Source organism: Metaplanococcus flavidus, assembly GCF_042675885.1.
Taxonomy (GTDB): Bacteria; Bacillota; Bacilli; order Bacillales_A; family Planococcaceae; genus Planococcus; species Planococcus flavidus.
Genome location: NZ_JBHTKI010000023.1, coordinates 1 through 115,343 on the forward strand (window position 1 = coordinate 1; position 115,343 = coordinate 115,343).

Genomic DNA, 115,343 nt, shown 5'->3' on the forward strand with positions numbered 1-115,343 from the left:
TGAAAGGCATAAGACGGATCAGCAGAGTGGCGTCTTTTGCCACGGCAGCTGAGCTGGCTTATGACCCGAAGAGCTGGGCCGCTGGAGTCTGGACAAAGAAAAGCGGAAGCGCCTTATTCTTTCTCCGCAACTACCGTGAAACGTTTATTGATGTGCCAGCCGTTTTCGATTTCATCGACCATGGCAATTGCGTAATCTTCATAGCTGATATAGCTTTTGCCTTTCCTGTTCACAAGGAAAGCATCTTCACCGATCTGATATTTGCCGGTGCGCTTCCCTTCAGGATCGAAAAATGCGGCGGGGCTCAGGAAGGTCCATCGGACGCCTTCCGACTGTTCCAGATCCGCCAGGTTTTGGGATTGATTTAATGCGACGGCTTTAAAAGCGTTCGTAAATTCGGGAGTGTCGATCAAATGGTTCGTTTTCGCTTCTTCGACAAACAGGTTGCCAGTTCCGCCGACAACCAGCAGCCTTGTGTTCTCTGCATCTTTCAGGGCATTGATAAGGTTACGGCCCGCTTCCACATGCTGTTCCGCTTTTTCAGGAGGTACGCCAAATGCATTGACGACAATGTCGAATTGTTTCAGGTCATTGGAATCGAGGTCAAAAATATCTTTTTCCAAAACGGCGACATCTTGACCTTCAGGAAGCTTTTGTGCATTTCTTACAATCGCCGTTACCTCATGCCCTCGGGATTTCGCTTCCTTCAAAATCAGCTTGCCGGCTTTTCCTGTTGCACCGATGATTCCCACCTTCATTACAACCCCTCCAGTCAATTTTGTTGAATAGAACTGCTCAAGTTGCCCCCCGTTTGCCAGGTTTTTCGATAACCGTTTTTTTCCAGTGGACAATGTTGTCATCCTGGTCAAATTCGATGATAATATCCGTGACATTCGGCACCCGCTTGTTGATTTGCCCTGCAATGTATTCGCGGATTTCATCCGCTTCTTTAACTGTCATCTCCGGGGCTACTTCCACTTTCAGTTCCACATGGAGAGAGTCCCCTTCGCGCACTACATCAATCGTCTGAATATCATTGATTTGCGGATGCTTCATGATTTCATTGCCCATGCGCTCTTCCATATCCAGATCCGCCACGCCAAGGACGCCAGCGGAATTATCAAGGAAAATACGACCTACCACCACGACGAGCATTAACCCGATGATGATGGAGGCATAGCCTGTTGCGCTGTGAAATGATGTGAAGGTGGCAATAACAATTGCAATAAGTGCAAGTACCGCACCCCCGACTGCGACAAGGTCCTCCAGAAACACAAGTTTTGTTGCAGGATTGGCGGATTTTACATGTTTAAAAGCCATTGGAACAATTTTCAGCCCTTTTGTTTGTTCTTTCGGGATGTTATGGGTGATCTCTTTCATAGCTTTATGCAAAACGAATAATTCCAAAACGATTGCTAATCCCAAAACTCCGACATTCAGCCAAAACCAATCTTCAGAATGGGCACCGGATTGGATGTGATGAATCCCTTCCACAATCGTTTCATAAGCAAGAATCGCAACAATCAGCACGGCTCCCAGAAGAACCAGATTCACCAGTCGCCCGAAGCCACCAGGAAAACGTTCGGTCGGGCTTTTTTTGCTGAGTCCTGAACCGATGAAAACGAAAAACTGATTGGCCGCGTCACCGAAGCTGTGCATCATTTCGGCGAACATTGCAACGTTACCGGTAATCAGATAAGCAGCTGTTTTAATAATGCCAAGAACCGTATTTATAATGGCTGCCCATAAAGCCGATTTGGCTCCAAATTTCATCAAACCGAATAATTCCCTCATAATAAACCTTGCCCCTTTCAATACCTTCTCTATTACTAACTTCCCATTAATGAAGAGGAAAACACCTTTCCTATAAAAAATTTTCACAATATTAGGAAGTCGGTCCATTATTATCGGAATTTCATTAACTCAGATCCGGTAAGTTTTGCCGATCTCTGCAAATTCTACAGCTCCGGAAAAAGTTTGTTTTGCGGATGCCAGGATTTCTTCAATATCACCGTATTGCGGCAGGTGGGTCAACACCATTTGTTTCACGCCGGCTCTGGTTGCGAGTTCACCCGCCTGCCTGCCGCTCATATGTCCCTGGATGATTCCGACATATTTTTCATAGAGGTTTGATTCGGCAGCGATAAAATCGGCACCTTTCGCAAAGTCGACGAGTTCATCCTTCCAGGCAGTATCTGCCGTAAACACGGCTGACTTTCCATTTGAGGTGAATTTCAGCGCCAGACAATAAACCGGATGGACCGTTTCACAAAAGGATACTTCCCATGGACCGAGTTGGATCGGTTCCGAAACCTGCAGCGCCCTTCCTTCCGTGACTCCTTTATAAGACAGGCTTTCAAAACCGGTGGTGTCCCGATCATGGGCATAAATCGGCAAAGGCGTGTTCCACTCCTTTAATTGCATTCCCACCATCGCCGCATGTTGCAGCACACCGATATCAGCCACGTGATCTGGATGGTAATGGCTGATGATCACTGCATCCAACTCACGTAATTCTGTGTAGTTCTGCACGGCAGACAAAACGCCGCTTCCACAGTCGATCAAACAGCGAAAACCATCCTGCTCGATTAAAAACGAGGAAGTCGCTTCATTTTTATTGGGATAACCGCCCCAAATTCCGATTGTTGTGATGTCCATCTTCACCACTCCTTTTTGTAATATTTTCTCTATTATAAACCACTATATTAGTTGAACTAAAGAATCAACATAAATATATCGCTTGGGCGCTATGGATTGAGTCAAGATTATGCTCCTGCGCACTGCTCGTCGCAGAAGAGACAAAGCAAAGATTATGCTCCTGCGCACTGCTCGTCGCAGAAGAGACAAAGCAAAGATTATGCTCCTGCGCACTGCTCGTCGCAGAAGAGACAAAGCAAAGATTATGCTTCTGTGCAAGCTCGTCGCAAAGGAAGTTGCCGATATGATCGTGGCACCTCCTTGCCTCCCGCAATAAGCTGAGAAGCCCACTCGTCTTATTGATCTGGTCGGCATTCTCCTGCTCAGGAGCCGCGCCGATGCTTAGAGAGTAGCTTTAGATATGGAGCAAAAGAGCGCAGACGCCCAAGGGACCAAGCGAAGTGCTGAGATCCACTCGGGCAAAGTGCAACGAGCCCGAGTTAGCTCAGCGCAAGCCCCCAGGCAAGCAAGCTGTTTTGCGGAATATCGACTACTGAAATTTATTTAGTTCAACTTATATAGTTCCACCGTCACTTGTTTAAGTACCCCGATTTAGTGGTAGAGAATAAGTGGATAGAAAAATTAGGAGGGATTATTTTGACTATTAAAATGACGGTTGAGAACGCACTCCAGGCAAAAACAGAAATTGAAAAACTTGAAACGCAAGGATTCACTCATGACGATATTTATGTATTCGCTCATGATAAAAAACGCCAGAAAGACGTGACGAATGCTTTGGATACAGACAGTGTCGGCATGAAGGAACAAGGCTTCCTGGACAGCATGAAGAATATGACAAGCTCTCGGGGCGATGAACTTCGTACGAAAATGGAAGGTGCCGGCCTGACCAAACAGGAAGCCGAAGATTACGAAGAAGAGCTCGATAAAGGGAAATTAGTGATCATTGCAAACAAAGACAATTAAACCGCATGTTGGAAGGAGAGGGTGCCTGAAAATGGGCTCCCTCTTTTTTTTATTGCACAAAGCTTAATTAGTGTTTTAAATGTTCTTACAATAATAATTTTTATAAAATAGTATAGAATTTTCAAATATATTTTGTCAAAACGCTATTTTTTTGCTATATTTACATAAGTTTTAACTTCAAGTTTACGCACATCAAGGGGGACCTCATGAAGAAAAGTTTGAAAATTGGCAGCGCTTTTATAGGTATTATTGTCGGGGCGGGTTTTGCATCCGGCCAGGAAATACTTCAATATTTTACGAGTTTCGGTTTTTTGGGCATTTTAGGCGCTATTTTGGCCACTGCGCTCTTCGCCTATATGGGGATGAGTCTGACGAGACTCGGCAGCCGCATGCAAACCACTTCCCATAAAGAAGCTGTTTATGGCATCGGCGGCAAAATAGGCGGATTTATCATGGACGCCATTATCATTCTGACATTATTCGGCGTTGGTGTTGTCATGATTGCTGGAGCCGGCTCCATTTTTTCTCAGCAATTCGGCTTGCCGGCAGTTCTGGGGAATACTGTTATGGCTTTGATCGTCATGGGCACCATCATGCTCAATGTCAAAAAGATCATCGCCATTATCGGCAGCATCACACCATTCCTTGTAGTTATGGTCATTGGTCTTGCCATCTACAGCCTGTTGACGATGGATGCTTCTTTTGCAACATTGGAACCGATTGCAAAAGAGCAGGATTCCGCTTTGTCCAATTGGTTTTACTCAGCAATCAATTACGTGTCGTTCAATATAGCTGTCGGCGCTTCCATGGCAATTGTCATGGGCGGTTCGGAAAAAGATGAAAAAATTGCTGCACGAGGCGGCTTCATCGGCGGACTCGGACTCGGCGTCCTGATTATCCTGAGCCATTTGGCCATTTTTTCAGCCGTCGACCAGGTAGGCACCTCGGATATGCCGATTCTTCAGATGGCCAATGATATTTCACCGATTCTCGGGATCTTTATTTCGTTGATTTTATTCGCCATGATTTACAATACGGCAGTCAGCATGCTGTTTTCGTTTACAGCCCGTTTCGCTGAAATGAATACCAAGCGATTCAACATCACGGTCATCATCGTGGTCACACTTGCTTATTCCCTAAGTTTCAGAGGGTTTACTGAACTTGTTGGCCAGTTTTATCCGTATATCGGATACATGGGGTTATTCCTTGTCATTACACTTGTTGTGACAAATATCCGCTACACGCTCAATAAAAAAGCGCAAGCTTAAAAAATGAACCGTCAAATCCTCGCAAAAGGTTTTGGCGGTTTTTTCATGTTAAAATTTATGTACAGAAATTTTGAAAAGGCGGTGTCTTCTTGGAAACAATGGTATGGATTGATGATACACAGATTAAGGCAACAGGTTTCAAACATGAACAATTGAGCGTTTCGGATACGGAAGATGATGTTCGGAAGATTTCATTTTCATTTCAGGTAAACAGCGAGGAATATCATGATGTGGCGGTCCTTCTATATAAAAACGACTTTCAGGTTCGTGTGCCGGAACTGGATATAGCGTTTTCTGCGACCATCCATAATTATGCGACAGACCGAACGGATTTATATAAAGCGGATCAAGTGGCTGATTATTATTTGGAGCTCATTGAAAAGTCCCGCTGAAATTGAACGCCCTGGACCGAATCCGGTCCAGGGCGTTCGTTATCTTATTGCCGTTTGTATTTGCTGCCTTTGCTGTTCATCTTTAAGTTTCCAGTCATATCATTTGCCAGCCGTTCTTTGCGTTTCCGTTCGCCTTCCGCCGGATCGTGTGTTATGTCGACATATAATCTCCGCCATTCATATGGAGGAATTGGCCCGTCATGTAGGAATTTTGTGGATCCGCTAAAAGCACATATGCCTTTACCAGCTCGTAAGGCTGCCCGGGGCGCCCCGCTGGAACGTCTTCCCCAAAGTCATCCGCAACGTCAGGGTTCAGATCGCCGAATGTCTTGGTGATCAGCGGCGTCCAGATCGGACCGGGTGCGATACCGTTTACGGCTATTTCTTCGCGGACGAGGCGACGTGCCAGTGACCGCGTCATCGCCACCATTGCACCGTTTGCACCGGAATAATCGATCAGGTCGGAATGTCCGCGGTAGGCATTGATGGATGCAGTATTGATGATTCTCGAACCTTTTTTCAGATGCGGCAAAGCCGCCCTGACCAAGTAGAACATCGCGAAAGCCTTGATTTCGAATGTCTTCAGCAATTGTTCATCACTTATATCGAGCGGGGAAGTCTGCGGATATTGATAACCCGCATTATTGACGAGTATATCGATTTGGCCGTATGACTCGAGTGTAAACCGGACAAGTTCATCGCATTCTTCCGATTTCCCCAAATCTCCCTGAAACGCTTTTGCGTCACCGCCGTATTTTTCAATTGCCGCGATTGTCGCTTCGGCGCCTGATTCGTTTCCTTTATAGCCGATGACAATTTTAGCGCCTTCCTTGGCATAGGCAATCGCCACTGCCTGGCCGATGCCGCTGCTGGCACCGGTAATGATCGCCACCTTCCCCTCAAGCACTCCGCCGGCTTTATAATCAGCTAAATCTGTATTGTCGAATGATTTATCTGCCATGGAATCACCTTTCCCTTACCAGGTTCTTGTAAAGCTCTTCATAAACTTTTGCGGATCGTTTCCAGGAATAATCCGCTTTAATGCCATTTTGTTTGATTGCTTCCCAATGTTCCGATTCCCGATACAGCAACAAAGCACGTTCCAACGCTTCATCAAAAGGCGAGTTCCGGGTGAAATCACTCAGGAAGCCGTTGCCCGTTTGGTTGTTGCGATCATATTCGATGACCGTATCTTTCAAGCCCCCTGTTTTGTTTGCTACCGGGACCGTGCCATAGCGCATTGAAATAAGCTGGCTCAAACCACACGGTTCAAAGTGCGACGGCATCAGGAAAATATCGGCGCCCGCATAGAGCTGGTGGGCCAAATCTTCATTAAACCCGATATGTACCGCCACTTTATCCGGAAATTGCCGCGCCAAGTCCAGGAAAAATTCTTCATACTTCTCTTCTCCCGAACCAAGCAGAGCAAATTGCAGTTCATTGGATTCCAGCAGCGCAGGCAGAGTTGCTTCCAAAACATCGATTCCTTTTTGCCCGGAAAGTCGTGATATCATGACAGTTAATGGAATATGCCCTTTTATGGGCAAAGCCATTGAGGATTGTGCGGCACGTTTATTCACTGCCTTCCCTTCAATAGAGGTTTGATCAAATTCCATTTCAATCGACAGATCGGTGGCAGGATTATAAATATCTGTATCCAGGCCGTTCAGGATTCCGGCCAGATCCTCTTCACGTTTTTGGAGAATCGTCTCCAATCCTTCCCCGTATTTCGCAGTCAGTATTTCATCCCGGTAGGACGGGCTTACGGTCGTCACTTTATCGGCGTATAGAATGCCGGTTTTCAACATATTGTAATTGCCGTTCCATTCAATTGCGCTGCCTTCAAATTGATCCACTTCGATTCCGAAGCTCTCGGTGAAGACCGATTGTTGAAAAGCTCCCTGAAACTGGAGGTTGTGGATGGTCAATACCGTCTTGACCGCCGCTCCCAAACTCTTGAATCTATTGTCTTCCTTCAGTAAAAACGGCACGACTGCAGCATGCCAATCGTGGACATGGATAATATCCGCTTTGAGTTTCAGCTGTTCCATAACGGTTAATACGGCAATATTAAAAAAACCGAAACGCTCGCCGTCATCGGCTTCGCTATATACTTGAGGCTGCCCATAATATTCCTCGTTGCCAAGGAATAAATAGCGTACATTTTCACTTCGGTATTGATAGACGTCGCACATCTGTTGTTTACCATAAAAAGGAACTGAAACTTTTTCAAGCAATGAAAACTTCTTAACGAATTCATCCGGTATCAACCCATATTTCGGCATGAATACGGTGACATCGTGACCATACTCCACCAATTCCTTCGGCAAAGCCCCCATCACATCCGCGAGCCCGCCAGTTTTAGCGAACGGCACACATTCCGACGCTGTCATTATAATTTTCATACCATATCTCCCTCTGACACAACGCTGCCTTTTCGGATCACCATCGGCTTTTCTTTTGACCCGTGGATGACGCTTCCTGCCTTGATATAGGCATCTTTGTCTGCAATTACATATTGCAGATCGCAATTTTCTTCGATTACGCATTTCTGCATGATGATACATTTATCGACCTTTGAATTCTTTCCAATTTCCGCCGCGCGCCCGAGAATGCTGTCTGTTACTTCCCCTTCGAGCATGCTGCCGTTCGCTACCAGCGATCTTTTGACAGAAGAACCCTTCAAATACTTGGTTGGTGGTTCATCCTTGGTTTTCGTATAAATCGGCCGTTCCGGCAAAAACAGTTCCCGCCAGATTTTCTCGGACAATAAAGCCAGCGATTCATTGAAATAGCTGTCCATCGAATTGATCAGCACAAAATAGCCATCGTATTTGTACTGCGCGAATGTATAGGGTTTTTTCTTCAAGTTCACAATATCTTCCACGCTCACTACTCGCGTTTCGCGGAATTCCTTGATCATCTTCAATAATAAATCCTTCGAAAGGATGTACGATTTCATGCATTCCCCTTCCCGGACAGCTTCCGTAATATCCGCACCCGACGCCAAATGCATATCGAGCATCTCATTATAATCGAGTTGGGAAATCGAAAATGCACTGGTCAACAAAATATAGGGCTGTGTGCTTTTATTGAAAAAACTGAGATGGTCTTCGAGCGCGGCAAATGAGCCCACCCCCAATTGATCGCCTTCCCGCTGCGAGGTGGGCAGAAAATAAAGCCCGTTTCTTCGCCTGTCAAGATCCCAGCTTTTCCCTTTTCCTATGTGATCGAGCAGCGAAACACTGCCTTGAGGTGCGAAAACCCCTACAGAGCTGATATTCGAATTTACAATACTGGATAAGGCAAAATCGATTAATCGATACCTTCCGGCAAATGGAATAGAAGCGGAAGATCTGTACATCGCCAACTCTTTCAATCCTGGAACAGTTACTGTCGCATCAATTACCGCGGCTAAGCGCATTGTCTTCACGTCCTTCCCAATTACCGATCGTTTGCATGGTCAATAAAGTAATTTCCCCGTCCTTTTTTTGCAGCTCAAAGTTGGCGGGCACTTCAAGATCAGGTGTTATGATTGCGCGCCTGATTTTCGCGCCTGCACCGATGACCGTTCCCGCCATCACTACGCATTCATCCACTTCAGCTCCCTCTTTGATGTGGACACCCTGCGATATGATGGACCTTCTTACTTTGCCTTCAATGATGCACCCTTCATTTACAAGAGATTCCTGAATATCACAAGTGGCTGTCACAACCTGGGGTGGCAATTGCGGATTGGAAGAAAAAATTCTCCATGCCGGGTCATGCAGCACCAAACCGGAGTCCAGGTCCAGTAAATCCATATTCGACTCCCAAAGGCTATCTACCGTTCCGACATCCTTCCAATATCCTTCATAGCGGTAAGCCATCATTTTTTCACCGTTTTCAAGCATCGCCGGAATGATATCTTTACCGAAATCATGTGTTGAATCTTCTTGTTCAACATCGCTGATCAAATATTCCTTCAACTTTTCATAATTAAAAATATAAACTCCCATCGAGGCCAAATTGCTTTTCGGATTTTTTGGTTTTTCCACAAAATTTTTAACTTGCAAGTTGTCATCCGTCTCCATCAGCCCGAACCGGCTGGCTTCTTCCCACGGCACTTCGATAACGGAAATGGTCACATCCGCCTGCTGTTTTTGATGATAATCAAGCATATGCATATAATTCATCTTATATATATGGTCTCCTGACAGAATCAGCACGTATTCCGGATCATGTGCCTCCAGGAACTTCAAATTCTGGAAAATTGCATTTGCTGTTCCGTCATACCATTTGATGCCGTCAGCTTCCGCATAAGGAGGGAGCATTGTCACACCGCCATCTCGGCGGTCAAGGTCCCAGGGTGTGCCCAGGCCAATATACTGGTGCAAGAGATGTGGTTGATATTGGGTTAAAACGCCGACCGTATGAATTTCTGAATTTGTGCAATTGGATAGCGGAAAATCGATGATACGATATTTTCCGCCGAATGGGATCGCCGGTTTCGCCACTGCATAGGTCAATTCCTTCAACCTGGTACCTTGTCCACCGGCCAACAGCATCGCAACAATTTGTTTCTTCAATCTACTTCACTCCTTTTCTCACTCATTTTCCAGATAGACATTGTATATTCCTTCAATGGAATGACTATCGATTTTTCCTGGCCATCAGCCTCAACATTTTCAACTGGCACCGGAAAAGCAGCAATTTCTTCCGTCCCTCCATATTGGGATGAAGCGCTTGAGAAAACTTCCCGGTATTCACCCGCTTGTGGCACACCGACACGGAAATCGGGATAATTATTATGCGAGAAATTACAAAGGATTACACATTCATCCTGCAAATTTCTTCCTCTTCGTACAAAAGAGATAACGCTTTGTTCATGGTTATCCGCATCAAGCCAGGAAAAACCGTCAGGGTGTTCATCCAATTGATGCAGTGCAAGCTCATTTTTATACAGCATCAACAGGTCTTTCATAAATAGCGCCACCCGCTTATGCGGCTCAGTTTCCAGAGAAGCCCAGTCCAGCTGGGGTTTGAATTCCCATTCATCAAAATGGCCGAACTCCTGGCCCATGAACAGAAGCTTTTTACCTGGATGAGTGATCCAAAAGCCGAGTAACAGTCGTAATTGGGCAAACTTCTCCATCAGTGTTCCGGGTAATTTATTCAATAAAGATTTTTCGCCGTGCACCACTTCATCGTGTGAAAAAGCCAGAATATAGCGTTCATCGTAATGATACATCAGCGAAAAATTCATCTTGCTGTGGTTATCCGGCCTCTCCAACGAAGGTTTTTTCATATATTCGAGTGTGTCATGCATCCAGCCGAAATTCCATTTGTAGTCAAACCCAACTCCGCCCTCGTCTGCCTCATGGGTGACTTTCGGATGGTTCCATGCATCTTCGGCAATCAAAATAATAGCGGGAAATTTTTTCTTGAGGCTTGCCACCAAAGTTTTTAAAAAGTTCTTGCCTTCATCATTAAAGGCAAGAGACTCATCGTTCGGGATAAAAAGCTGTGTGATCACTGCGTCCATACGGAAGCCATCAAACTTGAATTCTTCAATCCAATAACGGGCACTCGACAACAGGAAGCTGACCACTTCCCCTTTTCGAATATCAAAATTCAATGTCCCCCAATCAGGATTCACTCTTCGGTCTGCTCTTGATTCTTCATAAAGCGGCTTGCCATTAAACAGGGAAAGCGCAAACGCGTCACTGCAGAAATGGCCGGGAATCCAATCCAAAAAAAGTCCGATCCCATTTTCCGTACATGCTGACACAAAGTATTTCAGGTCATCAGCGGTTCCATAGCGGATTGTCGGTGCAAAATAACCCGTTGCCTGATAGCCCCAGGACTCGTCGAGAGGATGTTCGGTAATCGGCATAATTTCGATGTGGGTAAAACCCATGCTTTTTACGTATGGCACCAATTCGTGGGCAAGTTCCCGGTAATTCATGAAAGCTCCCTGCTTATTCCGTTTCCATGTGCCGATATGCAGCTCATAGATTGCCATCGGCTTTTCAAAATGATTCTCTGCGATTCCTTCTTTCAGCTGCATAGCGGATTCATTCCATTCGTGCAGCGACTGCTCCGGAATCACAGATTTTGTATTTGGCCGCATTTCTCCCTGTCTGGCATAAGGATCGGATTTCTCCAGCAGTTCACCGTTCGGCAACAGAATTTCATAAATATACGAAAATCCTGTAAAATCTTCAGCGACGAATGTTTGCCAAATTGTGTCATCGTGTAGCATCCTGTCCATTACATAAGTCTTCTTTTCGCCGGTATGAGGATTGAACAACACAACCTTCACTCCTTCAACTTCCGGTACCCATAGCGTAAAGGATGTTCCCCCCGCTTCGACCTTCGCCCCGAAGTACAGATAGGCGTCTGTCATAAGGCCAGCATGAAAATCCTCTAATTTCTCTGATGTCAGTTTTTCCTCCCGGATAATCATGAAACCACCTCCTGGCATTGACGCCTTTATTGTCTATCTTCAGTAAATTCTACGCGGCTGTTGATAATCCCTTGTAAATAAACTAAATTTTTTGTAAATTACGTTTTCAATTGATTTACATTTTAATTTACGGGACTCTGTAAAGTACTTATCGGACGTTCGAAATATTTACACATGTTTCTGGAACCTGGTACTTGTTTGGCGGCATTATATCTACTACGCTTAAAGAGATTCATGATAGCTTCAGAAAGGACGGGTAGTATTGCTGAAAACCAAGTGGTTTGCCCTCATAATAATTTCAAGCCTTTTCCTTGTCGGCTGCAGTCAGCAACTGGAAGATTCCGTCAGTTGGGAAATAGAAGATTTCACTTTCACCAATCAGAATAATGAAGACGTCAGCCTATCAGATCTGGAAGGTGAAGTTTGGCTTGCGGATTTCGTTTTCACCAATTGCACCACCGTCTGTTTGCCGATGATGGCGAACATGACTGAACTCCAGGAACAAATGAAACAGGAAGGACTGGATGTAAGAATCGTTTCCTTCAGTGTCGATCCTGCGGTTGACAGTCCCGAAGTATTAAAATCATATGCCGAAAATTACGGCGCGGACCTCAGCAGCTGGGATTTGTTGACCGGCTATTCACCTGAAAAGATCGATGAATTTGCAATGGAGAATTTCAAGAGCCTTGCCAGAAAACCTGAGAACGAAGATCAGGTCGCCCATGGAACATCATTCTATCTTGTTGACCGGGAAGGTGTTATCCGGAAAGATTACGATGGCATCAATCCGCCTGCCGATGAAATTATGAGCGATGCTGAAATTTTGCTGGCGGAGGAATAAGCGATGAAAAAAATGAACATCTGGATTCTACTTGGCCTTGTGGCCGTAATCGCGTTTCTGATTTTCCTGTTCGTGCCGCGTGAAAATGTCCCTCCTCCCAACACACGGGTTGTTCTGGAGCACACTTTCCGCACTTATATTGCTCCGTCCTGCTTCCAGGAAGCAGATGCGACGAATTTCCTTGAAGAGTCAACGCTGCAACAGGCGGAAGAATTGGATTACCCACCACATTCAGACTGTACAATTGACGCTTTTGAAGGAAACACCGAGAGCCGCTTCACGAGCATCTTAAAAGAGTTCGGAGTAATTGAAAAAGAAACAGAGGATTGGTGAACAGAAAAACAGGCACCGGACATTTGTCCGGTGCCTGTTTTTATTTGTCTTTCCGAGTTATGAATTTTACGCACACAGGTGAATCGGTTTGGATTTCCTGTACCAGCTCTGCCGGCCGTCCATTTTCCAATTTCAGCACAATCAGCGAATCTGACTTTTCATTGGCGACAATCAGCCAGTCTCCTCCCGGAACCAATGAGAAATGACGGGGGCCGCTTCCTCCGCTGCTGGTGAATTCGGGGCTGTGCAGTTTGCCGGCTGCATCAATTTCAAAAGAGACGATGCTGTCATGGCCCCTGTTTGAAGCGTATAAAATTTTACCGTCTTCAGACACGGCCACTTCGGCTGCGGTGTTTTCTCTGTCATATGCTTTGGGCAGCAACGACACACGCTGCACATTCGAAATTTCATTGTCCTGATCAAACGAATAGACCGTTACAGTAGAGTCCAGTTCCCCCAATGAATAGAACACCGGTTTCTCCGGATGATATGCCAGATGCCTCGGCCCGCTCCCGCCTTCTGCAGCAAGCGCCTGTTGCAGCGAGAGTTTTCCGGTTTCAGCATCCAGCTGGTAGAAGTAAATTGCGTCTGTTCCGAGGTCCGATACGGCGAACAGATCCTTTTCCGGCACCTGGATAACGGAATGCGGATGGGCTGCATCCTGCCGTTCCTTGTTTGGCCCGGAGCCTTCATGCTGCACAGAATCTGTCTGTCCCCCAATTGTATTGTCGTTTTCAAGCCGGAACACATTCACATTGCCGCCGGAATAATTGACGGACAGCAGCCATTTGCCGCTGCGGTCGATCGTGACGTAAGCGGGGTGGTCCCCATTGCCTCCGCTGCGGCTGTGTTCTTTTATCGTTCCCTCATCCTTTTTTACCTCATAAGACACAAGTTCCCCATTAAAATCTTCACTGCCTGAAACAAACATCTCCCGTGATGGATGGACTGTAAGAAACGATGGCCGTTCAATTCCGCTGACACCTGCAATCTCTTTTAATTCACCTGCATCCGTGTCGAACTGCCAAAGCTTGACGCCCTCTTCGTCCCTGCTCGCATAAGACCCTGAAAGTAAATGAAGAATAACCAAACAAACTCCCCCTTCTGCATCGCCGATTCTTACACACCCCGGCTAAAGTTATATACAGCCTACCAAAACCAACCATTTCCGCCAAGTAAATATGCTGAATTAATAAAGCTATGCTACTGGATATTCCGCAAAACAGCTTGCTTTCCGGGGGGCTCGCGTCGAGCTAACTCGGGGCTGACGCCCGAGTGGATCTCGACACTTCGCTTGGTCCCCCAGGAGTCTGCGCTGTTTTGCTCCATATCTAAGAGGTTTCTAGCGAAGTCGCGTTCCAGGACTGGGCGGAGCCATAAGACGAGTGATCTTCTCGGCTTATGGCGGGAGCCAAGGTGTGCCAAACGAAGATGGCACCTCCTTTGCGACGAGCTTGCGCAGGAGCATTATCTTTGCCCTTGTCCAGAGCGACGAAGCGGCATATAAATGGTGGTTCTTTAATTTAACAGATATATTAAAAAATCCACCCTTATGATAGGTGGATTCATTTCTTATAATAGAATACTCGTCTGGATGAACAGCTGGATCATGATGTAGAAAGCAATGGCATATTTCAAATTGAATTGCAGTCCATTCCGTATTCCGCTCAAGCCATTCATGCTGCTTAAAATGATGACCGGCATGACCATAGGAGACAGGATAATGGAAATAACGCTCCCCGACGTCACTGCCAGCACGACCAATTCAGGTGGATAAGGCAAAGACGCACCTTCCAGAATTCCCGTTACCAGAACGATTACCGGCAATGGGCCCAGTCCGATAAATCCCAGAAAGATGAGGATAAAAGGAAGCAGCAGCAATATGTTCAGGAAAGGTACTATTTCAGTCAGATAATTCATTCCATCGATGACATAAGAACCTGCCCCAGATTTATTCAGCGCATAAATCAACAGGCCTGCCGAGAACAAAATGCTGAACTGCTGAACCTGCTTGGAAATGCCACTTGAAAAATATTGCTTGCTATCTTTTACATAATTCCCCATTCTTTTTTTTGCAAGGAAATAAAGGAGTGTCCAAGCCATTATCACCAGCGGAATCACAACGAGAAAATCGATGTTCCAAATCGCCTGCACAATAAAAATCGTGCCGAATAATGATACAAAAAGAAAAACGAATTCGGCTACATCCCAGTTCCATTTTCCGCTGTACCTGGAATTTTTCATAGCTTTTGCAATTTCGGTATTTAAAATTTCCGAAAAATCTTCCTGTCCTTTCTTTTCCTGCCTGTAAGCAAAAACCGCCCCGAGCAGACTTCCACCTGCAGCTGCAGCAAACCCCAGAACGACTGACTTCCATAAAGTTGCTCCAAGGGCCTCCACTGCAAAGATGAAACTCGGAATGCTGATGACCCACAAGGTGGATAAGGCAAATCCACGCAAAATAGCAGTTCCTTTGAAATTTTCCCAGGCTTCACTTTTCTGTTCCTTTAAAAAGGAGTCGATAAAGCCATACATCATAGGTACCGCTCCGAATAACAGGAAGTGGGAAATGATCTGGGTCATCCCCGTCACTCCCAAATAAAACTTACGGCTTTCATTGAGCAAATTATGGCCATAGCTCATAATTTCATCTATATAAGGTTCTTCATTCAGCACCCAACTGATAATGGGCACAATCAGCAATAACGAAATCAGGCTTCGCATCTGCAAAAATCCACTGGCCAGATCATCGATCAGGGAGCCGCCTGTAAAAAGAAGGACGGCAATTGCAATTGTTGTCAGGAAGACCGGCAGCTGCAATTTGTTCAAAGAAAGCAGCGTGAGAGCAAAAACGAGTGTCAGCAGCCCCAATACGGAAAGTACTGTGAGCAAAGCTTCATTGTAGAAAAAATAAGTGACGAAATGCAGTAAAGCATATGCCGATACCGAAAAGGTAAAACCTTTTGCTGCAATACCTTTCATACTCCCACTCCTTTCCGGTTTTATCTAAGAGTTGATATCTATTCTACACCTTTCAAAGCTCCTGAAAAGGCAGTCGTTCTTAAAAAAGACATTAAAATAATTTTTTTAATAAGAATAGTTTTATTTCTGTAATATTTAATGATATGCTGACTTCAAACCATCAATTATAATATATCTGAGATACGAGCGCACAGCGTTTCACTGGACTTCCCTGCAAGAATCCCCACTGAATAAGCTGTATTCAATTCTTCACCGGAGGGCTAGTTTTTCGAGATAAATTAAGTCGTTTGATAGTATAGGAGGAAATATTGTGGGTGTAACAAGAGACTTTTTTATTGCTTTGTCCAAAAACCAATTATTGAACAGCGGTGCAAAAAAATGGGGCTTAAAACTGGGAGCCGGCAAAATGGTAGCCGGCACTGATATTGACAGTGTGATGAAATCGGTTAAAGAATTGAATAGCGTGAGAATCAGTGCAACCATCGACAATCTCGGGGAATTCGTTTACAGCAGAGAAGAAGCAACTGCTGCAAAAGAAAGTATTCTGAATACGATAGAAGCGATTCAAAAACATGGCGTCAATGCACATATGTCGATTAAGCTAACGCAAATCGGCCTTGATATCGATTATGATTTCACCCTTGAAAATATTCGCGAAATTGCAGAGGCAGCTGCAAAATATGATATATTCATCAACCTGGATATGGAAGATTACGCCCACCTCCAGCAGACGCTCGACATTTTGGATGCGCTTCGGATTGAATACCCGAACGTTGGAACAGTGATCCAGGCATACTTGTATCGTTCAGAAAAAGATCTGGAACATTTGAAAGACGTCCGTTTGCGCCTGGTTAAAGGTGCCTACAAAGAAATTCCGGATGTTTCCCTGCAAAGCAAACAGGATATCGATGAAAACTTCCTGAAATTGATCAAACTTCGCCTGCTCGGGAAAGCGTTTACTTCCGTCGCAACCCATGACCATAATGTCATCAATGAAGTGAAGAAATTTGTTGAAGACAACGATATTCCGCACGACCGCTTTGAATTCCAGATGCTTTACGGTTTCCGTACGGAAATGCAGAAGGACCTGGCGGCGGAAGGCTTTGCATTCACCACTTATGTGCCTTTCGGACAAGACTGGTACGCCTACTTTATGAGAAGGCTGGCGGAGCGTCCGCAAAACATCAACCTCGCTCTCCGCGGCATGGTATCGAAATAAATCAATCTTCTATCTAAAAAGGAGCAACGGACAATGTCCGCGGCTCCTTTTATTGTCCAGTTATTTTTTATTTTTTTCCGTCCAAATTCCTAACCTGCAGCGGCGGCAGTTCTTTAGTCAGCCGTTTGCGGATTGGTTCGTATTGTGGCGGAAGCTTTAAGTCCTGCCCCAGGGATTCAAGAGGTTCGTCAAAAGTGAATCCTGGCGGGTCGGTGGCGATTTCAAAAAGGATATCGCCGTATTCACGGAAATAAATCGAATTGAAATAATTCCGGTCTTGCACCGGCGTTACACCGAGCCGCCAATTTTCAATCTTTTCTTTCCAGTCAAGCTGATCGGCATCATCTTCGGCTCGCCACGCAATATGGTGAACGGTGCCGACGCCCATCTGCCCGGTGCCTTGGCGTTCCGTCATCACCTCTATGATATTGCCAATATCAGCAGAGGACCGGAAGCGGATGATGTTTCCTTCTTCACCTATCTTCTCAAGTCCCAGGACCGACTCCAGCAACTCCCATGTTTTTTCGGCGTTGGCTGAAAAGAGCAGGGCTCCCGCGAATCCTTTGATGGCTGTTTCGTCAGTGATGCCGCCGAAATCCCAGGAACTGTTCTTTCCACCCGCTCTTTCCACCAATTCGAGAAGAATACCGTGGGGGTCTTCAAAACCTACATATTTTTCATTGAATCGCTCATGTTCTGTATAAGGGATTTCGAATTTATCCAATCGCTCTTTCCAAAACTCCAAACTGTTTGGAGGTACTGCAAACGCAGTCACCCCCACTTGCCCGTCGCCAATTTTCCCGCGATAGGCGTTACCCCAAGGGAAGAAGGTCATGATGGTGCCTGGTTCCCCTTCGTTATTTCCGAAATAGAGATGATAGGTGTCGGGATCGTCAAAATTGATGGTTTTTTTCGTCATCCGCAATCCCAGCACACCTGCATAGAAATCCACGTTTTCCTGTGGATCTCCAACAATGGCCGTAATATGATGAATGCCTGTGATTTTTTTCTTCATCCCTGTCCACTCCTTTTAGTGAAAACTTTCTTTTTCGCAATCATATCAACCGTTTATCTCGAATTCAAAACAGTAGACTGAATACCTCATTGCAGCGATTATTCCGGTTTATTCTCATTATGTTCCTTTTTCTTAGACTTTACATCGTCTCCAGCTTCTCTCAAATCTTCCACTTGCTCGTTTTTATCCCTTTCGATTTCCGATTTCTTTTGATGTTCTTCCTTTTTGGTATCTGCATTTTCCTCAGCGATATCTTTTTGATGTTCTTTAACTTCTTCAATCTTTTCCATTTCCTCGTGGTATTGCTCTTCCACTTCTGATGTGCCCGGGATGAATGGTTCTTCGTTAAAATCGGTTCTTTTCCCGTAGCGCAGCATTTCATAGATGATCAAACCGTTATTTGGCATACCGTTTGCCGTTTTCATGGGTACGATATCAAACAGCACATAATAGAATGCATAAAAAATAAACCGGTTCCAGAAAGTTGTTCTGTCCTCCAGCATGCCGTTTGCCAGCATGGCATTTATCGTCAAAGCTACAATTACATTTACCAGTATTGGCCCGGCATAAAGCATAATGTAGGGTAATTTCCCTTCTCTTTTCAGGGAATCATAGGAAAACCAACTATATAGATGGTAGTATTTCCGAATATCGAACATACCCACCTTTACTATTCTCGGACCTGAACCAATCGTAAGGCGGGGATTTTTCACCCCTAATATCATACTGATAATCACATAGCCCAATTCGCGCAGGAAAACAACAACAGGAAGAATGATAAACGCCGATATTACCAATGCCAGTAAATCCCCTAATCCAAACATATAGCCCACCCTCTTCATCCACTCATTTAATCATTACCAGTTTATTTACCCGCATCCTTATAAAAGAACCTCAAAATGCACATATTACAAGATTTGGGCAGTTAGTCTCTTTCTTTATTACAATAATTACAGATAGGATGATACTACTAACGATTGGTTGAAAGTCTACGACGTTGGGATGTGTGTTGTGAAAAAGTCCAATAATTTTTTGCCAAATAAAATATTGATTCTCCTTGTGATTACTTTACTATTACTGGCGGCTGCGGCATCGGCAATCGATTTACTCACGTCAAAAGACGCGGCCGCTTCCAAGGAACCTGCCATGTCCGCAGTTTTTGCTCCGCCTCCTTATATAGAAGAAGTCAGAGCCGGAGTTACCGTGGTTTCCGACCTCGTATACGAGGAGGAATCCGGCGCCCTCCTGGATATCTATCTTCCTGAAAATTTGGAGGAGTCTGTACCGGTCATATTATGGATCCACGGCGGCGGATATGTGGGCGGCTCAAAAGACAGCCGGCGTGATTATGCGATGACCCTTGCACATGATGGGTATCTGGTCGCCAATATGGATTATGGCCTTGCACCGGAGCAGCTTTATCCGGGTCCGGTTCTGCAGGCACATGCAGCGCTGGAATATTTGCAGCAGCACGCCGCTGACCTTGGCGGCGATATGAACCGTCTCTTTATCGGAGGCGATTCTGCCGGAGCGCAAATTGCGAGCCAGCTCAGCGCCGTTTTATCAAATAGCGGATTGGCCGATGAAATGGGAATTTTACCGGCCGTCGATTCGGCGAGTCTTCGCGGCGCTTTACTGTTCTGCGGTTTGTATAATATGGGGACAGTCAGAGATACAGGATTTCCGAACATCGATTATTTTTTGAACACATATACCGGCACAGCCCTGTTCGAAAATTATACGGACATACAGGAATTGTCGACGGTCCGGCACATCACTTCAGCTTTCCCTGATACGTTCATTGCGGTCGGAGACGGTGATCCACTGGCATCCCAGTCAGTGGAGCTCGCAAATGCGATCCGGTCACAAGGTATAGAGGCCGAAACGATGTTCTTCGAAGGCACCGATAAAAATCTTCAGCATGAATTCCAGTATGCTTTGGATACACTCGATGCACAGGAAGCATTGATCCGAACCCTGGATTTCCTTTCAATCAAAAGCAGATAAAAAGACTCCAAACACGCGGAAATCCGCTTGTTCGGAGTCTTTTTTCAGTTATTGCCCATTGCATGTTCAGTCGCAGCCGCTTTTGGACTCGGAGCATCAACTATCGATTTACGTCTTGCCGGCAGCATATTTATGAGTGAATATTCTTTTAGAATGGACTCATTTCAGCGCGTTGAAAAAGGCTATCAAGAGGAAAGATAAATGTTAAAATTTTCAGATATTATATCAAAAAAATATAACCCCCAACAAAATAATCGGAATCCATTGATTTTCTTTCAGTCTACCTATATATTTAGAGAGGCGAAATAAAAACCGCAAGAAAAGAGTGGACTACATGAAATCCTGGTTTATTGAATGGAAGGAAAACATCCTTTCCTTTAATCGAAACATCAAATTATTTATGCTTGCCAATGTCCTAATCCAGATCGGGTTGGGTGTTTTCATGGTTATGTATAATCTGTACATAAAAGAACTCGGCATGCCCGAAACCGTCAACGGCAAGGTGATTTCCATGACGGCTATGGCTTCGGCCATCATGCTGATTCCGGCCGGTTTCCTCAGTGACAAGCTGGGGCGCAAATGGATTATTATTGTCGGCGCGACTCTTGGTGCCGTCACCTTATTCTACCGCAGTTTTGCTGTCTTAGAATCTCCTCTGGTAACTGCCGCTTTTTTCACCGGCCTTTTCATGGCCTTTGTCCAGGTTTCCGGCGTGCCGCTGCTCGCTGAAAATTCAAAACCGGCTGAGCGTGTCCACATGTTCAGCATCTACTTTGCATTGATGACCGCCGCCAATGTGGTCGGCAGCTTGCTCGGTGGCGTTGTATCCGATGTGTTCCAGGTGGTTCTTTTGATGGAAGCAGTCGATGCCATCCGGTGGGCGCTGATTTTCGGTGCAATAATTTTCGCAGCCGGTTTATTGCCGCTATTTAAGCTGAGCAATAAAGCACCTGCTCCTTCCGAAAAAGTGGACACACGCATCGATATAGAACCGGATGAACCCGGATTGAGGCGAAACCTGATCGTCATTTTCCATTTCTCGTTTGCCAGCCTGCTGATTGGCCTCGGCTCGGGGTTGGTCGTGCCATATTTGAACCTCTACTTCGCGAATCGTTTTGATGCCTCGAACGCCTATATCGGCTTGATACTGTCGCTCGGTTCGGCGATGACTGCTGTCGCCATGCTGATCGGTCCGATGCTGGTGCGGCGGGTCGGCAAGGTCAAAGCGCTGATCATTTTCCAGGTCCTGTCGATTCCATTCCTGATTTTGACTGCCTATACGACTTCGCTGCTGCTCGCTTCCCTGGGCTTTCTGTTGCGCCAGGCGCTGATGAATGCGGGTAATCCGATTCAGAGTGCTATTGCCATGGAAGTTGTGCACGATAAATACAAAGGGCTTGCGAATTCAGTGAACCAGATGGTCTTCAATGTCGGCTGGGCCACGATGGGTCCGGTGGCTGCCGCTCTAGTCATCGCCTTCGGTTCCTATTGGGGCTATGCGTACGCATTTTCCATCACAGCAATACTCTATACTGTCTCGTCCATCTATTATTATTTCATTTTCGGCAAAAGGAAATTGAGCGAGGAATAGCAACAGAAAAGCTCCAGACCCTTGATGGGCTGGAGCTTTTTGAGCTTGTTGAGAAAGAGAAAATGTAAACCGATATTCCGCAAAACAGCTTGCTTGCCAAAACCCGTGCTCCTGCATCGCTGAGCTAACTCGAGCTCGTTTCACTTCGCCCGAGTGGATCTTGCACTTCGTCGGCATTCGCCTGCTCCCCTGGGCGTCTGCGCTGTTTTGCTCCATATCTCAGCTTGTCTTCTATAAAGAAATAGACGTTTAAGTGTGTGGTATGTGAGAAGGTAAACACTTGCATTATCAGCACACAACAGAATGAAGCGGCAGACGGCGACTCCATCGGGATCCAGAGCTAGTCCTGAGACCCCGCAAGAGCGAAGCGATGAGGAGGCTCAGGCAGCTCCCCGAGGAAAGCGTCCGCCTAGAGCGCAATGATTGGAGAAGTTGTCGGTTTCTCGACAGCTTTTTCGATGGCGATTAGCGCGCATGCTTCACTTTATAGGTGAATTCAACCTCGACGGATTTCCCTGCCCGAATCCGGACGTGAAATTCAAGCTTATGAGGGGCGATCAACTCAAAATCATGCGTCGAGGATTCCATCTCCCAGATGGGATCGGTAACGGTGTGTTCCAGAAGAACGACGACATTTTCCTCCTTGCTGTTCTTAATTTGATATTCAAATGTCACATACTCCTGGCCATCCACTGTTTTCCGGCTTTTTTCCTCTGCTTTAGTAATGATGTAATCAGCTTTCCCAGACTCAGATTTCATCTTCAGCCCCTCTTTCAGCGATTGAAATATTTTTTTAAATACCCGACAACTTCTTCCCTGCAAGTATCGGACAGAGGGGACCTTCCCTCATGTACGAGGTCTCCGTACAGCAAGTCATCCAAAAATCGGACCTCTTCCTTATACAACTTATTGTGATTCGCATCAAAAACTTCCAGATTAATATACAATGAATTCTCTCTTCCCGTGTAATCAATTACAGTGATCCGGTTGTCCATGGCCGCCTCCTGAAATATCCTTGATCAATTCCCAATCTTTTCGCTGTAAAAATTTAAATCCTTCCACAGTTATATATCACACTTTTCTGATAAACCCAATCTTATTCTGCTGGAATTCAAAAAGCCGGTGAAGCTGAAAGATTGCCCTTCGCTCACCAGCATGGAATTTAAAACTCTAACTTTTTCAAACAAAGAAGCGGAAGAAATGATTACCGTCCAACACCTTCGCTGACCAGCAGTTCCGGAAAATCCTTTTCGATCACCGCTTCCAACCCATATCCCTGCAAAATTTCAAGCAGTTCTTCTTCATCAGTTTTGTAATAATCCAGAAAATCGTTCTTGTCCGGACCTTTGAATTTCAAAATATACTTCCGATGGCCATTTGTCGCAATCACATATACATCCAACGGACCGTAGTTTCTGATCGTGCGGAAATCCTGATATTTCACGAGTGTTTCCGCATCCATTTTGTCCAGATGTGTATAAATGAAAGCATCCGACCGTTTCTGTTCCGCAGCTATGAAACTCATCTTCGCATGATGCCTGTTGATGAACCGCTCGGATAATTGCTGGTGAAACGTGATTGTCTCCCACTCCACCTTGCTGCGATGCTTTTCAATAAACAGTTCGGACAATACCTGATAACGGGTAACCGCAATCCAGTCCACGCGTTGCGAGTGCCGATCGATCAGCGACATCGGCAATTGCTGACAGGCTGATAAAGATGGCCAGGATAATTTCTCGCTGTGCCTCTCGATAAACGCAGGAGAAAGGCCCTTTGCGTTCAATAACTCTTTTTTGCGGGAGATAATTTCCCAATATTGATTGGCATTAAAAGGGCTTGCCTCATTTTCCCAGGTTTTTTTCTGCCGTTTGCTCAACTTGTCAGCTTCATGGATCCATTTATCTGCATCCGCAAACTCTTCGATAAATGCTTCGGACACTTTTTGCGTGCGGATAATTTCATCCCAATACAGCCTCCCGCTGAATTCGCGGATAAAGGCCTCGGATAGTGGCTGGTGGCTTGCAACCAGATACCAGTTTACTTGGGATTCGTTTTCCCGCATGAATTTTTCCGTCAGCTGTTCTGTTTCACAAATTGTATTCCACGAGACCGAACGCTTGTCTTTAATCGCTCTCGCTTCCATCAATTCTTTTAAATTATCGAACATTGCGCCCACTCTCTCTCTTCAAATAATATCCGTTTCCCCAATATATTTGCAATCACTATGGACAAGAATAAAACCCGCATACCGGCACTAACCGAAATGCGGGTAGTAAAGTCTTTAGGGTTATTCCTTCTGATCCTCGGTATTCTTACTATATATTATCATGCTTGTCTTGGAGGCATTCCTGCTCTTTGATGACCTGTTTTTCCTGCTTCAGCTTCAAATCGCTTTACTGCTGTTGAAATTATGGCTGATTATTACTTTCCGGCATAATTGCTCTCTTTCATGTTACCCCTCTTATTCCCCAATGAAAAGGACTAAAACAGAATTATGTTGTTTTTATCATTAAATTGACTACCTGAACCTTATGTGGAGCGGAAAAGTTAAAACTCCAACGTTATCTTGTATACTGAAATTAACCGGATATTTGTTGCCTATGTTCAAATATCGTGTCATTGCCAAAAATGGGACGATGACCGAATTTCGTGCCGGAATCGATTTCAAGCAATTCCTGCTGGCCCTCGAGAATGAAAAAGTCCAATAACATTAAAACCCCGCTGAAAAATTCTTCAGCGGGGTTTTTTGACTATTTTTTAGAATGGTTAAAAAGTAACAATCTATTTGTTTTTTTGTACGATTGCTACCGTGCATCTGGATACACAAATAAGGCGCTCTTGTTCATCGACAATTTTTATATCCCACACCATCGTCGTGCGCCCTTTATGCAACGGAGTTCCAATCGCGGTGACAACACCCTCTGCTTTTCCTCTAATATGATTGGCGTTAATTTCCAGTCCTACAGCGAATTCATTTTCCTGATCAATGAGATTCCAGGTTCCAATACTCGCAACGGTTTCGGCAAGTACGACGGATGCACCTCCGTGGAGCTGGCCGAACGGTTGGTGGGTGGAAGAATTGACCGGCATTGTTGCGGTCACTTTCTCTCCGGTGATTTCTCCCATTTCTATTCCCAATACTCCAGCAATTGTTTCTTCCATCGGTTTGAGCTGCATGAACTATCCCCCTCTTCAAATGGTCTGTCTTTCTGATGTAATCATGGCAAATATTACAACATTTGGCAACGAAAATTCTATATCTCCTCTTCTTATGGCATAAAAACAACTTTAACCACCTGCTACTCCTTTTAAACCTTGTTTTCATTTTTGTAATCAAAATGTAACAATAAATCGTATTGCCTATTCTATTCTTTAAGAATAGAATAGAGAGTACCAAAATTCCTAAGTATACTGTACTGTTTAATTATAAAAATTTACCATATAAAGGGAGAGAAAATATGAATAAAATTGCCTTTTCAGTACTCGCTTCCGGTTCCCTGGCTCTTTTGATCGGCGTTGCAGATGCAGAAGCAAGTTCTACATATACGATCAAATCCGGAGACAGCCTCTGGAAAATTGCAAAGCAGCACAATGTTTCGGTATCAGATCTGAAAACGTGGAACACGCTTTCATCGGATGCCATTTCCCCAAACCAGGTCCTTAAAGTTGCTTCAGCAAGCAGCGGCAGTTCCGTAACTATCCCGGCACCAAACCTTTCCCAGCCAGTCAGCAATGCTCCCTCTACATACACAGTAAAATCTGGAGATACATTATCAAAAATCGCTTCCTTACATAAAACAACGGTCAGCAAAATCCAGGAATTGAATAAGCTTTCCGGCCACATGATTTTCCCGGGACAAAAACTGTCAGTCAGCGGCACCACTGTCCCTGCTTCGTCTTCCGTGACAGCGCCTAAACCACCACCTGCAGCTGCTCCGGCTCCGGCTCCGGCACCTTCAGTTGGAACAGCAAGAACCCACAAGGTTGGCAGCGGTGATACATTGACAGGCATCGCTTACCGCAACGGCATTTCAGTAACTCAATTGATGAACTGGAATGGCCTGACTTCGAGCATGATCCGTATCGGCCAGGTTCTTAAAATCGAAAACTCTACTGCAGCACCATCACAAACTACACCTGTCTCAAATCCCGCGCCGCCAGCAGCGAGCGATACAGTCGGTAACATTGTGGCAACAGCCAACTCCCTTGTCGGCAAACCTTATGTTTGGGGCGGTTCGACTGCCAGCGGATTCGATTGCAGCGGATTTATCTATTATGTATACAATCAAGCCGGCATTAAGATTCCACGCACGAACACGACCGGTTACGATGCGCGCTCTTATGACATAAGCTCGCCACAAGTTGGCGACCTGGTATTCTTTGAAAACACATATCGTGCCGGCATTTCCCATATGGGCATCTATGTCGGCAACAATCAGTTTATCCATGCAGGCGGCGATAAAGTTCAAATCACGAGCCTCAGCGACAGCTATTGGGGCAAGCATTTCGCAGGCTATAAACGTCTTTACGCAATGGATTGATTATGATTACATAAACCGCAGAAAAGAGGATGCAGGGCGACGCCCCCATCCTCTTTTCTGCTTTTATTCGCTGTCCAGTTCTACGATCAACTTTTCTGCAAGGTCCTTGCCGTTTTGGATACAGGCTCCTATGCCAACTCCGTAATAAGACGCGCCCGCCAGTCTGACATTCGGCAGATGCTCTGCCAGCTTCCGCTCGAGTCCTTCAACCGCTGATTTATGATTCATATTATAATTGGGCATATTGCCGTTCCAGGCAGTGACTTCCACCGATTTCGGTTCCGCTTCCAACTGGAGGCTCTTACGCAGGTCTTCCAGTGCAATTTCAGCCAGCTGTTGCTGTGTCATTTCTTTCAATTCCTCGAAACCCGTATTGGAGCTCTTATAAAAAAGGCGCACCAGCAAATGAGCCTCTTTGGATGTATGCGACCATTTGCGGCTCGTCCACGTGCAGGCGTTGCACCGGAGATCTGTATTCTCCGCCACGATGAAGCCTGTGCCGTCCGCCGGCAGTTCAGCATCGGGTATGTCGAAACCGAGATAGATGCTGATCAGTGAAGAGTTATGCAATTGTTTGAATTCCGGTTCCAGCTCATCGAGGCCCAACACCTGCTGTGCCAGGTCGTGCGGAGTTGTGATAACGACATATTCGGCGTCGAGGCTGCTGCCTTCGGCCAGACGGAGTGTCATGGCTCCCCCGTTCTCCTCAATAGTCGTGACTTCGGCAGCTTTCATAATATCTGCATCCGCCAGTGTTTCTTCCAGCCGGTCGATCAATACCGCCATGCCTTCATCAAACGACAGGAATTTTTTATTGGCTGCTCCCTGAAATTTGGCTTTATTGGCTTCAAGCCCTTTAATGATGCTGCCGTAATCGTTTTTATAATCAACCAGATACGGCAAAGTCGATGCCAGCGTCAAGTCGTGCAATTTGCCGGAGTAGACGCCGGACAAGACAGGCGCAATCTGCTTCTCTACCAATTCTTTGCCTAAAAAGCTTTCAAGGAATTCCCCGATTGAACTGTCACGGGTGAAATGTTCATTTTTTGTTTCAAAATCCTTTAACGCTTCCTGTTTGCCCTGCTCGGAGATCAACGTCGAACTGAACAGCGCATTTTCGTCCATCGGGATGCCAAAAACCGTATCTTTTGGAATTGGGTGCAAGCCGCTGTCTGTGTAAAGATAGGAGATGCCCGTGCCGTTATAGACAACATGCTCTTCCAGTCCAAGCTCTTCGACGAGCGGCCACACACTGGCGTGCCGCGCAACGATGGAGTCCGCTCCGGTTTCCATGATGAATTCTTCGTTTTTAACGGTACGGATCTTGCCACCGAGCTCCTGATTCTTCTCAATCAGCACCAATTCCAGACCCAAATTTTTCTGCTGACTCAGCTTCTGCAAATAATGCATAGCGGATAACCCCGTGATGCCGCCGCCGATAATCGCCACTTTCTTCACGCCAACCACACTCCTTATAGATAAATCCATTTTAACAATAAATCCTTCAAACCGCAGGTGGTTTCATTTGTTAGATACCATTACTTAAACGTGATAGTATAGTAATAAAGTAATGTCAGAATTATTTCAATTAATGAAGGAGAGTTATAAATGACCAATCCAATCGACCAACTTATCATGGACAGACGTTCCATCACCAATTTCAAACTGGATCCTGTCGACATTGATGAAATCATCGAGCTGCTTAATATCGCAAAATGGGCTCCAAACCATACAGTGAATGAACCTTGGCGCTTTCTTCTATTCGCAGAAGCCGGCAAAGAAAAATTTGTCCAAGCTTTTCTTGATTGCGCATCGAAAGTAAACGGCGCACCTGCTCCCGCTGCGCTCAATAAAGCGGAATACTTCAGGGATATCCCGCTTCACCTGGTAGTTGTCATTTCTGAAGACCCGCGCCAAAAGCAACGCGATGAAGATATGGGAGCCGTCGCATCGCTGCTCCAGAACTTCCAGTTGGCGGCATGGGAGCGCGGCATCGGCATGATCTGGCGCTCCAATGACTGGATTTATAAACCGGCTTTCCGCGATGCAGTCGGCGTACAGCCGGGCGAGAAAATTGTCGCCACCATGATGATCGGCTATCCGCAGACGGTGCCACAAAAACGTGACCGTACAGATATCCGCGAGAAGCTGACCATCATCAAAGAATAATCACGTATTAGAGACTCTGATTCCTCAGAGTCTCTTTTTCTGTGGAAATAATCCGATTTAAAAAAGGCTTCGCGGATGCGAAGCCTTTTTTTATAGTAATACAGACATCGCGCCGACCGCTCCCGAGTATTCTCCATTCTCGAGAAACAATGGTGTAGCGCCGCGGAGAACAGTGTAACTTTCAACAACTTCCTTCAACAGCGGATTTTGGAAAAATGAGGAACCGATGTAAATGATTGTGGAGCTGTCGCAATTTTTTGCCGCATGCACACTGATGGTGCTGACAGTTTCCCCGACCAGGCCAATCACAGCTGCGAGCAATTCTTCACGGGATAATTGATCCGCCACTTCAAAAATTTTATTGCCGAAATTGCTGGCCGTCAGTTCGCCGGAAATCGGAGGAACTTTGCCTTCATAGATATGTTTCACTTTCAAGTCGATACGGTCCCGTGAACCTTGCCGGGCCAATGAAACCATTTCTTCGTAATCAACTACACCGGTCAATAACCGGCTTAAGCCGACGAGAGTGCCCCCGCCAATTCCTGTACCGCCAACACGTTCCTGCGTATTGTTTTCGATGCAGTGGATCGATGTGCCGGTCCCCACATTCGTCAGGAGATAGGAATCATCACTGCGGTCCATCCTATTTAAGAGGAATTGAACGCCCAAATGCGTCGCTTCAAACTCCACCATTTCTTTTGCGTCTTTTTCCAATAAGCCAAGGAGAACTCCCGACCTTCCCCCTGTAATGCAAATTTCTACAGCATCCAAGCCGTTTACCCAGGCAGCCACCTGCTCCATCTCAGCTATCAGGTACTTCTTAAATTGAAGCGACCCATTTTCGGTGTACGCCACTTTAACGAGCGTACCTCCCGCGTCTATTCCGACAATCATTAATCGCACCTGCTCTTTCCCGCATTTCATCCAGCAAAACGCCAGTTTGTTATGTAAGCATATGGTGAAATTCTACCACAATAATGAAATCAATGGGAATCCGTTTGCCTCTATATAAAGTAGAGGGGATGAGCTCTTTGCGAATTAACTCCATACAAAAAGCCGACCTTGAAGGTCAGCTCTTGTCAGGCTGTCGAGAAACCGACAACTTCTCCAATTATTTCGCTCTAGACGGACGCTTTCCGCGGGAGCGGCCTGCCGCTTCATTCTGTTCTGTGCTGATAATGCAAGTGTTCATCTTCTCACATACAACACACTTAAACGTCTGTTCCTTTATAGAAAGTGATCTGAGATATGGAGCAAAACAGCGAAGACGCCCAGGGGTCCAAGCGAAGTGCTGAGATCCACTCGGGCGAAGGGGACCGAGCCCGAGTTAGCTCAGCGCGAGCCAAGAGTTGGCCGAAGGTAGTTCGGCCGAGTCTTTGCGACGAAGCTAGCGCAGCGATGCAGGAGCAGCCTTAAAATCGTGCTCCTGCAGTGCTACGCACTTCGTCGCAAAGGCAATATCCTCGCAGGCGTCGGATACTGCCTTCGAAGCTGTTTTGCGCAATATCGGTTTAAATTTTTCTTTTTCAACAAGCTTAAAAAAGCCGACCATTAATGGTCAGCTCTTGTGAATGACTTGCATCCGCTGGTTAAACAACGTGGGATAGGACATGAAGCCGAGCATGACGCTGGTTACTGCAGCTGTCGTCAACAGCAGGAACATGATCAGCAATTGAAATTGCACTGCCTGAATCGGATCAGCACCCGCAATGATCTGGCCGCTCATCATACCCGGCAATTGCACAAGGCCCACAGTTTTCTGGCTTTCAATCGTTGGAATCATACTGGCTTTAATGGAATTGATCAATTGGCCGTGAATTGCCTGTTTTGGTGTCCCGCCAAGCGACAGCACCAATTCGGTTTCATCCTGGTGCGATTCAACTTCAGCAGTGAAACGGTTAAGAAACAGAATGGCCAGCACCATTGAATTGCCGATGACCATGCCGCTGATCGGAATGATGTACTGGGCCGTGGCAGGCGTAATATTCATGCCGATCAGAATGCCTTGTGTCAGCACTTCCACAAAAATAAGCGTGACAGCCACTTTCCAGGTGATGCCTTTGATCGATGCTCCTTTATTTTTGGCATTATGCGTAGCAGCGACAATCATCAAAGTCACCATCAGGAAAATGTAAAGCAGGCTTTCCGAGTCAAAAACGAATTTCAATATGAAGCCGACAATCAATAGTTGGATGATTGACCGGACAGTCGCGATTATCGTGTCCCGTTCCAGACCCAGGTTCAAGGTTTTGGACAGGACGAGCGGAATCACGACAAAAATCAATGTGATCGATAACGTTAAATAAGTCATTCCGCTCCCCCCTGAACAAATGCTTTAACTCTGTCGTTGGCCGGGGCGCGCAACAAGTCGCTCCTTCCGGTCTCCACAACTTCGCCGTCCATCATGACCCAGCTGTAATCCCCTATATCGAGTGCCTGTTGCAGGTTGTGGGTGATCCAAATGATGGTCGTACCAAATTTCCGGTTGATCAACGCGATCAATTCCTCCACTTCTTTCAGGGAAGTGCGGTCCAGTGAAGAAGTGATTTCATCAAGAAGCAGAATTTCCGGTTTATTGACAAGAGTCCGGGCTATCGAAACTTTTTGCCGCTGGCCGCCGGAGAGGTCGCTGGTTTTTCGTTCCAAAAATTTCCCATCCAATCCGACATCGTGCAGCAGACTTTCCGCTTGTTCTTTCCCGAGCTCCTCTCCCTGCAACTCCATCGGCAGGGCCAGATTTTTATAGACGGTGCCATTGACCATCGGAGCGCTCTGCAGGGCGATGCCGACTTTTCGGCGGAGCTCCACCGGTTCAAAGCTGTCAATCTGCCTGTCTTTGATATAAATGTCACCCGCGTCAGGAGACAATAAGCCATTGCACAGCTTTAATAGCGTTGTCTTCCCGGCGCCGGAAGGGCCCACCAAAGTCGTAATTTTCCCTTCCGGAAAAGAACCGGTTATGCCCCGCAAGATTTTATTGCCCTCTATTGAATAGTCCACATTATTAAAATGGATAGCTGGTTTATAATCCGTTGTCACCTGTTTCCCTCCTCTAACAGAAAAACAGCACACAATCAGCAGTGTGCTGTCAGATCATCTTTCTTATACTTCCATTTTACGGGCAGCAAATTCATCGTCCATTTTCAGGAAGTATTCGCCGCCTTCTTCAATGCCTCTAACACGCGTAATTATATCGCGGAATGTTTTTTCTTCTTCCATCTGTTCTTCGATAAACCAGTCCAGGAAAGATAAAGTTGCGTGTTCCTGCAATTCATCCGCCAAAGTCACCAATGCGTAGATATTGCTGGTCACGTCTTTTTCCTGGGCCAATGAACTTTCCAGAACATCAATGGCGCTGACGAAATGGTTTTTCGGTTCAGTAAGGTTCTGCAGTACCGGCTTTTCGTCCATAGCCGTTAAGTAATGGTAGAATTTCATCGCATGAAAATGTTCTTCCCGGGATTGAACTAAATAGAAATTGGCGAATCCGTGATACCCTTTTTTTGAAAAGTAAGCTGCCATTGCCGTATAAGCATGAGCTGCCTGCAATTCATTATTAAACTGATCGTTCAACGCGTTCGTTAGTTTTTCTGGTAACATCAATAATTCCTCCCTTTTCTACATTATAATTATTCTAATGTAGATAATATACCATACACTCTATAGAATGAAAAGCAATTGAGAATTTTTATTTACAATTGATAATGATAATCATTTATAATAGTTTTAAGGAGCATATAAACAATAATTATTATCGATTAGGAAAATCATTTGAATTATCGGGTACTGTTTACTTACTTTTAGTAACTGATTGTAGTACGATAATTTTATCTTAGTATTTATGGGGGAATTCGAATGTCACAAATGAAACTGGAACCGCAGGTATATGCGGTATTAAAAGATAAAATCCAGATGATCGAATCAAAGGAGGGCGCTATTTACCTGGTTGGTCCGATCAGGCTTCCCGTCAACCTGGAAGGCGATACGATCATTTTCAACTGGTATTGCTGGCTGAATCTGGATGAAGTGACAGAAGACTATGAGAGCATTATCGAAAAACTGTCTTCCTCTAACCTCTCTGAATACCAGCAATCGAGCGTACTGGTTTACGGAGATTTCGAAAATAGTGAAGACGCATTGATCCGCATGCATTCCATCTGCCACACAGGAGATATTTTCGGCAGCAAACGCTGCGATTGCGGATTCCAATTAAAACAATCCATGAAACGCATTGCCCAGCACGGCAGCGGTGCCTTGTTCTATCTTGCCAATCATGAAGGACGCGGGATCGGCCTGTTCAGCAAAGCGATGGCCTATGTCCTTCAGGAAAATGGTTACGATACCGTCGAAGCCAACGAAAGCCTCGGCTACGTGGATGACTCCAGAAGCTACGATGATGCGATAGCCGTCCTCCGCACTTTGCGGACAAAACCCGTCACCTTGATGACGAATAATCCAAAAAAAGTGGATGCCATTGAAAAAGCCGGGCTTGCGATTGCCGAGCGCACTTCCCTCTGGGGAGATGAGTCCGAATACAATTCTTCATATCTGGATACGAAAGTGAAGCGCTCCGGCCATATTAAAGGGGAGGACAACATCCATGCCAAGTCATGAATTTTATATGGATCTGGCGCTGAGCAATGCGCGGACCATGAAAGGCCAGACGGACCCGAACCCGCTCGTCGGTTCCGTGATCGTCAATGACAACCGGATTGTCGGAGTCGGCGCCCATTTGAAGGCAGGCGAACCCCACGCGGAAATCCATGCATTGCGGATGGCAGGAGATTTGGCACGCGGAGGCACAATTTACGTAACGTTGGAGCCTTGTTCCCATTTCGGCCGGACGGGCCCCTGTGCCCAGGCAATCATCGATGCCGGTCTTCGCGAAGTCGTGATAGCCGCCCTCGACCCGAACCCGATCGTATCCGGCAATGGCGTTACAATGCTGGAAGAAGCCGGAATCAGCGTGGTTAGTGGAGTCCGCGAAACAGAGTCACTCAAAATGAATGAAGTGTTCAATAAATTCATTACTGCAAAGACACCGTTTGTGACATTAAAAGCCGCATCGACGCTGGATGGCAAAATCGCGACTCATATGCTCGACAGCAAATGGATTACAGGCGAAGATGCGCGCCGGGATGTCCATGAATTACGCAGCCAAAACATGGCAATCCTCGTTGGCGTCGGCACTGTCATTGAAGATGATCCCGAATTGACTGCGCGGATTCCGAACGGCCGCAATCCGATCCGCATCATCCTCGACTCTTCCCTGCGGTTGCCGATGGATGCCAAAGTGGTTACAGATGGCGCTGCAGAAACATGGATATTCACCAGCCGCACCTACGACAGCTCCAAAGCCAGTCAACTGAAAAATGCCGGTATCCGCATGTTCGAAACCACGGGCGAAACCCGAACCGACGTGAACGACCTGCTGCGGATTCTTGGTGAAAATGGCATCTCCTCCCTCTTTATCGAAGGCGGCGGCACAGTCAATTCCGCCTTTCTGGAAAATCGGCTGATCGATAAAGTTGTCCTGTATTTCGCACCGAAGCTGGTGGGCGGCAGCGATGCGCCGACATTCCTTGAAGGAAGAGGGTTCGGGTTAATGAAAGAGGCGATTGATTTGGCCGACGGAGAATTTTCGAAAATCGGTAAAGACTTCAAATTTACCGGTTATCCTGAAAAGTGAGGAATCAAAAATATGAAATTCGGTTTTGATGTAGACGATACGTTAATCAACTTGCGTGAATACGCTTTTCATTATTATAAGAAACAGCTTGGCCAGGAAGTGGCAATCGATGTGTTCCATTCCCTCGACCGCTTAGAAATCCACGAAGCGTTCGGCATGTCCGACGAAGAAGGCAAGGAAATGTGGAACCGGTCGGTGGATTATATTTATTACACAGACTGCCCTGCTTATCCCGGCGCAGTGGAATTGCTGCAGCAGTTGGATGCTGAGGGCCATGAAATCTATTATATTACCGCCCGTTCTGCGCACCACGGCAAAGATACGAAAGCCTGGTTAAAAAAACAGGGGTTCCCGGTGCAGGACGATCGTTTCTATTGCGGAATGAAAGATGACAAAAAAGTGGAGATTATCGAAGAACTCGAACTCGACTATTATTTCGATGATAAGCCCAAAGTTGTGGAGACGCTTGATCACGACCGGCTGAAAGTGATAGTCAAAGACCAGTCCTATAACCGGCATTTGGATATGCCACGTTTTAAAGAATGGACTGAGTTAGACAGCCTGTTCAAAAAGCAACTGAAATAATACACACAAAAGCCGGCCTGGGGGTTTCCAGGCCGGCTTTTGTGGCACAGCAGCTTGTTCGCAAGCAGTTTTTCGAAAGAAGAGCTTTCACCACGCTACTTCCCTTCCCCTTCATATGGCAATGCTTCAAACACCACCAAAGCAAGAGTTGCGATAGGTCCCATCAGAAGTGACAGCAAAAACCAGTTTAGTCCACTCCGGTTCTTACCTTGTGCAATGCCGGCATTAATCAAAGCCAGCGTTCCCCAACCGACATAATATCCGTTATCCAATTCTCTCCGCCCCCTTTTTCTAAATTCTATCATAATATACATTTTGAACTAATAAACCCGTAGTAACCGATATTCCACAAAACAGCTTGCTTGCCTGGGGGCTCGCGCTGAGCTAACTCGGGACTTCGTCCGAGTGGATCTCAGCACTTCGCTTGGTCCCCTGGGCGTCTGCGCTGTTTTGCTCCATATCTCTAGAAATTTTTCTCAGCGCCAGTGCTCCAGGAGCAGGCGAATGCCGACAAAGCAACAGACGAGTGGTCTTCTCGGCTTATGGCGGGAGCCAAGGTGTGCGCCATACGGAGATGGTACCTCCTTTGCGACGAACTTGCGCAGGAGCATAATCTTTGTTTTGGTCCTTCTGCGACGAGCAGTGCGCAGGAGCATAATCTTTGCCCTTGTCCAAAGCACCGAAGTGGCATATTTATCGGATTCTTTAATTCAACTATAAAAAAAGAAGCCGGAATTTTTTCCGCCTTCTTCAGTAATGAACATTTTTCAGTTTTTTGAACGCCGAGACAAATACTTTTGGGTCCGTATTCACTTTATAAGTGATAACCCCCCGATGTGTATGCAGGTAAAGCAGATTTCCTTCGTCCGAAAATGATTTATATGAAATGTCCCAGACATTCATCAAATTGAATTTTGTGGTGGAGGCCACAAGGACATCTTCATACAGATGAAGATCATACTCTGTTTTAATGATCTTCATCTCCCCCGCTTCAATGGAACGTTCCGTATTGACGTAAGTGATGGTGGACAATGAATTCGAATGCTCCATTTTTCGGCAGCCTCCCTGACTCTTTTAAAGCAGTCTACCCTACTTTTCAGCTTCCGGGCAACCAACTCGGGTTACAAACAGCCGATGGACGGCAAGATGATACAAATGTTACAATTTTCACACAAATTGTTTTGCAGATAGGAGGACGTCGCATGGACAGCTGGTTCGGTACAGGATCGGAACATTATTTCACCCCTTTTGGCATCAGTCATCTGATTGTGTTGACAGTGGCTCTTCTTGGTCTCCTCCTGTTGTTCCTTTTCAGACATCAGCTGGTGAAGGAGTCCGGACCTTTTCAAATCTTGCGCTGGGGTCTTTTTTCACTGTTAATATTATGTGAAATCTCTTATCAATACTGGGCAATCTCAAACGGCATCTGGTATTCCGCAGGACATCTTCCGCTCCATTTATGTGGCGCAGCTTCTATTATTGCCATAATCGGTTTAGCGACCTTGAAAAAAAGCTGGATCCAGATTTCATTTTTCACCGGCATTATCCCGTCATTTCTCGCTTTGGTCACTCCTGACATGCCCTATGACTATCATCATTTCCGGTTTTGGGTGTTTTTCATTCTTCATATGGCCATTCCCTGGGCAAGCCTGTTTTTGGCACTCGCCACCCCTGATATAATAAATCTCCGCTCAGTATTCAAAGTCTTTGGGCTGCTGGTCGCCTATGCACTTGTCATCGGATTCATCGTAAACCCGCTGATCGGCGCAAACTATTTATACTTGGCACAACTGCCAACCGCTGAAACGATATTGCGTTTTTTCGGTGATGGCATCTGGTATTACCTGAACCTGGGCATTACTGCATTGCTCTTATTCCTGCTGCAATTTTTCCTTTGGAAGCAATTTATCATCAAAAGACAAAAAAGACTGCCGTAAGGGCAGCCTTTTTAATAAATGTCTAAAAAAAGATTATTCAGTATCAAAATACTCGTTCGTCAGGTCGCCATTCACCCCGATGCCGGCCGCACTGCCTTCTCCTGCTGCGATGACCAGCTGGGACGGCACGATCAGGGACGCATCTCCTGCTGCATATACATTCCAGACATTCGTCCGGCCGTAATCATCGGTCAAAATTCCGCCGTGTTCATTTGTTTTGCAGCCGAGTTCCTTGGCAAAGGGGGTGGAATGGCTCCACAATGGCGTCGTAAACCCGCCCGTGCGATCCACCAGCGAACCGTCTTCAAGCCTGACGCTTCGTAACTGTCCGTTTTCACCTTCAAGGCCATCGATCATTTCTTCGTAAACGCGTATTCCTTTTGCTTGCAGTTTCACTTTTTCCTCTTCTTCCAACCTGCCCACACCATTTGTAAAGACAGCCAGATCCTTGCTCCATGTGTGAACTTTTTTGGCGAGATCGTAGACCATTTTATCGGCGATGATGGCGAGTGGCTGGTTTTGAAGTTCCCACCCATCGCAATACGGGCAACTGAACAGACTGGTTCCGTAAAAATTCTCTATGTCCGGTATATTTGGCAGCTCTTCTTTCAAACCGGCGGCAATGATAATTTTGATACTGTGAAAAGTATCGCCATCTTCTGTATCCAGCTGGTAATGGCTTTCCGTAATGCGTTTAATATCAATGATCCGCTTTTTCTTTATTTGCACACAATCGTATTTCGCCACATCTTCCCGGCCAAGCCTTTTCAGTTCCGACGGCTGGATGCCATCTCTCGTCAGAAAGCCGTGCGCTTCCCTCGTCACCAGGTTCCGCCCATCGTCATCATCAAACAGCAGCGTATTTCTTTTGGAACGCCCCAGTATGAGTGCAGCACTTAAGCCTGCTGGCCCTCCGCCAATAATGGCACAATCATATATCAAGTTTTCCACCTCTTCCACCTTGAGCTTTTTCCTTCTTTTCCCCTTTACTTCCATCCCATAAACTAACTCAGGAAATCAAAAACCCGGCTTCCCCTTGAGGAAAGCCGGATTTTGATTATGCCAAAGGCGTTAAAATTTCGGTCAAGGCAGTGACGAAAAGATCATTTTCTTCTTCTGTGCCGATCGTTACGCGGATATACTCGGGCAAGCCCCACGTTTTTCCGTAGCGCACGATGATCCCTTGGGCCATCAATTGTCGGTAAATATCTTCCCCATTTGATCCGACTTGGACCAGAATGAAGTTGGCTGTTGTTTCTGTATAGGTAAGTCCCAACTTATCAAAGCTGTTATACAGGAAATCACGCCCTTTTATATTGGCATTGAAGGACGCTTCAACATGTTCCGTATCGGTAATCGCTGCTGCTGCGGCAATTTGGGCCAGCGTATTGACGTTGAACGGCTCTTTCACTTTCAGGATCGATTTGATGATTTCTTCAGACGCGATGCCGAAGCCGATACGGACACCGGCAATTCCGTAGATTTTGGAGAAAGTCTGCAACACAATCACCGGATGGCCGGCGTTCACAAACTCGAGTCCATCCGTGTAATCCTCTTCATCTGCAAATTGGCTGTAGGCGCCGTCGAAAACTACCAATACATCCTTCAGCTTCGCCAATAAATTCTCCATCTGCCCTTTTGAGATGTAGGTGCCGGTCGGATTATTCGGTGAACAAATATAGACGATTTTTGTTTTATCCGTCACTGCTTGGATCAGTTTATCGATGTTGTACTGGAATCCCTCATCGAAAGGCACGGGTTTGACCACAGCTCCCATGATGTGTGCGCCAAAATCATATTCGCTGAACGACGGCGATGGCACAATGATTTCATCCCCCTGTTCAAGGAATGCTTCGGAAATGAGCGTAATCAGCTCGTCCGCACCATTTGTCGTGATGACCTGCTGTTTCTCTACTTTGTATTGTTCAGCGATTGCCTGTCTCAGAACGCTGGCATCCGCATCGGGATAACGATTCAGATCAGCCAGGCTTTCCTGGATGGCTCTGACAGCCTTAGGGGACGGACCCAGCGGATTTTCATTGGACGCCATTTTAATGACGCGATCGAGCCCCAATTCTTTTTGCACTTCCCATATCGGCTTTCCTGGTGAATAGGGTTGGATGATATCAAGGGTTTTGCGGGTTTTAATATTACTGGTATTCGGCATTCAAATTCCTCCATGATCGTAGTGGATGGTACAGTAAATAATTCATTTAGATAAATTAACATAAATACGCCGCTTCGGCGCTGAGAGAATTGCTTAGATATGGAGCAAAACAGCGCAGACGCCCAGGGGACCAAGCTCAGCACGAGCCCCCAGGCAAGCAAGCTGTTTTGCGGAATATCGGCTGATAGAAATCATTAGTTTAATTCATCTATCATATCATCTTTTTACGTCTTCGATAACAAACAAGTATTTGTAACCTTCACACAAATATGGTTTACTTTAACGAGAACCATTTTAAAGAGGAGAATTGCTGGATGAAAAAGATGAAATTTATGGCTTTACCCCTATCGTTGCTCTTGTTATTGGGTGCCTGTTCGGACGACGAGCAAGCGGAGACTGCTGAAGAAACCGCCGCTACGGCTGAATCTGAAGAGAATCCCGAACCTGCTGTCGATACACCGGATACCGACCTTGAACTGCCGGGCGCAGATGAGGTTGTCGCAGTAGTCAATGGTGAAGAGATTAAAGGAACGGTCTATAATAGTGTTGCACGCCAAGTGGAAACCTCGCTTGCCACCCAAGGCAAAAAAGCTACGGATCCTGAAACCCAAGAACAAGTGAAAGAACAGGCAATTTCCGTGATAGTCGGCAATAAGCTTGTAATCCAGGATGCCATTAAAAAAGGGCATGATGTGGATGAAGAAGTTTTGGAGCAGCGTTTTGAAGAACTGAAAAATCAGTTTGAAACTGAAGAACAGATGAACATCTCTCTTGAAAGAACTGGTTTCACTTTGGATGATATGAAACTTGTGATCCGTGATCAGATAATCTATGCGAGTTATCTTGAAGAGGAAATCGAAGGCGTTGAAGTGACGGAAGAAGAGATTGAAGCAGCCTATCAGGGTTATGTGGATTCCACTGAAGGAGAAACCCCTGTATTTGAAGAAATGAGACCAATGATTCTCCAATCATTGGAAGAAATGAACGAAAAACACGCAGTTTACGAGCGCATTGAAGAATTGCGGAATGCGGCTGATATCGAAGTAAAAATTTAAATGATATTAAAAACCTCCAAACCTGATCGGGTTTGGAGGTTTTTTATTTACAGTTGCAGTTTATCGCGGCAGTATGCCTGCACTTCCGCTTCTTCATCATCTTCGAGTGCAAATTCCATTGCTTTGCCGGTTTGCTTGTCCATGAAGTTATAATGGGCGATACGCGCTCCATTTTCGTCAGCAGCCATGATGACGCGCAGGTCCAGGCCGGCTTCCGTGTATAGCTCATCGTCATCATCCACTTCAACTGTCAATAAGAATTCGTACCGGTCACTTTCCATTATGCCCGTTGGATCATTGATTTTGTGAAATGTAAAATCTGTAATTTCCATATGGTCCACCTCCGTCTTGTCTCTATTCTAGCTTGTTCCGCTCTGTTTTAAAAGTTTTAAAGGAAAATGTCTGGTTGAAAAGTGCTGGATATGCTTATACTTTGTTTATTCAATAATATACAGGGAATGGTAATAAAATATTGACAATTAAAGGAGCGGATATTGAATGGATGTTTTAGTAATTGGAGCAAACGGACAAGTTGGAAGAAATATCGTGAAAGAATTGGCTGAAAAAAATCACAACGCTGTAGCGATGGTTCGAAAAGAAGAGCAAAAAGCAAAAATGGAAGAACTCGGAGCAGCCAAAGTGGTGCTGGCCGATTTGGAAGAAGACTTCAGCAATGCTTTCGATGATGTTGATGCGGTGATTTTCGCTGCCGGTTCAGGACCAAAAACGGGAGCCGAAAAAACATTGACCATCGATTTATGGGGCTCTGTAAAAGCAGCCAAATACGCTGAGCAAAAAGGCGTTAAGCGTTTTGTTCAACTTGGTTCTGTCGGTTCGGACAATCCGGATGCGGGTGGCGAAGCAATGAAACCTTATCTCGTTGCCAAACGTACTGCCGATGAAATTCTGCAGGCAACAAATCTTGACTATACCATCGTCCGTCCAGGACCCTTATCTGACGAAGAGAAAACTGGAAAAGTCGAAGTTTCTGCAGAAGGATTCAAATCGTTTGAAGGACGTTCCATTCCCCGCGCGGATGTTGCAAACGTTTTAGTGGAGGTACTGGAACGAAAAAACACTTACGGTAAAGTATTTGAAGTTCTGCAAGGCGAAGAAGGCGCGGAAAACCAATTGGGTTCCGTCTGATATACCAGCCAGAGAGCGGATGGATTTCCGCTCTCTTTTGTGTTAAAATGAGCAATACGATAATAGAGGACGTGATAAATATGATTAATATTCAACCACCAAAAGCGGATGTGACAATTACACAGCGCAAACAGGAAATTACAGGCGACGAAGCGGTCATCAAGCCACTTTATGGTTTCATTGACCTTCATGAAATCCCGCGCGACAAAGGCGGCATCATCCAATTTTTTAACCACAGCGGTGAATTGCTGTTTGTCGGCAAAGCCCGTAAACTGCGTCAGCGTGTGAAAAAGCATTTCGAAGACAATGTTTCACCACTTAAAAATCACCGTGATGAAGTTCACCACATCACGATTTCAATTGTGGAAGATCCGATGGAACGCGAAATTTACGAAACCTACCTGATCAATACACAAAAAGCGAAATACAATGTAGAGAAAGTTTTCTATAAAGAACAGGAATAGAAAAGCGATAACGAGAGATAGGCCGAACTTGTTCGGGCCTATCTCTTGCGACGAAGCTAGCGCAGCGATGCAGGAGCAAAGACAGTATCCGTGCAGGGCACGTCTACTGTCTTCGAAGCTGTTTTGCGCAATATCGGTTTTCATGTTTCTTTCTCAACAAGCTGAGAAACGGCCACCTACTTTGGGTGGCCGTTTTTTTTATTCTTATCCCCCTTCCCCCTCTCTTTTTTTTCAATTCTTTTCCCGATATTCTATTTCCATGTTTTAACCCCCTTCCAAAACGGGAATAGCCCTACTAATAACTAGAAATTTTGGAGGAACTTATATGTCAGCATTCACAAAATCTTCCCCGTCGGCAAAATGTAAAAGCGAATACGACCATTTGCGCCGTGTCCTGCTGTGCCCGCCGGAATATATGGAAATAAGGGACGTTATCAACGATGTCCAGAAGAAATATCAGGATGAGAATATCGATACCGAAAAAGCGATGCAGCAGCATAAGGAGTTTGTTAGGGTATTGCAGCAGGAAGGCGTCGAAACAGATCTATTAGATCCTTCCGAAACATTTCCGGAACAGGTCTTCACCCGGGATATCGGTTTTACAGTCGGTGATACAGTGTATATTGCTGAAATGGCTGCCGAAATAAGGCAAGGTGAAGAAAGTGTCCTGCAGAAATGGCTTAGAAACAATAATTTTAAATCCGAAACCCTTGGCGGCGGCAACCGCGTGGAAGGCGGGGACGTTCTGCTGGACCGGGAGACAGTCTATGTAGGAATCAGCAGCCGCACAAGTAAAAATGCCGTGGAGGATCTGCAGAAGAAACTGCCGGATTCCGAAGTCATTCCGATAAAGTTTGATGAAAAATATCTTCATTTGGATTGCGTCTTCAATATCCTTTCTCCTACGGAGGCATTGATCTATGAAGAAGCACTGGATAAAGAAACGCTCGACATGCTCGCTGAGCGCTATACACTTATCCCTGTCGATGCCGATGAACAATTTGCCCTTGGCACCAATGTCCTTTCCATTGGCGGGCGTCGGGTTTTCAGCCAGCCGCAGAACAGCAAGGTCAATGCACTGATGAGAGCCAATGATTTCCGTGTCATCGAAATCGACTTCTCTGAGATCATCAAATCCGGAGGCGCTTTCCGCTGCTGCACCCTCCCCTTGATCCGGGAACAGTAAAGAATATGAGCACAAGCTTCAAGCTTGTGCTATTTTTATGGGCAATCTGCGAATACTATTAATTAATAATTCTGATTTTTGTATCATTTGCACCAAATTTACGGTATAACAGTAAATAAGAAGAATTATAAACTTATAAAAGGAGGACGTTGAAATGATCAGTAAAAAAGCATCTTTTATGTCGGTATTTCTATTGGTTCCGCTTATTCTGGCTGGCTGTGCGGGCGAAAGTCCCGATGACAGTACGGCGGAAACGGACAGCGATACAGGAGATCGCACACAGATCAGTTTCATCCATTGGCGCGGAGAAGACAAAGAGGTTTTTGATGATATCATCGCCCAGTTCGAAGATGAATTCCCTGAAATCGGTGTTGAGATGAATATTTATCCATCTGAGCAATACCAGGCGACCGGCCAGCGTATGCTGACTGACGGATCCACAGGCGACGTCTTCACTTCTTTCCCTGGCGCTCAATTTGAGGCAATCGCGAACGCCGGCTTTTTTGAAGATCTCAGCGGCGAAGACTTCGTCGGTAATTTTGACGAAAGCCTGATCACTGTTGGCGAAAAGGATGGCCAGCAATTGGCATTGCCTTATCAATTGGTATTTAATATGCCAGTTTATAATAAAGGCATGTTCGACGAACTCGGCCTCGAAGTCCCGAAAAGCTGGAGTGAGTTCCAGGAAATGGCTGACACTCTGCTTGAAAATGATATAACACCGATTGCATTTCCGGGAGCGGACATCGGTCCCAACCAATTCATGAACAGCATGATGATGAATAATGCACCGGACGAAGATGTTTTCGAGAAATTGCAGAACGGAGAAGAATCGCTGACCAACGAATGGTGGGTAAAAACTCTGGAGGATTTCCAGCTTCTTGAGCAAAACGGCTATATTCAGCCGGATGCCCTCGGCACAAGCCAGGATTCAGCTATGGCAATGGTGGCAAATGAGGAAGCCGCGATGCTGGCGACCGGCTCCTATCATATGGCGTCACTTCTCGAATTGAATCCGGATCTTGAACTCGATTTACTGGCCCCGATTACCGTGGAAGAAAGTGAAGCCCAATATGAAGGCATCAATACCGCGACTTTCATGTTGGCGATCAACAGCAATTCCGAGAAAAAAGAACAGGCAAAAGAATTTATCCGTTTCCTCAGCAGACCGGAAATCGCTTCGCAATACGCCAATGAAACTGGCCAGCACTTGACCGTAAACGACGTGGAATACGAATCTGAAGTCCTGCAAAACACCGCTTATTGGATCGATGAGAGAACAACTCGGTTCCAGCCCCGGTTCCTGATTACAAATGCACAGATTGAAGCAGCGGTCCTGAGTTCGATTGAAAACGTCCTTGGAGGGGCTGAACCAATGGAAGCAGCGGAAGAAGCACAGCAGATTGTCGATGAAAACAGGGAATAATGGATGAAGATTCCGAAGACAATCTACCTATTCTTTTTACCGGGGCTTCTTCTTTACAGTATTTTTTTCCTGTATCCAACGGTCAGTGCCTTGTTCTATTCTTTCACTGATTGGGACGGACTAAGTGATACTTTCCAATTCGTCGGAACTGGAAATTACGAACGTGCGCTGACAGGTGATTCTATTTTCAGGAAAACCGTCGGCAATAATCTGAAATTCATGTTGATGGTCGTGGTTTTCCAAACCCTTGCGGCTCTCGTTTTTGCTTTGATTGTCCTGAAAAACACGAAAACCAACTTATTTTTACGGGCCCTTTATTTCTTCCCGACAATTCTTTCTTCGGTTTCTGTCGCGTTTATCTGGTCATTCATTTATGATCCGTCTCTTGGTATCCTGAATCAGATTCTGGGATTGCTGGGCCTTGATTTTCTCCAGCAGAATTGGCTCGGCAATTCCGATATCGCCATTTATTCATTGGCAATCACGCAAATCTGGTTTCATGCCGGACAGATGCTGATCATTTTTGTTGCTGGTCTGCAAGCGATACCCGAAGATTTATACGAAGTGGCCAAAATTGAAGGAGCCAGCAGATGGCAGACGTTCCGCAAAGTCACCTGGCCGTTGCTCGCGCCTTCAGCCACCATCGTTATCGCGTATACGACGATTCAATCATTCAAAGCATTTGACCTCGTCTTTGCAATGACGGGAGGCGGGCCGAATAATTCGACAGAAATCATTGCGACCTATATTTTCGATGTGGCCTTCCGAAGTTATAATTTCGGCTATGCCAGCTCCATATCGGTGCTGTTCATGATCATCATCGCGGTTATTACGTTCCTGCAATTCAAAGCATTGCGTTCTGATCGCATCTCTTATTAGAAGGAGGGGATTTTTTGTTATTCCGAAAATTTTCATTGGCAGTTTATGCTTTATTGATCTTGATTCCACTGCTGATGGTGGCCCTCACTTCTGTTAAGACATTGCAGGAGACTTTCCGTGATCCGCTCGGCCTGCCGGATGATGGCTTCCAGTTCAGCAATTACACCGCTATCTTCCAGGAACAGACGATGGCCGGCTATTTTATCAACAGCTCCATCGTCACTTTATTCTCGGTTTTATTTACCCTGTTTTTTGCATCCCTGATTGCTTTCGGCATCAGCCGATTGAATAATTGGATAGGCAATATCCTTTTCGGCTTATTTACACTCGGCATGATGGTACCGGCCCAGGTCAATATGGTGCCTTTATATTCACTCATGCTGGATCTGAATTTGACAAACAGCCTTCTTGGCCTGATTCTCGTCAATATTGCCGTCACCTTGCCCATTGCTGTGTTTATCCTCACAGGCTTTATGAAAACGCTACCGAGGGAATTATTCGAAGCCTCGACGATAGATGGAGCCGGAAACTGGCAGACGTACAGAAAAGTGGCTTTGCCGCTTTCCCTGCCTTCCCTTTCTGCGACGGCCATTTTTCTTTTCGTGATGCATTGGAATGACTTGCTTTACCCCCTCCTTTTCATCACGGATAATGCATATAAAACGCTGCCGCTTGCATTGCTCGAATTCCAGGGTCAATATTCAACTAATTACCCGATGCTGTTCACCGGCGTCATCATTGCTTCAGCTCCAATGGTCATCGCCTATGTGTTTCTGCAGCGATTCTTTGTGGCCGGCATGACCGCCGGCGCCTTAAAGGGCTGAAAAAAATATTTCGCAACATAAAAAATGCCGGCTTGCCCTTTTATGGGTGCCGGCATTTTTTGGTTTTATTGTCAAAAGGAAGCGATCAACAGGAAAAAGGATTCCAGGGTTCATAAGGCGAATTAACATTTACAGAGAGTTTAGAAGCGTTGAAGGAGGTTCCATCCATGTTCATCCGCCAGCCGTTTGATGAATTCCTTGAAATGGAATACGAGCGCACGACAGAAAATAGTGTGAAAGTGACCTTGCCGATCAAAGAATTGTATATCGACAGTGCAGGACTTATCCACGGGGGCATTATTTCCACTCTTGCCGAAGTCGCTTTGTGCAATACGGTCGCTCCAGATGAACAGGGCCGGCAGCAGGCCGTTACTGTAGATTTGAATGTGACCTTCTTAAAAAGCAGCAACTCTGCCATTTTGACTGCCCGGGCTTTTGCAGTCAAAGAAGGCCGAAATCTGATTCATGCCGACTGCCTGATCTACGATGATGAAGACCACGTCATCACCAAGGCCAAAGCGGTGCTGTTCAATAAATAAATAAATGGACGGCACCTGCTGGATTTTTTGACAGAAAAATAGACCACCCTGAAGTGGTCTTTTCTCTGTGTTCATTTCGGAATAATGATTATTTATTCCGCGAAGAAATGGCGGCCGATTTGGGTGAGGACTGTTCTGGAGAAAATCCAGTCATCACTGACACCGGCTGGATTGTAATAGAACACCGCTCCCATGGTCGGATCTTCTCCCTTCATCGCTTCTTTTACTGCGTCATAGGAGCTTTTGGTCGGCGTCAGCAAGTATTGGTCATCGTTCACGGCTGTAAAAGCATTGCGCTGGAAAATGACTTCTTCCGTGCTGTCCGGAAAACCGGAAGCTTCAATACGGTTCAATATGACCGCTGCTACGCCCACTTGCCCGATGAAGCTTTCCCCACGGGCTTCGCCGTGCACTATTTTCGCCATCATTTCGACATTTTCAAGCTTCATTTCCGTCATCGGACCGACTATACCGGTTGGGGGGAGTCCATAATCTTCCTGGAAGCGGGTCACCGCATTACTGGTAACGAAATTAAAATAACCCGTTACGTCTTCATCGTAATATCCCATGCGATCTAATTGTTCGCGAATTTCTTCCCCATTTTCTATTCCTGGCCCCGAAATTCTGTGCTGAGCTGCACTTGCCTCACTCAGAGGCAGACATAAAAAAGCCACGGCCATAACCGCGCCACTCACTATATTCTGGTTAAGTATATTCATAATTCCTCTCCATTCTGAAAAACTTTCCTTCTTTTACTATTACAACCGGAAAATTTTGCTTACTGAGTAAGAATTCCCTGTGAAAATAGTTCTAAACATTTTATTTTTATTGCACAGAAACCTGCCCTTGTAATCCATCCGTTCTAATTGGCAGGCATTCTTTGTCCTCATTTCAATTCATAGTGCAATTGGGCGAACTCACCGTACCGTTTCACGTCTCTAAGTTTAAACTCCGTCGTGAGTAAAGATTTTTGAAACAAAGGAATTCCGCTGCCGATCGTTACAGGAGCGATGGAAATTATAAACTCATCAATCAGGCCGGCTTCTAAAAAACCAGCCAATAATTTAGATCCGCCAATGACCCATATATTTTTGCCGGGACTGCTTTTAAGTTTTTCGGCAAAAACAGGTATGTCCATATCCGTAAATTCAACATTTTCCGGAGATGCCTGCGGGGGAGTATGAGTGTATACATACGTTTTGATCCCCTCATAAGGGTATTCCCCATTTTCGAATTCCATTACCCAGTCATATGTTCTGCGTCCCATGACTACCGTATCAATAGTCTCCATGAACTCTGCATAACCCGCATCGCCCTCGCCATCGATTTTGAAAAGCCAATCCAGCGAATCATCTTCTGTAGCGATATACCCATCAAGACTTTCAGCAATATAACAGACGATTTTTCGATTATTTTCCACAGATCACGCCTCCCGTTAATGAAAGCTTCTGGTTCGGAATGCTGGCCATCAAACGGCTTTCAGCAATCCACTATCTTCCCGTGCCGTGTTCTTTCAATTCCCGATGTGTTTGGGGAAATCCATTCGCCTGCCACTCTGAACGGAATGCTGAATCCAATTGGCTCAGGCCTTTCTCTGCGTCATCCACATCTGCATTGACACTTTCTTCCTGGTCCACTGTCACACTATTGCGCATATCATTATCTTCATAAACCCAAACTTTCTTACCGCTCTTTTTTCTGATGCTGTTGAACAGAACAATACCTCCTGCAAAGGCTGTTCCTGCAAATATCATTTTATTAAGGTTTCTTTTATTCATCTGAATCCCTCCAAGAATTTCATAAGGCTGTAATATGTATTTTCCCTTTTTGTTCAACTTTAACCATTTCATTTATGTGTCTTCTATTTAGACTATGTTTCCCGTCTTTGATAACATGATGTAAATTCCATTTGGAGGAGGCAATACTTTTGAAAAAAGTCATTATTTTGTCTGATACACATATACCCGCTCGCGCCAGTCAGCTGCCCAAAATTCTGGTGGATGCCTGCCAGGATGCGGACTTGATCATCCACGCAGGAGACTGGCAGGTACTGGACGTGTTTTTCGAACTCTCCGCCTATGCTGAAACTGTTGGTGTTGCAGGCAACGTAGACCCTTGGGAAATTGTCGACCGTTTTGGAAAAAAGAAAATTCTCACCGTGGAAAATCTGAAAATCGGAGTTATTCATGGGGACGGCATACGCAGTACGACGGAACAGCGTGCTTTGGAGGCTTTTGCCGAAGATGAAGTGGACCTGATCATTTTTGGTCATTCCCATACCCCCTTAATGAGACAGGAAGCCGGGGTCACACTCTTCAATCCCGGTTCGCCCACTGATAAACGGCGTCAGCAGCAATATTCATTTGGCATTCTGGAGATCGGCGAAGAATGGCATTTGCAGCATATCTTTTTTGATAAAGATCAATAATTCATTAATAAAACCGGACCTCCTTTTGTGGAGGGTCCGGTTTTTAATAAGCTATTTAGCCGCAAGGCAATAAAACATCATCGTTCCGTTTTCTCAGTCAATAAAGCCTCATCTTTTAAATTTTTGCAATGTATTTTAAGGAAGCGAATGAATTCCTTGGTGTTCCCTCGTGAAATATAGGACATCTCCAAATAATCACCGTCAATCAGCAGGATGTTCATTTTTACTGTACCGTCCAATTCAGCCTCGAGTCCTTCCACTTCTCTGATAGGCACCTCAATCAACCGTGATTCTTCATTACTTCCTCCACTTTTGAAAAATAATGATTCTTCATTGACTGCGAGCAAACCTTTAAAGCCGTCAACGAGGTCAGAGCGGCTCGTCCGGAAGATACCGAAAATCCAATGTGTAATCGAAGCGTTTGACATGCTTTCTTCTAACTCTTTCAGCAACTTTGTCGGATGTGCCATCTAAACGCCCCCCGTTTTTATCTTCTCTTTTAGTATACAGGGAGTCCCTTTTGAAAAAGTGTTTTATTTCTGTTACAAATGTTTCATTATTACTAATTTATGGTTCGAAAAATTTGGATTTGGGGTATTGAAGAAAAAATCTGATAGCGAAAGGTTGATTTTGCCGATGCGTATGGAATTGGAATTACTGGAACAGACTGAAACCACTATTTTTTTCATCTGGTCAAATACCGGCGGAACTTACCGGGTCGAACGGGATGGAAAGTTAATATACAACGGAACAGATAATTCGATAAAAGATGAAAATCTGACACCAGGGGAATTATATATTTATACAGTCGAGCGGCTGGACCTTGAAGATAATGTGATCGAACGTCTCAAATTGCAGACTGGCACCGAAAATTATCAGGATGATTTTATCAATCGCCTACAGCAAATTACAGTGAGCACCATTATTTCCGAATCAAAAACTGCTATCGCCTGGGGCTCAATTGATGGAATTTTGAGCTTCGATATTTACCGCGACGGCGAACTGCTGGGAACTACTGAAAAAAATCAGTTCACCGACAAAACAGCCGAGAAGGATAAAGCTTATACCTATTGGATACAGGGCAAGCGGCCGCTGGAAAAATCTGAAGAGACAATGAAAAATGGAAAATCGGTGCTGGCGACATTTTTCGGCATGGCCAATGTCAAATCCACACAGGTAAAAGCTTCTAATGAAGAATTCTGGATCATCAAACGCGTTGCCAGCCGGAAAGCTCTTCTCCGAGAGCTCCCGACGGAAAAAGCCAGGATTGGACAGCCTGAATGGCAGCTGCGCTACCTCACTTTTCTTTCTGAAGAATTTCTCCCGAATCCAAGCCCTTTATCTTTGAACCGCTTTTTCAAGGGGGATAACCGCAGTTTTGATCCGGAAGCAAAGGAATACCGAACACGGGTCGATTTGAATATCCGGTTTCAGGAAGAAGGAGCTTCAGTGGATTGCTCCAAAGACGTGGGAACGACAATCGCCTATGATTGGCGCAAGAAATTCCGCAAAGCCGATGTTGCTTCTTCTGATGGCATTGAATTGAAGGAAGTTAAAGAAGACAACCATAAGGTGGCGATTGATTTAAAACATTCAGTTAGCAACCCTTTAGTTTCTTCTCCGAATATCGATTATCAGATTGCTGCCAACTTTTATCGAGTCGGTATCTACGATATTATCGGCATCCACGACCAGGCCCCCAATCATGAAGTCTATTTGAAAAGCGGGAGCGATGCTGAGTGGGGGCAAATCCACGAAGCGGAAGACAAAGGTTTATCATGGATGGCCGGCCCCATCGCCTGCCAGTATTGGCGGATATCTAATTTTGAATAAGAAATGCGACAGCGCCCGTTAAGCTCTGAAAGGCATAAGACGATTTGGCGAAGCGGCGTCCTTTCAGCCGCACAGCCAAAGTGGCTTATGACCCGAAGAGCTGGGCCGCTGGAGTCTGGACACAGAAATGCGACATAGAAAAACGCAAGCTAACCCAAAAAGGGCCGGTAACGAAAAGCAATCGCTCCTCCGTTACCGGCCCTGATTTTTATTTGTCCAAAAACCGTTTTCGTATATGTGGCGGCGGCAGCATACAACTGTCCAATTTGCCGAAAACCTTATAGCGGTTGTTGGCAATGACATCATATGCCCCATCGCGAAGAACTGCTGGAAATGGACGCAAGTGGTAAGCCAGCTTCCATAAGCCGGTTAAATGATGGGAAATCCGAAGCGCACCTTCAGATTTAACAAAAGCTTCTCCATTTTCTATAAGAATCAGACTGTCGACATCGTCCGGTATATTGTGTTCACGGGACAGCTTCTCCCCAACTTCGCTTTGCAGCGAAGCAAACTGGAAATAGCCGGCCGGGTCGTGATTGATGATGAATTGGACACTCGAGTCACAAAAATTGCAATCACCATCAAACAGCACGATTGCATGTTCCATTGTCTTTTCCTCCTCTGCAAAACGTCTTGACTCTATTAATATCCTTTCTCATTTTTCTTAAACCCTACCGTTCCGCTATAGTTCCTTGATGAAAAAACAACTTCCAGCCTGTCGGGCGCTTTTTCCATACAGAGCTGCGATTCGTATTGCGGCCGGTTGTTCTATTTTCGATCCGGTAGGTTGTAAGAACCGCCTCGTCCCCCAACACATGCATTTTGAAACCGCTTAGCACCATATCGTCCGGTGCCAGTGGACGATCCCCATCAAGCTCCGACCGCAATATCACTCCCCCGCTGCTGCCGAATTCATAAAACTCATCGTCCAGCACTTGAGCCAGTTTTGCACCTGATATACGCACATCCGATGAAATATGTTGATGTTCCAACTCATAAATCTCTTCTTCCAATTTGTTCATACAGCATCCCACCTTGTTTTATTTCCCGGGAAATATCGTGCATTTCTTCCTGATAAACTAAACAATACCCTTTAATCATACAAAAGGGAATGCCCCGGCATAATTATACCGGGGCATTTCCTATTCTTTGTCGTTCTCCTTTTCACCATCGTAGAAATCTTTCATTTTTTCGTCATCACCAGGCTGGTCCTGGGGGCCGTCAGAAGATCCAAAGTCTTCCACATCTTCAAAGCTGTCATTAAAATCACGAATTCTTCCATCCTCTTTTTCAACCGGCTGGCCAGTTGCCCCCTGTAATACATCCTCTTCGACAGGGCGGCTCTCCATGTCCAATTCATGATCTGCATGGTCAATGCACGTTAACGCAGTCGGGAGAGCTTCCATTCGTTCAAAAGGTATCTCTTTACCGCAAACAGCACATTTCCCATAAGTTCCTTCTTCCATTGCTGCCAGCGCAGCTTTAATGTCGTCTATTTCTTCTTCCTTAAACTGTGTCAATGCCATGCCCCTCTCCTGATCAAAAAGATCGGTGGCATTATCTGCCGGATGATTATCATAATTTGAAAGCTCTGTTCTTTCAAATTCTTCTGTATGTTCTACACGATCTTCAAGCGTTTCTAATTGGTCAGTCAATTGTTTCTTCAATTGTTTCATCTGTTGGTCTGTCATCGTGATTCCTCCTCAAAAAACTACTTGTTCTGTATATTTCCTAATTGAGGGAAATCAAACCTGTCCAATCAATTGTCAAAGCGTTCCAGCAAACTCAGTAAATATTCATCCAGCCGATGGCGAATCAGTTCATCCGACAAACCTTTCATGCCGAGTTCACTCCAACCCACGTAAACTTTAGGCAAGCCGTCGAGCGTATCTGCCAAAGCCAACAGGTCCCAATATGAATCGTATTGGAAGTCTTCACCTGCCTGGCTGATATATGCTTCCAGGAATTCATCTGCTGTTGAGACACCAAACAATTGAGCGAGATTGACACGGCAATGGCCGATATCGACTCCTGCTGGACCCCGGCAGGCATTGACCCAGTCAACAACTCCGGTTAATTCATCATCTTGCCATAGAATATTACCTGGGTGGTAATCCCGGTGAATAAAACAATAAGCTGATTGCGGCCTTACTCCAGCCACTATAAAAAAAGCACGCATCCAGTCATTCGGAAATTTTGACCATAGAGGCTTTTCCAACCTCAACGCATCGTTGTAGGAAAAGTACTCATAATTGAGATTTTCAGCTTTTTGCTGATGGATCTTCACCAGCGCAGCGGCCATCCCTGTCAGCCATGACTCCATATTAGCCGGTTGTAAAATGGTTTTGCCCGGCAGTTTTGTCATCAGTACTGCCGGCATTCCACATCTTTCTCCGGTTTCGTCATAAGCTATAAGGGTGGGAGACGGAATTTTTGATTGTGCCGCCTGCTGCAGGCTTTCGCTTTCATGCTTCGCCAGATCCGGTTCCATTTCCAGCCAATCTTTTTTATGGAAAAGACGCAAGATAACGTTCTCTTGGAAGCTTTCCTGTTCAAAAGGAATTTCGAACACTAGAGACGACGTACCGCCCAGCAGTTTTTGGATCCTGTCCCTATTAACCCGTTTACCCAAAATCTCTTCTATCCATTCAATCGTTTCTGTTGTCAATTCAGGATTCATCGGATAACTGATCTTACCCACCGCCTTCTAAAAATAAATGATTTACATATATTTTACATCTTATAACACATTATCGCCGACTTCACTTCACAGCCATCACCCGACCTTGCCCGCGTTTAGATGAAGAACAGAAGGGTATGCCTTTTATAAATGATTTCAACGTGAATTTTGAACCATTCGCCGCCATTAGGATCATATTGAGGGAGGAATAGAAATACATGAGAGTGAAAAAACCGATTCCGAAAACAAAAGAGCTCGACAGCACCCTGTCTTTGATCAATGAAGGTTTCGACTTTCTGCCAAGCCGCAGGAAAGAGCTACAATCCGATATTTTTGAAACTCGTTTATTAGGAAAAAAATCGCTTTGTATAGCCGGAGAAGAAGCGGCGGCGGTGTTTTATGACAATAAATATTTTAAACGAAAAGGTGCGGCGCCCAAGCCTTTGAAGAAGACCCTTTTGGGCGAAGGCGGAATCCATGGCCGCGATGGTGAAGACCACCATCATCAAAAGCGGATGTTCCTTTCAATGATGACCCCTGAAAGACTGGAAGATATGAAACGTCTCGCAATTGAAGAGCTTGACCGCAAAGCTTCCGAATGGGAAGGGATGGAGCAAGTCCTTCTGCTCGACGAAATTGAAGAAGTTCTGGCGCGCTCTGTTATGAATTGGGCCGGACTTCCGCTGAAAGAAAGCGAAGTGAAGCAGCGAACGCAGGAACTGGTCGCTATGGTGGACTCTTTCGGCGGCTCGCTGACACGCTTTAAAGAAGGGGCGGAAGCACGCAAAAGCCACGAGGCCTGGTTGAAGGGCATCATCACTGACATTCGGGAGCGTGTTTATTCCCCGCCATCTTACACCCCAGCTTATATCGTAGCGATGCAGAAAACACCAGAAGGCAAATTTCTGGACCTCGAGGTGGCAGCCGTCGATTTGAACAATGCCTACAGACCGATTATCGCGGCAGCTTACCTGATCGTTTTCGGAGCTCTGGCAATCCACGAATATCCGGAAATGAAGGCGAAGCTGCAGGCCGATGAAAATAATTTCAGCAAGCTGTTCGCACAGGAAGTACGCCGTTATTATCCGTTCGCACCGGCGATGGCAGCAAAAGCGAACCGCGATTTTGTTTGGCACGGCTACCATGTCAAAGAAGGAATGCTTGTGGTTCTTGATCTGTTCGGCACCAATCGCCATCCTGACCTTTGGGACAATGCGGATGAATTTATTCCTGAGCGCTTTGCAGATTGGAAAGGCAGCCCCTTCGCCTTTGTTCCACAAGGCGGCGGCCACCATCACGCCGGGCACCGCTGCGCCGGCGAGTGGATGACGGTTATGGTAATGCAATCGTTCTTTAAATACCTGACAGAAAATATTAGTTATAAGGTTCCTGAACAGGATTTGAGTTACGATATGGCACGTATGCCGACTATGCCAAAAAGCCGTTTTATCATAAGTGACGTCATGAAAATCCGTCAGTCACCGGAAAATATTATCAAGTACCGCCACAGCCAGACGGTCATGTAATCAAGTCATTCACCAAAAAGTGACGTAAGGTCATACTTTAAGGTCATGATGCTTAAAATCCGGTTTTTCGATTTGGATAGTTGTATGTTCAATTTTGCAGCGCTCGCTGATCATTTCCACCGCTTCCTTTAATACCAACTGCTCTTCGGACCGCTCATCGATATCGAGGTGGCATGTCAGCAAATCCATTCCGGACGTTATGGTCCAGATGTGGAGATCGTGAACGTCCCGGACGCCATCAATGGCCAATAACATCCCTTTAACTTCTGTCACATTGATGGTGACTGGTGTTCCTTCCATCAAAATGTGGATGCTGTTTTGCAACACGCTCCAGGCACTCCTTAAAATCAATAATGCCACCAGCACAGAAATAAGTGGATCGGCGATTGTCCAGTCAAAAAACAGGATGAGCAAACCGGCAATGATTGCACCGACTGATCCCAGAGCATCCCCAATTACATGCAGATACGCACTTTTCATATTCAGGTTGCCGTGGATATCCGCTCTTCTGCTGATCACCCAGGCACTTAAAATATTGGCCAGTAGCCCGATCGCAGCAATCGCCAGCATCCACCCGCCTCTTACCTCCGGAGGATCATAAAAGCGTTCGAATGCTTCGTATACGATGAAACCGGCCATTACGAAAAGGGTGATACCGTTAAAAAAAGCCGCGATGATTTCAAAGCGGTAATAGCCATAAGTCTTATTCCGTGAAGCGGCTCTTCCAGCAAACCAAATGGCTCCCAGACTGAGAAAAAGGGCTGCGGCATCCGACAGCATATGTCCGCTGTCGGCAATTAACGCGAGACTGTTGGTGAACAGGCCGCCGAAAAACTCCAGGAACATGATTGAAACCGTAATGAGCAGCGCCCAGACCAACGCCTTTTTATTGCCGCTTCTTACGTGCTCAAAACTATCATGATCATGTCCCATTGCAATCTGCCTCCTTGTTGTTTACCGTCATTTTAACAAAAAAGGTGATTGACAGCGAACCTCGGTTCTTATACGATGTATAAGGAAATTAAATAACCCGGCAACGGGAGAGGTTCATAGCATTTCACCCTCTATAAAAAACTATGGATTGTTGAAACTCAGCCAAATCCACATGCGATTTGGCTTTTTCTTTTGTCCGTTTTTTATAGCCTCTTCCGAAACTGAATTCGAGGAGGCTTTTTTTAATGGCAGGAAGAGACGAAGATACATTGGACCACCTAACTTTGCTTGGCAATCAAGAAACCAAATATAAATATGAATATGCACCGGAAGTACTTGAAGCAATCGATAATATGCATACACGCGATTATTTCGTGAAATTCAATAATCCGGAATTCACGTCCCTTTGCCCGCAGACCGGCCAGCCGGATTTTGCAACGATTTACCTGAGCTTTATTCCCGATAAGAAATTGGTCGAAAGCAAATCGCTGAAATTGTATTTCTTCAGTTTCCGAAACCACGGAGATTTTCATGAAGACGTGGTCAACATTATCATGAATGACCTGATCGAGTTGCTTGATCCCCGCTATATCGAGGTGTGGGGGAAATTTACTCCGCGCGGCGGATTATCGATCGACCCTTATACGAATCACGGCAAACCAGGAACAAAATACGAAGAAATGGCATCGTACCGGATGATAAATCACGACATGAATCCCGAGACGATCACCAATCGCTAAGGAGGAAAATTTTATGTTGCTTTATTTAAACGGTGCATTTGTCGGCTTGTTGATCCTATCCAATATCCTGGCAGTAAAATTATTCAGTATCGGGGAATGGATGGTGCTGCCTGCAGCAGTGATCGTCTATGTCTTCACTTTTCCCATCACAGACACGATTGCCGAGGTATATGGCAAAGAAGCGGCACGTAAAACTGTCTTCGCCGGATTCATCACCCAACTTGCAGCACTGGCATTCATCTTTTTCGCCATCCATCTTCCTGCAGCTCCGTTTTTTGGCGATCAGTCGTCGTTCGAGTCGATACTCTCAGCAGGCTTCCGCGTCACGCTCGCCAGTCTTGTGGCCTATTTCATCAGCCAGAACCTGGACGTTACCATTTTCCATAAACTGAAAGAAAAACACGGTGATTCGAAGCTGTGGCTGCGCAATAATGCATCCACCATGGTCAGCCAGTTAACAGATACCACCATCTTTATATTCATCGCTTTCTACGGCGTTATGCCTATGAGTGCCCTGCTCGGAATGGTGCTCACGCAATACTTGTTCAAGCTGGTTGTGGCAGCTGCGGACACGCCTCTTGTCTACCTGCTCGTCAATTTATGCCGCCGGGAAAAAGCATCAGGCCAAACGATTTATGGATAATAAGAAAGGGAGAGCCCAAGTGGCTCTCCCTTTCTTATGGCTGTCGAGAAGCCGACAACTTCTCCAATCATTTCGCTCTAGGCGGACGCTTTCCTCGGGGAGCTGCCTGAGCCTCCTCGCTCGCTTCGCTCACTGCGAGGTCTCAGGACTAGCTCTGGTTCCCGATGGAGTCGCCGCCTGCCGCTTCATTCTGTTCTGAGCTGATAATGCAAGTGTCCACTTTCTCACATGCAACACAATTAAACGTCTATTCCTCTATAGAAAAAGATCTGAGATATGGAGCAAAACAGCGCAGACGCCCAGGGGAGCAGGCGAATGCCGACGAAGTGCTGAGATCCACTCGGGCGAAGTGGAACGAGACCGAGTTAGCTCAGCGCGAGCCAAGAGTTGGCCGAAGGTAGTTCGGCCGACTCTATGCGACGAAGCTAGCGCAGCGATGCAACGGTTTTTCATGTCTCGAAGCTAGCGTAGCGATGCAGAGACAGGAGCACGGTTTTCGGCAAGCGAAGCTGTTTTGCGGAATATCGGCTTTCATTTTCACTTTCTCAACAAACTCAAGAAAGGGAGAGCCCAATCGGCTCTCCCTTTCTTTTCTATATCCAATTACGCTTTCGCTTTTGAAGTTTTCTGCTTGCTTGGCTGGATCTGCTTTGTTCTTGCAAGTACCAGGTCGGCCACGATTGGCAAGTGGTCAGATACATCGGTAGAGATTGTCGCAGTTTGCACGACTTCCATCTCAGGACCAAAGAAAATGTAATCGATGCGGGTCACAGGCTTTAAATCCACGTCCGACGTTTTGTAGGAATAAGGTGACGGGTATGTATAAGCGTCACCTTGCTTCATTTTCAAAAAAGCATCTGTGAAGTATCGGTTCATCTCGCGAATCGGAGCATAGAACGGCGGAGCGTTAAAATCGCCAAGTACGATACAGGGAAATTTACTCCCTGCCGTTAATGCCAAAATCTCTTTTACACTCAACTTCAGTTCTTCATCTTTCAGTGAAAGGTGTGCGTTGTAAACGCTGATGGCGATATCATCGACTTCGATAACAGCTTCGAGGACACCACGCTGTTCATCATTGCCGTACCATTGCTGCACCGGTGTCATATGGTGATTCTTGCTGTACGTTATCGGATATTTACTTAAAATTGCGTTGCCGTATTGGCAATTCGGCTGACCGGCCTGTTCTGCCGCATGATCGATATTGGCACCATAAGCAGTATACATACCCAGCCTTTCTCCCAGCCATTCCACCTGATCCATAAACTGACTCCGTTCCCCGAAGAAACGGTCGACTTCCTGTAATCCGATGATGGAGGCGCAGGAATCTTCAATGATAGTGGCCGTCCTTTCAAGGTTCATAATTCCATCCATACCTAAACCATGGGCGATATTAAACGACAAGACCTTTACAATCGGCGGTTTACTGTTTTTCATGCTTTGCGCTCCTTTGCTGTCGAACAGCTTTTTCAAAACTAAGGTTTAATTGATTTCAGTATAGCAAGTGACTGAAGGAAATACTGTATCAGCCATGTAAAGGTTTGTAAAGAATTGTTAAGCTTCGGGATCCAGCTGCAGCAAAGCAAAAATCGGTCTGTGGTCAGATGCTTCCGTTTCAATCTTGTCAGCACTCAACACCCGCCAATGTTCACTGCTAAAGATAAAGTCTATTCTTTTCCCATGATCACCTTGTTTTTTATAAGTTATAGGATGCAATGCAGTCGTTCCAAAAACATTATTGAGTTCATCTGCTATTCTCAGCATATGCGGATTATCGGGATTCGCATTAAAATCGCCTGTCAATATGGCAGGCATCTCTTCTTGCCTGATGATTTCCAGCAATTCCTCGACGTTATGGGCAAGTTGCTTTTCTTTCAATGAAAGGTGGGTAGTGAAAAATGCAATTGGTATCCCCTCTATTTCGATAATAGCTTCCAGCAGTCCCCGTTGTTCACTTTCTTTCTCCGACTCCAATTTCTTCAATTGGTGGTTACGGTAGCTTTGGATCGGATGCCGGCTTAATATTGCATTTCCATAAGCCTGCTCCTGATTTCGCTCTCCTGTCGCATTGGCGGTCACGTTCGGTCCAAAAGCAGCATGCATATTGAGGCGGTTGGCCAGCCATTTGATCTGATCGACAAAATCGCTGCGCTCCGAAAAGTTCTGATCCACTTCCTGGAGCCCGGCAATATCAACATCCGCTTCTTCGATGACAGAGGCTGTCAGTTCCAAGTCGAGGCGGCCATCCAATCTCAATCCTGAAGAAATATTAAAACTCATGATTTTAACTGGAAGATTGGAATCAGACATTGATGACGGCCTCCTTTTTATCCCGTACAACTGGTCAGTAAAGATGAAGAAAAACCTACTGAAATGAAATTTCTCTTTATCAACTTTTCCCTGTCAGCAGTTTCTGAAACGCTATTCTCCAAGAAGCTTACTCCTTTCTATAAGAAAAGCCACGAACAGGAAGTTCGTGGCTGGAAATATTTTCAGTTTTTCATTTTTCAACCGAATGATCCGGTTCACTGCCTGTGTACACAAATATCGCATCCCGCAGGAATTGTGCCCCGCCTTTACCGGCCTTATCATAATAAGCGGCAAAGCGGTCATCGTCGACATACATTTGCGCCAGCCCCGCATGTGCCTCTTTACTGTAGGAGGGCCAGGTGAAAGCGAGCCATTGCTTATGGAGGTCTGCTGCTTTTTGGGCAAGTTCACCGGCCGGATCCCCAGTTTCTTGAGCTTTGGCCAAAACCTTCAGCACTTCCTGCTCAAGCAATTGGAATTCGGCATATTTCTCTTCACTCATATTGAGCATTTTCGCATTCGATTTGTCTGCAATGTCATCGCCGTATTTCCCGCGAACCTCTTCTCCGTATTGCTGTTCATTGTCCTCGACCAGTTTCTGTTTGAAGCCTTTGAATTTTTCACTGTCAGCCATTATACTCTTCCCTTCTGCTGCGGAAATGGTGGATTCCACATTATTAATCAGGAGATCCAGCTGCGCACGCTTTGCGAGGAGTTTTTCCCGGTGCATCCGGAGTGCTCCGGGTCCGTCAAATGCTGGATCGGCAACGATCCTTTTGATGCTGTCCAAATCGAGTCCGAGTTCCCGGTAAAAAAGAATCTGCTGCAGTTTATCGACTTCTTCCCTGCCATATATCCGATACCCCGACGAACTTTTTCTTGCCGGTTCCAACAATCCGATTTCGTCATAATAACGAAGTGTCCTCGTACTGACCCCTGCCAGTTTCGCCAGTTTCTGAACGGTATATTCCATCTCCTCACCTCCTGATAAATCCACTTTACACCTTTACGCAACGTCAAGGTCAAGCACCTGATTCATGTTAATTGCTGTTCGGCAAATTTACTGTAAAGGGAGTGGGAACCGATCAATTCCCTGTGCGTGCCCATTCCGGTAACACGGCCTTTTTCAATAAAGACAATTTTATCGGCATCGACAATGGTGGATAGACGGTGGGCGATGACGAGTGTGGTGCGCCCTTCCATGAGTCGGCTCAACGCCTGCTGGACAATCCCTTCCGATTGGCTGTCGAGACTTGCGGTAGCTTCGTCCATCATGAGTATTTTCGGGTCACGCAGGAAAGCACGCGCAATGGCAATGCGCTGCCTTTGTCCGCCCGATAATTTAACGCCGCGCTCCCCCACTTGCGTATCCAGTCCATCCGGCAAGTCGCGGATAAAGTCTTCGGCATAAGCCATTCGTGCAACTTTCCACAATTGCTCATCCGGTATCTCGGCAGTTCCAGCCAACCCGTAAGTCAGATTGGCGCGGACGGTGCCGCCCATCATGGCCGATTCCTGGGACACATAACCGATCTGGTCGCGCCAGGATTCCATCGACAACTCCTGGATCGGCACACCGCCTATCAGAATTTGACCTTGCTGCGGTTCGTAGAAACGTTCGAGCAAGCCGAAAACTGTGGTTTTCCCTCCCCCACTCGGTCCGGCGAACGCGATCATTTCGCCCGGCTGCGCTTCAAAGCTTACATCCTGGAGGACCGGCTCACCCGTTTCATAGGAAAAGCTCACGTCCGAAACTTCCAGTGCTTTGCCTGCAATATCCATGTCTTTTCCCTGCTGCCCTTCCTCAAGCGGCAAATCCAGAATTCCGATGATCCGCTCCGTCGCCCCTTTCGCTTTTTGAAGTTCCGTGAAGAACATTGCAAAAGTGGTTACAGGCATAATGATCTGGAATAAATATAGAAGAAACGCCACAAGCGAGCCCGTGGACATGGTGCCTTCCGCTACCCGGATACCACCGTAGCCGATGATCGTGACGATGACCGCCATCATCACCACATACATAAGCGGAGCAATGATTGCATAGATTTTCGCTTCTCTCATTCCGGTCCTGAATAATTGCTGGATGCCACCCAATCCTTTTTGCTCTTCCTCCATCTCGGCAGTGGATGATTTCATCAGGCGGATTTCGCTTATTGTCTGCTGGACATTTCCTGTAAATACAGCGGTCTCATCCTGCAGTGTCCGCGAAATTTTGGCCATTCGCCTCCCGAGGGGGAACATGATCAACACGGTGACAGGCACCGCCAGCAGCATGATCAGCGTCATTTTCCAGTCCAGAATAAGAAGAATGGTGACAGCACCGATAATGGATACGATGCCGGTAATGAAATTCGGAAAATGGTCGGTGATGAGATTCCTGACAACACCTGTATCACTGACAACACGGCTGACCGTCTCACCGCTTGCGTGCTGATCAAAATAGCCGACACGCAAACGGATCAGGTGAATCCACATTTTATCGCGCAACCCGGCGACGATCTGCTGCCCGACTTTACTGAGCAGGTAAATTGAAACGCCATTGATGATGGCCTGGAGAATAAATGCTGCAACGATCCCGATGATTAAAGGAACGCTCAGGGACTCGACAGAAAAACCATCCACCAGATCTCTGGTTAATAATGGAACAACCAGGCCGACCAATGTGGTGATCAAACTTGCAAGCAGGCCGAATATCAACGCGGCCTTTGGGATTTTCAATGACAATATGAGCGAAATGAAAGGTTTTAACCCGACTTTGTCTTCTGTCTTCTTCATGATCAACTTACTCCTATCATGGTGCTGTTATTGGCATTTGGCGTATATACTTGTATCCACCAGCCGATTTCCGTCAACGGATAATTCATCATTATGTAAAATACCTTCCAAAACATAGCCCAGACTTTCGGCAACTGCCCGACTTTTTTCATTTGCCGCATCGCAGCGAATTTCAACCCGCCGGCAACCAAATCCGTTTATTGCCAGATCAGTCAAGGCACTTACCGCTTCGGCCATATAGCCTTTGCCGCTATGTACCGTGCTGATCCAATAGCCGATTTCCATTTTCGGAATAGCCCATTCAATATCATGGAATCCTGTGGAGCCAATAAATTCATTTGTTTCTTTATCAAATATCAGGTATCTGAGATTTTCACGTTTCAAAAATAGAATATGGGATTCAAGCGTGTTAATTTCGGTATCCTTTGGCGTTGGGTCCTCCTGCACGAAAGGGAGCCATGGTTTTAATTCATTCATCGAGTCTTTGATAGCGGCATTGACCACCTTGCCGTCTCCCGGTTTTGGCATGCGCAGCTTCAGCCGTTCAGTGAAAAATTCCTCAGGCACTTCCGGCAATTCAGTTTTTCTCTCCATTGACCTTCCACCTTTCCCGTTTTAAGCTGCAGTAATTTTGCGGTCTTTCGGCAGGCCGAGTCCGACCAGTCCGAGCAGCGGCAGGAACGAAACGACAATCATCGTGTCATATACCCCGATGTAATCCATCAGGATGCCGATCACAACTCCTCCGATTGCGCCCATGCCAAATGCCAGGCCGACGGTCAGCCCCGCCATCGTGCCAATCTTGCTTGGCACGAGTTCCTGCGCGTACACAACTGTAACGGAAAAACTCAGCATTATGAAAAAGCCGGTTAATGCGAGCATAATCAGGAGTGCAAACAGGGGCATATAAGGCAGCAGCAGCGCCAACGGAATTGGCACGACGAGCGACAGCACGATAACGTTTTTCCGTCCCAGCTTGTCAGCCATGGGGCCCCCGAAGAAGGTACCCGCCGCACCTACACCGAGAAACAGGAAAATATAAAGCTGCCCCTGCTGAATTGTCAGTCTGTAAGACTCCATCAAATGAAAAATATAAAAGCTGGTGATGTTGGTGACATAAAAAGAACGCGCAAAAATAATGACCAGCAATAAAGTCAAAGCGATTCCTACCTGCTTCTTTGTCATTTCCGGCAGCGAGGACAGGAGCGTTTTCTTAACCTTCTGCAGCTTTTCCTGTTCCAATACTTCTTTATACCAACGTGAAATTTTCGTCAGGATGAAAATACCGAGAGCCGCAACAAACAGAAATAATGCGGCTCCTGTCTGGCCAAGAGGCACCAGAATGAACGCACTGATGAGTGGTGCCAGCGCCTGACCGGAATTGCCACCCACCTGGTAGATCGACTGGGACAAGCCTCTTTTGGAGCCGGCGGCCATATAGGAAACCCGCGAGCCTTCCGGATGGAATACGGCTGAGCCAAAACCGAGAAAAATAACGGATACGACAATCATCCAATATTCCGGCGCAAAGGCGATGCCCGCAATTCCCAGGAATGAACTCGTCATGCCGATCGGCAAAGCGTAGGGCATCGGTTTTTTATCACTGATATAACCGATAACCGGCTGCAGCACGGAGGCCACCATATTAAGTGCAAAGGCGATCAGGCCAAGTTGTGTAAAGGTCAACCCCATTTCTGCTTCCAAAATTGGAAACATCGCAGGAATTACCGCTTGCAGGGAATCGTTCAGCAAATGGCATGCGCCGATCGCGAACATTACCGGATAGACCGGGTTCCCTGCCATGGATGTCTTTATCGCATTCGCCATTGCAGGCCCTCCATATGAATAATTTTATGTATAAAAAGCTTTTTCAGCATTTACTTCTATAGGCTGATTCCTCTATTATAAAACAGTTGGCAAACAAAAAGACACCCGGGAACTCGATCCCCAGGTGTCTCATAGCTATTGATAAATTGTTGACTACTTCAATCATTTTGCTCGAAGCGGACGCGGCCTGCTGCTTCATTCAGATTTTGCTTAAAACTAGATAGTAGGTTACTCGACAAATAATAATCCTTTAAGCTTTTTACTTTTATAAAAAGCTCCCTAAAGATATGGAGCAAAACAGCGCAGACGCCCAGGGGAGCAGGCGAATGCCGACGAAGTGCAAGATCCACTCGGACGAAGTGCAACGAGACCGAGTTAGCTCAGCGCAAGCCCCCAGGCAAGCAAGCTGTTTTACGGAATATCGATTATATCTCATTCTTTCTCAAAAAATTGTATATATCCAGCCTGTCTTAAGCTACCTTCACTTGTTTCCAGTTTTCCAGTCTTTTATCCAGCACGAAATTGCCGAATGGGATAAAGGCTACAGCGATCGCGCCGACGGTAAAACGAAACGGCCATCTTACGGCAAATGTGGCGTAGACGGTCATCAGTACATAAACAGTAAACAGGCCGCCGTGAACTGCACCGACAACACTGACGGCTTCCGGCATGCCGAAAAAATATTTCAGCGGCATCGCGATAAACAACAGCAGCAATAACGAGCCGCCTTCCACTATTCCCATGAAACGAAATTGACCCAAGGCATTTTTCAAATTTTTTCTACTCCTCACTCATACTCCCTACATTATAGAAGAGGAACTCCTGCGACTACAAGCGGGCTGAGTGAAACGGCGATGAAAAAATAGACACGCCTCCAAATTTCCGTCACATCTTCTCTTCCCTTACGGAAGAGTTTAACTTTGGATTGATCCAATCAACCAAGCTTCACAAACAGGACTTTCAAATAATTACCCTCCGAAAATTTCGGATCCACCCGGAAATCCGGCGGCAGGGAAAATTCTTCGACAATCGTGTACTTCTTGCCGAGGTCTGTGAATGCCCGGTCGATAAAGCCTTTGAATTTTTTCATGCCAAAAGAGGCACTGTTTGTCGAAGCAACGATAACCCCCCGGTCTTCAGTTATGGCAATCGCTTCTTTCATCAGGTTCGTATAGTCCTTGGAAGTGCTGAACGTATATTTCTTCGAACGCGCAAAGCTCGGCGGATCGAGAATCACTACATCAAACTTCAGCTCTTTGCGCTTGGCATATTTGAAGTAATTGAAAACATCCATAACCAGGATGTCCTGGCTTTCGTAATCGATGCCGTTGACGCTGAATTGCTCGATAGTCTTTGCATTACTTCTTTTTGCCAGATCGACGCTCGTCGTTTTATCCGCTCCACCAATTGCTGCCGCTACAGAGAAAGCCCCTGTATAAGAGAAGGTGTTCAAAATCGTTTTTCCTTTTGCATACTTCTCTTTGATGGCCTGCCGGACTTCCCGCTGATCCAGGAATATTCCCGTCATCGCCCCGTCATTCAAATAGATTGCGAAATTGACGCCATTTTCTTTGACGATCAGCGGAAACTCACCACGCTCACCCGCCACAAAATCGTCGTCTTCAATATACTGCCCTTTGGTGTCAAAGCGCTTCTTCTCATAGATCCCTTTGAATTCAGCCACATTATGAAGAGCTGCGACCAGCTGTTCTTTAAACGAATAAACCCCTTCGCTGTACCAGCTCACCAGGAAATAACCATCATAATAATCGATGATTAAACCGCCAAAACCGTCCCCTTCACCGTTGAACAGCCTGAATGCAGTCGTATCCGGATTGTTGAAAAAGTCACGGCGGCGACGCATCGCTTCGATCAGCCTCCGTTCAATAAATTCCTGGTCAATCTCCTCTGCTTCACTTCGGCTCAACACCCAGCCGATACCTTTGTTCTGGTTGCCGTAATAGCCTTTTGCCACAAAACGCCCTTGTTTATCTGTCAGCTTGATGAGCGTTCCTTCTTCTTTCAAAGCACTGATATCTTCAATGGAATCTTTTGTAATCAGCGGATAGCCCGCAGCAATCCCGCTTTTCGATTTGTCATTCAGCTTAACCGTAATTTCCTTTTTCATTCCATCTCATCCTATCTGTAAACGCCCATTTGATTTATAATAAGTGTAATACAAAGCCTCTCTCAATACACTTATTTCATTGGAATAACAGCTGAGGAGGGTAAGCCATGAAGAAACGGTTCCATATCTACAACATTCTTTTGACAAACGGGGAATGGCTGAAGAACATTCGAATCGAGGGTCCGCTCGAATACAATTTCTCCGGCGTCATGGTCAGTTTTCTTCCGGTAGAGGATGCAGACGGCAAAACGATTGTGCTCAGTATGTACCAGATTGTCAAAGCCGAGCTGCTGTATATCGAAGAATTGGGTCCGTAAGACAATAAAAAACGTTTTGCACTCTTTCTGTGCAAAACGTTTTTCTTATAGTCCAAACTCCAGCGCTAAGCAGGCGCTTCCGCTTTTCTTATTCAGCAATCCATTCCCATGCTGCTTCCATCTGATTGATATCAAAATGCTTTGTTTTAATCGCTGGCAATAAATCGCTGGCTTCCACCATTTTTTCGACCTTTTCGTCATCACTGATTACAGCCAGTTTGTTGTATTGGCTCCAGCGTTTCACATCAATTTTCAACTCTTCGACCAATGCTTTGAAGGACGCCTCTTCAAAATGATAGAGGATGGCATAAAGGTTGAATTCCCCTTTTTCCGAAAACTTTTCTTGTATAACTTTATCAAGTTTTAATAAATCATCTTCTGTCACGTGTCCTTCGATTTCAACTGCAATTGTCTCCATATCTTTACTTGGCACCAAAGTTAGCATTTTTCCGCCCCTTCCTCAATATTATCGTATTATTCTATTCCCTATTCTCAGGCGGTCAAACTGGCAGTTCTTCAAATTCAATTAGTTTCCGCATACAAAAACCGCTTGGAAAGCGGCGACTTTCCAAGCGGTTTAGTGCCCACCATACTGATCAGTTTCGATTTTCTGTCGAAATTGTGCCTTCTCCACCACTTAAACGGGCGATGATACCCGCAATCAGGATGGTGACGATGGCCGGCAACAACCAGCCCAAACCTTCACTGTATAAAGGAAGAATGGCGTCATAAAAGTCGATGATCGCCTGCAGCCACCTCGGGTTCTCGAGGTTGATGGAAGCCGTAAGCGTCTTCATTCCATCAATGAGGGCGATGAAAAACGTCACAATAATGGCAGCCGCATATACAAAGCGGCGGTGTTTAAATAATGGCGATAGAAAAGCAAGCATAATCAGCACAATGGCCAGTGGGTATAAGAACATCAGAACCGGAATTGAAAACGCGATGATGTTCGCCAAACCGGCATTGGTGACAACCAATGAAAAGACGGAAAAAATCACTACATAGATTTTGTAATTGATTATTGGCGTCAATTTATTGAAGAATCCGGCGTTCGCCACAATCAGTCCCACTGCTGTTGTCAGACAGGCAAGAGTGATGATGACTGCCAGCAATAACATGCCGAATGTGCCGAAATAATGGGAAGAAGCACCACTTAGGACCGGCCCCCCGGTATCCAGCAGACCCAATGTATTTGTGCTGGTCGCCCCAAGATAGGCGATGCCTGTATAGACCGTTGCCAAAAGCGCCGCCGCAATCACGCTGCTTTTCAAAGTAGCTGACAGAACCCCTTTTGCGGAAGTGACACCCAATTTCCGCACTGCGGCAATTACGATAATACCGAAAACAAGTGAAGCCAGTGCATCCATTGTGTTATACCCTTCAAGAAATCCGGTCAGAAAAGGGCTGTCCAAGTAATTGCCCTGAGGCGCATTGATGCTGCCCATCGGCATCACAGCAGCAGCCACCAGCAAAACCGCCAGTGTCAGTAAGATCGCCGGCGAAAGGAACTTCCCTATTTTATTGACGATTTCCAAAGGATTTAAAGATAACGACAAAGCAACGGCAAAAAAGATGATGGAGAAAACGAGCAAGATCGTCGATTCTGAGCTACCTGCGGTAAACGGCGCGATGCCGATTTCGTATGCGACCGCAGCAGTCCGGGGCAAAGCGAAAAACGGGCCGATCGTCAAATACAATAAAGAAGTGAAAATCAGGCCGTAAAGCGGATGCACCCTGCTCGAGAGATCACGCAGATCGTTGCTTTTCGAATAGCCGAGAGCCAATATTCCGAGCAGCGGCAAGCCGACGCCGGTTATCAGGAATCCGATAATCGCAATACCGACTTCCGTGCCGGCATATTGCCCCAATTGTGCCGGAAAAATAAGATTTCCAGCACCAAAGAATAAAGCAAACAGCATCATGCCGATAATAAGATAGGATTTAAAGTTCAGATTTGTATCCATTGGGGTTCCTCCTGAGGAAGTAAGCATTGGGATTGAACCTTTCCAATAATTCATGATTCGATGCGTTACATTAGCCATCTTACAATATACTAAGCAAAAAGCAACTGATGAAACCAGTAATTTTCAAAAAATCTGTCTTTTCGTCAAGATACGCATCCCAGACTTTGAAAAATATCCTTTCCATGTAAAAAGCTGGAGAAATTTTAGCTATTCCCCAGCTTTTTAGCATTATATAAGTCTAGGCTTTTATAAACGCTTCGGCGCTTTGGACAAGGGCAAAGATTATGCTCCTGCGCAAGCTCGTCGCAAAGGAGATGCCATCTTCGTATGGCACACCTTGGCTCCCGCTATAAGCCGAGAAGAACACTCGTCTTATGCTCCGTCGGCATCCGCCTGCTCCTGGAGCGCGCCGGCGCTAAGTGAGAACTAGATATGGAGCAAAACAGCGCAGACTCCTGGGGGACCAAGCGAAGTGGCGAGATCCACTCGGGCGTAAGTCCCGAGTTAGCTCGACGCGAGCCCCCCGGAAAGCAAGCTGTTTTGCGGAATATCGACGACTTAAGATTATTAGTTTTACTGATAGTTTATATTTCCTTTTTACTATAAGCAACACCGGGTCACGAAGAGCCACTGCTCACGGTATAGACTTCTTCAAAAGGCTGGACGATGACAAATCCGTCTCCCTGGAATTCCATTTGAATCGACTCGCCGCTGCCACGCCCGATAAAAGTCCGGAAGCTGACATCTGTCCGGAATTCGGGCGTCAAGTTCCCCGACCATGCGACGGTTGCGTTCGGATCGGTAATCACCGGCTGTCCGGGTTTCACCAGCAATGTCAATGGCTCATAATGCGATGTGATGGCGACTCGCCCTTTGCCTTGCAGAGTTACATTGAATAATCCGCCGGCCATCATCCCCGCCACTTTCCGCATCAATTTGATTTCCCATTCGATTCCGGGCTCGAAAGCAAGCAGATCGTTGCCGTTTACTGTAATGGATTCGTCGTTCAACTCAAAAATCGTAATTTTCTTGCCCTGATCCGCCAGATACAAGCGCCCCTGTCCGTTGGCTTTCATCAATGAAGCGCCTTCGCCAGTCAGCGCTTTTTTGAACATCGTGCCAAGACCGTGTTCCATGACTCCTTCACGCGCAAATTTAATCTGCCCTGTATAGGAAATCATCGATCCTGTTTTTGCCCAAACCAGCCCATCGAGATTCACTTCCAGAATCCGTTCCGTCTCAAGTTCGAAATAATCATTTTCCCGTTCATCCTGACGGGTTTTTTCAATAAACTCCCTGATTGTATAATTGCCCATTTCAATTCCTCCATTCTTGTCTATTCCTTATATACGATTCCTTCCAAAGAAAGGTTTCATCCATTTGAGCTGTCTTCTTCCTCTTTTCTGAGAACTTTTGTTTTTCCGTCCAAATGCTGTAAAATAGCTAATTATGGAAAACAGTCCGGGAACGAAAGGCGGCGCAGGCGAAATGAAAGTTCTGATATTTCTTCTTCAATTCATTTTTATATACGGGTTCTTTCTGCTTGGGCAATTGCTGCGCGAACTTTTTGATATTCACTTGCCCGGCAGCATTCTCGGTTTTATGCTCATGTTCATCGCCCTGGTGCTGAAACTGTTTCCTCTGCGTTTTGTTGAATCCGGCGCCACTCTGCTGCTGTCTTTACTGCCTTTGTTCTTTATCCCTGCTACGGTTGGGGTGATTGACTACCTCGATGTATTTACCGGCAAAGGAGCTTTCCTGATTGTCATCATTATTTTCAGCACCCTATTGACGATGGCAGGTTCAGGCTGGCTGAGCCAATATATGGGGCGTCAAGCCAAAGCCGGAAAGGAGCCGGAATGATGGAAACTTTGACCTTAGGCGTTTTCTTTATCTTATTTACAGTCGGTATTTATTTTTTGATGAATCTTCTATATATAAGATTCCATTTCTCATTTTTAATGCCTGCCCTCACCGCTACTTTGATCATCGTGTTGTTCTTACTGGCTACCGGCACTTCTTATGATAGCTATATGACAGGCGGGATATGGATCGACCGGCTTTTAGGGCCGGCAGTCGTTTCTTTGGCAATCCCTCTCTATAAACAGCGAAAACTTCTTTTGGAGAATCTGATTCCGATTCTGACCGGTATATTAGTGGGTGTGGTGATTGGCATGTCTACGGGCATTGCATTGGCAAAAGCGCTTGGTTTTTCAGAAGTTTTAATACTTTCGCTGCTCCCGAAATCGATTACGTCACCGGTCGCCATGGAGATTGCTGAGCAATTGGGCGGCATCTCTTCCCTATCAGCAGTGTTTGTGATGATTGCGGGATTCACAGGCATCATACTCGGTCCTGCGTTTCTGAAAATGCTCCATATTAAAAGTCCGATTGGCGTCGGAATAGGCTTCGGCGCTTCGGCGCATGGCATCGGAACGGCCAAGGCCCTGGAGTACGGTGCGAGGGAAGCCTCGGTCAGTTCGGTCGCTATGTCATTGAGCGCCGTCTTCGGTTCATTTCTTGCACCGGCTTTTGTTTGGCTTTTCCTGTTATAACGATTAAGGAATGTAAATACAGATATATTGCATATCGATGATACCAATGGGCCATTATTGGGGTATAATGGATAATAACAATCGTCTCAGAGAGGATAGATTTATTATGCCGGTTCCGACTAACCATTCAAAACCTGTCCGTATGAGTGCCAAAGAAAGTGCATATTCCCAACTGGAACAGTGGATTATTGACGGCACCTTGCAACCAGGTGAAAAATTGACTGATATTGAGCTGGCCCAAGCGCTTAATCTGAGCAGAACCCCTATACGCGAAGCACTTCAACTGCTCGAAGTGGTGGGCTTTGTGAGAATGTTTCCCGGAAAAGCGACAACTGTCACCGAAGTGAATAAAGAAGACATACAGAATTTACTGCCTCCCCTTGCCGTTTTGCAGGCTTTAGCCGCAGAACTTGCAGTACCGAATATTACCGAAGAACAAATCGGCCGCCTGGAAGGAACAAACAAACGCTTTGCCAAGGCCATCAAGGAACAAGACAGCTTTAATGCGCTTAAAATCGACGAGGAATTTCATCGGATTATCATTGAAGCCGCTCAGAACCCTTATATCACAGTCATGCTGAGCCGCCTGCAATCTCATGTCCGAAGACAATTTTTCTTTCATTCCCTGGAATTAACGGATGTGTCGCGAATAGAACATGATGGAATTATCCAGGCTTTCAAGGAAAAAGATATCGAACGCCTGATTTCGCTGTCAAAAAATAATTGGATCCGTTCCATTGAAGAAATGAATGCCAAATAAGAAAAGTGGAAACGGCCGTTCAGCTCCGACAGGCAATTGATGACCAAAAGTAATTTGGGCGTCAATTTGCGACGAAGCGCAAAGCGCTGCAGGAGCATTAATGGTTTAGATGAACTTCCGAAGCGGCGCTTTTTGCCGCACAGTCCCGAAAAGCGTAGGTGCCTGTCCAGCTCTGACAGGCATAAGGCAGACCAGCGAAGTGGCGCTCTTTGCCACATAGCTGGGTTGACTTATGTCCCGAAGAGCTAGGCACCGGAGACTAGACAAAGGACAGCTTAAGTCCGAGGAGTTGGCCGTTGGAGTCTGGACAAGAAAAAGCTGTTCCGAAGCAAATGCTTCCGGAACAGCTTTTTATTTCTTCAACTCAGTTTTTCACAGCTTCGACGCTTTCGCCTTTTCTGTTCGAAACAATCAGGCCAGTAACCACGATCGTCAGAATAGCGGGCAACAACCAGCCAAGCCCTACATCGTATAACGGCAGTATCGCACTGTACGTATCAATAATCGCCTGCAGCCATGCAGGATTGGCAACACCCAGTGTGCCGGTCAAAGTTTTAAAGCCATCAATAACGGCGATAAAGAATGTGACAGCAATCGTCACCACGTAAACAGGGCGTGCATGCTGGAACAACGGAGAAGTAAACGCCAGTAGAATCAGCACAATCGCCAACGGGTACAAGAACATCAATACCGGAATCGAATACGTAATGATGTTGGAAAGGCCTGCATTTGTTACGACCAATGAGAAAGCCGAGAAAATAACCACATACATTTTGTAGCTTACTTTCGGCGTCAGTTTATGGAAAAATTCAGAGTTGGCTACAATCAGTCCGATTGCCGTTGTCAAACAAGCAAGCGTGATGATGACCGCGATCAACAGCGCGCCGAATGTTCCGAAATAATGCGCTGAAGCGCCGCTCAATACTGGTCCTCCTGTTTCCAATAAGCCAAGTGTGCTTGTGCTCGTGGAACCCAGAAGCGCAATGCCTGTATAAACGATTGCCAATAACGCTGCGGCCACAAGTCCACTTTTCAGGGTGGCGGCTAGAACGCCTTTAGGGGAGTTGACGCCCATTTTTCGGATAGCAGCTATTACAATGATGCCGAATACCAGCGAAGCCAGTGCATCCATTGTGTTATAGCCTTCAAGGAAACCGGTCATAAATGCATTGTCCATATAACCGCCTTGCGGTGACCCGGCTTGTCCCATCGGAGTTATGAACGCTGCAATCAAAAGCACCGCCAACGTAAGCAAAATTGCCGGCGACAGGTATTGGCCGATACTGTTGACAATTTTGGATGGGTTCAATGAGATGAATAGGGCAATAGCAAAAAAGACGATGGAGAAAATCAGCAATATGGCCCCCATTGAACCAGCATCTACAAACGGGGCGATTCCGACTTCATACGCAACAGCTCCAGTTCTCGGAAGTGCGAAGAACGGTCCGATCGTCAAATACAGCAAAGAAGTGAAAAGCACACCATAGATCGGATGCACCCGGCTCGAAAGATCCTGCAAATCATTGCTTTTCGAATAGCCGATAGCCAGAATTCCGAGAAGCGGCAACCCTACGCCCGTTATTAAAAATCCAAGTATTGCAATACCAACTTCTGTCCCTGCGTATTGACCCAATTGTGCCGGGAAAATTAGATTCCCCGCTCCGAAAAATAACGCAAACAACATCATTCCTACAATTGCATACGATTTAAACGATAATTTATTGTCCATCATCTTTTCCTCCTAATAATTTAATTTCCAATGAATATATTCGAGTCTATATATATTTTCGATATAACATTCAGACCCAAAATGCCATATGCGATATATTGCATAATTTAATAATACAACGTTTATTTATAAAATCAAGCTTTATTATCATAAAACTTCTAAAAATCTGTCTATTACATTAAAATAGGTACTTAGTTCTTCTCAAAGTGTAATTTTTTTGAAATAGTATTATATAAAAATCCGTTTGAAAAGTCTTAGACTTTTCAAACGGATTTCATTGATGTCTTGTATTTATTTCAATTGAGAAGGATACAGCGTCATTCCTCCATCCACAAATAAGGTGGCGCCAGTTACGTAATCTGCTTCCGATGAAGCGAGCCAGGCCGCTGCTGCTGCAATCTGTTCCGGCTCCCCCACTTTTTTCATCGGAATTTTCGTCAATGTCTGTTGCTTGGCCTGTTCGTCCTGTTCATGGACCGGGTTCGCCGGTGTATTAATCGTGCCAGGGCCAATTGCATTGATACGGATTCCTTGCTCTGCATATTCCAGTGCCAATGTTTCCGTCAGCATTTTGAGGCCGGCTTTCGTTACGCCATAATGCACATTCGCTACTTTCGGTATTGTTTGATGGACGCTTGTGATATTGATGATACTTCCTTTGATTCCATTGTCTGTCATATGTTTGATCGCTTCACGGCTCGCTATGAAGGCTCCTGTCAGATTGACATCGAGAACACGCTGCCAGTTTTCCAGCGTCAGCTCCTCTGACTGGGCGCTTTCGCTGAAGCCCGCATTATTGACCAGCACATCCAGCGAACCAAATTCTTTTGCTGCCGTTTCCATTAATAGTCGGATGCCTTGTTCCTTTGAAACATCCGCCTGCACGATTACGGCTTTTCCACCATTCGATTCTATGGCCGCTTTCGTATCTTCGGCACCGCTTGGATCCGTTAAGTAATCCACAACTACATTCATTTTTTCTTTGCCGAAACGCTCAGCTATTCCCTTGCCGATCCCTTTGGAAGATCCTGTAACAATTGCAGTTTTACCTGATAAGTCCGAATACATATGAACAACTCCCTTTCATTGATAGATTTAATACTTTTAGAGAGAAAAAAACTTTACCGCTGCCTGCCAGCCGAACGACAGCCCGAAACCAATCAGCGCCAAACCGGCAACAACGGCAAACCACTTCATAAAGCGTTGTCCCACAAAACCTCTGCCAAAATGGACTGATCCCGCTACCACCAGGTCCCATATCGCAATTCCGATAAAAATGGCACTGCTGTACAAGAGGACTTTTCCTCCATTCAAGGTCTGCAAAGTCGATGCCAGGACTGAACCATAAATGCTGATCCAAAAAATAATGTTGAGAGGATTGGATAAGGCAATAATAAACCCGGACAGATATGCTTTAACAAGTGAATCTGACTGTGGAGCTCTTCCTGAATCGATATGGGCTTTATGAAAAGCTTCCCTTATACTGCCGATTCCCAAATAAACCAATACTACAAAACCGCATAACCAAATCGTAATTTGCGCAGTCGGTCCCGTCAGAAAATCAGCAATGCCATAATAAATCAGCAGCATCAACAACACATCGGCCGACATTCCGCCTACGCCGACAATCCACGCATGCCAAAATCCGTTGCGCAACCCTCTTTTGATCATTTCGATCGTAATTGCGCCCACTGGCACAGAAAGTGAAAATCCAAGTAATATGTACCTTACCAGGTCACTCACATCGGGAACCTCCTTTTGCAGACGACATTGGTTGTTGCTTTCTTTATACCCGTTTACATTGATTGTTACCTCGAAACCATTCTGTTTTTTCTCTTCAAATAATATAAAAAACAGCAATAAAAAACCTGTCACGAAACGGATTATCCGTTTCGTAACAGGAGATTCCAGTTCAAAGACTTATTTGCCAATGTCTCTATTATTATAGCCGGCGAAGCCGATTGCCATAAGAACCAGCGCAATCATTGTCAGCACCATAGCTTGAAGCACATCGAATTCTTCCAGCGGGATAGCGGAAACATACCCAAAGGGCGTCACTTTCTCTACCCATGCCGGCAATTGGAATAGATTGCCGAGGTAAATGACGAAGAAAGAAAAAGTTAAATACAGCCAGATAAAACCGGTGAATTTCGGCATCCAGCCAATCAGCAGCACTGTCAGTCCGATCATCACCCAAACAGCCGGCAAATAAGCAAGCGCCGCCTGGCAGGCCATTCCAATGTCAAATCCTTCCTCCATCACTGCATCCGCAACTGTTCCGAGACCCAATCCGGTCAGGGAAATCATCACAAGACTCGCAATCAATGAAATCAGCAGGTAGCTGCCGAGCAGACGATTTCTTGAAACTGCTTTCCCTAAAACATGATCGGTCCGATCGTTTTTTTCTTCACCTTTCAATTTCAGGATGGCCATGAGAACCGGGATCGCAGCGATAACCGTCATGACTGCCATTAATGTCGGCACAAATTGTTCAACGAGGGAGAAGCCTTCCATTGGAACCAGCAAATCCTGCATTAAATCCACATCCGCAAAAAAGGATTCCATATCCCCCATCACTGAACCGTAGGACGCACCCAAAACGTACATCGCGATTGCCCAGGCAATCAGGCCGGTTCGCTGCAGCCGAAAAGCGAGCCCCAGCGGCCCCTGCAATAACGGCGAAGCGTGAATTCTGCCGGCTCTTGCCGGGAGAAAGCCTGCGCCTAAATCACGGATGGAGTTCAAATACATCGCGAGTCCTGCGAGCAATACTGCAACCCCAGCCGTCATCAGCACCGGCCACCAGATATTATTGACGTACACTTCGGAACGCAAAATCCAGCCAAGTGGCGAAAGCCAGGAAATGGCTTCATTGCCCACATCACCGATCGCCCGCACAATATAAGCCGCCAGCAAAAAACCAATCGACAAACCGGTTGCACTTCTGGCATTATGCGAAAGCTGGGCAAACACCGCGGTGATGGAAGCAAAGACCATTCCTGTTGCCCCTAAAGCAGCTCCGTACAAAAGTGAACCTTCCAGATCCATACTCTCGATATTCAAAGCATATAAGCCCACTCCGGTTAAAAACGCCAATACGATGCTCACTAAAAACAGCATTGCCAAGGCTGCGGTAACATTTGCCAGGCGGCCGACGGGCAGCGACCGCACCATTTCGATGCGCCCTTCCTCTTCATCCGCCCGCGTATGCCGGATTACCAGCAGCACACTCATCAATCCGACGACTACGGCGGTCATCAGCAGCATCTGGTGAGCCATCATCGCACCCATTGTGTAATTATCCACGCCGTAGCCTGGACCGACCATAGCCGTCATTGCTGGATTTTCCATCGTAGACGCTATTGCCTGCCGTTCCTGCGCATTTTCATAAAGGCCAGTGAATGCCGCTGAGATCGCGACTGTCGCAAACACAAAACTGAATATCCAGACCGGCATCCGTATACGGTCCCTCCGCAGGATAAAACGGCTTAAACTTCCTGTGCCACTGAATAATTGCTTGTTCATTATAATGCGCCTCCCGTTCCAGTCCCTTCGTAATGGCGCATGAACAATTCCTCCAAAGTCGGCGGCGCGCTTTCCATCCGGATGATGCCAAACTGGCTGACATAGCGGACTACATTATCCAGTTCTTCCTGATCGACCTGAAAAGATAGCGCCCCTTCTTTCTGTTCTATGCCCTGGACCCCTTTAACCGCAGCCAGATCAGGCATCGGCTGCTTCGTTTCCACAAGCAGGATGGTGCCCGTTAAATGACGGAGTTCTTTCAGCGTCCCTTTTTCAATAATTTTACCCTGTCGGATGATTGCTACTTTGTCGCAAAGTTTCTCGACTTCCGACAGGATATGGCTCGACAGCAAAATGCTTTTCCCCTGTGCCTTCGCTTCCTTGACATATTCCTGAAAAACGCGTTCCATCAGTGGATCGAGACCCGAAGTCGGCTCATCCAGAATATACAGATCGGCATCAGATGAAAGTGCCGCTATCAGCGCAACTTTTTGCCGGTTCCCTTTTGAATAAGTACGGCATTTTTTGCTGGGATCCAAATCAAACCGTTGAATCAGCTCTTCGCGCCGCGATTTATTGTTGCCACCGCGAAGTTTGATAAACAAATCAATGACTTCGCCTCCTGTCAGATTTGGCCATAAACTGACGTCTCCCGGTACATAGGCGACTCTTTTATGAATTTCCACGGCGTCTTTCCACGCATCCTTGCCAAAAATCTTCACTTCACCTTCCGTAGCCTTCAAAATCCCAAGAAGAACACGGATGGTCGTGGATTTACCAGCGCCGTTCGGACCGATAAAACCATAGATTTCTCCTTCCTCCACTTCGATATCGACTCCATCCAGTGCAGCAAAATCTCCGAACTTCTTCGTCAAGCCCACCGTTTTTAAAACGCTCATTGTTTCCGCTCCCCTTCCTTATAGAAACTTTTCTTCAAAATCTCCAGGTAATCAAAAAATTCTTCCCAATAAGGATCAAAATTAATCGACGCCATGTTTTGCCCCTTTAGCGTATACAACAGTTCATTCTGATAACCTTCGATTGACCAGCGAATCAACTTGAACGCTTTCTCCACATCGACGTCATTTCTGAAAAGTGATAGATCCACATTTTCATAAATCATTGCGTTCCCGGCCTTTTGCATGGCTTCGTATTTTTCCTGGATATGCGGAGGCAGCTTGATATCTGCATTCAGCATAAAAGTCCCCAGGAAATTAAACACATTTTTATTTTCTGTCTGCGCTTCAAACTTCACCTGTGCAGTTTGTTTCAATCGTTCTATAAAATCAGTCTCAGTCATGTCAATTCGGGAAAAATATTTTTCAACTACAAAATCCAGGCTATACTCTGCCAGAAATTCATATAAAACTTTCTTGCTCTTGAAGTAATAAAACAACATCCCTTTGCCGATGCCAGCTTCTTTCACAATCCGGTTTGTCGAGGCTTTGTCGTAGCCATGCTCCGCAAATTCCTTCAAAGAAGCATCGAGGATTTTCTGTTGTTTTTCTTCGTCGAGGCCTTTAAATTTTTCCATTTCTTGTACTCGCCTCCCTTTAGACCACTCTGGTCGACTTCATTATAAACCTGTCGACCGGGGTGGTCAATAGATTTTTTTATTAATTTTCAGATAATTTTAAAATAGATATTTATATGTGTTGAACTAATATTCTATAGCACCCGATATTCCGCAAAACAGCTTCGAAGACAGTAGGCGTGTCCTGCACGGATACTGTCTTTGCGACGAAGTGCGCAGCACTGCAACGGTTTTCTTGTCTCGAAGCTAGCGAAGCGATGCAGAGACAGGAGCACGATTTTAAGGCTGCTCCTGCATCGCTGCGCTAGCTTCGTCGCAAAGAGTCGGCCGAACTCCCTTCGGCCAACTCTTGGCTCGCGCTGAGCTTGGTCCCCTGGGCGTCTTCGCTGTTTTGCTCCATATCTCTAGATGTTTCCCTCAGCAAAGGCGCGGTTCCGGAGCAGGCGAATGACAACGGAGCAAAAGACGAGTAGCCTTCTCGGCTTCTTGCGGGAGGCAAAGTGTGCCATACAAAGATGGCACCTCCTTTGCGCAGAGGTTACGCAGGAGAATAACCTTTGCCCTTGTCCAAAGCGGTTTATAAATTGAAGTTTTTTAGTTCAACTTATATAGCTATGCACATGGAGATTTACCCAAAGAAAAAGGAGACCCCGTTGCCGGTTCCTCCTTTTTATATCATCCTAAAAGTTAACTTCTATTTCCAATTTTCTTCATTAAAAACTTATAGACATTTTCAAGTGAAATAGTAGGAACTTTAGACAATCGCTGCTCTTCGGCTAATAATAGCTTTTTTTTGAATGCATCATGGCTCATTTCATGTACACCTATCTTTTTGAATATTTCCCACCAAATCCCCTGCCATCTTCTCAAGCAAGGCTTCCTGATAACCAGCCTTTCCGATGCGGTTCATTTCACTCACCAATTCTACAACAAGTGGATGCATGATATTCGTTAACTTCCCAAGACGTTCACCAAGTTCTACAGAGGGCAGTGATTCTTTGTAAGAATCGACATCCATTCGCCACAATCGGACATTTTCCGGAAGGCGTTCCAATAACCGAACGGCCATTGCTACACCCTCCGGATCAAAATCCCCGGCATAATAAATTTCGCAGCCGGAATTCGCCAGTAAATCAACAAGCTTCAGTCCCGCCAATTTGAATTGGCCATGGGTACAGACTAGAGGTGCGTTAGGAACAATGTCCAGTAGTGAAGAAAAGACTCCGGAGTTTTCGACAATATACACTTTTTTTCCTGTAGCAGGTGCTACATGGTCTATTTTCAACAGCTCACGCAACGGCACATTTATAACACTCTCTGTTTCCATTGCCGCTTTCCAAACCGGATGGACCCGGCCTTGCTGTTTTCCTAATAAATTTGAAAATGATACAAAGTTTGTAATGTCGTCGCGCAATATCTTGCAACTCAGCAGTAGCTCATTGACCGCTTCGGTATGTGAAGGCGGCGCTCCACTACCGTTTTGTTCAAATTGCAACCAATGAATAAGCAGTTTCCCTGTTACAGTTGCCAAATCAAACGTGTGCGGATTGCCGCTGATGCGCTGGCTGAAAAAAGGCAGACGCTCGTATTTCTCCGGCATCTTTCTAGATGCTTCAGCCAAATTTCCCACAGCCCGCGTGAAATCATCCGTTGTTACTAAACGGATAATCCAGTGTGAATCAGAATTTCGCTTTGACAAATAAGTAAAATAAGAAGTGAGTGAAGGATAAGAAACCTTCAGTTCTCCCAATTTTTTATCTTCCGCTTCTCTTTTCGAGTCTTTTACTTCTTTTTTTGAATATATTGCTTCACCAAAATATATTTCCAGCAGTTCATGGAGTCGGACTCCCTCAAACTTCGTCTTCTGCAGCTGTTTTTCAAACGAAATCAAAGAAATCGTATTTTTCTTTTTCAATGCACTTACAGAGGTGCCGAAAAACAAGGCGACCGGTTCAAGTTCTTTATCATTAAAATTGTCCAGTTTCACGGCGCCGCCGATTCTCCCGAAAGACTCAACCTTCCCCACAAACATAGCGAACAGTTTTTTATACACTTTTTCAGCCGAAAAGTAATCGACTGCTTGCTGCGTTAGATCATTTCGTCTTATTTTCACTCGGTCAACACTCTTTCCGGATCGCCATCCGGTACTTCATTCAGCGACTTGCCATCCCATTTATAACGAATCACCGTCACAAAATCCGCATTTTTCGGCCGCACCAATTCACATACCGCCAGTGAACTGACTGTTTCGTAATCGCCCCATAGCACCTGCGAATTCATCATATAATCAAACCCGAGCTGCTCGATGATCTCGAACATCTCTTTGATATTATTTTCATCGACTCCGGCAAAAGCCTCATCAAGCGAAATGATGTAAGGCGCAGTATCCGCCGCTTCCTGATAGCGCGAATAGCAGGCAGTGAACAATGGAATGTACATCGCCATCGCTTTTTCTCCGCCGCTGAAGGTGAAGAATTTATTATTCGTCAGTTCACGGCGTTTTTCGTTTGTACGTTCGTAAAACAGCACAAACGAAAACCATTTGCGGTAATCGAGGACGCTTTTAAGCACTTGCAGAAGCGTCTGGCCTTCTCCTTTTTCCTCCATCCATCTTTTTGCCGCTTCGATTTTGGAGCGGAAGTGGGCGGATATGCGTTCTATATCTTCATCCTTAAGCAGGCGTGCGTCCTGTTTAAGCAGGCCGACCAGTTCTTTTGTATCCAGTTCCTGCTCCGAATCCGCTGTACGCGGCTGCCATTTGATTGAAAACTTCAACCCGGAAGATGAATCCCGGCTTTCCATGAGTGCTTTCATTTTTTCAGTCCACTTTTCCGCGCGCCCTATGCGGCTCCGGAGTTTATTGCCGACCGAGTTATAGAGAATTTCTTTATATAATTCCTCATCCTGCTCGTTCAGGCGGTTTTCCTGGATAAACTGTTCATTTGCGGTTTCTTTATACAGAGTATAAGGCGTCACCCGGATGCCCCGTTTATCAAAATCGACGATGCGGCGCGACGTCTTCGCTTTCCACTGTTCGATAACCGACAGCCATTCTTCCGAATCAACCGTTTTCATCCACTCATCCAGTTGCGTTTCCATTGGGTAATCACGTATGCGGTGTTCCGCCAGATCTGTTTGTACTTCGTAAAAATCCCGGGTCAGCTTCGCTTCAATCTGGCTCTTTTCTTTTGCAGCATCTGTTTTCAGTGCCGCCTCAATTTGTTCAATCTCTGGTGTTCCGATCGTTTCAAACTCGATAAAATCGCGGTTCACTTCCTGATGAACAGTTCTATCCCAGCTGTTTTTCATGTTTTCCCAGAAATCCAGCTGCTCTGCTGACTTTAATCTTTCTGTTATTAAGGTCTTTCTGCGTTCCTGGCTGACTGGCAATTGGATGCGCCTATCCTTCAACGCAGTTTCCAGTTCTGCCAGTTCCGCCTGCACAGTCCGGCTCTGCTTCCGGATATCTTCCGCGCCTTCCAATGCAAGTTGCTCTTCCATTTGCCGCATTTCTTTTTCAGCAATGGCAATCAAATCGATAAGAACATTCAAATCGCCTTTTTGAACGTCGATATCCGCGATCAAATCCTCCAGAAGTTCCTGCTCTTTTTTCACACTTTCGTTGAGGTGAATAAAATTCATGTGCATGCGGTGCAGCTCATCAAGCTTTTTGTCGTACTTTCTTAACTGGCTCAAAGCTTCTTTATAAACGACAGCAGTCGCATCCAGCCCAATTAATAGCGTTTTTTCATGCATTTCCCGTCTCGTGGTTTGGTATTTCTTATCTAATTCACCATAATCTTTTGCCAGGCTTTCAATTCTTCTGTTATGCACCGCAATCAGATGCCGAACTTCTTTGATTTCATCAAAGCTCGTGCGCAGGTCGGCGTCTCGCGGGAAACTGCGCCAGACATCGGCTGACTTTTCCAGCTCCAATGCCAGCTCCATAATCCCCACAGATAACCCGGCGATATGCTGATCTATTTTAAGAATGTCCCGTTCCAGCTCTTCAATCAGCATTTCCCGATGGCGTTTCCGCGCTTCTTTTCCGATAAAGCGGACTTCTTCGACCGGTACGGCGTACCCTGACAAGATACCAAGACGGTAAGTGCCGTCCTCATCCATCCCCACCGTCGCGGTGCTGTCTCCCATCAATACACTCTGCAGAATTTCTTCCACTCGTTCCACCGGTACGATTTCCTGTTTCATGTCCGGTTTCAAATAATCCGCCAGTGTATGCGCGAGCATATTCGGATTCGGCAATAAAATACGGTCATGCTGTATGTCCAAATCGCTTTTTGTCACGAGTGCATCAAGCAGGCCAATCTCCATCAGTGCGCTTTCAATCCGTCTTTGGACTTCCGGTGAAATATCCGGCTGAAATTCTACCACTTCATATAAAGGTGCAAATTTTACACCTTGGCTCCGAAGCGCAAGGCGTGCTTCGGCTGTTGCCGGATGCCGCTCAGGTTCCGGGTCTTGCTGTGCTTTTCTTTCCGCAAGTTTCACCAATTTTTCATTCTTTTGTTCCTGCAGCCGTTTTGTCTCAGCTTCTTTTTCCAGTCGCTCTATTTTCAAGCGGTTATCAAAAGCTTCAGCAAAAACATGGAATTGAACTTTCACTTCATCATAAGAATGCGGCTCATACAGTTCATCCATCAAACGCGCCGCCTGTCCGAAGACTTCTTCCCTGACCTCATACTGGCTGTTTGCTTTCGACCATTCGTGGATTTCGCTGATTTTTTTCTGTTTGTCTTCTGACAAAGTAACCATCCAGGCTCTTTCGTTTTGCCTTGCATTGTCCCGTTCTTTTTCTTCTTCTCCCATTTCTTTCTGCTTTTGCTGCATTTTTTCTTTCAGTGATTCGTATTCCTGAATTTTGGCTAAGCCATCTGAAAGCAGCCTGTCATGCACCGCTGTTTCGTTTTTCCAGACATCGAACAAAAATGTTTCAGAAAGGTGCCGCCCGAAATCGCTGGCGTTTTGTCCATGCTGAGAAAACGCGCTCATTTCGCTTTCATATTCCATGTCTTCCACGTGCTCTGCCAAAGCCTTCGACTGCATACCTATTTTGTCGGTATTTTCATCAATTCCTGTTCGGATCCGCCGCTCTCTTTTCGTCAGTTCCGATATGCGGCCATCAGCACGTTCATACTTGCGGCGATTTTCTTCAGTATCCTGCTGCATTTTTTTCCGTTCTTCTTCAAGCGACCAGACCCGGTGCGTCGTCAACCGCTCTTTCGTTTTGCGGAGCGCTTCTTCTGTCTGTTCCAGCTCTTTGATTTCTTTTTCGAGCCTTTCGATCTCCTTCTCGCTCTTTTGCAGCTCATCAGCCAGTCGAATACACTCTTCCTGCTCCTTTTTGACGCGGGTACCTGTCTTTTTCAATTCAGTAACCTGTTCGAATAAAACACGGTGATTGTAGGCGTCATAAGCTTTCGTCAATTTCCGGAGCGCATCCACTTCCCGGTCGAGCTGTTCAATTTGCTGCCTTGTTTGATCCATCTGTTCAATCGAATCGGATAAATAACGCAAATCATCATCCGATAAAGGCGGCAGCGCATCTTCCAGAATTTCATATATGACAGTCGGCTTATAATCCTTGGACAGTTTCGGGCTGCGCAATTGAATCAGCAATTTAATGAGGTCTTCATATGCTTCCTGCGTTTCAAAACCGAAAACGTGTTTCCGGACAAGTTCCATATATTCCTGATTGGATTTTACGACTTCGCCGCCAGTACCGATCAAAGTTTCCAGTTCGATGCGGGAACGTGGGATTTTCACCTTTTTACCGCTCTGATTTTCTATTTTATATAATTCCAAATCATAACCGATCCGTCGGTTGTCGGTAATGACAAAGCCCCATGACTTCAAATCTTTTCCGCGCTTCGCCTGCATGCCGATTCCCGTAGTGATGTATTCATTCGTATGTTCTTTTTTATATTCCAGAAACAGATAGCCTGTCCGCTCTTCACGGTCTGTGATTTCTTTTTCACCCAACAGATAATCTTCCATACGGCGGGACTTCGAACCGAAAGGATCCAGGCGGTCCGGTGTTTTTTTGCCATCCAAAAGGACTGGCAGAAAACTTTGCATCGTCACGGATTTCCCTGAACCATTGCTGCCGCGAAGGAGCAATTTACCATTTTCAAAATCGAACGTTTCTTCATCGTAATACCAAAAATTGAGCAGCCCCGCCCGATTCATTTTCCATTTATTTTTCAAGTTGCTCACTCTTTTCTTTTAGATAGTCTTTCGGATAATGGCCGGTCATGCGCGCCGCTCCCGATTTTAAAACAATCATGCCGCTGTCCGGTTCTTCTTCCGCAACCTCCCAGTCCCGCCAAAGCTCCAAGATTTTCTTCGCCGTTTCTCCGGCCGACTCCTCCCGGTGCTGCTTGCTCCAACCCCGTCCGTAAATTTGTTTCACTTCCGCAATCAGGCTTTCAAATGAAGACCGCGGCAAACGGATTGTTCCGAGTTCCGTCACGTGCAGATCGTCACGTCCGCGGATATGCGCCATGGTATGCAACGCCGCGTCACTGATTCCCCGCTGATCCGGCAATAAGGTATAGCGTTTTTTTCGTTCAGCCAGCGTCAGAAAAGCTGCATTTTTGAATACTTCCAGCCTAAAAGGCGTATGTTCTTCTAAATCTTCCCGCAGCCTGTTGCGAAAATTGCGGATATACGCGAAATCGGGATCTTGGGCACTTTCTCGGTGCACCACGGGTGAAAACATCAGCTTCCGGTAAACGCGTTTCCGCCGCAGGTCATCGGAATGTCGTTCCCAGTCACTTTCCAGCAACTCTTCCATGGAATGAAAGCGATAAAGCTCGTCCACGAAAGAACGCATAAAGTAACGGCCGTAAATCGCCACTTCATACAGCACTTCTTCATCTTCATTTGACTGGAACAGTTCCAGGCTGCCGTCGATGGTTTTAATCAACTTCAGCCGCACCACTTCTTTTAATGCCCGAACGAGCGAGCGGCGATGCTGGTAATTGGTCCAGTCAAGCGGAAACTCACCGCGGTACATTTCCTGGACACTTTCAATCAAATCTGAAAGCAGAAATTGTTCATCTACTGATCGCTGTTCTGTAAAAGCAAGTGCACAACAGAAAATTGCATAATCCATCGGCTCTGAAAATGATTGCATGCCCATCCAGGGTTTCGGCTCCACCGGAATTTTTTCCAGCTTGATAAAATGCTGATGGATAATCAGGTCAAAACCAAATTTATCGCTGATATAGCGCTTCAGCTTATGCTCGCGTTCACGGATCAGCTTATAGACTTGCGGCTCATCTGCCCGCAGCACCCAGAATTGTTCGAACAAAATGGCAAGCGCTTCTTCCGTCAACTCATCAAAACGTTCTTCCCGTTCTATCATGCCTTCACCCCTTCTCTGATAAAGCGGATCCGGACGTTCGGCATTTCAAGCGTTCCATCCGGCGAGCGCAGCTGCACAGTTTCATGCGGATCCAATGTCACTTCCACTTTCATCCCAAATTCGGTCTTGATCGTCCGGTCTTCCCTCATCATCGCTTTTCCAATCCAAGACAGGAGCAGTTTCCGGACGTGCGGCTCCACGACCGGCAACTCATGCAGAAGGATCTCACTGCCGTTCATGTATTGCTCGACAACCCGTTTTTCGTACTGGCGCTGTTCGAGGTGGAGGCGTTTCGCTTCTTCTTTTCGGCTCCGCTGGTCGACCATTTCCGTCGCCTTCGTCTTCTCGCCATACTCACGGACTTTCGGCAATGTCTCATGGTCCATCGCAGCTTCCTGCCACGTGTCTGTGTAAATATCATCTGTAGGAATATGATCGGAATGGAAGTGGCGAGTGTTGAACACACCGAACGCAACAGCCGACAATTTATGGGCTTTTTCAAGCGAATCCATGCCGGCGAACCATTCGGCCAAATACAGATAATCCTCTTTCCGGCTCCGGAGTTGCAGGTTGCGTTCACCGAGACGCTGGACAATCCGCGTAATGCGGCGTATGGCGTCATTGGTTCTTCGCTGCAGCACTTGATACTGGCTGTCTTCCCCACTTAAAAACCAGTCTTTTACATTGGTCCAGATTGCTTCCAATTCAGTCATCTCGTCTGTCCCAAGTTGTTCGAAGCGGAAGGTCTGTTCATGATGCCTAGCCACTTTTTCAAAAAACCCTTTCATTTCCTGCCGTTCCATTGACAGTAGCAGTCCTTGAATCTGTGAAGCTGTGCGCTGCAGGGCGATGATGAAATCCCGCAAATAAGTTGTGAACTGGTCTTTATAAGCCAGGAACGCTTCGGATTTCATTTGCTCGTTGGTGTCTTCACTAAGCAGGTAAGCGAAATAATCGGATGTGTTCTGCCTGATTTTATTGAAGTATGTAATGACGTCATCCCAGTGCTGGGCGCAGATTTCATCGCTGTCATTCCCCGAATCCGATATATGCTGAAGCGACTGATACAAACGCTCGAACTGCGTCTTCTCGAGTGAACCGCCGAATGTATCGCCGGCCTGCTCAAAATTCACCAGCATCCGCTCAAACTCCACCGTATACGGTGTGCATTGATAGCGGAAACGTCTCTTCTTATATTCCTCAATCGTTCGGACGTTGCCGCTTTCCTGCTGAGCCAGAAGGTTCCCCCATTTGACGAGTGCGTCAAGGTCAACATGCAGCTCATCAATCGAATAAGCGTGGAAAGAAGAATATCCTTTTAAATGCAGTAAAATCTCTTCCGGCATCAAATATTCCTTCATTCGTTCATGCTGTATATAAAAGAAGCGCAAAATCGCCCGGTACGTTTCACTTTTTTCAGTTGATAAATAGGTGGCTTCTTTGACTCGTTTAAATTGGCCTTCGATCACGGAGTCGCCCTCATTCCCTTAGTTTTCTTACTCTTATCGTACTGGAAATTCTTTGTGATTTCTATGGCGTATATAAATAGGGAATTCTTATGCGATTTTGTATTTTGCCTGACTTAATACCGAATACGTGAAACTCGGCAATACAGCAGCAAAAAGAGGATCCGGGACGGCTCTTCTTTTACGGATTTTTTATTTACTCCCGACTTTGCCTTGGTTACTCCCAACTTTCACTGATTTATTCCCAACTCGTCAATCCTCAGCCAATACTGCTTCTCCTCTCCCTTCCGTCCTCAGCTCTAAAGCTCTATACTTAGAGAATAGTCAGATTAATCAAGAGAAAGGAGAGGTTTTATGGATTATTCTTTTTCTCCGCTTGGTGACCAGGCAATTGTCATTGAAGTCGGTACAGCAATAAATGAATATACGCAAAAAAACATACTTGCGATGTCTTCATTTCTTGAAGGGAATGCCCCACAATGGATGACTGAATATATTCCGGCATTTACCACGATATCCGTCGTATACAATCCTCTTCAAGTCACTTTCGGGGAAGCGAAAACGGAATTGGCGTCTCTGCTGAAAACAGCTTCCAAAATCACGCCGCCTCCGTCCCGCAAAATTGAAATTCCTGTCTGCTATGGCGGCGAGTATGGACCGGATCTGGAATTCGTGGCGCAGCATAACGGCTTGAGTACAGAAGAAGTGATAGCCATTCATACCGGAGCCGACTATACCGTCCACATGATCGGCTTTGCGCCGGGCTTTCCTTACATTGGCGGCATGCCAGAAAAAATTGCAGCACCACGCAAGGATTCTCCGCGCGTCAGCATTCCTGAACGAAGCGTCGGTATCGCAGGCAGCCAGACTGGAATCTATCCGATTTCCACACCAGGAGGCTGGCAGCTGATCGGACGCACACCGCTCCGTCTGTTTCTTCCCGAAAACGATATTCCGAGCCTGCTGCGTGCCGGTGACAAAATTACTTTTCATCAAGTCTCGGAAGATGAATATACAGCATTGGAGGCAAAAGAAAATGCTCACAATACGTAAGAGTGGCATGCAAACAAGCGTACAGGACCTTGGCCGCACAGGCTTCCAAAAATATGGTGTCGTTGCATCCGGCGCTATGGATCCGTACTCGCTGCGCATGGCCAATTTACTTGTCGGCAATGAAGAAAACACAGCAGCGCTGGAAATAACGTTAATGGGACCGGCTATCCAATTCGATGAAGACTGCATCATTTCTATTTGCGGAGGAGACCTCAGCCCCCAACTGGACGGCAAAGAGATTAAGAGTTGGCGGGCGATTTTGGTGACAAAAGGACAAACTCTGACGTTTGGTAACCCCCAATCCGGAAGCAGATGCTACATGGCGATTGCAGGAGGAGTTGATGTTCCCGAAGTGATGGGAAGCCGCTCCACTTATTTGCGAGCAACACTTGGCGGCTTCAAAGGACGCGCTTTGGAATCCGGCGATCAATTGGCTGTGGGCTCTGCCCGTAGCCGCAAAGATTTCCTGGCTCAGACTGGTTCCTGGTTCGTCCCGTCGCCTCACTACTCTGCAGAACCGGTGATCCGAGTGACGGAAGGCCGGCAATTCAATTTATTTTCCGAAGAAAGCCGGGAACGATTCTTTTCAGAACCTTTCTCTGTGAACTCACAGTCGGACCGTATGGGTTACCGGCTCGACGGTCCACAACTGGCTTTATCGAACAAACAGGAAATGATTTCGGAGGCAGTGGTTTTCGGATCGATCCAAGTCCCTTCAGACGGCAAGCCGATCATTCTCATGGCTGATCGGCAAACCGCAGGCGGTTATCCGAAAATCGCAGAAGCCATCACAGCGGACCTGCCGCTCATCAGTCAGCTGAAACCCGGAGACCGCCTGCGATTTACGAAAGTCACAATTGAAGAAGCGCAGCGCTTGCTGAGGCTGCAGGAAAAAACGATGAACTGTTTGAAAAATGCGATACGGTTAAAAAGGGGGATTTAAGATGACTTTTAAAGTGGATTTAAATTGCGACATGGGGGAAAGTTACGGGGTTTACAAATTGGGCCAGGATGAAGAAATCCTTAATTACGTGAGCTCTGCCAATATCGCCTGCGGTTTTCACGCCGGTGATCCGGCGACGATGCGCAAAACTGTCCGGATGGCACTCGAAAAAGACGTCGCCATTGGTGCTCATCCCGGCTTTCAGGATCTCCAGGGTTTTGGCCGTCGCAATTTGCAGCTGACGGCAATTGAAATTTATGAACTTGTCGTCTACCAGATCGGTGCCCTGAACGCTTTTGTCAAAGCGGAAGGCGGCCTCCTGCAGCACGTCAAGGCACACGGCGCTCTATATAATATGGCCGCCAAAGATGCGGTCTATGCAGAAGCAATTGCCGAAGCGGTCTACGATGTGAATCCCGCCTTGATCCTCTTCGGGCTTGCCGGCAGCGAACTGATTACCGCCGGCAATGATATCGGTTTAAGAACGGCGAGCGAAGTTTTTTCTGACCGCAATTACGAAGCCGATGGGACACTTACGCCGCGCTCCGAACCGAATGCGCTGATAACCGATGCCGACGCAGCCATTGCCCGTGTGGTGCGGATGGTTAAAGAAAACAAAGTACATACCGCCCAAGGAACTGAAGTGGAATTAAAAGCAGATACCATCTGCATCCACGGAGACGGCGTGAACGCGCTGGCGTTTGCAGAGAAAATCTCGAAATCGTTGAAGGATGCTGATATTACGCCGATGAAAGTTTCAGAGATCGTATAGATTTCATTACAAAAGACATCCGCTACTCCTCACAGAGAGGAGTAGCGGATGTCTTTTCAGATTTGCTTCAGGAAGCTGAGTCTTCTCTGAGACCTTTGTAAAATTCCAGGGATTCCTTCAATACGGTTCTATCATAGCCGGTCTTTTCGTAAATCCTTTCCACCCATTCGTCAATGGTTGCAAGGGATGGATCTGTAATGATTCCTTTGCTTGTGCTTAAAAAACTCTTCCAATCGAAGAACTCCCAATGTGCGATCTCATCTTTCCAAGGAATTCGAACTTCCAACAACGGTTTCGGGTAAACATTGTTCTGTGAAATCTCTCCCGCTTCCAGAAACTTCTCCATCGACACCGGCTTGTACGAATAAACCTGAGATGAAAACTTGCCGTTCGGCCGGTGGTAAACCACTTTAAAAAAGTCACCTTCCGGAATCACCTGCACCTCTGCTGCCGGAAAAAAGCCAGGCAACCTTTCATCCGTATAGGCATTATCGTCAGCATCGACGAGTATCGGCTGCAGCCACTGATCTCCGAGGTCGCATAAAAAACGCCGGCCGTTGCTGTCGGCAGCCATAACGCCGACATGCGCATCTTCAGTCCCCAGCTCACTGCCAATCGGATACGCTTCTATCCCTGCCTCTTTGAAGGCGTCGAATAACCAGATGGCCAGATCGAAGCAATTGCCCGTGACGCCATACTCCATATGATGCCGTTTCATCGTTCCAACTTCTCTTTGCCTGGGCTTCTGATCTTTCAAATAAAACCAGGCTTTTGTCAAAGTATCCATCGGAAAATCATCGAATTGCCTCCACACAGCAAGTATCTCTTGTGGTGCTTTCATCTCTTTCACCTGCTTCAGTTGAAATTTTGCCTTTTCACTTGCCTTCTCTTATTCCCACATCACCGGTTTCCACCAATTGCTTCAAATTCTCAAACATCCGGTCCCATCCCTCTTCCGACTGGCCGCTATAATCTGCCATTGCGGTTTCAATCTCTTTCTCTGACCAGTCCTCTTCATGCGGCACCACAATTTCCTGTTTGAAAGTCATTTCACAGGCGTCCCGAACCTGAGAAACCCAGACGACGATTCTGTCCTGCAAATCATTGAACTGAGGCATGATGAAGCTGAACTCCAGTCGATGAGGCGCATCGATCTCCAGGTATTCGCCGGTTGCCCGGTATTCCTCGTCGCCCCTCCGGTCAACAATTTCCCACACCCCGCCGATCCGAAAATCATTCTTTGCCACAACGTTGGTGGAATCTGTCGTAAACAGCCATTTTTTCATCAGCTCCGGTTTGGTCCAGGCCTTGTACACATCATTTGAGCTGGCATTCAGCCTTCTTGCCATCGTCAGAACAATCGTGGATGTTTTCTTCATCATGCCACTCCTTTCGCCTATTAGTTAACGGAATATTCTTGTAACTTATTTTACCATAAGATCCGTCAGCTACATCTTTAAAATAAAAAAAGCTGACACCACGAATTTTCGCGGTGCCAGCTTTTCTTCAATTTGGTTTAATCGAATGTGCTGCTTGAACAAAGTCAGTCTGTGTATGTACCCTTTCTCTGGCGGATCTGATAGTAATTAAGGTGTTTGAATAATACAGATGACGTCTCCTGATCGATTGTAAAGCCGACCCCGTACTCGACTCTGTCATTTCTCGTCGATTTCCGGACAATCGTCCCTTCAATCAAAAATCCCTCTTCCATTATTTCAAAACTGCATTCGACCTTTTCACCCATAGGGATATTGACCGGCGATGTAAACCTCATACCGTTAACACTGATATTATCAACTTCTATGTACATCGGCGCTTCCCCAAGGCGTGTGATTTTGCCGTTGACCGATTCATGAAAAATTACCCGGAAAAACTCGCGTCGATTTTCGCTCATTTCCTTCTCCCCTTAGTGTTCTCTCTTTTTTGAAAAATATTAGTGGACTAATAATTCTTTATAACCGATATTCCGCAAAACAGCTTCGCTTGCCTGGGGGCTTGCGCTGAGCTAACTCGGTCTCGTTGCACTTCGCCCGAGTGGATCTCAGCACTTCGCTTGGTCCCCTGGGCGTCTTCGCTGTTTTGCTCCATATCTAAAATAGATCTTAGCGCCAGTCACTATGGACTGAGCGGAGCAATAAGACGAGTGGTTTTCTCGGCTTATTGTGCCGAGCTTGCGCAGGAGCATAGTCTTTGCTTTGGCCCTTCTGCGACGAGCAGTGCGCAGGAGCATAATCTTTGCCCTTGTCCAAACGCCGAAGCGGTATATAAACACTTTTATATTATTCCACTCTATATATACGCAAAAGTGGGAAATCAAGGAGTGTTACCTTTTTCAACTTCAGGCAAAGCCTTTACATATATAAATTAATCAGCAAGCCTTTGATTTCTCCGATTGACTGGAGTGTATCCAAGCCTTCTCTTTCATTATTTAACACTTCGTCCTGAAGTTCAATCAATTTTTTGTCAATGACTTCCACAATTTGATGATTTTTCATGCCGCCACCGGGAGAAAAGCTTTGTTTATCCGATAATTGCAGGCCAAAACTCAGGGCTTCTCTCATAAATTCTTTTACAAGATTTTTATATTCCCGCAAATTTTCAAATGTCCGCTGCTCCCCGAGCTTTTCGCCTTGTGCGTCCACCCGGCTCATCAATTGATGCAAAGCATCAAGCTGCAATTTCGATTGGGATTTCTTCATGACGCTGGCAAATGAATCGATGGACTTGTTTTCCATTGCATTTTTCTGAATCCGGTCACCCGGAATTTTTGTCTGGCTTTCGATGCGCATCGCTGTCACCCCATCTTACTTTTGATAACTTTGTTTTTTCTTGAACATATTGATGATCAATTCGATTTCTCCGCGTTCTGCCGAGACCACTTTGGCAATTTGTGCCGTTGAAAAACCCTGTTTGTGCAATTGCTCGATCTTTTCATTTTCCGGCAATGCCGGATCGACTGCAGGCTCTGCGGGCTTTACCGCTTCCTTTTGTTTTACTGCTTTTATTTTCTTCGCAGTTGGCACCGGTTCCATTGCCGGAGCAGCCGGTTCACCGCCGATTTTCTGTTCGAGCTCGTGCAGCCGATCTGCCATACGGCTTTCTTTTTGTGCAATATGTTCAACGAGCCGGTTATAAAGTTCATCATTTTCCTGTTCCAGATTCGCTACAAACTCTTCCATGCTTGCATTCACGGATTCTGTATCTTCACGCATTACTTTTCGCTGTTTCTGAAATTGGGATAACACGATGAACGATCGTATATTCACCGCTATCGCCAATAAAATAAGTCCAATCAGCAGCCATTCCATAGCCATCACCTGTCTTTCCGTAACATCCAATACCTAATAATATTCATGGACTGAAAGCGTCGCTGAATGCAGCCGCAAGATCGCCTTTGAGTGCAATTGGGAAACACGGGACACACTCACGCCCAGTACTTCCGCAATCTCCGTCAATTTCAAATCTTCGAAATAGCATAACGAAACGACAATCTTTTCTTTTTCCGGTAAACGCCCGATTGCGGCACCCAATGCCTCTTTGATGGTTCGCTCATAGAGACGGCGCTCAGGCGATCCCGCTTCACCGTTTCCGACAATATTGTATTTGCCTATCTGATTATTGTCTTCGTATGGATTTTCATCCATCGAAATCATGGTGGATAATGCCGCATCCGACACGGTTTTATTGAGCTCGGCTTTCGTGATGCCCAGGAACTTGCTGACCTCGGCATCGGTCACCGAATGATTGTTTTCCTGTTCAAGAACGGCATAGGCCTTTTCAATTTTCTTGACCTTTTCGCGCACGGAACGCGGCAGCCAGTCATTATGGCGGAGGCCGTCGATAATCGCCCCTTTGATCCTCCAGGCAGCATAGGTTTCAAACTTCAGGTCCCGCTCCAGGTTGAATTTATCAAATGCGTCCAAAAGCCCGCCGTAGGCAAGGCTGCGGATGTCATCTTTGTCCACTGTTTTGGGCAGGCTGATCATAAAGCGCTGGATTACATAATCGACCAGAGGCATATAACGTTCGACCAAATAGTCACCGGCTTCCGGATCACGCTCCTGCTGCCAGCCTTCCCAGTACTCCAATTCTTCTTTTGATAATTTATCATTCAACAAGCGTTTCACCACCATTCATTTGATACCGCGGCACGTCTATTTAAAAAGCATTTTCAGCAAAAATCCCTTGATGCCCAGTTTATAAGGGACAGGCAACTCGAGAAATTCAGCCGTCACTTTTTTCATCGCCTGGGAAGCATAGGTATTCGGAAATGCCAACAGGAACGGCACTTGTTTTTTTACAGCTGCGGGGATATTCGAGTCACTTGGAATATAGCCGAGTGTCCCGATTTCTTTCCCGAGAAACTGCTGCGTCACCTGGCGGAAATTGTCCGCTGTCTGTTGCCCTTCTTTTTCGGTCGTGCATTGATTGATGATCAACTTCATATGGACATTCGGATCTTTCACATGCACCATCTTTACAATCGAATAGGCATCGGTGATTGACGTCGGTTCCGGTGTCGTGACCAGAATCACATCATCCGCGGCCAGGATAAAACGGAGGTTTTCATCCGACAATCCGGCCCCGGTGTCCAAAATCACGTAATCGACATGCCCCTGGATTTCACTGAGCTCGTCAAAGAATTTCTTCATCTTCGCTTCATCGAGCTTAAACATTTCGTTGAAGCCCGTTCCGCCGGAAATGAACAGCAAGCCGTTCGGCCCCTCTTCGATAATGTCCCAGATCGATAAATCTTTTTCGACCATCGTCGCAATCGATTCTTCCGGTGAACGGCCCAGCAGCACATCCACATTGGCAAAGCCAAGGTCGACATCAAATATCAGGACTTTACGATTTTGTTCGACCAGGCTTAAAGCGAAATTCAATGCGAAATTCGATTTCCCGACACCGCCTTTACCGCTTGTCACAGCAATCGTTCGCGTTTGTCTGCGTTCTTTTTTAGGTTTTTTCTGCAGCATTTTTTCCCGCAGCTGTTTTGCCTGATCAATCATTGTCATCTTCCCCTAGCACAAAATTTGCAATCAACTCAGGAGTTGCCGTTAAAATATCATCTGGAACGTTTTGGCCATTGGCAATATAAGTAACGGGAATGGAATAATGATAGATCAAATTCAAAATAGCGCCTGAAGAGCTGGTTTCATCCTGCTTTGTCAGCAGCAGCTGGTCCATTTGGATGGTCTGGAAATTATCGATGATCTTTTTCATGTCTTCGTATTTGGAAGTCAGGCTCAGCACCAGGTTGATCTGTATTTTATTTTTATCTGTGAGCAGTGCTTCCAGGTCATCGATGTATTGCTTTTGCTGGTAATTGCGGCCCGCCGTGTCCATCAGGATGATGTCGCAGGCCTTCAATTCGTTCATCGCGCGGGTCAGGTCATCAGCTGAATCGACCACTTGAATCGGGATATTCAGGATGCCCGCATATGTTTTCAATTGCTCCACTGCCGCAATGCGGTATGTATCCGATGTGATGAGTCCGACTTTCTTGCCTTCCCGCAACAACAGATCAGCGGCAATTTTCGCAATTGTCGTCGTTTTTCCGACGCCCGTCGGTCCAATGAAGCAGATGATTTCGGGATCTTTGGCTTCCGGCTTTTGCTGATGCAAGCCGATCAGACGGATGATTTCCGTCTTCGCCATTCTGTGAATCTGCGCCGCGGAAATATCGGGTTGCTGGCCCAGCGTCAACATCATCTTCGAAAGAATCTCTGATTGGATTTCCTTCGTCACTTCCTGGCTGTTCAAGCGCTGGTTCAGCGGTTTTAACGTCACCGGCAAATGATCTTCCTTCATCGACTGCATCATGAATTGCTTGATGCCCTTCAGTTCATTGATCAAATCACCCGTTTGGCGTTCATCCGGGGAGCCTTTGTGGCTAATACCGGTGGATGAATGCTGCGGAGCCGGTTGGCGGATTTCAGCAGTTTCCGGCTCATCAGTTTCGGGTTGACTGGCTTTCTTTTTCTTCGGCTTTGCTTCCACGGCAGCTGTAACTTCAAGCTTCTCTTTCTGGAAAAACCCGATAAAACCGCCAACTTTCACTTTTTTCGTATTCAGGATTAATGCGTCCGCTCCCAAATCTCTTTTGATCATCGGCAAAGCTTCACTGACATTCTGGACGATATAAGTTTTTAATCTCATCAGACATTTACTCCTCCACTGATATTGACGACGCCGACGCTCTGAATTTCAATGTTCGGTTCGAGTTCGTTATAGGACAGTACCGGAAGATCCGGTGCAAAACCTTCGATAAACTGGCGCATATAGATGCGGATGGCCGGTGATGTCAGCAGGATCGGCTGAACGCCGGTCTGCTGCAATTGAGCCGCCTGTTCCGATATTTTCTGGAAAATCAGCTGTGACGTTTCCGGGTCGATCGACAAGTAATTGCCCTGCTCGGATCGGTGTACCGATTCCGCAAATTTCTTCTCGACGCTGGCGCCTGCCGTGATGACTTTCAGGGCTTCATTCTGCGGCGCATATTGCAGCGTAATCTGGCGTGACAGCGAACGTCTCACATATTCGGTCAAAACGTCCGTATCTTTTGTTTGCGATGAATAATCCGCCAGCGTTTCCAGGATGATCAGCAGATTGCGGATGGAAACTTTCTCTTTCAGAAGCTTCATCAGCACTTTCTGCACTTCACCGATGGTCATTAAGTTTGGAATCAATTCTTCGACAACCGCCGGACTCGCTTCACGCATATTTTCAATGAGTGATTTCACTTCCTGGCGGCCGATCAATTCATGGGCATGGCGCTTGATGACTTCTGTCAGATGCGTCGACACGACCGAAGGCGGATCCACGATGGCGTATCCGGCCATTTCGGCGTCTTCTTTCATGCTGTCATTGACCCACAACGCAGGCATGCCGAATGCGGGTTCAATTGTTTCAATGCCTTCAATGCTGTCGTCGTCGATTCCCGGGCTCATTGCAAGATAATGATCGAGCATGATTTCTCCCGCCGCAACGCGGTTCCCTTTAATCTTGATGATGTACTCGTTGGGCCGGAGCTGAATATTATCGCGTATGCGGATAACCGGTACCACGATTCCAAGCTCCATCGCCAATTGCCGGCGGATCATGATGACCCGGTCCAGCAAATCGCCGCCCTGGTTTTTATCTGCAATCGGAATCAGGCCGTAACCGAATTCAAATTCAATGGCATCGACATGCAGCAAATCGATAACGCTTTCGGGGCTTTTCATGGCTTCAAGCTCTTTGCCGTCTCCGGAATCGGCTTCTTTTTCGGATTTTTCTTCCGCATTCAACGCTTTTTGCATTTTATAAGCTGCGAATGAAATGACACCTGCCACCGGCAAAATCAATAAAGGATTAATCGGTGTCAGGAATGCGATCATCATCAGGGTTGCGGAGACAACATACATCATTTTCGGATAGGCAAAAAGCTGCTTTGTAATATCCGATCCCAGGTTACCGTCAGAAACAGCTCTCGTTACGACGATACCCATCGCAGTCGAGATCAATAAAGCCGGAATCTGGCTCACAAGACCGTCCCCGATAGAGAGCAGCGTAAACAGGCTGGCTGCTTCGCCGACCGGCAGGTTATGTACCATAACCCCAATCAGCAATCCGCCGATAATGTTAATGATCGTAATGATAATGCCTGCGATTGCGTCCCCTTTTACGAATTTACTGGCACCATCCATGGCCCCGTAAAAATCCGCTTCCTGGCTGACTTTTTCACGGCTTTTTTTCGCTTCCAGATCTGAAATCATTCCTGCGCCCAGATCGGCATCGATGCTCATCTGTTTGCCGGGCATCGAATCGAGCGTAAAGCGCGCGGCAACTTCCGCTACCCGCTCCGACCCTTTCGTGATGACCAGAAATTGAATGATGACAAGAATCAGGAAGACGAGAATACCGATAATGGCACTGCCTCCAACAACAAAGGAACCGAACGTTTCGATTACTTCACCACCGGTTTGATTGGTCAGAATCGACCGTGTCGTTGAAACGTTCAGTCCGAGGCGGAAAAGCGTCGTCAACAGCAGCAAAGTCGGGAAAATCGAGAATTGCAGCGCTTCTTTCGTATTCATTGCCACCAGCAGAATTGTCATGGCCAGGCTGATATTTATCAGGATGAGGAAATCGAGTAATAAGGGCGGCAATGGAATGACCATCATGACGACGATCATAAGTACGGATACTAAGACTGCATAATCTCTGATTTTCAAGTTATTTCCCATCTCCTAATGCTTTCGTGAATGTTTTTATGTAATGAATTCAGGGATATTCTATGAGATGTCGCTTCGGCGCTTTAATTCTCGATATTCCGCAAAACAGCTTCGAAGACATTAGCCGAAGCATGCGAGGCTAAGTCTTTGCGACGAAGCAGCGCAGCGATGCAGGAGCACTGGGAGAGATTCGCCCTTCGTCGAAACGACGTCGGAAAACCAACGCCGTTTCTGTCTCTGCATCGCTTCGCTAGCTTCGAGACATGAAAGAGCGTTGCTCCCCTGGGCGTCTTCGCTGTTTTGCTCCATATCTCCATGAGTCAATTTAAGATGAAAGAGCGGAAGACGGCGAAGGGCAAACATGTGCTCCTGCATTGCTACGCTGCTTCGTCGCAAACGATTCGCGCCAGCGCAAATCGCTTCCTGCGGGAACCAGAGCTAGTCCTGAGACCCCGCAGGGAAGGTTTGACCGAACAGCATTCGGTCGAACCTTTGCGACGAAGCGTGCAACGCTGCAGGAGCATCGGTTTTCGAAGCGGACGAGGAGGCTCAGGCCGCTCCCCGCGGAAAGCGTCCGTCTGAAGCGATTTCATCATTCTAATTTATATCTAACTAATCTTCCCTTTCAAACGGTAGATATATGCCAAAACCTCTGCTACGGCCATGAAGAGATCTTCCGGCACATAGTCGCCAACCTCTACTTGTGCGTAGAGCGCGCGGGCGAGCGGTTTATTTTCCATAATCACAATATCAAGTTCTTTCGCTTTTTCTTTGATTTTCAGTGCCAGATGGTCTTTCCCCATCGCAATAACCTGCGGGGATTCCATCGTTTCGGCATCATATTTGATTGCGATCGCATAATGCGTCGGGTTCGTAATGAGCACATCCGCGTTCGGTAAATCCTGGATCATCCGGTTCATACTCATCTGCCGTTGCTTTTCTTTGATCTTTTGTTTGATGAGGGGATCACCCTCTGCTTTTTTGTATTCATCTTTTATGTCCTGTTTCGACATCTTTATTCCTTTTTCGAATTCGTATTTCTGATAAATATAATCCAGCACTGCGAGACATAATAGGATCAGTGAAGCGGTCAGGCCCAGTTTGATGACCAGTCCGCCCACAAAGCTCAATGCGTGCGGAACGCTCTGCTGGGACAATAAAAACAATTCTTCTTTTGCAAGCCAGAGCACGAGAAAAGCCGCAGTTCCGATGATGGAAATCTTCAGCAATGATTTTGCCAATTCCACCAATGCGCGTACTGAGAAAATCCGTTTTGCTCCTTTGATCGGATCGATTCGTTCAAACTTTGCCATAAGGGGGTCGCTTGAAAAAATCGGGCCAATTTGTATGTAGTTTCCCAAAAACCCGAAAACCATACCGATCAGCGCCATCGGGACCATGATCTTGAATCCTTCATACGCCATTTGTTCCAGCATGGTGCGGGTGGAAGCCGGGGTCAGCTCCCAACTGATGAATTGGGTAAGGTTGATGCGGAAGATTCCAAGAATCTGTTCCAGCATCCAGCCGCCTGCAAAGAACAGCAGGAGGATACCGCCAAGCATAATCATGGCGGCAGCGACTTCCGGGCTTTTTGCCACCTGCCCTTTGCGTTTCGATTCCTGCCTTTTTTGCGGTGTCGCTTTTTCGGTTTTTTCACCTGCGAAAAATTGAAGATCGAGAACCAGTCGTTTCTGCACTTATGTCCCTCCCATTAATCTGACCAATTGCGCCATGCTCATCATGATTTTTTCAAATAAAAATTGCAGAAGATAGAAGAAGATGGGCATCGTCAGCAACAGCAGGACAAAGCCGACAAAGATCTTTACAGGAAAACCGACAGCAAAGATGTTCAATTGGGGCACTGTTTTTGCCAATATCCCCAAAGCTACATCCACAAGAAAAAGTGCGCCGACAATCGGCAAAGCAATTTGCAAAGCAATGGTAAACATTTGGACGAATAATGCCGATATAAAAGAAGAAAGATCTCCTGCTTCAAAAGCGAACGAGGTCGTTTCCACCGGGAACAGCCTCAAACTGTGCATGACACCGTCTAGCAGCATGTGATGACCGTTCACCGTCAGCATGAACAGCAGCGCCATCATGTATTTAAAATGGCCGATGATCGGCACCTGCGCCCCGGTTTGCGGATCAATGACATTGGCGATTGCAAAACCCATCTGAAAATCGATGAACGCTCCGGCAACCTGCACCGCATACAACAGCAGCGCGGCTGTAAACCCAAGCGCCAGACCAACGCCAATTTCTTTAATGACCATCAGCGAATAAAAAGCATTCAGCACAATCGGCTCCTCAGCCGGCATTGTGGCAACAGCTGTCAAAGCGATGAAAAATCCGAGACCGATTTTAAATTGGGTCGGCATGCCTTTCATCGAAAAAATCGGAGCGATTAAAAAGAAACTTGTAAAACGAATGAGTACTAATAAAAAATAGGGCAACACTTCTAAAATAGAATTCATTACAGGCTCCTATCCGATTATTCGCGGTAGGCTTTGGAACAGATTGCGCGTGTAATCCAGCAGCGTCGTCAGCATCCATGGCCCGAAAACGACCAATGAAATGAAAACAGCGAGTATTTTCGGGATGAACGCCAAAGTCTGTTCCTGGATCTGCGTCATCGCCTGGAACACACTGACCAGCAGGCCGACAGCCAGCGCGATCAGCAGCATCGGAGCTGCAATGATAATGATTGTATAAATCGATTGTTCGGCCAGCTTGATTACCATATCTGGAGTCATTGAGTTCTTCCTTCCTTCACTGTGCAAGTTGAATCAAAGAGTAATTTAATATACCGCTTCGGCGCTTAGGACAAAGCTCCCGCAATAAGCCGAGAAGTGCACTCGTCTTATTGCTTCGCTCAGTCCATAGGCGCGCCGGCGCTGAGAGACATTCCTAGAGATATGGAGCAAAACAACGAAGACGCCTTGGGGAGTAAGCGAAGTGCTGAAATCCACTCGGACGAAGTGCAACGAGACCGAGTTAGTTCAGCGCGAGCCCCCGGCAAGCGAGTTGTTTTGCGGAATATCGGTTACTATGCTCACTTTTACTATCTAAAAACTGAGCAGCAGCGATTCGATGATGAGGTACCAGCCGTCTACAAGTACGAATAACAGGATTTTAAATGGCAATGAAATCATTACCGGCGGCAACATCATCATCCCCATCGCCATCAAAGTACTGGCAACGACCATATCGATGATCAGAAACGGGATGAAAATGACAAAGCCTATCTGGAACGCCGTCTTCAACTCACTGATGGCAAATGCCGGAATCAGTGACGTCAGCGGAATTTCCGCGATGCTTTCCGGTTTTTCCAGTTCCGCATATTTATAGAACAGCGCCAAATCTTTTTCACGTGTGTGTTTCGCCATAAATTCTTTCATCGGCAAGGCCGCTGAATCCATGGCTTCTTCCTGGCCGATTTCACCATCCAGATATGGCTGAAGCGCCGTTTCATTTATTTCCAGAAAGATTGGAGACATAATGAAGAAGGTAAGAAATAATGCGAGTCCCACCAGCACCTGGTTCGGCGGCATGGATTGTGTACCAAGACCCGTTCGGACGAATGACAGCACAATAATGATGCGGGTAAAGCTGGTCATCAGGATCAGGATACCCGGTGCGATCGACAGAATCGTCAGCAGGAATACTAATTGCAGAGTGGTCGACACATCTTCCGGGTTTTCATTGCCGAAATCAATGCCTGGAATATTGACGAGCAGGAGAAGGGAATCCATCATAACGAACGCCCTTCTTTATCCTGTGATTGTTGTTTCTCCAGATCCGTTTTCAATTGGTCCTGTTTGTTTCGCTGCTTATCGAGGCTCTGCTTGAATAATTGCTCAAACCCTTTCGCATGGGAAGGGTTTTTGTCCAAGTGGCCGCCGACCTTTTCTTTTATGAAACTGGTTACCGTCTTCGGCAGCAATGGCGAAGCTTGGGTCTCCACGTCTTTTTCAATTCCATGGATTTCATCGTCTTCGGTGAATTCTTTGATCAAGGTCACTTGATCGCCGACACCGATCAGATAAATCTGTCCGCCCACTTTCACAAGTTGAAGGGATTTATTGTTCCCTAAGGCTGTTCCGCCCATCAGCTTTACTGCCTGGTTGGGCTGGAGATTTTTTTGCTTCATCGAAAGGAATTTGATCAGGCCGTATATCATGAAGACGATTAACAAGGTATAGAAGATCAATTGGCCGATCACGACGATAAAGCTTTTTTCTTCCGGTGCCGCCGCTTCAACTTCGACCGGCTGTTCCTGTTGCTCGACTGCCGGCTGTTCGCCGTCATAGCCGTCAATGACTTTCGGGTCGGCGGCTTGTGCTCCGGATGGCGCCCATACTGCTGACAGCGCCAGCAGCAGGATCATCACAATACTGTATAAAGACATTTTTTGGACCAAGCTTGTAGACTCCTTACATAAAGGTATTAGCGAAGCTTCGAGATGCGTTCTTCTGTAGACAGGATATCTGTAACACGGACCCCGAAGTTTTCATCGATGACCACAACTTCACCCACGGCGATCAATTTGTCATTGACCAAAATGTCGACCGGTTCGCCCGCCAGTTTGTCGAGTTCGATGATCGATCCCTGGGAAACACCCAGAATTTCTTTCACCGTCCGTTTGGTGCGTCCAAGCTCCACGGTTACCTGAAGCGGAATATCCATCAGCATACTCAAATTATTCGGTTCGGTATTCGCTGCAGCCGAATCATCGAAACTTGAAAACTGCACCGGTTGGATGCTTGGTGATGCAGCCGGCTGTTCTTTTTTACTGCGTTCATTGTTTGAGTCAAATTGCATGTCCTGTGTCTCCTCCAGCTCTTCCTCTTCACCTGAATCGGTCAAGATTCCCGCCATTTGTTTTGCCAGACGCACCGGAATGCACATATGGAATTCCGCATGCCGTCCGTTTTGCGCCTTCAATTGAAATGCGACTTCGACAAACCATTCTTCCTTTGTAAAATTCGCTGCCGGAAAATCTTCCCGCTGCTCCACCATGTCCATACCGGACAGTGAATGGGAAATCTCCAATTCCAATAAAGCGGAGAAAGTCTGAGAGACAGATGCGTACATTTGCTGCATAATGTCCTGCAGGATTTCAAATTGGCGTTCGGTGTCTTCACTTGCGCTTTCGGGGTCCACCATCACGGTCAATTCCTGCACTTGTTCTTTATTAATCGAAACAAATTGGATGCCGGAAATGTCGCCGGTGTATTCGCCGAGCAGCACGAAGAATGGTGCCTGTGTTTTTGCCATCATTTCCGTTTCCGGCTTTACAGCCAATTTCGGCGCGCTCACGGTCACTTGCTCTGACAGCAATAAAGACAGGACAGCCGAAGAACTGCCAAGAGCTACGCTGAATAATTCAGTTAACGCTTCGCTTTCGATTGTGGAAAGTGACGTATTTTCCATTTTCTTTACCTCCTTCTCACTCCGGTTCAATAAGCCGTTTATTTCATCTGAAGACAAATTACCAGTTACCATCGCTGCGATCCTCCTGCGTTTGAACTTCCGTAATCTGTACCGCCAGACGGCCTTTGGAAACCCCGGCCTGAGCAAAAAATTTCTGCTTTTCATCAACGAGCACCGTCACCGGATCCGTATAGGATTCGTGCAGACGGATGACATCGCCATTTTTCAAGTTCAGGAAATCTTCGATATCAATTGAAGATTGGCCTAAAACTGCTTTGACACTCATTTTCGTGCTTTGGAGTTTTTTCTCCAACGCAACCACTTCGTGGCTTTCTTTCGTTTTCTTCTGATTTGCGAGCCAATGACGCGCTGACAGTTTCGGCAGCACTTTCTCCAACACCAGATGGGGCAGGCAAAGATTGATAACGCCTTCGACCTCACCGATTTTCGTTTGAAGCGATACCATGATGACTGTTTCATTCGGCGGCGACATCGTCAGGAATTGAGGATTCACTTCGATTTCCTTCAATGAAGGTGACAAACGGATGACCGAAGTCCAGGCTTCCTGGAAGCAATCCAACGCCTTGATGAAAACCCGTTCAATGATGGACGTTTCGATTTCTGTCAGATCGCTTGTTTTATTCAATGCATTCCCCTGGCCGCCGAGCAGCCGGTCGAACATGACATACGCAACATCCGGAGAGAATTCCATCACCATGCTGCCGGGCAGCGGGCTTGCTTCAAAAACGCCCAGCAGGGAATTCTTTTCGATGTTCTGGATGAATTCTTCGTACGAATATTGCTCAACTCCCGTAACCGACAGCTGCACGTATGTGCGCAGCTGGGTGGAAAAATAAGATGTCAGCAAGCGGGCAAAGTTTTCATGGATCCGCGTCAATGTACGGATTTGGTCCTGTGAAAAGCGCAGCGCTTTTTTGAAATCGTAATTATTCACCGCGCGTTCTTTGCCGAACTTATAAGGGACAGGGGTTTCTTTTTTTATGGAAGAAAGAATGGCATCTATATTTTCGTTTGATAAATGTTCTACCACGGATGTTTCCTCCTCATTCCATAGGGCCGGGCTTTTGGACAGTCGGCAAAATACTGATCTGCTGGTAATAGGTGGTCACTTTATCCATAACTTCCGTCACGGACTCCAGCACATGGATCTTTTTTCCCGACACCAGTGTCACGACTGTATCCGGTGTAGCTTCGACTCTTTCGATATAAACCGCATTCAAGGTAAACGGCGTTTGGTTTAATTTCGTCAATAGGATCATTTATAGGCGCCTATTGAGGGAAGTTCAACTTCCCTCAGGCCGGCCCTCCTTTATTATCGTTTCAAGTTGACAACTTCCTGAAGGATTTCATCAGAAGTTGAGATAATGCGCGAGTTTGCCTGGAACCCACGTTGTGCAACGATCATTTCAGTAAACTCTTCCGTTAGGTCAACGTTCGACATTTCGAGCATGCCGGAAGCGACAGAAGTATTTGCATCTCCTACAGTTTGGATATTTATTCCATCCGCGCTTGCCATAGTGGTCATTTCATATAATGATCCTCCGAATTTACTTAAGCCAGTTGGATTTGCCGGATTAGATATTCCTAAACCAAATAGAATCGCTTCAGTTCCATCTGCAGCTTTCCCAATTACTTCACCTTCGCGATTGATTCTGAAAGAATCGTAGAGAAGGGGATCAATGACAACTGGAGAAGCATCATCAGCTGGATCGAATACCTCTCCTGCATCAGCCGCATCGGCTTCATTTTCAAATCCCATAACATTATAACCTTGAGGGTTAACTAGGTTACCTTCTGCTGTTACCGTGAATTGCCCTGCTCGTGTTAAATATTGTCTTTCATCACCTTCAGGCTCCTGTACTACAAAGAACCCGTCAGCCATCAGCGCTAAATCTGTACCAACTCCAGTAGTCATAGAAGACCCTGGGTTATGATTCACATTAATCGCCCCTGTTTGCGAACCCAAACCGACTTGCATCGGATTAGCGCCGCCGCCTGACATATTCTGGCTCAGTAAATCCTGAAAGTTAATCGTGCTCTTTTTGTAGCCGATCGTATTGACGTTGGCAATATTATTACCGATAACATCCAGTTTCGTTTGGAACCCTTTCATACCTGACACACCCGCATACATCGAACGTAACATTTAAATTTCCCCTTTCGAGTATCGTCCGTAATCCTTTCGGAATCAGACAATCTCCTCGTCGTTTTTGATTTCTGCATTCATTTCTATCCGGTTGATTGCTGTAAGCGGGATTTTCGTTCCGCTGTCAAGAAGCTCAATCGTCAGTTCTCCGTTTTTACTCGATAATGCTTTCACAATTCCTTGCCCTGATTCCATCTGTCCATCGACTTCATAGGAATAGTCAACCGACGTGCCAATCAGATTTGCGTGATCCGCCAAGGTTTGATTGGTGGAGTTGCCAACGAATTGCGTCATTGTCTTGTTCAGATTTGTCAGCTGTTCCAAACTGGTGAACTGTGCCATCTGGCCAATAAATTCCGTGTCTTTCAAAGGTTCCATCGGGTCCTGGTGCTTCATCTGCGTGATGAGGATTTTCAGGAACGCATCCTGGCCAAGCGAGTTTTGTTGGTCTCCTGTTTTTGCAGCTGTGCCGCCCATTGTGTTGGCGGCAGTCGTATTCGTAACGTTCATCAGAGCACCTCTTTTCTGTTTAAACTGTATAATCCACTTTCATCACGCCGGAGTCGAGGTAGTTTCGCTCCACTGCCGCTTTTTCTTCACTCTGCTGGTAGCCGTTGTTTTCGCGGCCAGCGGAATTCTGTCTCTGCTGCTGCTGTTGGAAGCGTTGCTCGGCTTGTGCATTCTGCTGGTCGAGCGATTGCTGGGAGTTGTTCTGAACGACTTCGATTTTCTCGACGGTCAAGCCTTGCTGAGCCAATGTATTGCGCAGCTGATTCAACTGCAGGTCTATCGCGTCTTTTGCCGCCATACTGCTCGTGAAGATTTGTGCTGCAATTTTCCCGTTCGTCTCCGTCAGGCGAATATCCAGGTGCCCCAAATTGTCCGGGGAAATGTTCACTTTGATTTGTGTGCTTTCACCGTTGACGGTCATGCGCAGCGAGTTTTTGAAAACCTGGCCCAACTCTTCGGTCAGATTATTCATCCGGACCACCGGAGTCGGCATCGCCGGCGCTTCCGGTCTCGCCTGCACCGGTTGTGCTGCCTGAACCGGTGCCCCTGACGGTTTCGCTGATTCTGCGGAAGCTGTTAGTTGCATCCCTTTGGGTTCGCTGTCATCCTGCTGTGAAGTTTCCTGTTGCTGTCCTCCGTCACTTCGAGCCGCAGTGACGACAGTTGCAGAAGCCTGTACTTTTACTGCTTCCGGTTCATCGGCATTGGCGGTTTTTCCATCTGCAGCGATTTTCATTTGTTTCTCTGCTTCCGGAACGGTAATTACTCCGAGTTTCTCTGTCACCTTTTTATCACCCGCGACCAGTGATTCCGTAAATTCCAGAATTTTATTTGTGATTTCTACAATTTTTTCAGCATTTAAAGCGATTGCTTTGCTGTCGACCCCCATAACCGGTGAAGAGAGATCGAATTTCTTATTACCAGTGGTTGATGTTTCAGGTAAAATATCGCTCAGCTTTTTAACCAGCTCAACGAGTTTCACTTGGACATCCGCAGGCAACGCCTGTTTTTGGGCATCCGGCAAAATCGATGTGAATTTTCTGCGTCCAGCCGTATCCACGAGAATCGTTCCTTCGCTTCTTTCCGGCTGGAAATTAATTATTTGCATCAATTCATACATGATTTTCTGTTGCGCATCGGTCAGTTCTTCGATCGGCTGCTCTTGCAGCTCAGCCAACATGTCTTCAATTTTTTTCAGCAGCGCTTTCGGCATCGCCGCTTCCTGATTCTCACCAGGTTGTCCGCCATCGGCCAGTGCCTTAAGAAGAACCGAAAATGCTTTTGCCCCTTCTGCGGGTGGTGCCGTCTTGGCAGAAGCCGTGTCAGCAGAAGGCTTTACAGTCATTGTGGATATTGAACCTACAGTAGTTATCGGATTCACCCTCTTTCAGCGATACTGGCTTTCGATTGTCGGTAAAATCTTGCGCTGGCCAATTCATCGAAGAAATTTTGTTCTTCGACTTTCTTTTCTTCCTGAAATTTGCCAAGCTCCTGCTCTTTCAGATTGCCCCAGGTCTTTTCTTCCTGCGCTTTTTGCTGCAGCTGGTTCTGTGTTCGCGAGACATTGCCTTGAAGAAATTCCAGCTCGCGATTCGTCACAGTGGATTGTTCCTGCAACTGATTTATGTACATTTCAAGCATCCGCAACTCGGCGATGTTGGTGCCGACCAGTTGTTTCTCTCTTTTCAGATGCTCGGCTTCAGACAGTTTGTCCGTAATTTCCATGCTCTTCTGATGGCCCGCCTGCTCTTTTTTTATCGCGTCCGCCATCTGAACCTGGGCAACGCCTTTCTCATTTTCTTTCAGTTCAAGGATTTTTTGAAATCGGAAATTGAATTGCGTCAATTCTTAGTTCCCCCCAAATTGCTCGCTTAGTTTTTCGATACTTGCTTCAAGCGTTGTATTTTCGTAAATATCTTGCTGCAAATAGTCTTTCATCAGTGGATAGGATCGGATTGCCTGGTCGATTTCTTTATTGGCGCCCGCTTTATAGGCACCGATATTGATCAGGTCTTCCGCCGAATCATACGCCGACAGCATTCGCTTGAATTGGATGGCCGCTTTCTGGTGTTCAGGCGAAACAACTTCGTGCATGACGCGGCTGACACTGGCCATGACATTAATCGCCGGAAACTGCCCTTTTTGCGCAATTTTGCGGTCGAGCACGATATGGCCGTCCAGGATGCCTCGCACTGCATCCGCAATCGGTTCGTTCATGTCATCGCCGTCGACCAATACCGTGTAAAACGCAGTGATCGATCCTTTTGCCGATGTTCCCGAGCGCTCCAATAATTTTGGCAATAAAGCAAAAACACTCGGCGTGTAACCTTTACTGGTCGGCGGTTCCCCGACAGCGAGTCCCACTTCGCGCTGCGCCATGGCAAAACGTGTCACCGAATCCATCATCAGCATGACGTTCTTGCCCTGGTCCCGGAAATATTCCGCGATCGTGGTCGCCGTCATAGCGCCTTTGATGCGCTGCAAGGGTGTCTGATCGGAAGTAGCCGCCACGATGACCGATTTCTTCAGCCCTTCTGGCCCGAGGTCCCGTTCGATAAAGTCACGCACTTCCCGGCCACGTTCACCGATAAGCGCAATGACATTGACATCAGCTTCCGTGTTGCGGGCAATCATGCCGAGCAATGTGCTCTTGCCGACGCCGCTCCCGGCGAAAACGCCGATGCGCTGGCCCTGGCCCACCGTGAGCAAACCGTCTATAGCGCGGACACCGACTTCCAGTGGCTTGTCGATTCGCGGGCGCTGCAATGGATTGGGCGGTGTATTATTCGTCGAGTATTTCTTGAGTCCTTTCGGCAATCGTGTTTCGTCCAGCGGATTGCCTGTGCCATCCAATACTTTTCCAAGAATCGATGGTCCGACTTTGATCTGAAGCGGCACGCCAGTCGCCACCACCAGACAGCCGGGTCCGATCTGGGAAATATCATTCAGCGGCATCAGCATCAATTTGTTTTCACGGAATCCGACCACTTCCGCTTCGATCGGTTTTTCGTAATGATTCGGATACAATAAACAAATTTCACCGATTTTGGCATTCGGGCCTTTTGATTCGATTGTCAAACCGATCACCTGCACGACTTTGCCGTGTTTCTTAATCGGTTCCACTTCATCAATCAGCGCCAGGTATTCATCTTTCCGCTGGTTCATCATTCGTTTTCTCCTCACAATAAGCGAGTAAATGCTTTTTGATTTCTTCCAGCTGGCTGTCGATGGTGATATCATAGGAGCCGCTCGGCGTATGCAGCATGCAGCCGCCCTTCTCGACATTGGCCACTGGAATCATTTTTAATTCGCAGTCTGCTCTTACATAAGTTTTCAATTCTTCCATGAAAGGCAGTAGGACCGGGTAATCGTCCAGGGACACTTGCATGATGATGTCTTCCGCTTCTTCGATATGTTTTAACGCCTGTTTGACGATATTCAAAAGCTGCTCTTCGTGCTGCTCCAACTCTTCTTTGATGACGCGTTCTGCAATGCGCACGCTCAAACTCAGAAGGAAGGTTTCGGCTTCCTGAACAATTTTCGCTTTTTCTGTATAGGCTTCCCGGATCAGCCCTTCCATTTCGAGGCGTTTTTCCCTGAAGTCTTCTTCGGCCTGCTCATAACCTTGCAGTTTGCCGGCATCGAATCCTTGCGCAGTCGCCACATCCGCCAGACGTTCAGCTTCTGCCTGGGCTTCGGTCCTTGCCTGCTCCCACCAGAATTCGATATCGGTTCGTGCCTGTTGCTGCTGCTCCTGCAATTCTGTTTGCAATTGAACCCTCTGCGCCAATAAAGCTTCGATATCCTGCTGAATGGATTGCTTTCGCTGTTCGGGATCCCGTTCTTCCTCAGATTCCTGAACTTTTCTGAACTCTATCTTTTTGGTCTTGAGTATCTTTGTCTCAACCGGAATTCCATGATGATAGCGGATGACATTAGACAATCAGCTCATCCCCATCTCCACGGGACACCATAATTTCCCCTTTTTCTTCCAGACTGCGAACCAATGCAACAATATTCGTCTGTGCATTTTCCACATCTTTCAGCTTCACAGGGCCCATTACATCAATTTCATCGCGAATAACTTCTGCTCTTCGTGCAGACATATTCGCGAATATGCCGTCTTTGACCTCTTCGCTTGCCACTTTTAATGAGAATGTCAAATCGGCATCCGACACTTCGCGGATCACGCGCTGGATAGAACGTGTTTCGAGTGTAATGATGTCTTCGAACACGAACATCCGTTTTTTGATCTCTGCAACCAGATCCGGGTTATCAATTTCCAGCTCGGAAAGAATCGCTTTTTCCGTTCCTCTGTCCACGTTATTCAATACCTGGACAATCGCTTCAACACCACCGGTAGCTGTGTAATCCTGTGACCCGGAAGCTGACAGTTTGCGTTCGATGATTTGTTCCACCTGGTGGATGACATCCGGCGAAGTGCTTTCCATCAAAGCGATTCTTCGTGCCACTTCCGCCTGTTTTGCCGGCGGCAGCTGAGAAATTACCTGTGATGACTGTTTCGAGTCCAAATAGGACAGCACCAGCGCGATCGTCTGGGCATGTTCGTGCTGCAGAATATTGAACAGCTGGTTCGGATCTGCCCGTCTTGCGAAATTGAACGGTTTGACGTGAAGCTTGCTTGTCAAACGCCCGATTGTATCAAGCGCACGATCTTTCCCCAGCGCCTTTTCCAATATATCTCTTGCATATTCCAGGCCGCCTTCATCCATGAAGTCCTGGCCAATGATCATTTCGTAAAACTCGTCGACCACTTTTTCTGTCTGGCTGCTTTTTAACTGCCGAACATTTGAAATTTCCATCGTCAATTGATCGATTTCCGGTTCAGTCAGCTGTTTGAAGATTTCAACCGCCACATCCGGTCCGAGGCCGACCAGCAAAACAGCTACTTTCTGTATACCGGTCAACTCTTTTGTACTTTTAACCACAGTTCACACTCCTAATCCTCCGACATCCAAGTACGCAACAATTTCGTGAAATCTTCCGGACGCCCTTTTGCCAGCTTCTCGATCGTCCGCCGCTTCGGATTCGATTTTGCATCGAATTCCGAAAGGTCGATTTCTTTCTCTTCGTCCTGCATTGCACCGATTGGCGTAACAGGTTGTTCGAACATATCAAATCCATAATCTTCTTCAATCACTTCACGTTTTCTTCTCATCAGCACAAAGATCAAACTGCCGATAATCAAAATTAACGCAACAGCCGCTCCCGCAACCAATAGGAGGCTGTTTGGAATTTCACCGAACCAATTATTGATCGGATCAACTTCCTCAATAACCGGTTTGCCCTGGAACTCTGTAGCAAACACCGAAATGCGCTCATCCAATTCCAGATTATCGACTTCAGCGCCATTCATGCTCAAAGCTGCACTCACTGTATTGCCCAATAAATTCCGGATATCGCCGACAGTTTCAAGCGTCAGGCTTTCGGGATTACCCGGTATCGGCGGTTCAACGCCAACATTGATCGTAATATCATCAATCACATACGGACTGAGCTCAATCTGGCGATGGATCCGGTTGACTTCGCGGTTGATCCGCTCTTCCGTTCTTTCCGATTCGCTGTTTCCGCCTAACCCGGCAGCAGGATAATTGGCAATTTCACTTTCCCCTGCACCGGCTGCATCTTCAACAGTCGCACCTTCACTGGAATAAGTTGCCACAATCCGTTCCACGCTGATATCGATGCCTTCACCCGTTTCTTCATTAACCGGTTCAACCAGCTGTTCTTCCCGCTTCTCTTTGGTGAAGTCCACGCTGGCCATCACCGATACGACCACTTTGTCTTGCCCAAGCAATAAACCGAGCATCTGCTGCAATTCTTTTTGGATATCTTTTTCAATATCCTGTTTGATATCGCGCTGCTGCTGGTAGACAGACAATGCCGTATCTGCCGGCGTTTCATCTTCCATCGTAAATGTCTGTCCGTTCTGATCCATAATAACTATCTGATCTGACGGCAGACTCGGAACACTCTTGCTGATTAAATGATACAAACCGTTCACTTGCTTCTGATCCAATTGAAATGTTGGCTCGCCCTGAATAACAACAGAAGCTGTCGCAACCTGCTCATCATCCGTCAGCCACACATTTTCCTTCGGCAGCGTAATCATGACATTGGCATCAGCGACACCGTCAATCTGACGGATCAGCATGGCCAACTCGTTTTGCATCGCATCACGTTCAACGACATCAAAATGCCGATCTGTCATGCCGAGGCCCATATTATCGCTGAAAATGCTGTAATTCACATTGCCGTTTTTCGGGATTCCTTCCGCAGCCAAACTGACTTTCAAGTTTGCCACTTCTTCAGCCGGTACACTGATGGTTTTCCCGTCTCCGGATACTTCCGCAAGGATTCCCTGTTCTTCAATTGCAGTCTTGATTTCGCCCGTTTCTGCCGGTGCCAGATTCGTATATAAAGGCGTCATATCCGATCTTGAACCAAGAAATACAAAAACAAGCAACAGCAGAAAAGTAATAAAAAACGATCCGATAATCGTCCATTTTATCTTCGGAGAAATATTCCCCCAGGATTCACTGAATTTGGTTTTATAGATTCCTAACTTCTCTTTCATCGATCACTCATCCTATTTCCCAGAATCATACTTGCATTCTCATTACTTCCTGGTAAGCTTCCACGACTTTATTGCGCACCTGCATGGTCAGCTCCAATGAAAGGCTTGCCTTTTCTGAAGCAATCATCACTTCGTGGATATTTTCAACCTGCCCTGTGGCCAAACCAGCCGTTTGAACATCGGATGCTTTTTGTGCCTGATTAACTTCCTGCAAAGCCTGCTTGAAGATTTCACCGAAACCTTCCACCTTGTTTTCCGGTTTAACGATCGGATTTGTTAAACCTTGTATAAACGGCATTTGTACCTGATTAATCGGATTCATAAGTTTTCCCCCTGGTTGTTTCTATATAATCGATATTCCGCAAAACAGCTTCGAAGGCATTAGCCGACGCCCTGCGAGGATAATGCCTTTGCGACGAAGTGCGTAGCACTGCAGGAGCACGATTATTATTTGTGCTCCTGCATCGCTGCGCTGGCTTCGTCGAAACGAAGTTGGAAAGCCAACTCCGTTTCTGCTCCCCTGGGCGTCTTCGCTGTTTTGCTCCATATCTCAGTATGCAGATTTCATCACTGTAATCGGAACTAATTTATTCTCTTTATGTTTATACAAATAATTAAGATGAAAGAGCGGAAGGCGGCGAAGGGCAAAGATGTGCTCCTGCATCGCTTCGCTGTTTCGTCGCAAACGATTTGCGCCAGCGCAAATCGCTTCCAGCGGAAACAGAGTGAGTCCTGAGACCCCGCAAGAGCGAAGCGATGAGGAGGCTCAGTCCACTCCCGCGGAAAGCGTCCGCCTGGAGCGAATTCATCAACCCACTATCCTCTGAAATTATTTCCCTATCTCAAGCGCCTTCATAAACATGCTCTTTGATGCGTTCAGTGCGGTTACGTTTGCTTCATATGAACGCGTTGCCGACATCAGGTCGACCATTTCTTTTATGGGATCGACATTCGGCAGCTGCACATAGCCGTTGTCATCTGCATCCGGATGGCTTGGATCGTAATTTAACGTGAATGGTGCGTCATCTTCTTTGATTCTCGATACCGACACGCCCGATACAGCGTTGTTGCCGTTGCCCATCATCGCCTGCAATTTCTGCTCAAACGGCGACACGCCGCTTTGCGTCAATTCGACTGTTTTCCGGCGATATGGCGTCCATTCGCCATTGACCATGCGTGAACGGCTCGTTTCCGCGTTCGCGATATTCGATGATACAACATCCATCCGCAGACGGTTGGCAGTCAGGCCGGATGCACTGATATCAAAACTATTGAATAAGCTCATTCGAATTATCTCCCTCCGCTGATGACAGAACTCAGGCTGCGGAATTTGCCGCTGATCCTGTCGGTTACTGCATTATATAGAAGCTGGTTTTTTGCCAACTCAGACATTTCGACGTCCATGTCGACGTTATTGCCATTAATTTTGTACTCCGAGTTTTCATTCACAGTGACACGCGGATCAAATTGTGAGGATTCATTGCTGAACGAAATGTGTTTGGAATCAGTTTTGTAACTCGCCATGGCCTGTTTGCCCGCCGCGTTTTTCAAAGCCGTTTCAAAATTGACCTGCTTGCTTTTGTATCCGGGGGTATCAACATTGGCAATATTCGCCGTATGCGTCTGCTGCTTCAAAGCTGAAGTGGATAAAGCCTGTTCCAACGATTGGATGGTGGGTGAAATAAGATTCAATTTCTTTCCTCCTACATATGTATTCATTTTTGCAAATAAAAATCCACCTTCAATAAAGGTGGACCAGCTTTTCAGCTTCCATCTTTTGGCGACCCGGCTGCCTTATAACTGAATACTTAGGCCCGTGGTTTTGCGTCCTTTTCTTTGGAAAAGTTTGCCTTTTTCAAGATTGATTTCATTACTTTATACTTTTAAACTCATACTTTTCTCACATTTTAATTTTAAGTTCCAAGATATAGTATCACATAATTAAAAAATTGTATATTTTTGATTAAAAATTTTTTATTGGTTTTTATTACCAAAAAGACTATTACATTTATCAATTAAATGTTATGCTAACTCATAATTATATTTGTTTCTCGAGAGGAAGAGATTACACAATGTTTCGTGGATTATACACTGCTACCTCAGGAATGATGGCGAATAACAGGCAACAGCAAGTGCTGACAAACAACCTTGCAAACGCCTCAACTCCTGGTTTTAAAAAAGATCAAACTGTCATGAGAGCATTTCCGGCTCAATTGATCAAAGCGATGGAGACCGGTGGAACGACTGTAGGAGGCACA

General features: G+C 46.3%; 119 protein-coding genes and 2 riboswitches (1 of these 121 running past the window's edge). Of the genes, 35 read left to right on the top strand and 84 right to left on the bottom strand.

Annotation, left to right across the window (positions count from 1 at the left end; all coding sequences use genetic code 11):
• Positions 1-113: 113 nt before the first annotated feature.
• The 3 genes from ACFQ1X_RS14695 to ACFQ1X_RS14705 all read right to left on the bottom strand — a co-directional run bounded on the left by ACFQ1X_RS14695 (position 114) and on the right by ACFQ1X_RS14705 (position 2,658).
• Entirely contained in the window at positions 114-758 is a 645-nt protein-coding gene (locus ACFQ1X_RS14695) for an NAD(P)-dependent oxidoreductase (protein ID WP_144839635.1), read from the bottom strand.
• A 37-nt stretch (positions 759-795) separates the two neighbouring features.
• Positions 796-1,794, bottom strand: coding sequence for a cation diffusion facilitator family transporter (locus ACFQ1X_RS14700; RefSeq protein ID WP_144839398.1), 999 nt, complete (start codon positions 1,792-1,794; stop codon positions 796-798).
• A gap of 129 nt (positions 1,795-1,923) precedes the next feature.
• A complete protein-coding gene (locus tag ACFQ1X_RS14705) occupies positions 1,924-2,658 on the bottom strand; it encodes an MBL fold metallo-hydrolase (protein ID WP_144839400.1) in 735 nt (244 codons plus the stop codon).
• Positions 2,659-3,294: 636 nt separating this feature from the next.
• On the opposite strand from ACFQ1X_RS14705, the gene ACFQ1X_RS14710 reads away from it, so the two are divergent.
• The 3 genes from ACFQ1X_RS14710 (at position 3,295) to ACFQ1X_RS14720 (ending at position 5,281) form a co-directional block, all read left to right on the top strand.
• The gene (locus ACFQ1X_RS14710; RefSeq protein ID WP_144839402.1) at positions 3,295-3,621 is read left to right on the top strand and encodes a general stress protein; all 327 of its coding nucleotides are present in this window, start codon (positions 3,295-3,297) and stop codon (positions 3,619-3,621) included.
• 206 nt (positions 3,622-3,827) lie between these two features.
• On the top strand, positions 3,828-4,889 hold the full coding sequence (locus ACFQ1X_RS14715) for a YkvI family membrane protein (RefSeq protein WP_144839404.1): 1,062 nt from the start codon (positions 3,828-3,830) through the stop codon (positions 4,887-4,889).
• Positions 4,890-4,987: 98 nt separating this feature from the next.
• Complete coding sequence (locus ACFQ1X_RS14720; RefSeq protein WP_144839637.1) at positions 4,988-5,281, top strand: DUF3219 family protein; 294 nt, start codon at positions 4,988-4,990, stop codon at positions 5,279-5,281.
• Between the two features lie 151 nt (positions 5,282-5,432).
• Here ACFQ1X_RS14720 and ACFQ1X_RS14725 read toward each other — a convergent pair whose 3' ends face one another.
• From ACFQ1X_RS14725 to glgB, 5 genes are read right to left on the bottom strand one after another with little or no spacing between them, the layout of a single operon-like run.
• Entirely contained in the window at positions 5,433-6,242 is an 810-nt protein-coding gene (locus ACFQ1X_RS14725) for an SDR family oxidoreductase (RefSeq protein WP_144839406.1), read from the bottom strand.
• A gap of 4 nt (positions 6,243-6,246) precedes the next feature.
• Entirely contained in the window at positions 6,247-7,686 is a 1,440-nt protein-coding gene (glgA, locus tag ACFQ1X_RS14730; RefSeq protein WP_144839408.1) for a glycogen synthase GlgA, read from the bottom strand.
• On the bottom strand, positions 7,683-8,705 hold the full coding sequence (locus ACFQ1X_RS14735; RefSeq protein ID WP_144839410.1) for a GlgC family sugar phosphate nucleotidyltransferase: 1,023 nt from the start codon (positions 8,703-8,705) through the stop codon (positions 7,683-7,685). The genes glgA and ACFQ1X_RS14735 overlap by 4 nt, the downstream gene beginning before the upstream one ends.
• Entirely contained in the window at positions 8,683-9,849 is a 1,167-nt protein-coding gene (locus tag ACFQ1X_RS14740) for a glucose-1-phosphate adenylyltransferase (RefSeq protein WP_144839412.1), read from the bottom strand. Before ACFQ1X_RS14740 ends, ACFQ1X_RS14735 begins: the two co-directional genes overlap by 23 nt.
• Positions 9,846-11,729, bottom strand: a complete 1,884-nt coding sequence (glgB, locus tag ACFQ1X_RS14745; RefSeq protein WP_144839414.1) for a 1,4-alpha-glucan branching protein GlgB — start codon at positions 11,727-11,729, stop codon at positions 9,846-9,848. The genes ACFQ1X_RS14740 and glgB overlap by 4 nt, the downstream gene beginning before the upstream one ends.
• 262 nt (positions 11,730-11,991) lie before the next feature.
• Between glgB and ACFQ1X_RS14750 the strand changes: the two genes are divergently transcribed.
• Positions 11,992-12,570 carry an SCO family protein gene (locus ACFQ1X_RS14750; RefSeq protein WP_379083218.1) on the top strand — a complete coding sequence of 193 codons (579 nt, stop codon included), beginning with the start codon at positions 11,992-11,994 and terminating at the stop codon, positions 12,568-12,570.
• A gap of 3 nt (positions 12,571-12,573) precedes the next feature.
• On the top strand, positions 12,574-12,903 hold the full coding sequence (locus ACFQ1X_RS14755; RefSeq protein WP_144839416.1) for a hypothetical protein: 330 nt from the start codon (positions 12,574-12,576) through the stop codon (positions 12,901-12,903).
• A 40-nt stretch (positions 12,904-12,943) separates the two neighbouring features.
• Here ACFQ1X_RS14755 and ACFQ1X_RS14760 read toward each other — a convergent pair whose 3' ends face one another.
• Both ACFQ1X_RS14760 and ACFQ1X_RS14765 read right to left on the bottom strand, forming a co-directional pair.
• Positions 12,944-13,993 carry a lactonase family protein gene (locus ACFQ1X_RS14760; protein ID WP_144839418.1) on the bottom strand — a complete coding sequence of 350 codons (1,050 nt, stop codon included), beginning with the start codon at positions 13,991-13,993 and terminating at the stop codon, positions 12,944-12,946.
• A 482-nt stretch (positions 13,994-14,475) separates the two neighbouring features.
• Entirely contained in the window at positions 14,476-15,885 is a 1,410-nt protein-coding gene (locus ACFQ1X_RS14765; RefSeq protein ID WP_144839420.1) for a hypothetical protein, read from the bottom strand.
• Between the two features lie 310 nt (positions 15,886-16,195).
• Here ACFQ1X_RS14765 and ACFQ1X_RS14770 point away from each other — a divergent pair, with 310 nt between their 5' ends.
• Positions 16,196-17,104: a proline dehydrogenase family protein gene (locus tag ACFQ1X_RS14770; RefSeq protein WP_144839422.1), complete on the top strand. Its 909-nt coding sequence runs from the start codon at positions 16,196-16,198 to the stop codon at positions 17,102-17,104.
• Positions 17,105-17,171: 67 nt separating this feature from the next.
• On the opposite strand, the gene ACFQ1X_RS14775 is transcribed toward ACFQ1X_RS14770, so the two are convergent.
• Positions 17,172-18,119, bottom strand: a complete 948-nt coding sequence (locus ACFQ1X_RS14775; RefSeq protein ID WP_144839424.1) for a ring-cleaving dioxygenase — start codon at positions 18,117-18,119, stop codon at positions 17,172-17,174.
• A gap of 98 nt (positions 18,120-18,217) precedes the next feature.
• Positions 18,218-18,943 (bottom strand): hypothetical protein, encoded by a 726-nt coding sequence (locus tag ACFQ1X_RS14780; protein WP_144839426.1) that lies wholly within the window; start codon positions 18,941-18,943, stop codon positions 18,218-18,220.
• A gap of 187 nt (positions 18,944-19,130) precedes the next feature.
• Here ACFQ1X_RS14780 and ACFQ1X_RS14785 point away from each other — a divergent pair, with 187 nt between their 5' ends.
• Both ACFQ1X_RS14785 and ACFQ1X_RS14790 read left to right on the top strand, forming a co-directional pair.
• Positions 19,131-20,126: an alpha/beta hydrolase gene (locus ACFQ1X_RS14785; protein ID WP_379083224.1), complete on the top strand. Its 996-nt coding sequence runs from the start codon at positions 19,131-19,133 to the stop codon at positions 20,124-20,126.
• Positions 20,127-20,460: 334 nt separating this feature from the next.
• On the top strand, positions 20,461-21,717 hold the full coding sequence (locus tag ACFQ1X_RS14790) for an MFS transporter (protein WP_144839430.1): 1,257 nt from the start codon (positions 20,461-20,463) through the stop codon (positions 21,715-21,717).
• Between the two features lie 465 nt (positions 21,718-22,182).
• Here the strand turns inward: ACFQ1X_RS14790 and ACFQ1X_RS14795 are convergent, their stop codons facing one another.
• The 4 genes from ACFQ1X_RS14795 to ACFQ1X_RS14810 form a co-directional block, all read right to left on the bottom strand.
• Positions 22,183-22,476, bottom strand: coding sequence for a hypothetical protein (locus ACFQ1X_RS14795; protein WP_144839432.1), 294 nt, complete (start codon positions 22,474-22,476; stop codon positions 22,183-22,185).
• 14 nt (positions 22,477-22,490) lie between these two features.
• Entirely contained in the window at positions 22,491-22,712 is a 222-nt protein-coding gene (locus ACFQ1X_RS14800) for a hypothetical protein (protein ID WP_144839434.1), read from the bottom strand.
• Between the two features lie 209 nt (positions 22,713-22,921).
• Positions 22,922-23,884, bottom strand: a complete 963-nt coding sequence (locus ACFQ1X_RS14805; protein ID WP_144839436.1) for a hypothetical protein — start codon at positions 23,882-23,884, stop codon at positions 22,922-22,924.
• Positions 23,885-24,498: 614 nt separating this feature from the next.
• Positions 24,499-24,894 (bottom strand): hotdog fold thioesterase, encoded by a 396-nt coding sequence (locus ACFQ1X_RS14810; protein WP_144839440.1) that lies wholly within the window; start codon positions 24,892-24,894, stop codon positions 24,499-24,501.
• 281 nt (positions 24,895-25,175) lie between these two features.
• Between ACFQ1X_RS14810 and ACFQ1X_RS14815 the strand changes: the two genes are divergently transcribed.
• Positions 25,176-26,258 carry a C40 family peptidase gene (locus ACFQ1X_RS14815; RefSeq protein WP_144839442.1) on the top strand — a complete coding sequence of 361 codons (1,083 nt, stop codon included), beginning with the start codon at positions 25,176-25,178 and terminating at the stop codon, positions 26,256-26,258.
• A 63-nt stretch (positions 26,259-26,321) separates the two neighbouring features.
• Here the strand turns inward: ACFQ1X_RS14815 and ACFQ1X_RS14820 are convergent, their stop codons facing one another.
• Positions 26,322-27,716, bottom strand: coding sequence for a protoporphyrinogen oxidase (locus tag ACFQ1X_RS14820; RefSeq protein ID WP_144839444.1), 1,395 nt, complete (start codon positions 27,714-27,716; stop codon positions 26,322-26,324).
• Between the two features lie 150 nt (positions 27,717-27,866).
• Here ACFQ1X_RS14820 and ACFQ1X_RS14825 point away from each other — a divergent pair, with 150 nt between their 5' ends.
• The gene (locus tag ACFQ1X_RS14825) at positions 27,867-28,427 is read left to right on the top strand and encodes a nitroreductase family protein (RefSeq protein WP_144839446.1); all 561 of its coding nucleotides are present in this window, start codon (positions 27,867-27,869) and stop codon (positions 28,425-28,427) included.
• A gap of 90 nt (positions 28,428-28,517) precedes the next feature.
• Here the strand turns inward: ACFQ1X_RS14825 and coaW are convergent, their stop codons facing one another.
• From coaW to ACFQ1X_RS14845, 4 genes are all read right to left on the bottom strand, one after another.
• Positions 28,518-29,321: a type II pantothenate kinase gene (gene coaW, locus ACFQ1X_RS14830; RefSeq protein ID WP_144839448.1), complete on the bottom strand. Its 804-nt coding sequence runs from the start codon at positions 29,319-29,321 to the stop codon at positions 28,518-28,520.
• Between the two features lie 664 nt (positions 29,322-29,985).
• Entirely contained in the window at positions 29,986-30,738 is a 753-nt protein-coding gene (locus ACFQ1X_RS14835; RefSeq protein WP_144839450.1) for an ABC transporter permease, read from the bottom strand.
• Complete coding sequence (locus ACFQ1X_RS14840) at positions 30,735-31,466, bottom strand: ABC transporter ATP-binding protein (protein WP_144839452.1); 732 nt, start codon at positions 31,464-31,466, stop codon at positions 30,735-30,737. Before ACFQ1X_RS14840 ends, ACFQ1X_RS14835 begins: the two co-directional genes overlap by 4 nt.
• A gap of 63 nt (positions 31,467-31,529) precedes the next feature.
• A complete protein-coding gene (locus tag ACFQ1X_RS14845; RefSeq protein ID WP_144839454.1) occupies positions 31,530-32,027 on the bottom strand; it encodes a ferritin in 498 nt (165 codons plus the stop codon).
• Positions 32,028-32,282: 255 nt separating this feature from the next.
• Between ACFQ1X_RS14845 and ACFQ1X_RS14850 the strand changes: the two genes are divergently transcribed.
• The 3 genes from ACFQ1X_RS14850 to ACFQ1X_RS14860 are packed head-to-tail and all read left to right on the top strand — an operon-like array spanning position 32,283 to position 34,701.
• The gene (locus ACFQ1X_RS14850) at positions 32,283-33,041 is read left to right on the top strand and encodes a GTP cyclohydrolase II (RefSeq protein ID WP_144839456.1); all 759 of its coding nucleotides are present in this window, start codon (positions 32,283-32,285) and stop codon (positions 33,039-33,041) included.
• Positions 33,028-34,116, top strand: a complete 1,089-nt coding sequence (gene ribD, locus ACFQ1X_RS14855; protein ID WP_144839458.1) for a bifunctional diaminohydroxyphosphoribosylaminopyrimidine deaminase/5-amino-6-(5-phosphoribosylamino)uracil reductase RibD — start codon at positions 33,028-33,030, stop codon at positions 34,114-34,116. The genes ACFQ1X_RS14850 and ribD overlap by 14 nt, the downstream gene beginning before the upstream one ends.
• 12 nt (positions 34,117-34,128) lie before the next feature.
• A complete protein-coding gene (locus tag ACFQ1X_RS14860) occupies positions 34,129-34,701 on the top strand; it encodes a 5' nucleotidase, NT5C type (protein ID WP_144839460.1) in 573 nt (190 codons plus the stop codon).
• Between the two features lie 95 nt (positions 34,702-34,796).
• Here ACFQ1X_RS14860 and ACFQ1X_RS14865 read toward each other — a convergent pair whose 3' ends face one another.
• Both ACFQ1X_RS14865 and ACFQ1X_RS14870 read right to left on the bottom strand, forming a co-directional pair.
• The gene (locus ACFQ1X_RS14865) at positions 34,797-34,973 is read right to left on the bottom strand and encodes a hypothetical protein (RefSeq protein WP_379083235.1); all 177 of its coding nucleotides are present in this window, start codon (positions 34,971-34,973) and stop codon (positions 34,797-34,799) included.
• A gap of 478 nt (positions 34,974-35,451) precedes the next feature.
• Complete coding sequence (locus tag ACFQ1X_RS14870; protein ID WP_144839462.1) at positions 35,452-35,751, bottom strand: hypothetical protein; 300 nt, start codon at positions 35,749-35,751, stop codon at positions 35,452-35,454.
• 152 nt (positions 35,752-35,903) lie between these two features.
• On the opposite strand from ACFQ1X_RS14870, the gene ACFQ1X_RS14875 reads away from it, so the two are divergent.
• Positions 35,904-36,638 (top strand): YwaF family protein, encoded by a 735-nt coding sequence (locus tag ACFQ1X_RS14875; RefSeq protein ID WP_144839464.1) that lies wholly within the window; start codon positions 35,904-35,906, stop codon positions 36,636-36,638.
• 33 nt (positions 36,639-36,671) lie between these two features.
• Here the strand turns inward: ACFQ1X_RS14875 and ACFQ1X_RS14880 are convergent, their stop codons facing one another.
• Together ACFQ1X_RS14880 and hisC are read right to left on the bottom strand one after the other, a co-directional pair.
• Entirely contained in the window at positions 36,672-37,589 is a 918-nt protein-coding gene (locus ACFQ1X_RS14880) for an NAD(P)/FAD-dependent oxidoreductase (RefSeq protein WP_379083239.1), read from the bottom strand.
• Positions 37,590-37,695: 106 nt separating this feature from the next.
• Complete coding sequence (gene hisC, locus ACFQ1X_RS14885; protein ID WP_144839466.1) at positions 37,696-38,805, bottom strand: histidinol-phosphate transaminase; 1,110 nt, start codon at positions 38,803-38,805, stop codon at positions 37,696-37,698.
• Positions 38,806-39,119: 314 nt separating this feature from the next.
• Between hisC and ACFQ1X_RS14890 the strand changes: the two genes are divergently transcribed.
• Positions 39,120-39,860, top strand: coding sequence for a SurA N-terminal domain-containing protein (locus tag ACFQ1X_RS14890; protein WP_144839468.1), 741 nt, complete (start codon positions 39,120-39,122; stop codon positions 39,858-39,860).
• A 47-nt stretch (positions 39,861-39,907) separates the two neighbouring features.
• Here the strand turns inward: ACFQ1X_RS14890 and ACFQ1X_RS14895 are convergent, their stop codons facing one another.
• Positions 39,908-40,192, bottom strand: a complete 285-nt coding sequence (locus tag ACFQ1X_RS14895; protein ID WP_144839470.1) for a DUF6509 family protein — start codon at positions 40,190-40,192, stop codon at positions 39,908-39,910.
• A gap of 166 nt (positions 40,193-40,358) precedes the next feature.
• Here ACFQ1X_RS14895 and ACFQ1X_RS14900 point away from each other — a divergent pair, with 166 nt between their 5' ends.
• From ACFQ1X_RS14900 to ACFQ1X_RS14930, 7 genes are all read left to right on the top strand, one after another.
• A complete protein-coding gene (locus ACFQ1X_RS14900; protein WP_144839472.1) occupies positions 40,359-41,006 on the top strand; it encodes an SDR family oxidoreductase in 648 nt (215 codons plus the stop codon).
• Positions 41,007-41,080: 74 nt separating this feature from the next.
• A complete protein-coding gene (locus ACFQ1X_RS14905; protein WP_379083299.1) occupies positions 41,081-41,470 on the top strand; it encodes a nucleotide excision repair endonuclease in 390 nt (129 codons plus the stop codon).
• Positions 41,471-41,795: 325 nt separating this feature from the next.
• Positions 41,796-42,656 carry a dimethylarginine dimethylaminohydrolase family protein gene (locus ACFQ1X_RS14910; protein WP_144839476.1) on the top strand — a complete coding sequence of 287 codons (861 nt, stop codon included), beginning with the start codon at positions 41,796-41,798 and terminating at the stop codon, positions 42,654-42,656.
• 154 nt (positions 42,657-42,810) lie between these two features.
• Positions 42,811-44,082 carry an ABC transporter substrate-binding protein gene (locus tag ACFQ1X_RS14915; protein ID WP_379083245.1) on the top strand — a complete coding sequence of 424 codons (1,272 nt, stop codon included), beginning with the start codon at positions 42,811-42,813 and terminating at the stop codon, positions 44,080-44,082.
• Between the two features lie 3 nt (positions 44,083-44,085).
• The gene (locus ACFQ1X_RS14920) at positions 44,086-44,961 is read left to right on the top strand and encodes a carbohydrate ABC transporter permease (protein WP_144839478.1); all 876 of its coding nucleotides are present in this window, start codon (positions 44,086-44,088) and stop codon (positions 44,959-44,961) included.
• A gap of 14 nt (positions 44,962-44,975) precedes the next feature.
• Positions 44,976-45,785 carry a carbohydrate ABC transporter permease gene (locus ACFQ1X_RS14925; protein WP_379083249.1) on the top strand — a complete coding sequence of 270 codons (810 nt, stop codon included), beginning with the start codon at positions 44,976-44,978 and terminating at the stop codon, positions 45,783-45,785.
• Between the two features lie 167 nt (positions 45,786-45,952).
• Complete coding sequence (locus ACFQ1X_RS14930) at positions 45,953-46,324, top strand: PaaI family thioesterase (RefSeq protein WP_144839480.1); 372 nt, start codon at positions 45,953-45,955, stop codon at positions 46,322-46,324.
• Positions 46,325-46,416: 92 nt separating this feature from the next.
• On the opposite strand, the gene ACFQ1X_RS14935 is transcribed toward ACFQ1X_RS14930, so the two are convergent.
• The 3 genes from ACFQ1X_RS14935 to ACFQ1X_RS14945 form a co-directional block, all read right to left on the bottom strand.
• Positions 46,417-47,043, bottom strand: coding sequence for a cell wall hydrolase (locus tag ACFQ1X_RS14935; RefSeq protein ID WP_144839482.1), 627 nt, complete (start codon positions 47,041-47,043; stop codon positions 46,417-46,419).
• Between the two features lie 167 nt (positions 47,044-47,210).
• On the bottom strand, positions 47,211-47,744 hold the full coding sequence (locus ACFQ1X_RS14940) for a dihydrofolate reductase family protein (RefSeq protein WP_144839484.1): 534 nt from the start codon (positions 47,742-47,744) through the stop codon (positions 47,211-47,213).
• A 70-nt stretch (positions 47,745-47,814) separates the two neighbouring features.
• A complete protein-coding gene (locus ACFQ1X_RS14945; protein WP_144839486.1) occupies positions 47,815-48,102 on the bottom strand; it encodes a hypothetical protein in 288 nt (95 codons plus the stop codon).
• Between the two features lie 149 nt (positions 48,103-48,251).
• On the opposite strand from ACFQ1X_RS14945, the gene ACFQ1X_RS14950 reads away from it, so the two are divergent.
• The gene (locus tag ACFQ1X_RS14950) at positions 48,252-48,752 is read left to right on the top strand and encodes a metallophosphoesterase family protein (RefSeq protein WP_144839488.1); all 501 of its coding nucleotides are present in this window, start codon (positions 48,252-48,254) and stop codon (positions 48,750-48,752) included.
• A 77-nt stretch (positions 48,753-48,829) separates the two neighbouring features.
• Here ACFQ1X_RS14950 and ACFQ1X_RS14955 read toward each other — a convergent pair whose 3' ends face one another.
• Entirely contained in the window at positions 48,830-49,222 is a 393-nt protein-coding gene (locus tag ACFQ1X_RS14955; protein ID WP_144839490.1) for a hypothetical protein, read from the bottom strand.
• A gap of 127 nt (positions 49,223-49,349) precedes the next feature.
• Between ACFQ1X_RS14955 and ACFQ1X_RS14960 the strand changes: the two genes are divergently transcribed.
• On the top strand, positions 49,350-50,585 hold the full coding sequence (locus tag ACFQ1X_RS14960; protein WP_379083255.1) for a DUF3238 domain-containing protein: 1,236 nt from the start codon (positions 49,350-49,352) through the stop codon (positions 50,583-50,585).
• Between the two features lie 208 nt (positions 50,586-50,793).
• Here the strand turns inward: ACFQ1X_RS14960 and ACFQ1X_RS14965 are convergent, their stop codons facing one another.
• The 4 genes from ACFQ1X_RS14965 to ACFQ1X_RS14980 form a co-directional block, all read right to left on the bottom strand.
• Positions 50,794-51,192 carry a thiol-disulfide oxidoreductase DCC family protein gene (locus ACFQ1X_RS14965; protein WP_144839492.1) on the bottom strand — a complete coding sequence of 133 codons (399 nt, stop codon included), beginning with the start codon at positions 51,190-51,192 and terminating at the stop codon, positions 50,794-50,796.
• A 64-nt stretch (positions 51,193-51,256) separates the two neighbouring features.
• The gene (locus ACFQ1X_RS14970; RefSeq protein ID WP_144839494.1) at positions 51,257-51,607 is read right to left on the bottom strand and encodes a nuclear transport factor 2 family protein; all 351 of its coding nucleotides are present in this window, start codon (positions 51,605-51,607) and stop codon (positions 51,257-51,259) included.
• A gap of 120 nt (positions 51,608-51,727) precedes the next feature.
• Complete coding sequence (locus tag ACFQ1X_RS14975; protein ID WP_144839496.1) at positions 51,728-52,276, bottom strand: TraR/DksA C4-type zinc finger protein; 549 nt, start codon at positions 52,274-52,276, stop codon at positions 51,728-51,730.
• 68 nt (positions 52,277-52,344) lie between these two features.
• Positions 52,345-53,286 (bottom strand): phosphotransferase family protein, encoded by a 942-nt coding sequence (locus ACFQ1X_RS14980; RefSeq protein ID WP_379083260.1) that lies wholly within the window; start codon positions 53,284-53,286, stop codon positions 52,345-52,347.
• Positions 53,287-53,483: 197 nt separating this feature from the next.
• Here ACFQ1X_RS14980 and ACFQ1X_RS14985 point away from each other — a divergent pair, with 197 nt between their 5' ends.
• The gene (locus ACFQ1X_RS14985) at positions 53,484-54,791 is read left to right on the top strand and encodes a cytochrome P450 (protein ID WP_144839497.1); all 1,308 of its coding nucleotides are present in this window, start codon (positions 53,484-53,486) and stop codon (positions 54,789-54,791) included.
• Positions 54,792-54,821: 30 nt separating this feature from the next.
• On the opposite strand, the gene ACFQ1X_RS14990 is transcribed toward ACFQ1X_RS14985, so the two are convergent.
• A complete protein-coding gene (locus tag ACFQ1X_RS14990) occupies positions 54,822-55,724 on the bottom strand; it encodes a cation diffusion facilitator family transporter (protein ID WP_144839499.1) in 903 nt (300 codons plus the stop codon).
• A 103-nt stretch (positions 55,725-55,827) separates the two neighbouring features.
• Positions 55,828-55,875: riboswitch (PreQ1 riboswitch) on the top strand.
• A 94-nt stretch (positions 55,876-55,969) separates the two neighbouring features.
• Here ACFQ1X_RS14990 and queF point away from each other — a divergent pair.
• On the top strand, positions 55,970-56,464 hold the full coding sequence (gene queF, locus ACFQ1X_RS14995) for a preQ(1) synthase (RefSeq protein WP_144839501.1): 495 nt from the start codon (positions 55,970-55,972) through the stop codon (positions 56,462-56,464).
• 13 nt (positions 56,465-56,477) lie between these two features.
• On the top strand, positions 56,478-57,107 hold the full coding sequence (locus ACFQ1X_RS15000; RefSeq protein WP_144839503.1) for a queuosine precursor transporter: 630 nt from the start codon (positions 56,478-56,480) through the stop codon (positions 57,105-57,107).
• 603 nt (positions 57,108-57,710) lie between these two features.
• Here the strand turns inward: ACFQ1X_RS15000 and ACFQ1X_RS15005 are convergent.
• The 8 genes from ACFQ1X_RS15005 to ACFQ1X_RS15040 form a co-directional block, all read right to left on the bottom strand.
• Positions 57,711-58,544, bottom strand: coding sequence for an endonuclease/exonuclease/phosphatase family protein (locus ACFQ1X_RS15005; RefSeq protein WP_144839505.1), 834 nt, complete (start codon positions 58,542-58,544; stop codon positions 57,711-57,713).
• A gap of 117 nt (positions 58,545-58,661) precedes the next feature.
• Positions 58,662-59,417: an endonuclease/exonuclease/phosphatase family protein gene (locus ACFQ1X_RS15010; protein ID WP_144839507.1), complete on the bottom strand. Its 756-nt coding sequence runs from the start codon at positions 59,415-59,417 to the stop codon at positions 58,662-58,664.
• Between the two features lie 190 nt (positions 59,418-59,607).
• Positions 59,608-60,390 (bottom strand): MerR family transcriptional regulator, encoded by a 783-nt coding sequence (locus tag ACFQ1X_RS15015; RefSeq protein WP_144839509.1) that lies wholly within the window; start codon positions 60,388-60,390, stop codon positions 59,608-59,610.
• A 62-nt stretch (positions 60,391-60,452) separates the two neighbouring features.
• A complete protein-coding gene (locus tag ACFQ1X_RS15020) occupies positions 60,453-62,192 on the bottom strand; it encodes an ABC transporter ATP-binding protein (RefSeq protein ID WP_144839511.1) in 1,740 nt (579 codons plus the stop codon).
• Positions 62,193-62,219: 27 nt separating this feature from the next.
• Positions 62,220-62,786: a GNAT family N-acetyltransferase gene (locus ACFQ1X_RS15025; protein ID WP_144839513.1), complete on the bottom strand. Its 567-nt coding sequence runs from the start codon at positions 62,784-62,786 to the stop codon at positions 62,220-62,222.
• A gap of 21 nt (positions 62,787-62,807) precedes the next feature.
• A complete protein-coding gene (locus ACFQ1X_RS15030) occupies positions 62,808-64,019 on the bottom strand; it encodes an MFS transporter (RefSeq protein WP_144839515.1) in 1,212 nt (403 codons plus the stop codon).
• A gap of 470 nt (positions 64,020-64,489) precedes the next feature.
• Positions 64,490-64,792: a DUF3817 domain-containing protein gene (locus tag ACFQ1X_RS15035; protein WP_379083270.1), complete on the bottom strand. Its 303-nt coding sequence runs from the start codon at positions 64,790-64,792 to the stop codon at positions 64,490-64,492.
• Positions 64,793-64,953: 161 nt separating this feature from the next.
• Positions 64,954-66,147 (bottom strand): class I SAM-dependent rRNA methyltransferase, encoded by a 1,194-nt coding sequence (locus tag ACFQ1X_RS15040; RefSeq protein WP_144839517.1) that lies wholly within the window; start codon positions 66,145-66,147, stop codon positions 64,954-64,956.
• A gap of 107 nt (positions 66,148-66,254) precedes the next feature.
• On the opposite strand from ACFQ1X_RS15040, the gene ACFQ1X_RS15045 reads away from it, so the two are divergent.
• Positions 66,255-66,464 carry a hypothetical protein gene (locus ACFQ1X_RS15045; RefSeq protein WP_144839519.1) on the top strand — a complete coding sequence of 70 codons (210 nt, stop codon included), beginning with the start codon at positions 66,255-66,257 and terminating at the stop codon, positions 66,462-66,464.
• A gap of 88 nt (positions 66,465-66,552) precedes the next feature.
• Here ACFQ1X_RS15045 and ACFQ1X_RS15050 read toward each other — a convergent pair whose 3' ends face one another.
• The 3 genes from ACFQ1X_RS15050 to ACFQ1X_RS15060 all read right to left on the bottom strand — a co-directional run bounded on the left by ACFQ1X_RS15050 (position 66,553) and on the right by ACFQ1X_RS15060 (position 69,747).
• Complete coding sequence (locus ACFQ1X_RS15050) at positions 66,553-66,909, bottom strand: SpoIIAA family protein (RefSeq protein WP_144839521.1); 357 nt, start codon at positions 66,907-66,909, stop codon at positions 66,553-66,555.
• A gap of 151 nt (positions 66,910-67,060) precedes the next feature.
• Positions 67,061-68,431, bottom strand: a complete 1,371-nt coding sequence (gene brnQ / locus ACFQ1X_RS15055) for a branched-chain amino acid transport system II carrier protein (protein WP_144839523.1) — start codon at positions 68,429-68,431, stop codon at positions 67,061-67,063.
• Positions 68,432-69,048: 617 nt separating this feature from the next.
• Positions 69,049-69,747 carry an AIM24 family protein gene (locus ACFQ1X_RS15060; RefSeq protein WP_144839525.1) on the bottom strand — a complete coding sequence of 233 codons (699 nt, stop codon included), beginning with the start codon at positions 69,745-69,747 and terminating at the stop codon, positions 69,049-69,051.
• Positions 69,748-69,880: 133 nt separating this feature from the next.
• Here ACFQ1X_RS15060 and ACFQ1X_RS15065 point away from each other — a divergent pair, with 133 nt between their 5' ends.
• The 3 genes from ACFQ1X_RS15065 to ACFQ1X_RS15075 all read left to right on the top strand — a co-directional run bounded on the left by ACFQ1X_RS15065 (position 69,881) and on the right by ACFQ1X_RS15075 (position 71,746).
• The gene (locus tag ACFQ1X_RS15065) at positions 69,881-70,294 is read left to right on the top strand and encodes a CidA/LrgA family protein (RefSeq protein ID WP_379083274.1); all 414 of its coding nucleotides are present in this window, start codon (positions 69,881-69,883) and stop codon (positions 70,292-70,294) included.
• Positions 70,294-70,986, top strand: a complete 693-nt coding sequence (locus tag ACFQ1X_RS15070; RefSeq protein ID WP_144839529.1) for an LrgB family protein — start codon at positions 70,294-70,296, stop codon at positions 70,984-70,986. The genes ACFQ1X_RS15065 and ACFQ1X_RS15070 overlap by 1 nt, the downstream gene beginning before the upstream one ends.
• Before the next feature lie 106 nt (positions 70,987-71,092).
• Complete coding sequence (locus ACFQ1X_RS15075) at positions 71,093-71,746, top strand: GntR family transcriptional regulator (RefSeq protein ID WP_144839531.1); 654 nt, start codon at positions 71,093-71,095, stop codon at positions 71,744-71,746.
• Between the two features lie 364 nt (positions 71,747-72,110).
• Here the strand turns inward: ACFQ1X_RS15075 and brnQ (ACFQ1X_RS15080) are convergent, their stop codons facing one another.
• The 10 genes from brnQ (ACFQ1X_RS15080) to ACFQ1X_RS15125 form a co-directional block, all read right to left on the bottom strand.
• Positions 72,111-73,475 (bottom strand): branched-chain amino acid transport system II carrier protein, encoded by a 1,365-nt coding sequence (brnQ, locus tag ACFQ1X_RS15080; protein ID WP_144839533.1) that lies wholly within the window; start codon positions 73,473-73,475, stop codon positions 72,111-72,113.
• Positions 73,476-73,766: 291 nt separating this feature from the next.
• Positions 73,767-74,543: a glucose 1-dehydrogenase gene (locus ACFQ1X_RS15085; RefSeq protein ID WP_144839535.1), complete on the bottom strand. Its 777-nt coding sequence runs from the start codon at positions 74,541-74,543 to the stop codon at positions 73,767-73,769.
• A 36-nt stretch (positions 74,544-74,579) separates the two neighbouring features.
• Complete coding sequence (locus ACFQ1X_RS15090) at positions 74,580-75,218, bottom strand: LysE family translocator (RefSeq protein ID WP_379083277.1); 639 nt, start codon at positions 75,216-75,218, stop codon at positions 74,580-74,582.
• A 177-nt stretch (positions 75,219-75,395) separates the two neighbouring features.
• Positions 75,396-77,000, bottom strand: a complete 1,605-nt coding sequence (locus tag ACFQ1X_RS15095) for an ABC transporter permease (RefSeq protein WP_144839538.1) — start codon at positions 76,998-77,000, stop codon at positions 75,396-75,398.
• Entirely contained in the window at positions 77,000-77,899 is a 900-nt protein-coding gene (locus ACFQ1X_RS15100) for an ABC transporter ATP-binding protein (RefSeq protein ID WP_144839540.1), read from the bottom strand. The genes ACFQ1X_RS15095 and ACFQ1X_RS15100 overlap by 1 nt, the downstream gene beginning before the upstream one ends.
• Positions 77,896-78,534, bottom strand: a complete 639-nt coding sequence (locus ACFQ1X_RS15105; RefSeq protein WP_144839542.1) for a TetR/AcrR family transcriptional regulator — start codon at positions 78,532-78,534, stop codon at positions 77,896-77,898. Before ACFQ1X_RS15105 ends, ACFQ1X_RS15100 begins: the two co-directional genes overlap by 4 nt.
• An 814-nt stretch (positions 78,535-79,348) precedes the next feature.
• Positions 79,349-80,647 (bottom strand): TIGR02679 family protein, encoded by a 1,299-nt coding sequence (locus ACFQ1X_RS15110; RefSeq protein WP_144839544.1) that lies wholly within the window; start codon positions 80,645-80,647, stop codon positions 79,349-79,351.
• Positions 80,644-84,759: a TIGR02680 family protein gene (locus tag ACFQ1X_RS15115; RefSeq protein ID WP_144839546.1), complete on the bottom strand. Its 4,116-nt coding sequence runs from the start codon at positions 84,757-84,759 to the stop codon at positions 80,644-80,646. Before ACFQ1X_RS15115 ends, ACFQ1X_RS15110 begins: the two co-directional genes overlap by 4 nt.
• The gene (locus tag ACFQ1X_RS15120) at positions 84,749-85,921 is read right to left on the bottom strand and encodes a TIGR02678 family protein (RefSeq protein ID WP_144839548.1); all 1,173 of its coding nucleotides are present in this window, start codon (positions 85,919-85,921) and stop codon (positions 84,749-84,751) included. The genes ACFQ1X_RS15115 and ACFQ1X_RS15120 overlap by 11 nt, the downstream gene beginning before the upstream one ends.
• The gene (locus tag ACFQ1X_RS15125) at positions 85,918-87,390 is read right to left on the bottom strand and encodes a TIGR02677 family protein (protein WP_379083281.1); all 1,473 of its coding nucleotides are present in this window, start codon (positions 87,388-87,390) and stop codon (positions 85,918-85,920) included. The genes ACFQ1X_RS15120 and ACFQ1X_RS15125 overlap by 4 nt, the downstream gene beginning before the upstream one ends.
• A 351-nt stretch (positions 87,391-87,741) precedes the next feature.
• On the opposite strand from ACFQ1X_RS15125, the gene pxpB reads away from it, so the two are divergent.
• Genes pxpB through ACFQ1X_RS15140 form a run of 3 tightly spaced genes read left to right on the top strand, consistent with a single transcriptional unit; the run spans position 87,742 to position 90,155 of the window.
• Positions 87,742-88,440 carry a 5-oxoprolinase subunit PxpB gene (gene pxpB, locus ACFQ1X_RS15130; protein ID WP_144839550.1) on the top strand — a complete coding sequence of 233 codons (699 nt, stop codon included), beginning with the start codon at positions 87,742-87,744 and terminating at the stop codon, positions 88,438-88,440.
• A complete protein-coding gene (locus tag ACFQ1X_RS15135; protein WP_144839552.1) occupies positions 88,424-89,383 on the top strand; it encodes a 5-oxoprolinase subunit C family protein in 960 nt (319 codons plus the stop codon). The genes pxpB and ACFQ1X_RS15135 overlap by 17 nt, the downstream gene beginning before the upstream one ends.
• A 1-nt stretch (position 89,384) precedes the next feature.
• Complete coding sequence (locus ACFQ1X_RS15140) at positions 89,385-90,155, top strand: LamB/YcsF family protein (protein WP_144839554.1); 771 nt, start codon at positions 89,385-89,387, stop codon at positions 90,153-90,155.
• A 67-nt stretch (positions 90,156-90,222) separates the two neighbouring features.
• Here ACFQ1X_RS15140 and ACFQ1X_RS15145 read toward each other — a convergent pair whose 3' ends face one another.
• The 28 genes from ACFQ1X_RS15145 to flgB form a co-directional block, all read right to left on the bottom strand.
• Positions 90,223-90,996 (bottom strand): hypothetical protein, encoded by a 774-nt coding sequence (locus ACFQ1X_RS15145; RefSeq protein WP_144839556.1) that lies wholly within the window; start codon positions 90,994-90,996, stop codon positions 90,223-90,225.
• A gap of 34 nt (positions 90,997-91,030) precedes the next feature.
• Entirely contained in the window at positions 91,031-91,534 is a 504-nt protein-coding gene (locus tag ACFQ1X_RS15150) for an SRPBCC family protein (protein ID WP_144839558.1), read from the bottom strand.
• 164 nt (positions 91,535-91,698) lie between these two features.
• On the bottom strand, positions 91,699-92,049 hold the full coding sequence (locus ACFQ1X_RS15155) for a PilZ domain-containing protein (RefSeq protein ID WP_144839560.1): 351 nt from the start codon (positions 92,047-92,049) through the stop codon (positions 91,699-91,701).
• Positions 92,050-92,506: 457 nt separating this feature from the next.
• The gene (locus ACFQ1X_RS15160; RefSeq protein ID WP_117301332.1) at positions 92,507-92,944 is read right to left on the bottom strand and encodes a YaaR family protein; all 438 of its coding nucleotides are present in this window, start codon (positions 92,942-92,944) and stop codon (positions 92,507-92,509) included.
• Positions 92,945-92,959: 15 nt separating this feature from the next.
• Positions 92,960-93,469: a DUF6115 domain-containing protein gene (locus ACFQ1X_RS15165; RefSeq protein WP_144839563.1), complete on the bottom strand. Its 510-nt coding sequence runs from the start codon at positions 93,467-93,469 to the stop codon at positions 92,960-92,962.
• Positions 93,470-93,496: 27 nt separating this feature from the next.
• Positions 93,497-94,273 carry a FliA/WhiG family RNA polymerase sigma factor gene (locus tag ACFQ1X_RS15170; RefSeq protein ID WP_144839565.1) on the bottom strand — a complete coding sequence of 259 codons (777 nt, stop codon included), beginning with the start codon at positions 94,271-94,273 and terminating at the stop codon, positions 93,497-93,499.
• Between the two features lie 36 nt (positions 94,274-94,309).
• Positions 94,310-95,167: a MinD/ParA family protein gene (locus tag ACFQ1X_RS15175; protein ID WP_117301338.1), complete on the bottom strand. Its 858-nt coding sequence runs from the start codon at positions 95,165-95,167 to the stop codon at positions 94,310-94,312.
• Positions 95,160-96,317 carry a flagellar biosynthesis protein FlhF gene (gene flhF / locus ACFQ1X_RS15180; RefSeq protein ID WP_144839567.1) on the bottom strand — a complete coding sequence of 386 codons (1,158 nt, stop codon included), beginning with the start codon at positions 96,315-96,317 and terminating at the stop codon, positions 95,160-95,162. The genes ACFQ1X_RS15175 and flhF overlap by 8 nt, the downstream gene beginning before the upstream one ends.
• Positions 96,317-98,374 (bottom strand): flagellar biosynthesis protein FlhA, encoded by a 2,058-nt coding sequence (flhA, locus tag ACFQ1X_RS15185; RefSeq protein WP_144839569.1) that lies wholly within the window; start codon positions 98,372-98,374, stop codon positions 96,317-96,319. Before flhA ends, flhF begins: the two co-directional genes overlap by 1 nt.
• Positions 98,375-98,982: 608 nt before the next feature.
• On the bottom strand, positions 98,983-100,071 hold the full coding sequence (gene flhB / locus ACFQ1X_RS15190; RefSeq protein ID WP_144839571.1) for a flagellar biosynthesis protein FlhB: 1,089 nt from the start codon (positions 100,069-100,071) through the stop codon (positions 98,983-98,985).
• Entirely contained in the window at positions 100,072-100,851 is a 780-nt protein-coding gene (gene fliR, locus ACFQ1X_RS15195; protein WP_144839573.1) for a flagellar biosynthetic protein FliR, read from the bottom strand.
• 9 nt (positions 100,852-100,860) lie between these two features.
• Positions 100,861-101,130, bottom strand: coding sequence for a flagellar biosynthesis protein FliQ (gene fliQ, locus ACFQ1X_RS15200; protein WP_117301347.1), 270 nt, complete (start codon positions 101,128-101,130; stop codon positions 100,861-100,863).
• Between the two features lie 312 nt (positions 101,131-101,442).
• Positions 101,443-102,132: a flagellar type III secretion system pore protein FliP gene (gene fliP, locus ACFQ1X_RS15205; protein WP_144839575.1), complete on the bottom strand. Its 690-nt coding sequence runs from the start codon at positions 102,130-102,132 to the stop codon at positions 101,443-101,445.
• Positions 102,129-102,797, bottom strand: a complete 669-nt coding sequence (locus ACFQ1X_RS15210; RefSeq protein ID WP_379083287.1) for a flagellar biosynthetic protein FliO — start codon at positions 102,795-102,797, stop codon at positions 102,129-102,131. Before ACFQ1X_RS15210 ends, fliP begins: the two co-directional genes overlap by 4 nt.
• A gap of 26 nt (positions 102,798-102,823) precedes the next feature.
• A complete protein-coding gene (fliY, locus tag ACFQ1X_RS15215; RefSeq protein WP_144839577.1) occupies positions 102,824-103,882 on the bottom strand; it encodes a flagellar motor switch phosphatase FliY in 1,059 nt (352 codons plus the stop codon).
• Positions 103,869-104,861 carry a flagellar motor switch protein FliM gene (gene fliM / locus ACFQ1X_RS15220; RefSeq protein WP_144839579.1) on the bottom strand — a complete coding sequence of 331 codons (993 nt, stop codon included), beginning with the start codon at positions 104,859-104,861 and terminating at the stop codon, positions 103,869-103,871. The genes fliY and fliM overlap by 14 nt, the downstream gene beginning before the upstream one ends.
• A gap of 13 nt (positions 104,862-104,874) precedes the next feature.
• Positions 104,875-105,090, bottom strand: a complete 216-nt coding sequence (locus ACFQ1X_RS15225; RefSeq protein WP_144839581.1) for a flagellar FlbD family protein — start codon at positions 105,088-105,090, stop codon at positions 104,875-104,877.
• A 53-nt stretch (positions 105,091-105,143) separates the two neighbouring features.
• Positions 105,144-105,977, bottom strand: coding sequence for a flagellar hook-basal body complex protein (locus tag ACFQ1X_RS15230; protein ID WP_144839583.1), 834 nt, complete (start codon positions 105,975-105,977; stop codon positions 105,144-105,146).
• A gap of 42 nt (positions 105,978-106,019) precedes the next feature.
• On the bottom strand, positions 106,020-106,487 hold the full coding sequence (locus ACFQ1X_RS15235; protein ID WP_144839585.1) for a flagellar hook capping FlgD N-terminal domain-containing protein: 468 nt from the start codon (positions 106,485-106,487) through the stop codon (positions 106,020-106,022).
• A gap of 19 nt (positions 106,488-106,506) precedes the next feature.
• Positions 106,507-107,868 carry a flagellar hook-length control protein FliK gene (locus ACFQ1X_RS15240; RefSeq protein WP_144839587.1) on the bottom strand — a complete coding sequence of 454 codons (1,362 nt, stop codon included), beginning with the start codon at positions 107,866-107,868 and terminating at the stop codon, positions 106,507-106,509.
• Positions 107,865-108,332 (bottom strand): flagellar export protein FliJ, encoded by a 468-nt coding sequence (gene fliJ, locus ACFQ1X_RS15245; protein ID WP_144839589.1) that lies wholly within the window; start codon positions 108,330-108,332, stop codon positions 107,865-107,867. Before fliJ ends, ACFQ1X_RS15240 begins: the two co-directional genes overlap by 4 nt.
• Before the next feature lie 3 nt (positions 108,333-108,335).
• Complete coding sequence (gene fliI / locus ACFQ1X_RS15250; protein WP_144839660.1) at positions 108,336-109,652, bottom strand: flagellar protein export ATPase FliI; 1,317 nt, start codon at positions 109,650-109,652, stop codon at positions 108,336-108,338.
• Positions 109,633-110,430 carry a FliH/SctL family protein gene (locus tag ACFQ1X_RS15255; protein WP_144839591.1) on the bottom strand — a complete coding sequence of 266 codons (798 nt, stop codon included), beginning with the start codon at positions 110,428-110,430 and terminating at the stop codon, positions 109,633-109,635. Before ACFQ1X_RS15255 ends, fliI begins: the two co-directional genes overlap by 20 nt.
• The gene (gene fliG, locus ACFQ1X_RS15260; RefSeq protein ID WP_144839593.1) at positions 110,423-111,436 is read right to left on the bottom strand and encodes a flagellar motor switch protein FliG; all 1,014 of its coding nucleotides are present in this window, start codon (positions 111,434-111,436) and stop codon (positions 110,423-110,425) included. Before fliG ends, ACFQ1X_RS15255 begins: the two co-directional genes overlap by 8 nt.
• 11 nt (positions 111,437-111,447) lie before the next feature.
• On the bottom strand, positions 111,448-113,085 hold the full coding sequence (fliF, locus tag ACFQ1X_RS15265; RefSeq protein ID WP_144839595.1) for a flagellar basal-body MS-ring/collar protein FliF: 1,638 nt from the start codon (positions 113,083-113,085) through the stop codon (positions 111,448-111,450).
• A 25-nt stretch (positions 113,086-113,110) separates the two neighbouring features.
• Positions 113,111-113,407 carry a flagellar hook-basal body complex protein FliE gene (gene fliE, locus ACFQ1X_RS15270; protein WP_117301365.1) on the bottom strand — a complete coding sequence of 99 codons (297 nt, stop codon included), beginning with the start codon at positions 113,405-113,407 and terminating at the stop codon, positions 113,111-113,113.
• A 507-nt stretch (positions 113,408-113,914) separates the two neighbouring features.
• Positions 113,915-114,370 (bottom strand): flagellar basal body rod protein FlgC, encoded by a 456-nt coding sequence (gene flgC, locus ACFQ1X_RS15275; protein ID WP_144839597.1) that lies wholly within the window; start codon positions 114,368-114,370, stop codon positions 113,915-113,917.
• A gap of 5 nt (positions 114,371-114,375) precedes the next feature.
• Positions 114,376-114,777 carry a flagellar basal body rod protein FlgB gene (gene flgB / locus ACFQ1X_RS15280; RefSeq protein ID WP_144839599.1) on the bottom strand — a complete coding sequence of 134 codons (402 nt, stop codon included), beginning with the start codon at positions 114,775-114,777 and terminating at the stop codon, positions 114,376-114,378.
• 84 nt (positions 114,778-114,861) lie between these two features.
• A riboswitch (cyclic di-GMP riboswitch) is annotated at positions 114,862-114,946 on the bottom strand.
• A 211-nt stretch (positions 114,947-115,157) separates the two neighbouring features.
• Here flgB and ACFQ1X_RS15285 point away from each other — a divergent pair.
• Positions 115,158-115,343, top strand: partial view of a flagellar hook-basal body protein gene (locus tag ACFQ1X_RS15285; RefSeq protein ID WP_144839601.1) — the beginning only. Its footprint extends 666 nt past the window's final position; 186 of the gene's 852 nt are visible here — the first part of the coding sequence; the start codon lies at positions 115,158-115,160; the stop codon falls past the right edge of the window.

Bases quoted from the DNA above. Each gene is read 5' to 3' on its own strand.
- ACFQ1X_RS14705 (WP_144839400.1), bottom strand. From the start codon at position 2,658: ATGGACATCACAACAATCGGAATTTGGGGCGGTTATCCCAATAAAAAT.
- ACFQ1X_RS15135 (WP_144839552.1), top strand. From the start codon at position 88,424: ATGCTCACAATACGTAAGAGTGGCATGCAAACAAGCGTACAGGACCTT.
- ACFQ1X_RS14985 (WP_144839497.1), top strand. From the start codon at position 53,484: ATGAGAGTGAAAAAACCGATTCCGAAAACAAAAGAGCTCGACAGCACC.
- pxpB (WP_144839550.1), top strand. From the start codon at position 87,742: ATGGATTATTCTTTTTCTCCGCTTGGTGACCAGGCAATTGTCATTGAA.
- ACFQ1X_RS14910 (WP_144839476.1), top strand. From the start codon at position 41,796: ATGTCAGCATTCACAAAATCTTCCCCGTCGGCAAAATGTAAAAGCGAA.
- ACFQ1X_RS15030 (WP_144839515.1), bottom strand. From the start codon at position 64,019: ATGGCGAATGCGATAAAGACATCCATGGCAGGGAACCCGGTCTATCCG.
- ACFQ1X_RS14895 (WP_144839470.1), bottom strand. From the start codon at position 40,192: ATGGAAATTACAGATTTTACATTTCACAAAATCAATGATCCAACGGGC.
- ACFQ1X_RS14695 (WP_144839635.1), bottom strand. From the start codon at position 758: ATGAAGGTGGGAATCATCGGTGCAACAGGAAAAGCCGGCAAGCTGATT.
- ribD (WP_144839458.1), top strand. From the start codon at position 33,028: ATGCCAAGTCATGAATTTTATATGGATCTGGCGCTGAGCAATGCGCGG.
- ACFQ1X_RS15145 (WP_144839556.1), bottom strand. From the start codon at position 90,996: ATGAAAGCACCACAAGAGATACTTGCTGTGTGGAGGCAATTCGATGAT.
- ACFQ1X_RS15060 (WP_144839525.1), bottom strand. From the start codon at position 69,747: ATGGGCAATTATACAATCAGGGAGTTTATTGAAAAAACCCGTCAGGAT.
- ACFQ1X_RS14975 (WP_144839496.1), bottom strand. From the start codon at position 52,276: ATGACAGACCAACAGATGAAACAATTGAAGAAACAATTGACTGACCAA.
- ACFQ1X_RS14825 (WP_144839446.1), top strand. From the start codon at position 27,867: ATGACCAATCCAATCGACCAACTTATCATGGACAGACGTTCCATCACC.
- ACFQ1X_RS14920 (WP_144839478.1), top strand. From the start codon at position 44,086: ATGAAGATTCCGAAGACAATCTACCTATTCTTTTTACCGGGGCTTCTT.
- ACFQ1X_RS15020 (WP_144839511.1), bottom strand. From the start codon at position 62,192: ATGAAGAAGACAGAAGACAAAGTCGGGTTAAAACCTTTCATTTCGCTC.
- ACFQ1X_RS14965 (WP_144839492.1), bottom strand. From the start codon at position 51,192: ATGGAACATGCAATCGTGCTGTTTGATGGTGATTGCAATTTTTGTGAC.
- flhF (WP_144839567.1), bottom strand. From the start codon at position 96,317: ATGAGATTAAAAACTTATATCGTCCAGAATGTCAGTGAAGCTTTGCCG.
- ACFQ1X_RS14700 (WP_144839398.1), bottom strand. From the start codon at position 1,794: ATGAGGGAATTATTCGGTTTGATGAAATTTGGAGCCAAATCGGCTTTA.
- ACFQ1X_RS14850 (WP_144839456.1), top strand. From the start codon at position 32,283: ATGTCACAAATGAAACTGGAACCGCAGGTATATGCGGTATTAAAAGAT.
- ACFQ1X_RS15040 (WP_144839517.1), bottom strand. From the start codon at position 66,147: ATGAAAAAGGAAATTACGGTTAAGCTGAATGACAAATCGAAAAGCGGG.
- ACFQ1X_RS15100 (WP_144839540.1), bottom strand. From the start codon at position 77,899: ATGAGCGTTTTAAAAACGGTGGGCTTGACGAAGAAGTTCGGAGATTTT.
- ACFQ1X_RS15005 (WP_144839505.1), bottom strand. From the start codon at position 58,544: ATGAAAAACAGTAAACCGCCGATTGTAAAGGTCTTGTCGTTTAATATC.
- ACFQ1X_RS15235 (WP_144839585.1), bottom strand. From the start codon at position 106,487: ATGAACGTTACGAATACGACTGCCGCCAACACAATGGGCGGCACAGCT.
- ACFQ1X_RS14810 (WP_144839440.1), bottom strand. From the start codon at position 24,894: ATGCAGCTCAAACCGATGGAAGAAACAATTGCTGGAGTATTGGGAATA.
- fliR (WP_144839573.1), bottom strand. From the start codon at position 100,851: ATGAATTCTATTTTAGAAGTGTTGCCCTATTTTTTATTAGTACTCATT.
- glgA (WP_144839408.1), bottom strand. From the start codon at position 7,686: ATGAAAATTATAATGACAGCGTCGGAATGTGTGCCGTTCGCTAAAACT.
- ACFQ1X_RS14990 (WP_144839499.1), bottom strand. From the start codon at position 55,724: ATGGGACATGATCATGATAGTTTTGAGCACGTAAGAAGCGGCAATAAA.
- ACFQ1X_RS14720 (WP_144839637.1), top strand. From the start codon at position 4,988: ATGGTATGGATTGATGATACACAGATTAAGGCAACAGGTTTCAAACAT.
- ACFQ1X_RS15230 (WP_144839583.1), bottom strand. From the start codon at position 105,977: ATGTTACGTTCGATGTATGCGGGTGTGTCAGGTATGAAAGGGTTCCAA.
- ACFQ1X_RS14765 (WP_144839420.1), bottom strand. From the start codon at position 15,885: ATGAAAGGTATTGCAGCAAAAGGTTTTACCTTTTCGGTATCGGCATAT.
- ACFQ1X_RS14945 (WP_144839486.1), bottom strand. From the start codon at position 48,102: ATGAATAAAAGAAACCTTAATAAAATGATATTTGCAGGAACAGCCTTT.
- ACFQ1X_RS15150 (WP_144839558.1), bottom strand. From the start codon at position 91,534: ATGAAGAAAACATCCACGATTGTTCTGACGATGGCAAGAAGGCTGAAT.
- ACFQ1X_RS14780 (WP_144839426.1), bottom strand. From the start codon at position 18,943: ATGTTTGGATTAGGGGATTTACTGGCATTGGTAATATCGGCGTTTATC.
- ACFQ1X_RS14955 (WP_144839490.1), bottom strand. From the start codon at position 49,222: ATGGCACATCCGACAAAGTTGCTGAAAGAGTTAGAAGAAAGCATGTCA.
- ACFQ1X_RS15000 (WP_144839503.1), top strand. From the start codon at position 56,478: ATGTTGCTTTATTTAAACGGTGCATTTGTCGGCTTGTTGATCCTATCC.
- ACFQ1X_RS14890 (WP_144839468.1), top strand. From the start codon at position 39,120: ATGAAAAAGATGAAATTTATGGCTTTACCCCTATCGTTGCTCTTGTTA.
- fliQ (WP_117301347.1), bottom strand. From the start codon at position 101,130: ATGACTCCAGATATGGTAATCAAGCTGGCCGAACAATCGATTTATACA.
- ACFQ1X_RS14845 (WP_144839454.1), bottom strand. From the start codon at position 32,027: ATGTTACCAGAAAAACTAACGAACGCGTTGAACGATCAGTTTAATAAT.
- ACFQ1X_RS14860 (WP_144839460.1), top strand. From the start codon at position 34,129: ATGAAATTCGGTTTTGATGTAGACGATACGTTAATCAACTTGCGTGAA.
- ACFQ1X_RS15075 (WP_144839531.1), top strand. From the start codon at position 71,093: ATGCCGGTTCCGACTAACCATTCAAAACCTGTCCGTATGAGTGCCAAA.
- fliY (WP_144839577.1), bottom strand. From the start codon at position 103,882: ATGGTAACTGGTAATTTGTCTTCAGATGAAATAAACGGCTTATTGAAC.
- ACFQ1X_RS14725 (WP_144839406.1), bottom strand. From the start codon at position 6,242: ATGGCAGATAAATCATTCGACAATACAGATTTAGCTGATTATAAAGCC.
- ACFQ1X_RS14835 (WP_144839450.1), bottom strand. From the start codon at position 30,738: ATGACTTATTTAACGTTATCGATCACATTGATTTTTGTCGTGATTCCG.
- ACFQ1X_RS15165 (WP_144839563.1), bottom strand. From the start codon at position 93,469: ATGGCTATGGAATGGCTGCTGATTGGACTTATTTTATTGGCGATAGCG.
- ACFQ1X_RS14870 (WP_144839462.1), bottom strand. From the start codon at position 35,751: ATGGAGCATTCGAATTCATTGTCCACCATCACTTACGTCAATACGGAA.
- ACFQ1X_RS15065 (WP_379083274.1), top strand. From the start codon at position 69,881: ATGGAAAACAGTCCGGGAACGAAAGGCGGCGCAGGCGAAATGAAAGTT.
- hisC (WP_144839466.1), bottom strand. From the start codon at position 38,805: ATGCCGAATACCAGTAATATTAAAACCCGCAAAACCCTTGATATCATC.
- fliI (WP_144839660.1), bottom strand. From the start codon at position 109,652: ATGAACCAGCGGAAAGATGAATACCTGGCGCTGATTGATGAAGTGGAA.
- brnQ (WP_144839523.1), bottom strand. From the start codon at position 68,431: ATGGATACAAATCTGAACTTTAAATCCTATCTTATTATCGGCATGATG.
- ACFQ1X_RS14935 (WP_144839482.1), bottom strand. From the start codon at position 47,043: ATGAATATACTTAACCAGAATATAGTGAGTGGCGCGGTTATGGCCGTG.
- ACFQ1X_RS14775 (WP_144839424.1), bottom strand. From the start codon at position 18,119: ATGAAGAAAAAAATCACAGGCATTCATCATATTACGGCCATTGTTGGA.
- ACFQ1X_RS15025 (WP_144839513.1), bottom strand. From the start codon at position 62,786: ATGGAGAGAAAAACTGAATTGCCGGAAGTGCCTGAGGAATTTTTCACT.
- coaW (WP_144839448.1), bottom strand. From the start codon at position 29,321: ATGATTGTCGGAATAGACGCGGGAGGTACGCTCGTTAAAGTGGCGTAC.
- ACFQ1X_RS15105 (WP_144839542.1), bottom strand. From the start codon at position 78,534: ATGGAAAAATTTAAAGGCCTCGACGAAGAAAAACAACAGAAAATCCTC.
- glgB (WP_144839414.1), bottom strand. From the start codon at position 11,729: ATGATTATCCGGGAGGAAAAACTGACATCAGAGAAATTAGAGGATTTT.
- ACFQ1X_RS15160 (WP_117301332.1), bottom strand. From the start codon at position 92,944: ATGCGCATCGAAAGCCAGACAAAAATTCCGGGTGACCGGATTCAGAAA.
- ACFQ1X_RS14970 (WP_144839494.1), bottom strand. From the start codon at position 51,607: ATGAACAAATTGGAAGAAGAGATTTATGAGTTGGAACATCAACATATT.
- ACFQ1X_RS15225 (WP_144839581.1), bottom strand. From the start codon at position 105,090: ATGATCCTATTGACGAAATTAAACCAAACGCCGTTTACCTTGAATGCG.
- ACFQ1X_RS15070 (WP_144839529.1), top strand. From the start codon at position 70,294: ATGGAAACTTTGACCTTAGGCGTTTTCTTTATCTTATTTACAGTCGGT.
- ACFQ1X_RS15140 (WP_144839554.1), top strand. From the start codon at position 89,385: ATGACTTTTAAAGTGGATTTAAATTGCGACATGGGGGAAAGTTACGGG.
- ACFQ1X_RS15050 (WP_144839521.1), bottom strand. From the start codon at position 66,909: ATGCTAACTTTGGTGCCAAGTAAAGATATGGAGACAATTGCAGTTGAA.
- brnQ (WP_144839533.1), bottom strand. From the start codon at position 73,475: ATGGACAATAAATTATCGTTTAAATCGTATGCAATTGTAGGAATGATG.
- flgC (WP_144839597.1), bottom strand. From the start codon at position 114,370: ATGAGCTTATTCAATAGTTTTGATATCAGTGCATCCGGCCTGACTGCC.
- ACFQ1X_RS15010 (WP_144839507.1), bottom strand. From the start codon at position 59,417: ATGTCTGATTCCAATCTTCCAGTTAAAATCATGAGTTTTAATATTTCT.
- ACFQ1X_RS14795 (WP_144839432.1), bottom strand. From the start codon at position 22,476: ATGAAATCTGAGTCTGGGAAAGCTGATTACATCATTACTAAAGCAGAG.
- ACFQ1X_RS14875 (WP_144839464.1), top strand. From the start codon at position 35,904: ATGGACAGCTGGTTCGGTACAGGATCGGAACATTATTTCACCCCTTTT.
- ACFQ1X_RS14805 (WP_144839436.1), bottom strand. From the start codon at position 23,884: ATGTTCGATAATTTAAAAGAATTGATGGAAGCGAGAGCGATTAAAGAC.
- ACFQ1X_RS15045 (WP_144839519.1), top strand. From the start codon at position 66,255: ATGAAGAAACGGTTCCATATCTACAACATTCTTTTGACAAACGGGGAA.
- fliE (WP_117301365.1), bottom strand. From the start codon at position 113,407: ATGAATCCGATTAATCAGGTACAAATGCCGTTTATACAAGGTTTAACA.
- ACFQ1X_RS15095 (WP_144839538.1), bottom strand. From the start codon at position 77,000: ATGAACAAGCAATTATTCAGTGGCACAGGAAGTTTAAGCCGTTTTATC.
- ACFQ1X_RS14790 (WP_144839430.1), top strand. From the start codon at position 20,461: ATGAAATCCTGGTTTATTGAATGGAAGGAAAACATCCTTTCCTTTAAT.
- fliF (WP_144839595.1), bottom strand. From the start codon at position 113,085: ATGAAAGAGAAGTTAGGAATCTATAAAACCAAATTCAGTGAATCCTGG.
- ACFQ1X_RS15175 (WP_117301338.1), bottom strand. From the start codon at position 95,167: ATGATTGATCAGGCAAAACAGCTGCGGGAAAAAATGCTGCAGAAAAAA.
- fliP (WP_144839575.1), bottom strand. From the start codon at position 102,132: ATGATGGATTCCCTTCTCCTGCTCGTCAATATTCCAGGCATTGATTTC.
- ACFQ1X_RS15085 (WP_144839535.1), bottom strand. From the start codon at position 74,543: ATGTATTCGGACTTATCAGGTAAAACTGCAATTGTTACAGGATCTTCC.
- ACFQ1X_RS14755 (WP_144839416.1), top strand. From the start codon at position 12,574: ATGAAAAAAATGAACATCTGGATTCTACTTGGCCTTGTGGCCGTAATC.
- ACFQ1X_RS14735 (WP_144839410.1), bottom strand. From the start codon at position 8,705: ATGCGCTTAGCCGCGGTAATTGATGCGACAGTAACTGTTCCAGGATTG.
- ACFQ1X_RS15015 (WP_144839509.1), bottom strand. From the start codon at position 60,390: ATGGAATATACCGTTCAGAAACTGGCGAAACTGGCAGGGGTCAGTACG.
- ACFQ1X_RS15155 (WP_144839560.1), bottom strand. From the start codon at position 92,049: ATGAGCGAAAATCGACGCGAGTTTTTCCGGGTAATTTTTCATGAATCG.
- ACFQ1X_RS14915 (WP_379083245.1), top strand. From the start codon at position 42,811: ATGATCAGTAAAAAAGCATCTTTTATGTCGGTATTTCTATTGGTTCCG.
- ACFQ1X_RS14930 (WP_144839480.1), top strand. From the start codon at position 45,953: ATGTTCATCCGCCAGCCGTTTGATGAATTCCTTGAAATGGAATACGAG.
- ACFQ1X_RS14800 (WP_144839434.1), bottom strand. From the start codon at position 22,712: ATGGACAACCGGATCACTGTAATTGATTACACGGGAAGAGAGAATTCA.
- queF (WP_144839501.1), top strand. From the start codon at position 55,970: ATGGCAGGAAGAGACGAAGATACATTGGACCACCTAACTTTGCTTGGC.
- ACFQ1X_RS14715 (WP_144839404.1), top strand. From the start codon at position 3,828: ATGAAGAAAAGTTTGAAAATTGGCAGCGCTTTTATAGGTATTATTGTC.
- ACFQ1X_RS14815 (WP_144839442.1), top strand. From the start codon at position 25,176: ATGAATAAAATTGCCTTTTCAGTACTCGCTTCCGGTTCCCTGGCTCTT.
- ACFQ1X_RS15120 (WP_144839548.1), bottom strand. From the start codon at position 85,921: ATGATAGAACGGGAAGAACGTTTTGATGAGTTGACGGAAGAAGCGCTT.
- ACFQ1X_RS14900 (WP_144839472.1), top strand. From the start codon at position 40,359: ATGGATGTTTTAGTAATTGGAGCAAACGGACAAGTTGGAAGAAATATC.